The 110481-nt window shown below is 66.9% G+C and carries 104 protein-coding genes, 3 tRNA genes, 1 pseudogene and 2 riboswitches (2 of these 110 only partly in view); of the genes and pseudogenes, 59 read left to right on the top strand and 49 right to left on the bottom strand.

Translation table 11 applies throughout. The features are described 5' to 3' along the window. On the bottom strand, positions 1 to 662 hold the 5' portion of the coding sequence (thiO, locus tag ACWIEX_RS07180; protein ID WP_454033476.1) for a glycine oxidase ThiO. Its footprint begins 334 nt before the window's first position; the window shows 662 of its 996 coding nt (coding positions 1–662); its start codon is at positions 660 to 662; its stop codon lies off the left edge, out of view. A 78-nt stretch (positions 663 to 740) separates the two neighbouring features. Continuing rightward, positions 741 to 842, bottom strand: a riboswitch (TPP riboswitch). Between the two features lie 219 nt (positions 843 to 1061). Between thiO and ACWIEX_RS07175 the strand changes: the two genes are divergently transcribed. The 15 genes and pseudogenes from ACWIEX_RS07175 to ACWIEX_RS07105 all read left to right on the top strand — a co-directional run bounded on the left by ACWIEX_RS07175 (position 1062) and on the right by ACWIEX_RS07105 (position 13906). Continuing rightward, positions 1062 to 1152 (top strand) — tRNA-Ser (locus ACWIEX_RS07175). Positions 1153 to 1401: 249 nt separating this feature from the next. Next, a pseudogene (locus ACWIEX_RS07170) lies at positions 1402 to 1545 on the top strand (integrase core domain-containing protein); the annotation flags it as partial. 331 nt (positions 1546 to 1876) lie between these two features. Next, the gene (locus ACWIEX_RS07165; RefSeq protein WP_454032398.1) at positions 1877 to 2785 is read left to right on the top strand and encodes a LysR family transcriptional regulator; all 909 of its coding nucleotides are present in this window, start codon (positions 1877 to 1879) and stop codon (positions 2783 to 2785) included. A 95-nt stretch (positions 2786 to 2880) separates the two neighbouring features. Then, positions 2881 to 3714, top strand: a complete 834-nt coding sequence (locus tag ACWIEX_RS07160; RefSeq protein WP_454032397.1) for an NAD(P)-dependent oxidoreductase — start codon at positions 2881 to 2883, stop codon at positions 3712 to 3714. Next, positions 3714 to 4700, top strand: a complete 987-nt coding sequence (locus ACWIEX_RS07155; protein WP_454032396.1) for a Bug family tripartite tricarboxylate transporter substrate binding protein — start codon at positions 3714 to 3716, stop codon at positions 4698 to 4700. The genes ACWIEX_RS07160 and ACWIEX_RS07155 overlap by 1 nt, the downstream gene beginning before the upstream one ends. Positions 4701 to 4704: 4 nt before the next feature. Further along, complete coding sequence (locus ACWIEX_RS07150; RefSeq protein ID WP_454032395.1) at positions 4705 to 5823, top strand: 4-oxalomesaconate tautomerase; 1119 nt, start codon at positions 4705 to 4707, stop codon at positions 5821 to 5823. 6 nt (positions 5824 to 5829) lie between these two features. After that, positions 5830 to 6555 (top strand): PIG-L deacetylase family protein, encoded by a 726-nt coding sequence (locus ACWIEX_RS07145; protein WP_454032394.1) that lies wholly within the window; start codon positions 5830 to 5832, stop codon positions 6553 to 6555. Next, positions 6552 to 7235, top strand: a complete 684-nt coding sequence (locus tag ACWIEX_RS07140; protein WP_454032393.1) for a 4-carboxy-4-hydroxy-2-oxoadipate aldolase/oxaloacetate decarboxylase — start codon at positions 6552 to 6554, stop codon at positions 7233 to 7235. Before ACWIEX_RS07145 ends, ACWIEX_RS07140 begins: the two co-directional genes overlap by 4 nt. A gap of 51 nt (positions 7236 to 7286) precedes the next feature. After that, positions 7287 to 8462 (top strand): ABC transporter substrate-binding protein, encoded by a 1176-nt coding sequence (locus tag ACWIEX_RS07135; RefSeq protein ID WP_454032392.1) that lies wholly within the window; start codon positions 7287 to 7289, stop codon positions 8460 to 8462. Positions 8463 to 8496: 34 nt separating this feature from the next. Continuing rightward, positions 8497 to 9354: a branched-chain amino acid ABC transporter permease gene (locus ACWIEX_RS07130; protein ID WP_454032391.1), complete on the top strand. Its 858-nt coding sequence runs from the start codon at positions 8497 to 8499 to the stop codon at positions 9352 to 9354. After that, positions 9351 to 10358, top strand: a complete 1008-nt coding sequence (locus ACWIEX_RS07125; protein ID WP_454032390.1) for a branched-chain amino acid ABC transporter permease — start codon at positions 9351 to 9353, stop codon at positions 10356 to 10358. Before ACWIEX_RS07130 ends, ACWIEX_RS07125 begins: the two co-directional genes overlap by 4 nt. Then, positions 10355 to 11107 (top strand): ABC transporter ATP-binding protein, encoded by a 753-nt coding sequence (locus ACWIEX_RS07120; protein ID WP_454032389.1) that lies wholly within the window; start codon positions 10355 to 10357, stop codon positions 11105 to 11107. Before ACWIEX_RS07125 ends, ACWIEX_RS07120 begins: the two co-directional genes overlap by 4 nt. After that, positions 11100 to 11822 carry an ABC transporter ATP-binding protein gene (locus tag ACWIEX_RS07115; protein WP_454032388.1) on the top strand — a complete coding sequence of 241 codons (723 nt, stop codon included), beginning with the start codon at positions 11100 to 11102 and terminating at the stop codon, positions 11820 to 11822. Before ACWIEX_RS07120 ends, ACWIEX_RS07115 begins: the two co-directional genes overlap by 8 nt. 24 nt (positions 11823 to 11846) lie before the next feature. Next, positions 11847 to 12956, top strand: coding sequence for a 5-methyltetrahydropteroyltriglutamate--homocysteine S-methyltransferase (locus ACWIEX_RS07110; protein ID WP_454032387.1), 1110 nt, complete (start codon positions 11847 to 11849; stop codon positions 12954 to 12956). After that, a complete protein-coding gene (locus ACWIEX_RS07105) occupies positions 12953 to 13906 on the top strand; it encodes a catechol 2,3-dioxygenase (protein WP_454032386.1) in 954 nt (317 codons plus the stop codon). Before ACWIEX_RS07110 ends, ACWIEX_RS07105 begins: the two co-directional genes overlap by 4 nt. A gap of 285 nt (positions 13907 to 14191) precedes the next feature. Here the strand turns inward: ACWIEX_RS07105 and ACWIEX_RS07100 are convergent, their stop codons facing one another. Next, positions 14192 to 14905, bottom strand: a complete 714-nt coding sequence (locus ACWIEX_RS07100) for a siderophore-interacting protein (protein ID WP_454032385.1) — start codon at positions 14903 to 14905, stop codon at positions 14192 to 14194. Positions 14906 to 15111: 206 nt separating this feature from the next. Between ACWIEX_RS07100 and ACWIEX_RS07095 the strand changes: the two genes are divergently transcribed. From ACWIEX_RS07095 to ACWIEX_RS07065, 7 genes are all read left to right on the top strand, one after another. Beyond that, positions 15112 to 15603 (top strand): RNA polymerase sigma factor, encoded by a 492-nt coding sequence (locus ACWIEX_RS07095; RefSeq protein WP_454032384.1) that lies wholly within the window; start codon positions 15112 to 15114, stop codon positions 15601 to 15603. A gap of 45 nt (positions 15604 to 15648) precedes the next feature. Beyond that, positions 15649 to 16644: a FecR family protein gene (locus ACWIEX_RS07090; RefSeq protein WP_454032383.1), complete on the top strand. Its 996-nt coding sequence runs from the start codon at positions 15649 to 15651 to the stop codon at positions 16642 to 16644. A 139-nt stretch (positions 16645 to 16783) separates the two neighbouring features. Beyond that, positions 16784 to 19192 (top strand): TonB-dependent siderophore receptor, encoded by a 2409-nt coding sequence (locus ACWIEX_RS07085; RefSeq protein WP_454032382.1) that lies wholly within the window; start codon positions 16784 to 16786, stop codon positions 19190 to 19192. Positions 19193 to 19212: 20 nt separating this feature from the next. Beyond that, complete coding sequence (locus ACWIEX_RS07080) at positions 19213 to 20130, top strand: ABC transporter substrate-binding protein (RefSeq protein WP_454032381.1); 918 nt, start codon at positions 19213 to 19215, stop codon at positions 20128 to 20130. After that, entirely contained in the window at positions 20127 to 21113 is a 987-nt protein-coding gene (locus ACWIEX_RS07075; RefSeq protein ID WP_454032380.1) for a FecCD family ABC transporter permease, read from the top strand. Before ACWIEX_RS07080 ends, ACWIEX_RS07075 begins: the two co-directional genes overlap by 4 nt. Continuing rightward, entirely contained in the window at positions 21110 to 22141 is a 1032-nt protein-coding gene (locus ACWIEX_RS07070; protein WP_454032379.1) for a FecCD family ABC transporter permease, read from the top strand. The genes ACWIEX_RS07075 and ACWIEX_RS07070 overlap by 4 nt, the downstream gene beginning before the upstream one ends. Continuing rightward, a complete protein-coding gene (locus ACWIEX_RS07065; protein WP_454032378.1) occupies positions 22138 to 22935 on the top strand; it encodes an ABC transporter ATP-binding protein in 798 nt (265 codons plus the stop codon). The genes ACWIEX_RS07070 and ACWIEX_RS07065 overlap by 4 nt, the downstream gene beginning before the upstream one ends. A gap of 268 nt (positions 22936 to 23203) precedes the next feature. Here the strand turns inward: ACWIEX_RS07065 and ACWIEX_RS07060 are convergent, their stop codons facing one another. Beyond that, on the bottom strand, positions 23204 to 23662 hold the full coding sequence (locus tag ACWIEX_RS07060) for an Lrp/AsnC family transcriptional regulator (protein ID WP_061964197.1): 459 nt from the start codon (positions 23660 to 23662) through the stop codon (positions 23204 to 23206). Positions 23663 to 23827: 165 nt separating this feature from the next. On the opposite strand from ACWIEX_RS07060, the gene putA reads away from it, so the two are divergent. Next, positions 23828 to 27529, top strand: a complete 3702-nt coding sequence (putA, locus tag ACWIEX_RS07055; RefSeq protein WP_454032377.1) for a trifunctional transcriptional regulator/proline dehydrogenase/L-glutamate gamma-semialdehyde dehydrogenase — start codon at positions 23828 to 23830, stop codon at positions 27527 to 27529. Positions 27530 to 27597: 68 nt separating this feature from the next. On the opposite strand, the gene ACWIEX_RS07050 is transcribed toward putA, so the two are convergent. Beyond that, positions 27598 to 28152 carry a LuxR C-terminal-related transcriptional regulator gene (locus tag ACWIEX_RS07050; protein ID WP_454032376.1) on the bottom strand — a complete coding sequence of 185 codons (555 nt, stop codon included), beginning with the start codon at positions 28150 to 28152 and terminating at the stop codon, positions 27598 to 27600. Positions 28153 to 28291: 139 nt separating this feature from the next. Between ACWIEX_RS07050 and ACWIEX_RS07045 the strand changes: the two genes are divergently transcribed. From ACWIEX_RS07045 to ltaE, 7 genes are all read left to right on the top strand, one after another. Further along, positions 28292 to 29866 carry an amidohydrolase family protein gene (locus ACWIEX_RS07045; RefSeq protein WP_454032375.1) on the top strand — a complete coding sequence of 525 codons (1575 nt, stop codon included), beginning with the start codon at positions 28292 to 28294 and terminating at the stop codon, positions 29864 to 29866. Further along, complete coding sequence (locus ACWIEX_RS07040) at positions 29866 to 30852, top strand: CobW family GTP-binding protein (RefSeq protein WP_454032374.1); 987 nt, start codon at positions 29866 to 29868, stop codon at positions 30850 to 30852. The genes ACWIEX_RS07045 and ACWIEX_RS07040 overlap by 1 nt, the downstream gene beginning before the upstream one ends. A gap of 49 nt (positions 30853 to 30901) precedes the next feature. Next, positions 30902 to 31624, top strand: coding sequence for a haloacid dehalogenase type II (locus ACWIEX_RS07035; RefSeq protein ID WP_454032373.1), 723 nt, complete (start codon positions 30902 to 30904; stop codon positions 31622 to 31624). 83 nt (positions 31625 to 31707) lie between these two features. Further along, positions 31708 to 31983, top strand: a complete 276-nt coding sequence (locus tag ACWIEX_RS07030; protein WP_454032372.1) for a hypothetical protein — start codon at positions 31708 to 31710, stop codon at positions 31981 to 31983. A 199-nt stretch (positions 31984 to 32182) separates the two neighbouring features. After that, positions 32183 to 33787, top strand: coding sequence for a gamma-glutamyltransferase (gene ggt, locus ACWIEX_RS07025; RefSeq protein ID WP_454033475.1), 1605 nt, complete (start codon positions 32183 to 32185; stop codon positions 33785 to 33787). 30 nt (positions 33788 to 33817) lie between these two features. Further along, entirely contained in the window at positions 33818 to 35197 is a 1380-nt protein-coding gene (locus ACWIEX_RS07020) for an L-serine ammonia-lyase (RefSeq protein ID WP_454032371.1), read from the top strand. Between the two features lie 79 nt (positions 35198 to 35276). Next, positions 35277 to 36308, top strand: a complete 1032-nt coding sequence (gene ltaE / locus ACWIEX_RS07015) for a low-specificity L-threonine aldolase (protein WP_454032370.1) — start codon at positions 35277 to 35279, stop codon at positions 36306 to 36308. A 10-nt stretch (positions 36309 to 36318) separates the two neighbouring features. Here the strand turns inward: ltaE and ACWIEX_RS07010 are convergent, their stop codons facing one another. The 9 genes from ACWIEX_RS07010 to ACWIEX_RS06970 form a co-directional block, all read right to left on the bottom strand. Then, positions 36319 to 37113 carry an ABC transporter ATP-binding protein gene (locus tag ACWIEX_RS07010; protein ID WP_454032369.1) on the bottom strand — a complete coding sequence of 265 codons (795 nt, stop codon included), beginning with the start codon at positions 37111 to 37113 and terminating at the stop codon, positions 36319 to 36321. After that, on the bottom strand, positions 37110 to 38153 hold the full coding sequence (locus tag ACWIEX_RS07005; protein ID WP_454032368.1) for a FecCD family ABC transporter permease: 1044 nt from the start codon (positions 38151 to 38153) through the stop codon (positions 37110 to 37112). Before ACWIEX_RS07005 ends, ACWIEX_RS07010 begins: the two co-directional genes overlap by 4 nt. Further along, complete coding sequence (locus ACWIEX_RS07000; protein WP_454032367.1) at positions 38150 to 39187, bottom strand: ABC transporter substrate-binding protein; 1038 nt, start codon at positions 39185 to 39187, stop codon at positions 38150 to 38152. Before ACWIEX_RS07000 ends, ACWIEX_RS07005 begins: the two co-directional genes overlap by 4 nt. Before the next feature lie 212 nt (positions 39188 to 39399). Further along, positions 39400 to 39611, bottom strand: a riboswitch (cobalamin riboswitch). 35 nt (positions 39612 to 39646) lie between these two features. Next, on the bottom strand, positions 39647 to 40825 hold the full coding sequence (locus ACWIEX_RS06995; RefSeq protein ID WP_454032366.1) for a mandelate racemase/muconate lactonizing enzyme family protein: 1179 nt from the start codon (positions 40823 to 40825) through the stop codon (positions 39647 to 39649). An 11-nt stretch (positions 40826 to 40836) separates the two neighbouring features. After that, positions 40837 to 42324 (bottom strand): M81 family metallopeptidase, encoded by a 1488-nt coding sequence (locus ACWIEX_RS06990; protein WP_454032365.1) that lies wholly within the window; start codon positions 42322 to 42324, stop codon positions 40837 to 40839. Positions 42325 to 42341: 17 nt separating this feature from the next. After that, positions 42342 to 43190, bottom strand: coding sequence for an ABC transporter permease (locus ACWIEX_RS06985; RefSeq protein ID WP_454032364.1), 849 nt, complete (start codon positions 43188 to 43190; stop codon positions 42342 to 42344). Next, complete coding sequence (locus ACWIEX_RS06980; protein ID WP_454032363.1) at positions 43190 to 44134, bottom strand: ABC transporter permease; 945 nt, start codon at positions 44132 to 44134, stop codon at positions 43190 to 43192. The genes ACWIEX_RS06985 and ACWIEX_RS06980 overlap by 1 nt, the downstream gene beginning before the upstream one ends. A 209-nt stretch (positions 44135 to 44343) precedes the next feature. Continuing rightward, entirely contained in the window at positions 44344 to 45882 is a 1539-nt protein-coding gene (locus ACWIEX_RS06975; protein WP_454032362.1) for an ABC transporter substrate-binding protein, read from the bottom strand. Positions 45883 to 45939: 57 nt separating this feature from the next. After that, positions 45940 to 46971 carry a succinylglutamate desuccinylase/aspartoacylase family protein gene (locus tag ACWIEX_RS06970; protein WP_454032361.1) on the bottom strand — a complete coding sequence of 344 codons (1032 nt, stop codon included), beginning with the start codon at positions 46969 to 46971 and terminating at the stop codon, positions 45940 to 45942. A 79-nt stretch (positions 46972 to 47050) separates the two neighbouring features. On the opposite strand from ACWIEX_RS06970, the gene ACWIEX_RS06965 reads away from it, so the two are divergent. Both ACWIEX_RS06965 and ACWIEX_RS06960 read left to right on the top strand, forming a co-directional pair. Then, on the top strand, positions 47051 to 47809 hold the full coding sequence (locus ACWIEX_RS06965) for a GntR family transcriptional regulator (protein ID WP_454032360.1): 759 nt from the start codon (positions 47051 to 47053) through the stop codon (positions 47807 to 47809). Beyond that, complete coding sequence (locus ACWIEX_RS06960; protein ID WP_454032359.1) at positions 47806 to 49002, top strand: mandelate racemase/muconate lactonizing enzyme family protein; 1197 nt, start codon at positions 47806 to 47808, stop codon at positions 49000 to 49002. Before ACWIEX_RS06965 ends, ACWIEX_RS06960 begins: the two co-directional genes overlap by 4 nt. A 171-nt stretch (positions 49003 to 49173) precedes the next feature. On the opposite strand, the gene ACWIEX_RS06955 is transcribed toward ACWIEX_RS06960, so the two are convergent. Further along, the gene (locus ACWIEX_RS06955; RefSeq protein WP_454032358.1) at positions 49174 to 50541 is read right to left on the bottom strand and encodes a sigma-54-dependent transcriptional regulator; all 1368 of its coding nucleotides are present in this window, start codon (positions 50539 to 50541) and stop codon (positions 49174 to 49176) included. Continuing rightward, positions 50538 to 52358, bottom strand: a complete 1821-nt coding sequence (locus tag ACWIEX_RS06950; RefSeq protein ID WP_454032357.1) for a sensor histidine kinase — start codon at positions 52356 to 52358, stop codon at positions 50538 to 50540. Before ACWIEX_RS06950 ends, ACWIEX_RS06955 begins: the two co-directional genes overlap by 4 nt. 207 nt (positions 52359 to 52565) lie before the next feature. Between ACWIEX_RS06950 and ACWIEX_RS06945 the strand changes: the two genes are divergently transcribed. After that, positions 52566 to 53897: a dicarboxylate/amino acid:cation symporter gene (locus tag ACWIEX_RS06945; RefSeq protein WP_454032356.1), complete on the top strand. Its 1332-nt coding sequence runs from the start codon at positions 52566 to 52568 to the stop codon at positions 53895 to 53897. A gap of 241 nt (positions 53898 to 54138) precedes the next feature. On the opposite strand, the gene ACWIEX_RS06940 is transcribed toward ACWIEX_RS06945, so the two are convergent. From ACWIEX_RS06940 to ACWIEX_RS06930, 3 genes are all read right to left on the bottom strand, one after another. Beyond that, complete coding sequence (locus ACWIEX_RS06940; RefSeq protein ID WP_113586100.1) at positions 54139 to 55338, bottom strand: mandelate racemase/muconate lactonizing enzyme family protein; 1200 nt, start codon at positions 55336 to 55338, stop codon at positions 54139 to 54141. A 71-nt stretch (positions 55339 to 55409) separates the two neighbouring features. After that, a complete protein-coding gene (locus ACWIEX_RS06935) occupies positions 55410 to 56174 on the bottom strand; it encodes an SDR family oxidoreductase (RefSeq protein ID WP_454032355.1) in 765 nt (254 codons plus the stop codon). Between the two features lie 10 nt (positions 56175 to 56184). Then, the gene (locus ACWIEX_RS06930) at positions 56185 to 56934 is read right to left on the bottom strand and encodes a FadR/GntR family transcriptional regulator (RefSeq protein ID WP_454032354.1); all 750 of its coding nucleotides are present in this window, start codon (positions 56932 to 56934) and stop codon (positions 56185 to 56187) included. Between the two features lie 171 nt (positions 56935 to 57105). Between ACWIEX_RS06930 and ACWIEX_RS06925 the strand changes: the two genes are divergently transcribed. The 3 genes from ACWIEX_RS06925 to ACWIEX_RS06915 all read left to right on the top strand — a co-directional run bounded on the left by ACWIEX_RS06925 (position 57106) and on the right by ACWIEX_RS06915 (position 58025). Beyond that, positions 57106 to 57300 (top strand): hypothetical protein, encoded by a 195-nt coding sequence (locus tag ACWIEX_RS06925; RefSeq protein ID WP_454032353.1) that lies wholly within the window; start codon positions 57106 to 57108, stop codon positions 57298 to 57300. Between the two features lie 153 nt (positions 57301 to 57453). Further along, a complete protein-coding gene (locus tag ACWIEX_RS06920; RefSeq protein ID WP_454032352.1) occupies positions 57454 to 57783 on the top strand; it encodes a hypothetical protein in 330 nt (109 codons plus the stop codon). 166 nt (positions 57784 to 57949) lie between these two features. Further along, positions 57950 to 58025: transfer RNA gene (locus ACWIEX_RS06915), tRNA-Phe, on the top strand. Between the two features lie 63 nt (positions 58026 to 58088). Here the strand turns inward: ACWIEX_RS06915 and ACWIEX_RS06910 are convergent. The 4 genes from ACWIEX_RS06910 to ACWIEX_RS06895 form a co-directional block, all read right to left on the bottom strand. After that, positions 58089 to 59369 carry an NAD(P)/FAD-dependent oxidoreductase gene (locus ACWIEX_RS06910; protein ID WP_454032351.1) on the bottom strand — a complete coding sequence of 427 codons (1281 nt, stop codon included), beginning with the start codon at positions 59367 to 59369 and terminating at the stop codon, positions 58089 to 58091. An 83-nt stretch (positions 59370 to 59452) separates the two neighbouring features. After that, the gene (gene yacG / locus ACWIEX_RS06905; RefSeq protein WP_454032350.1) at positions 59453 to 59659 is read right to left on the bottom strand and encodes a DNA gyrase inhibitor YacG; all 207 of its coding nucleotides are present in this window, start codon (positions 59657 to 59659) and stop codon (positions 59453 to 59455) included. Next, positions 59652 to 60473 carry an SDR family NAD(P)-dependent oxidoreductase gene (locus tag ACWIEX_RS06900; protein WP_454032349.1) on the bottom strand — a complete coding sequence of 274 codons (822 nt, stop codon included), beginning with the start codon at positions 60471 to 60473 and terminating at the stop codon, positions 59652 to 59654. The genes yacG and ACWIEX_RS06900 overlap by 8 nt, the downstream gene beginning before the upstream one ends. Before the next feature lie 97 nt (positions 60474 to 60570). Next, positions 60571 to 61179, bottom strand: coding sequence for a Maf-like protein (locus ACWIEX_RS06895; protein WP_061965502.1), 609 nt, complete (start codon positions 61177 to 61179; stop codon positions 60571 to 60573). Between the two features lie 302 nt (positions 61180 to 61481). Here ACWIEX_RS06895 and ACWIEX_RS06890 point away from each other — a divergent pair, with 302 nt between their 5' ends. Beyond that, the gene (locus ACWIEX_RS06890; RefSeq protein ID WP_454032348.1) at positions 61482 to 61865 is read left to right on the top strand and encodes a hypothetical protein; all 384 of its coding nucleotides are present in this window, start codon (positions 61482 to 61484) and stop codon (positions 61863 to 61865) included. Positions 61866 to 61885: 20 nt separating this feature from the next. Here ACWIEX_RS06890 and ACWIEX_RS06885 read toward each other — a convergent pair whose 3' ends face one another. The 4 genes from ACWIEX_RS06885 to ACWIEX_RS06870 form a co-directional block, all read right to left on the bottom strand. Continuing rightward, positions 61886 to 62722 carry a CDP-alcohol phosphatidyltransferase family protein gene (locus tag ACWIEX_RS06885; protein WP_454032347.1) on the bottom strand — a complete coding sequence of 279 codons (837 nt, stop codon included), beginning with the start codon at positions 62720 to 62722 and terminating at the stop codon, positions 61886 to 61888. 231 nt (positions 62723 to 62953) lie between these two features. Continuing rightward, the gene (locus ACWIEX_RS06880) at positions 62954 to 63703 is read right to left on the bottom strand and encodes a phosphatidylserine decarboxylase (protein WP_454032346.1); all 750 of its coding nucleotides are present in this window, start codon (positions 63701 to 63703) and stop codon (positions 62954 to 62956) included. Positions 63704 to 63816: 113 nt separating this feature from the next. Further along, complete coding sequence (locus tag ACWIEX_RS06875) at positions 63817 to 64308, bottom strand: V-type ATP synthase subunit I domain-containing protein (RefSeq protein WP_454032345.1); 492 nt, start codon at positions 64306 to 64308, stop codon at positions 63817 to 63819. Positions 64309 to 64511: 203 nt separating this feature from the next. Further along, the gene (locus ACWIEX_RS06870) at positions 64512 to 66422 is read right to left on the bottom strand and encodes an ABCB family ABC transporter ATP-binding protein/permease (protein WP_454032344.1); all 1911 of its coding nucleotides are present in this window, start codon (positions 66420 to 66422) and stop codon (positions 64512 to 64514) included. 177 nt (positions 66423 to 66599) lie between these two features. Between ACWIEX_RS06870 and ACWIEX_RS06865 the strand changes: the two genes are divergently transcribed. Then, positions 66600 to 66935: a hypothetical protein gene (locus ACWIEX_RS06865; RefSeq protein WP_454032343.1), complete on the top strand. Its 336-nt coding sequence runs from the start codon at positions 66600 to 66602 to the stop codon at positions 66933 to 66935. Positions 66936 to 67070: 135 nt separating this feature from the next. Here the strand turns inward: ACWIEX_RS06865 and cimA are convergent, their stop codons facing one another. Next, entirely contained in the window at positions 67071 to 68669 is a 1599-nt protein-coding gene (gene cimA / locus ACWIEX_RS06860) for a citramalate synthase (protein ID WP_454032342.1), read from the bottom strand. A 103-nt stretch (positions 68670 to 68772) separates the two neighbouring features. Next, positions 68773 to 70233, bottom strand: coding sequence for a cysteine--tRNA ligase (gene cysS / locus ACWIEX_RS06855; RefSeq protein ID WP_454032341.1), 1461 nt, complete (start codon positions 70231 to 70233; stop codon positions 68773 to 68775). Positions 70234 to 70562: 329 nt separating this feature from the next. Between cysS and ACWIEX_RS06850 the strand changes: the two genes are divergently transcribed. Next, positions 70563 to 70892 carry a hypothetical protein gene (locus ACWIEX_RS06850; protein ID WP_454032340.1) on the top strand — a complete coding sequence of 110 codons (330 nt, stop codon included), beginning with the start codon at positions 70563 to 70565 and terminating at the stop codon, positions 70890 to 70892. Between the two features lie 9 nt (positions 70893 to 70901). On the opposite strand, the gene ACWIEX_RS06845 is transcribed toward ACWIEX_RS06850, so the two are convergent. The 4 genes from ACWIEX_RS06845 to ACWIEX_RS06830 form a co-directional block, all read right to left on the bottom strand. Continuing rightward, a complete protein-coding gene (locus tag ACWIEX_RS06845; protein ID WP_454032339.1) occupies positions 70902 to 71411 on the bottom strand; it encodes a CreA family protein in 510 nt (169 codons plus the stop codon). A 91-nt stretch (positions 71412 to 71502) separates the two neighbouring features. Further along, positions 71503 to 71898 carry a lysozyme inhibitor LprI family protein gene (locus ACWIEX_RS06840; protein WP_454032338.1) on the bottom strand — a complete coding sequence of 132 codons (396 nt, stop codon included), beginning with the start codon at positions 71896 to 71898 and terminating at the stop codon, positions 71503 to 71505. Positions 71899 to 71921: 23 nt separating this feature from the next. Then, entirely contained in the window at positions 71922 to 72455 is a 534-nt protein-coding gene (locus ACWIEX_RS06835) for a hypothetical protein (RefSeq protein WP_454032337.1), read from the bottom strand. Between the two features lie 93 nt (positions 72456 to 72548). Continuing rightward, positions 72549 to 73559 carry a fumarylacetoacetate hydrolase family protein gene (locus ACWIEX_RS06830; RefSeq protein WP_454032336.1) on the bottom strand — a complete coding sequence of 337 codons (1011 nt, stop codon included), beginning with the start codon at positions 73557 to 73559 and terminating at the stop codon, positions 72549 to 72551. 62 nt (positions 73560 to 73621) lie between these two features. Between ACWIEX_RS06830 and ACWIEX_RS06825 the strand changes: the two genes are divergently transcribed. Then, positions 73622 to 74707, top strand: a complete 1086-nt coding sequence (locus tag ACWIEX_RS06825; protein ID WP_454032335.1) for a TRAP transporter substrate-binding protein — start codon at positions 73622 to 73624, stop codon at positions 74705 to 74707. Between the two features lie 20 nt (positions 74708 to 74727). Then, positions 74728 to 75225, top strand: a complete 498-nt coding sequence (locus tag ACWIEX_RS06820) for a MarR family winged helix-turn-helix transcriptional regulator (RefSeq protein WP_454032334.1) — start codon at positions 74728 to 74730, stop codon at positions 75223 to 75225. A 12-nt stretch (positions 75226 to 75237) separates the two neighbouring features. On the opposite strand, the gene ACWIEX_RS06815 is transcribed toward ACWIEX_RS06820, so the two are convergent. Next, positions 75238 to 76188 carry a phosphoribosylaminoimidazolesuccinocarboxamide synthase gene (locus ACWIEX_RS06815; protein WP_454032333.1) on the bottom strand — a complete coding sequence of 317 codons (951 nt, stop codon included), beginning with the start codon at positions 76186 to 76188 and terminating at the stop codon, positions 75238 to 75240. 321 nt (positions 76189 to 76509) lie between these two features. Here ACWIEX_RS06815 and ACWIEX_RS06810 point away from each other — a divergent pair, with 321 nt between their 5' ends. Both ACWIEX_RS06810 and ACWIEX_RS06805 read left to right on the top strand, forming a co-directional pair. After that, positions 76510 to 77616, top strand: a complete 1107-nt coding sequence (locus ACWIEX_RS06810) for a DUF2865 domain-containing protein (protein ID WP_454032332.1) — start codon at positions 76510 to 76512, stop codon at positions 77614 to 77616. 189 nt (positions 77617 to 77805) lie between these two features. Further along, entirely contained in the window at positions 77806 to 79128 is a 1323-nt protein-coding gene (locus ACWIEX_RS06805; protein ID WP_454032331.1) for an MFS transporter, read from the top strand. A 165-nt stretch (positions 79129 to 79293) separates the two neighbouring features. Here the strand turns inward: ACWIEX_RS06805 and gltX are convergent, their stop codons facing one another. Further along, on the bottom strand, positions 79294 to 80649 hold the full coding sequence (gene gltX, locus ACWIEX_RS06800) for a glutamate--tRNA ligase (RefSeq protein WP_454032330.1): 1356 nt from the start codon (positions 80647 to 80649) through the stop codon (positions 79294 to 79296). A gap of 152 nt (positions 80650 to 80801) precedes the next feature. On the opposite strand from gltX, the gene ACWIEX_RS06795 reads away from it, so the two are divergent. Further along, the gene (locus tag ACWIEX_RS06795; protein WP_454032329.1) at positions 80802 to 81632 is read left to right on the top strand and encodes an outer membrane protein; all 831 of its coding nucleotides are present in this window, start codon (positions 80802 to 80804) and stop codon (positions 81630 to 81632) included. A gap of 74 nt (positions 81633 to 81706) precedes the next feature. Here the strand turns inward: ACWIEX_RS06795 and ACWIEX_RS06790 are convergent, their stop codons facing one another. From ACWIEX_RS06790 to ACWIEX_RS06780, 3 genes are all read right to left on the bottom strand, one after another. After that, positions 81707 to 83092, bottom strand: coding sequence for a class II 3-deoxy-7-phosphoheptulonate synthase (locus ACWIEX_RS06790; protein WP_454032328.1), 1386 nt, complete (start codon positions 83090 to 83092; stop codon positions 81707 to 81709). Between the two features lie 412 nt (positions 83093 to 83504). Next, the gene (gene gor, locus ACWIEX_RS06785; protein WP_454032327.1) at positions 83505 to 84875 is read right to left on the bottom strand and encodes a glutathione-disulfide reductase; all 1371 of its coding nucleotides are present in this window, start codon (positions 84873 to 84875) and stop codon (positions 83505 to 83507) included. 9 nt (positions 84876 to 84884) lie between these two features. After that, a complete protein-coding gene (locus ACWIEX_RS06780; RefSeq protein WP_454032326.1) occupies positions 84885 to 86141 on the bottom strand; it encodes an O-antigen ligase family protein in 1257 nt (418 codons plus the stop codon). A gap of 225 nt (positions 86142 to 86366) precedes the next feature. On the opposite strand from ACWIEX_RS06780, the gene ACWIEX_RS06775 reads away from it, so the two are divergent. From ACWIEX_RS06775 to ACWIEX_RS06765, 3 genes are all read left to right on the top strand, one after another. After that, complete coding sequence (locus ACWIEX_RS06775) at positions 86367 to 87332, top strand: Bug family tripartite tricarboxylate transporter substrate binding protein (protein ID WP_454032325.1); 966 nt, start codon at positions 86367 to 86369, stop codon at positions 87330 to 87332. Positions 87333 to 87431: 99 nt separating this feature from the next. Further along, positions 87432 to 87911, top strand: a complete 480-nt coding sequence (locus ACWIEX_RS06770; RefSeq protein ID WP_454032324.1) for a tripartite tricarboxylate transporter TctB family protein — start codon at positions 87432 to 87434, stop codon at positions 87909 to 87911. A 12-nt stretch (positions 87912 to 87923) separates the two neighbouring features. Further along, complete coding sequence (locus ACWIEX_RS06765) at positions 87924 to 89423, top strand: tripartite tricarboxylate transporter permease (RefSeq protein WP_454032323.1); 1500 nt, start codon at positions 87924 to 87926, stop codon at positions 89421 to 89423. On the opposite strand, the gene ACWIEX_RS06760 is transcribed toward ACWIEX_RS06765, so the two are convergent. Next, positions 89404 to 90447: an SDR family oxidoreductase gene (locus ACWIEX_RS06760; RefSeq protein ID WP_454032322.1), complete on the bottom strand. Its 1044-nt coding sequence runs from the start codon at positions 90445 to 90447 to the stop codon at positions 89404 to 89406. The genes ACWIEX_RS06765 and ACWIEX_RS06760 overlap by 20 nt on opposite strands. 173 nt (positions 90448 to 90620) lie before the next feature. On the opposite strand from ACWIEX_RS06760, the gene ACWIEX_RS06755 reads away from it, so the two are divergent. Then, positions 90621 to 92051: an APC family permease gene (locus tag ACWIEX_RS06755; protein ID WP_454032321.1), complete on the top strand. Its 1431-nt coding sequence runs from the start codon at positions 90621 to 90623 to the stop codon at positions 92049 to 92051. A gap of 73 nt (positions 92052 to 92124) precedes the next feature. On the opposite strand, the gene ACWIEX_RS06750 is transcribed toward ACWIEX_RS06755, so the two are convergent. The 3 genes from ACWIEX_RS06750 to ACWIEX_RS06740 form a co-directional block, all read right to left on the bottom strand. Then, entirely contained in the window at positions 92125 to 92622 is a 498-nt protein-coding gene (locus ACWIEX_RS06750) for a DUF2059 domain-containing protein (RefSeq protein ID WP_454032320.1), read from the bottom strand. A 113-nt stretch (positions 92623 to 92735) separates the two neighbouring features. Then, positions 92736 to 93437, bottom strand: a complete 702-nt coding sequence (gene rpiA, locus ACWIEX_RS06745) for a ribose-5-phosphate isomerase RpiA (protein WP_454032319.1) — start codon at positions 93435 to 93437, stop codon at positions 92736 to 92738. A 122-nt stretch (positions 93438 to 93559) separates the two neighbouring features. After that, positions 93560 to 93934, bottom strand: a complete 375-nt coding sequence (locus ACWIEX_RS06740) for a hypothetical protein (RefSeq protein ID WP_142115148.1) — start codon at positions 93932 to 93934, stop codon at positions 93560 to 93562. A 157-nt stretch (positions 93935 to 94091) separates the two neighbouring features. Between ACWIEX_RS06740 and gph the strand changes: the two genes are divergently transcribed. After that, positions 94092 to 94790, top strand: coding sequence for a phosphoglycolate phosphatase (gene gph, locus ACWIEX_RS06735; protein WP_454032318.1), 699 nt, complete (start codon positions 94092 to 94094; stop codon positions 94788 to 94790). Positions 94791 to 94818: 28 nt separating this feature from the next. After that, positions 94819 to 94893: transfer RNA gene (locus tag ACWIEX_RS06730), tRNA-Val, on the top strand. 67 nt (positions 94894 to 94960) lie between these two features. Here ACWIEX_RS06730 and ACWIEX_RS06725 read toward each other — a convergent pair. Then, complete coding sequence (locus ACWIEX_RS06725; protein ID WP_454032317.1) at positions 94961 to 95167, bottom strand: hypothetical protein; 207 nt, start codon at positions 95165 to 95167, stop codon at positions 94961 to 94963. A 224-nt stretch (positions 95168 to 95391) separates the two neighbouring features. Next, positions 95392 to 96450, bottom strand: a complete 1059-nt coding sequence (locus ACWIEX_RS06720; protein WP_454032316.1) for a hypothetical protein — start codon at positions 96448 to 96450, stop codon at positions 95392 to 95394. Positions 96451 to 96604: 154 nt separating this feature from the next. On the opposite strand from ACWIEX_RS06720, the gene ACWIEX_RS06715 reads away from it, so the two are divergent. Together ACWIEX_RS06715 and ACWIEX_RS06710 are read left to right on the top strand one after the other, a co-directional pair. Continuing rightward, the gene (locus ACWIEX_RS06715) at positions 96605 to 97537 is read left to right on the top strand and encodes a lytic transglycosylase domain-containing protein (RefSeq protein WP_454032315.1); all 933 of its coding nucleotides are present in this window, start codon (positions 96605 to 96607) and stop codon (positions 97535 to 97537) included. 179 nt (positions 97538 to 97716) lie between these two features. After that, positions 97717 to 98295, top strand: a complete 579-nt coding sequence (locus ACWIEX_RS06710; RefSeq protein ID WP_454032314.1) for a L,D-transpeptidase — start codon at positions 97717 to 97719, stop codon at positions 98293 to 98295. A 93-nt stretch (positions 98296 to 98388) separates the two neighbouring features. Here ACWIEX_RS06710 and ACWIEX_RS06705 read toward each other — a convergent pair whose 3' ends face one another. Further along, positions 98389 to 98631, bottom strand: a complete 243-nt coding sequence (locus tag ACWIEX_RS06705) for a hypothetical protein (RefSeq protein ID WP_454032313.1) — start codon at positions 98629 to 98631, stop codon at positions 98389 to 98391. A gap of 70 nt (positions 98632 to 98701) precedes the next feature. Continuing rightward, entirely contained in the window at positions 98702 to 99064 is a 363-nt protein-coding gene (locus ACWIEX_RS06700) for a gamma-butyrobetaine hydroxylase family protein (protein ID WP_454032312.1), read from the bottom strand. Between the two features lie 160 nt (positions 99065 to 99224). Here ACWIEX_RS06700 and moaA point away from each other — a divergent pair, with 160 nt between their 5' ends. The 4 genes from moaA (at position 99225) to ACWIEX_RS06680 (ending at position 103149) form a co-directional block, all read left to right on the top strand. Continuing rightward, positions 99225 to 100238 (top strand): GTP 3',8-cyclase MoaA, encoded by a 1014-nt coding sequence (gene moaA, locus ACWIEX_RS06695; RefSeq protein WP_454033474.1) that lies wholly within the window; start codon positions 99225 to 99227, stop codon positions 100236 to 100238. Between the two features lie 77 nt (positions 100239 to 100315). Then, positions 100316 to 100915 carry a hypothetical protein gene (locus tag ACWIEX_RS06690; RefSeq protein ID WP_454032311.1) on the top strand — a complete coding sequence of 200 codons (600 nt, stop codon included), beginning with the start codon at positions 100316 to 100318 and terminating at the stop codon, positions 100913 to 100915. Then, positions 100905 to 102374: a hypothetical protein gene (locus tag ACWIEX_RS06685; RefSeq protein WP_454032310.1), complete on the top strand. Its 1470-nt coding sequence runs from the start codon at positions 100905 to 100907 to the stop codon at positions 102372 to 102374. The genes ACWIEX_RS06690 and ACWIEX_RS06685 overlap by 11 nt, the downstream gene beginning before the upstream one ends. Positions 102375 to 102384: 10 nt before the next feature. Next, positions 102385 to 103149 carry a hypothetical protein gene (locus ACWIEX_RS06680; RefSeq protein WP_454032309.1) on the top strand — a complete coding sequence of 255 codons (765 nt, stop codon included), beginning with the start codon at positions 102385 to 102387 and terminating at the stop codon, positions 103147 to 103149. 183 nt (positions 103150 to 103332) lie between these two features. On the opposite strand, the gene ACWIEX_RS06675 is transcribed toward ACWIEX_RS06680, so the two are convergent. Beyond that, positions 103333 to 105060, bottom strand: a complete 1728-nt coding sequence (locus tag ACWIEX_RS06675; RefSeq protein WP_454032308.1) for a methyl-accepting chemotaxis protein — start codon at positions 105058 to 105060, stop codon at positions 103333 to 103335. Positions 105061 to 105295: 235 nt separating this feature from the next. Here ACWIEX_RS06675 and ACWIEX_RS06670 point away from each other — a divergent pair, with 235 nt between their 5' ends. After that, on the top strand, positions 105296 to 106198 hold the full coding sequence (locus ACWIEX_RS06670; RefSeq protein WP_454032307.1) for a DMT family transporter: 903 nt from the start codon (positions 105296 to 105298) through the stop codon (positions 106196 to 106198). Continuing rightward, positions 106195 to 107379: a multidrug effflux MFS transporter gene (locus tag ACWIEX_RS06665; RefSeq protein ID WP_454032306.1), complete on the top strand. Its 1185-nt coding sequence runs from the start codon at positions 106195 to 106197 to the stop codon at positions 107377 to 107379. Before ACWIEX_RS06670 ends, ACWIEX_RS06665 begins: the two co-directional genes overlap by 4 nt. A gap of 201 nt (positions 107380 to 107580) precedes the next feature. Here the strand turns inward: ACWIEX_RS06665 and ACWIEX_RS06660 are convergent, their stop codons facing one another. Continuing rightward, positions 107581 to 108447, bottom strand: coding sequence for an NAD(P)-dependent oxidoreductase (locus ACWIEX_RS06660; protein ID WP_454032305.1), 867 nt, complete (start codon positions 108445 to 108447; stop codon positions 107581 to 107583). A 133-nt stretch (positions 108448 to 108580) separates the two neighbouring features. Between ACWIEX_RS06660 and map the strand changes: the two genes are divergently transcribed. Next, positions 108581 to 109333: a type I methionyl aminopeptidase gene (map, locus tag ACWIEX_RS06655; RefSeq protein ID WP_454032304.1), complete on the top strand. Its 753-nt coding sequence runs from the start codon at positions 108581 to 108583 to the stop codon at positions 109331 to 109333. 7 nt (positions 109334 to 109340) lie between these two features. On the opposite strand, the gene ACWIEX_RS06650 is transcribed toward map, so the two are convergent. After that, the gene (locus ACWIEX_RS06650; RefSeq protein ID WP_454032303.1) at positions 109341 to 110057 is read right to left on the bottom strand and encodes an ABC transporter permease; all 717 of its coding nucleotides are present in this window, start codon (positions 110055 to 110057) and stop codon (positions 109341 to 109343) included. After that, on the bottom strand, positions 110054 to 110481 hold the 3' portion of the coding sequence (locus ACWIEX_RS06645; protein ID WP_454032302.1) for an ABC transporter permease. It continues 283 nt past the right edge of the window; the window shows 428 of its 711 coding nt (coding positions 284–711); its start codon lies off the right edge, out of view; its stop codon occupies positions 110054 to 110056. Before ACWIEX_RS06645 ends, ACWIEX_RS06650 begins: the two co-directional genes overlap by 4 nt.

The raw sequence follows: 110481 nt of genomic DNA, 5'->3' as shown, positions 1-110481 counted from the left end.
ACGATGTAGAGCGGAATGCGCGGATGCAGCAGCCGGACCGGGCGCGACAGGCTGATATCGTCGCTGCGCAGCAGCAGCATCTCGCCCTTGACGCCACGCAGCTCCGGCAGGACGTCCCGCGCCGCCAGCCCGCGACAATCGACGACGAGATCGGCGTCGAGATCGGCCGGTTCCACCGGGCTGTCGAAATGGATCGCGGCACCGTTGGCGATGAATCGTTCGGCCAGGGAGGCGATCGCCTTGCGCGGGTCGAGATGCCCCTCGCCCGCAAAGAACAGCCCGCGCGAGAAACGCCCGGCCAGATCGGGCTCCAGAACGGTGACGGCCTCTCCGTCGATCTCCTCGAAATGGCTGGTGCGCTGACCGAAGCGGCGCAATTCCGAGCGATCCCGGCTCGGCGCTACAACGAGCGTGCCGTTGCGGCTGACGCCGCCGGCATGGCGATCCCACCAATCGGCCGCCTGCTGCCCGAGCCGGATCACCGGCTCCTCGGCGCTCTCGCCTTCGCACCAGGGCGCGAGCATGCCCCCTGCGAACCAGGAACAGGCCTCGGCGCCGATATGCGGGCCGCGCTCATGGATGGTGACCTGGGCGCCGCGCGCCAGCAATTCGGTGGCGCAGGCCAGGCCGACGACACCGGCGCCGACCACGGCGACGTTCAGGCTGGAATGAGGGCGTTCTGCCGTCATGCTCTTCCCTGCTCCCGGGAAGGCAGCGGCCTGGGGCACGAGCAAAGTGTCTGCGAGCCGAAGACCGTTCCCTTCGCCGGCATTACCCGGATCAGGTACGATGGGTTGGCGCGAACCGCACCTCTCAGCCTCTCGGCACCCCAACGGACGGCATCAATCTAGTGGCTGCCCGGCGGAGGAGCAAGGCGAGCCGGTGCAAGGCCCCTGTGCAGCAGCCTTCAATCCAGCCGCTGCACCCCTCCGTCTCTTCGGCCCCTCCATTACCAATGGAGCGCTCTATGATCGGCTTTGCGTGCATGCACAGGCGAAGCGAAGGAAGTTGCGGACGAGGCTTGTCAAACGGCTCTGCAATCAGGCATAGAGCCTCTCGCCGGAGACGTGGCCGAGAGGCTGAAGGCACTCGTTTGCTAAATGAGCATACCCCACAAGGGTATCGAGGGTTCGAATCCCTCCGTCTCCGCCATTCTTTTTTCCTGTTATTTTTCAATCCCTTAGCCTGGAATTTGCAAGCGATTGTGTAGCAAAAGCGTGCGTGCTTTTGTGTAGCGCCCCGCTTCCGCATACGATGCTGAGAACGGCGAACTGCCGGAATCGGGTCGTGGGGCGCCGTGCACGTCTTTCTCAGTCACAACAGCGCCGACAAGGTGCTTGTCCGCTCGCTCGCCCTGCTACTCGCAGGCAAAGGCCTAAATCTGTTCTTTGATGAATGGGATATGCCAGCGTGTCGGAGGCCCGCGCCTCGATCGGCCGGTATCTCGACTTCTATAACAGCCGGAGGCCTCATCAGGGGCTGGCTCGACAGACGCCCGACCAGGCTTACTTCAACGCGCTGCTGCCAATCCCGGCCGCGGCATGACCAAGGCGGAAACCCACTTAGCGACAGCCCGCAAACTGTTCAGACAAACCGAGCCTGCTCTATTTGGCATCGCGTGAGATTGGCGATCTCTTCCTCGTTCGTGCCGGAGTAGTCCTGCGGCAAAGGGTAAATCGAACAACCGCACACAAGCACTACGCAAAGCGCGAAAGAGGATTGCTCTGCAACTTTCGCGGGACGCAGGATGGGGGCGGCTTTGGACCAGAAGCGCCCACAAGCGGAGATCAAGCGCCTTCCGGGAAGCGGGCCTTCGCAGTGCATAAATGTCTAAGCCATGGGATCGCATCGTCCCGCTGTCGTGATAGCAAATCGTATGCGCGCCGACGTTCTGGGCCTTCAGGCCTTTATCAGCATCGCCGAGCGCGGCAGCTTCCGGGCTGCCGCCTCCCATCTCAACCTGTCGCAGACAGCGCTGAGCCATCGGGTGAGCAAGCTCGAGGAATCGCTGGGCACGCCGCTCTTCCTGCGCACGACGCGGCAGGTCTCGCTGACGGCGGCAGGCACGACCCTGCTGCCACGCGCCCGGCGAATCTTCGAGGACCTCGGTTCGGCGATCGACGAGGTCAGGGTGGATGTCCGCGAGGGCGACACGGAAGTCTCGGTGGGTTGCCTGCCGACGGTCGCAGCGCATTGCATGCCATCGGTGATCGCCGCCTTCGCCAAACGCCACCCAGGGCTGGGCGTCAGGGTCCACGATAACTCGGCCTCCGAAATCGCCGACAAGGTACAGTCCGGCGAGGCCGAGTTCGGCGTGACGATCGTCGCCGCCAACCGCTGGGACCTCGAGCTCAAGCCTGTGGTCAAGGAACCCTTCGTGCTTGTCAGCCACCGCGACATGCCGCTGGCCCAGGCGGCGGCGCTGACATGGGCCCAGCTCCAGGGGGAACCGCTCGTCCGGATCAGTGCCGAGACCGGCAACCGCATCCTGATCGACGATGCGCTCGGCTCCCGCCGCGAGGCCCTGACCTGGCGCTACGAGGTGCAGCGCGTGGTCACCGCCGTCAGCCTCGTCCGTTCCGGAATCGGTTACGCCATCGTCCCGCAGCTCGCGCTCGACGTAGTCGACGCCGGCGGCCTGGTCGCGATCCCGCTGCGCGCCCCGGCAATCACCCGGACGCTAGGCATCATCACGCGCAAGACGATTCCCTTGCGCCCCGCAGCCCGCGACCTGCTGTCATTGCTGAGCACATCGCTCAAGCGCAGCATTGCGCGCCCCAATTGATGAATCTGATTGCTCAATCGCTGCATTCTTATCATTTGATGAGGCAATGAGCTTGCTCCACCCTTGCTGCGGGAAGAAACGCACAGGGAGTGGTGATGATGGCTGGTTCAGCACCGGCAGCGATCGCGTTCATCGGCTTCGGTGAGGTCGGGCAGACGTTTTCGCGTGGCCTCATGGCCAATGGTGCCACCGGCATCCGTGCCTATGACCTGTTGTTCGACAGCGCTGCCGGCCGGCGACTGGAGGACGCCGCGCTACAGATCGGCGTCGGTCGCGGCGCCACGCCGGCCGAAGCGTGCGCCCAAGCGGATTTCATCTTCTCGGCGGTGACCGCAGATCGTGCCGAGGCCGTGGCGGCCGAGGCGGCGCGCTGGCTGAAGCCGGGGCAGATTTTCGTCGACGTCAATTCGGCCGCGCCTTCCACGAAGCAGCGCGCGGCGCAGGCGGTTGCGGCCAGCGGTGCTGATTATGTCGAGGCGGCGGTGATGGCGCCGGTGCTCAAGCCGGGGCTGAAGGTCTCGATCCTCGCCGGAGGCCCGAAGGCCGAGGCCGCGTCCGGGGTACTCAACGCACTGGGCATGAATCTGACACCGGTCTCCGAGCAGTTCGGCCGGGCCTCGGCGATGAAGCTCTGCCGCAGCATCGTCATTAAGGGGTTGGAGGCCCTGATGGTCGACTGCGCTGCGGCCTGCGAGACCTGGGACGTCAAGGACCCGGTCTTCGCCAGCCTGCACGCGACGTTCCCGTCGATCGATTTCCATGCGCTCTCCGTCGATATGCGCGAGCGCGTCGCGACCCATGGCGTCCGGCGTGCAGCGGAAATGCGCGAAGCCGCCGAGATGCTTGCGGCCGCCGGTCTCGCACCGGGGCTCGCCAGCGCCGTCGCCGATGCCCAGCAACGCGGGGCGCGCCGCAAGGGAGATATCTGATGCAGCCCGATCGCCGCTCCGTCCTCGCCGGCCTGGGCAGCGCGGGCTTCTCCGGCCTCGTCCCGGCGCAGGCCCAGCCGGCATGGCCGAGCCAGATCATCCGCGTCGTCGTGCCGTTCACTCCGGGCGGCAGCACCGATGTGCTGGCGCGATTGATCGCCGCCAAGCTGGAACAGGTCATCCCCGGCAAGGGCTTCGTCATCGAGAACCGGCCGGGCGCCGGCGGCATGAGCGCGGCCGGCCAGGTCGCGAAGTCGGACCCCGACGGCCATACGCTGATGATGGGCCATATCGGCACGCTCGCCTTCGCGCCTTCGCTGTACCCCCATGTGCCCTATGATCCGGTCAAGGATTTCCAGCCCGTCGCGCTCGTGGCGATGGTGCCGAACATCCTCGCGATCAACCCGCAGCTACCCGCGAAGACGCTCGGTGAGTTCATCGCCTATGCCAAGGCCAATCCTGGCAAGCTGAACTACTCGTCCGGCGGCCAGGGCAGCGCCGCCCATATCGCCACTGCCTACCTGACCTATCGCGCTGGCATCGACGCCGTGCATGTGCCCTATCGCGGCACGGCGCCCTCGGTGAACGACCTCGTCGCCGGCAATGTCCAGTTCACGCTGACGGGTGGCCCTGCCGTGCTGCCGCTGGCCGAGGGCGGGCAGCTCAGGGTGCTCGGCGTCGCCAGTCGGGACCGCGTCGGGTTCGCACCGGGCCTTCCGACACTCGCTGAAGGGGGGCTTCCCGATTTCGAGGCGGTGCAGTGGTATGGCGTGGTCGCTCCGGCGAAGACGCCGCGCCCGATTATCGACCGGCTCAACCCGGAGATCAACGCACTGTTGACGCAGCCGGACTTCGCGGCGGCGCTGGCCCGGGATGGCGCCATCGCGCGGCCCGAGACGCCTGATGGCTTCGGCAAGCTCATCGCCTCCGAGCTGATGCTCTGGCGCGACGTGATCGCGCGCGCCGGCATCAAGGCGGCGGAGTGAAGCGATGGCCCAGTTCGCCGTTCCCTGCATGCTGATCCGCGGCGGCACCTCGAAGGGCGCCTATTTCCTGCGCGACGACCTGCCGGCGGAGGTCGCGGCACGCGACGCCTTCCTGCTCGCGGTGATGGGCTCACCCGACAAGCGGCAGGTCGACGGCCTCGGCGGCGCGCATCCTTTGACCAGCAAGGTCGCGATCGTCTCCCGGTCGAGCGAACCGGATTGCGATATCGATTTCCTGTTCGCACAGGTCGGCATCGAGACCGCGCAGGTCGATACGACGCCGAATTGCGGCAATATTCTCGCCGGTATAGGGCCGTTCGCGCTGGCGCGGGGGCTGGTGAAGGCAGGTGGAGCGCGCACGACCGTCCGCGTCCGCACCATCAACACCGGCACCATCGCCGATCTCACCATGGACACCCCCGATGGTGAGGCGGGCACCGAAGGCCATGCGCGCATCGACGGCGTGCCCGGCACCTCGGCGCCGATCGATATCGGGTTCCTCGATGCGGAGGGCTCGGTCTGCGGTTCACTGCTGCCAACCGGCAACGTCGTCGATGTGATCGAGGGCATCCCCTGCACGCTGATCGACAACGGCATGCCGGTGATCGTGATGCGCGCCGCCGATGTCGGGCGCAGCGGCTATGAGCCGCGCGATCAGCTCGACAAGGATGGGGAGATGAAAGCACGGATCGACCGCATCCGGCTTGCCGCCGGGCCGCTGATGAACCTTGGCGATGTCGCGAAGAAGGTGGTGCCGAAGATCGCGCTCGTTGCGCCGCCGCAGGCCGGCGGCGCCATCTGCACGCGCAGCTTCATCCCGCATGAATGCCACGCCTCGATCGGCGTCTTCGCGGCCGTGACGGTCGCGACCGCAGCGGTGCTGCCAGGGTCGCCGGCCGCTTCGGTTGCTGTGATGCCGCGAAGCCGGGAGCGCACGCTCACGGTCGAGCATCCGACCGGCGAGTTCACGGTGACGCTGACGGTCGGCGGAACCGCCCAACGCCCGGTGATCGAGCGCGCCGGGCTTCTGCGCACCGCGCGCATCCTGATGGAGGGCCGTGCCTTCGTGCCGGCGAGCAATATGCGGCCATACGCGCCGAACGAGCTGACGAGAGAGGGCTGAATCCCGATGGCGAACCTGCAGAAGACAGGATTGGTGATCACCGCGCATCCCGGCGATTTCGTCTGGCGGGCGGGCGGCGCGATCGCCCTGCATGCCAAGCGCGGCCTGCGCGTGAAGATCCTCTGCCTGTCCTATGGTGAGCGCGGCGAGAGCCAGTTCGCCTGGAAGAAGGCGGGCGTCCGCATGGAGGACGTCAAGGCGCAGCGCCGCGAGGAGGCGCAAGCCGCGGCCGAACTGCTGGGCGCCGAGATCGAGTTCATGGATGCCGGGGATTATCCGCTGCGGACGACGCCGGATATGCTCGACCGCGCCATCGACATCTTCCATGAGCTCAATCCCAGCTTCGTGCTGACCCATGCGCTGGAAGACCCTTATAATGTCGACCACCCGGAGGCGACGCGCTTCGCCCAGGAGGCCCGCATCATCGCGCAGGCCGCCGGGCACAAGCCCGATCCCGAGCGCGCCTATGCCGCGTCGCCGGTCTTCCTGTTCGAGCCGCACCAGCCCGAGCAGTGTAATTTCAAGCCGAACGTCATCCTGAACATCGACGAGGTCTGGGAGCAGAAGCGCAAGGCTTTTGAGATCCTCGCCGCGCAGAAGCATCTCTGGGAATACTACACCCGCGTCGCGCTGAATCGCGGCATGCAGGGCGGCCGCAACTCGGGCAAGGCGATGACCTATGGCGAGGCCTATCAACGCCTCTTCCCGGAAGCGCTGGAGGTGCTGGCATGACCCCCGTCGTCATTCGCACGAAGAAGCGCGCGCCGGCCGCGGCGATGGCCGATCTCCGGGAACTCGGCGTCTCCACGACCCATGAGGCGATGGGCCGGACCGGCCTGCTGAAGCCCTATATGCGGCCGATCTATCCGGGCGCGCAGATCGCGGGTGGAGCCGTCACCGTCCTCGCGCAGCCCGGCGACAACTGGATGATCCATGTCGCGATCGAGCAGGTGCAGCCCGGCGACGTGCTCGTCGTCGCCTGCACCACCGACAATACAGACGGCATGTTCGGCGACCTGCTCGCGACCTCGCTCAAAGCGCGCGGCGGTGCCGGCCTCGTCATCGATGCCGGCGTGCGCGACGTACGGGTGCTGACCGGAATGGGGTTCCCCGTCTGGTCCCGTGCGATCTCGGCCAAGGGCACGGTCAAGGCGACGCTGGGCTCGGTCAACGTGCCGGTCGTTTGCGCCGGGGCTCTGGTCCATCCGGGCGATGTGATCGTCGCCGACGATGACGGGGTCGTGGTGGTGCCGCGGCTGGAGGCGGAAGCGGTCGCTGCCGCTGGCCGCAAGCGGGAGGCGGCCGAGGAGGAGAAACGCCGGCGCCTCGCCTCCGGTGAGCTCGGGCTCGACATGTACGGGATGCGCGAAGGCCTCGCCAAGGCGGGCCTCGTCTATCGCGACGACGACTGAGACCAAAACAACCGGCTTCGCAGAAAGCCGCAGCAGGGGAAGGAAACGACGATGACGCATCGCAGGACGTTACTCGGTGGCATGCTCGGGCTGGCGCTGGCCGCCTCGACGAGCGGGTTCGCGCTGGCGCAGGAGCCGGTGAAGATCGGCCTGATCCTGCCGATGACCGGGCCCTTCGCTTCGACCGGCAAGCAGATCGACGCAGCCGTGAAGCTCTTCCTGGCCAAGGAAGGCGCCAGCCATGGCGGGCGCAAGCTGGAGGTGATCCTCAAGGACGATGCCGGCAATGCCGATGCGACGCGCCGGCTCGCGCAGGAGCTGGTCGTCAACGACAAGGTCTCGGTGCTCGCCGGCTTCGGCCTGACGCCGCTCGCCATGGCCACTGCCCAGATCGCGATGCAGGCCAAGGTGCCGGAGGTCGTGATGGCGGCGGCGACCGCGACGATCACCGAAGCCTCGCCCTATATCGTGCGGACGTCCTTCACCCTGCCGCAGGCCTCCGAGCCGATGGCGGACTGGGCTGCGGCCAACGGCATCAAGAAGGTCTTCACGGTCGTCACCGATTACGGCCCAGGCATCGATGCCGAGACCTCCTTCGCCGGCAAATTCAAAGCGGCGGGCGGCACGGTCGAGAGCGTGCGCGTGCCGCTGCGCAACCCCGATTTCGCGCCCTTCCTCCAGCGCGTCTCCGAGGCCAAGCCCGATGCGCTCTTCGTCTTCGTGCCCTCCGGCGTCGGCGCTCAGTTCATGAAGCAGTTCGTCGAGCGCGGTCTCGACAAGGCCGGCGTCAAGCTGATCGGCCCCGGCGACGTGGTCGATGACGATATCTTGGAAGGCATCGGCGAGGTCGCGCTCGGCGCGATCACCACGCATCATTATTCGGCGGCGCATGACAGCCCGGCGAACAAGGCCTTCGTCGCGGCCTTCCAGAAGGCCAACCCCGGCATGCGGCCGAACTTCATGGCGGTGGGCGGCTATGACGGCATGAAGCTGATCGCCAAGGCCCTTGAAGCCACCAAGGGCGATGCGAGCGGCGACAAGCTGATCGCGGCGATGAAGGGCGCTGCCTGGGAGAGCGTTCGCGGGCCGGTGAAGATCGACCCCGATACCCGCGACATCATCCAGAACATCTATGTCCGCAAGACTGAGAAGGTCGGCTCGGAACTGCACAATGTCGAGTTCGCGACGATCAAGGACGTCAAGGACCCGGTGAAGGCCCGCAAGTGACGGCCTCGCGCTCAAACGCAGCAGGCAGGCCGGAATGCTGACCATCCTGTTCGACGGCATCGCCTATGGCATGGTGCTCTTCGTGCTCGGCTGCGGGCTTTCGGTGACGATGGGGTTGATGAATTTCGTCAACCTCGCCCATGGCGCCTTCGCGATGCTCGGTGGCTATGTCGCCGTGCAGGCGATGCAGCGGCTCGGCTTGCCCTTCCTCGCCTGCCTGCCGCTCGCCTTCCTGGCGGCGGCGCTGGTCGGGATCGTGCTGGAGCGGCTGATCTACCGGCCGATGTACGCCAAGAGCCATCTCGACCAGGTGATGTTCTCGATCGGGCTGGTCTTCATGGCGGTGGCCGGCACGGACTGGCTGATGGGCTCGACCCAGCAGTTCATCCGCCTGCCGGCCTGGCTGCAAGGGCGCTTCGAGATCGCCGGCATCGGCATCGGCCGCTACCGGCTCTTTGTCATCGTGGTTTGCGGTCTGCTCGCCTTCTCGCTGCAATGGGGCTTTGCCCATACCCGCTTCGGCAGCCGCTTGCGCGCCGCGGTCGACGATGCGCGCGTGGCACGCGGGCTCGGCGTCCCGGTCAACCGGCTGTTCGCGCTGACCTTCGCGCTGGGCTGCGGGCTTGCCGGGTTCGGCGGCGCGCTCGGCATCGAACTGATGGGTCTAGATCCCTCCTTTCCGCTGAAATTCATGATCTACTTCCTGATCGTCGTCACGGTGGGCGGCACTTCCAGCATCACCGGGCCGTTCTTCGCCGCCATGCTGCTCGGCGTCGCCGATGCTGTCGGCAAGTACCTCGTGCCCGAGATCGGCGCCTTCATCATCTATGCCTTGATGGTCGCGCTGCTGATCACGCGGCCGCACGGATTGTTCGCGAGGGCGCGGGCATGAAGGCCGAGAGCTTCGACACCAAGGTCCGGCAGGCGCTTCATGCCGGCAGGCGCTGGCACCCGGCCGAGATCGCCTTCTGGCTGATCGCCTTTGCCGCTTTCCTGCTCTTTCCGCGCAACCTGCTGCTGCTCAACGAAATCGCGATCCTCGCCCTGTTCGCGCTCTCGCTCGACCTGATCCTCGGCTATGCCGGCATCGTTTCGCTGGGCCATGCGGCCTTCCTCGGCATGGGCGCCTATGCGGCCGGGCTCTTCGCCAAGCATGTCGGCGGCGACCCGCTCATCGGCCTTGCCGTCGGGATGGGGGCAGCCGGGCTGCTCGGCCTCTTCACCAGCCCGCTCGTGCTGCGCGGCACCGACCTGACGCGCCTGATGATCACGCTCGGCGTCGCGCTGATCCTCTTCGAGCTGGCGAATTCCCTCGGTTCGCTCACCGGTGGAGCCGACGGCCTGCAAGGGATCATGATGGGGCCCGTGCTGGGCCTGTTCGACTTCGATATCTTCGGCCGCACCGCTTACCTCTATTCGCTCACGGTGCTGTTCGCCCTGTTCCTGATCGCAAGGCGGGTGGTGCATTCGCCCTTCGGTCTTTCCCTGCGCGCCATCCGCGACAATCCGCTGCGGGCCTCGGCTTCGGGCGTGCCGAATGCGCGCCGCCTCGCGGCGGCCTATACGATCGCAGCCGCCTATGCCGGCGCGGCCGGGGCGCTGCTGGCCCAGACCACGCAATTCGTCTCGCTCGACGTGCTCGATTTCCACCGTTCTGCCGATCTGATGCTGGTGTTGATCATCGGCGGCGCCGGCTATCTCTATGGTGGGCTCGTCGGTGCGATTGCCTTCAAGCTGCTGCAGGACCTGATCGCGAGTTTTACGCCGCAATACTGGATGTTCTGGATCGGGCTCTTCCTCGTGCTCTTCGTGCTCGGTGGGCGCGAAATCATCCATGGCGGGGTCAAGGCCGTCGCCAATCGTTTCGCCCGGTTCGGCAAGGGAGGCGCCCGGTGAGCGTCGCCCTCCAGACCTTCGACCTCGTCAAGAGCTTCGGCGGCATCACCGCCACCGATCATGTCGATTTCACGCTGGCGAAAGGCGCGCGTCACGCGCTGATCGGCCCGAACGGCGCCGGCAAGACGACCTTCGTCAATCAGCTCACCGGCGTGCTCAAGCCCAGTTCCGGCCGTATCGAGCTCATGGGCGAGGACATCACAAGGCTGCCGCGCGAGGCGCGGGTGAAGCGCGGGCTCGCGCGGACCTTCCAGATCAACCAGCTCTTCGCGACGATGACGCCGCTCGAAATGATCGCGCTGGTCACCTCCGAGCGACTCGGACAAGGCGATCATCCCTTCCGCGTGCTCGATCGCGATCCGGAACTGATCGACCAGACAGCCGACATCCTGAACCGCTTCAGGCTCGACGACATCATGGACCGGACGATCGCCACCCTGCCTTATGGCAAGCAGCGCCAGATCGAGATTGCCGCGGCTTTCGCAGCGCGGCCCGCCGTTCTGCTGCTGGACGAGCCGGCAGCCGGCGTGCCGGAGGCCGAGCGGCGCGACTTGATGCGGACGGTCGCCGATCTGCCCGACGACGTCTCGGTGCTGCTGATCGAGCACGACATGGATCTCGTCTTCCGCTTCGCCACGCGCATCACCGTGCTGGTCAATGGCCGTGTGCTGGCCGAGGGGACACCGGAGGAGATGACACGCGACCCGGCCGTCCGTGCAGCCTATCTCGGCGAGGACGCCCATGTCTGACGCATCGAAGCCTGAGCTGCTCAAGATCGAGAAGCTCTGCGCCGGCTATGGCGAGGCGCAAGTGCTCTTCGACATCGACCTGACGCTCGCCGAAGGCCATTCGCTCGCGCTGCTCGGCCGCAACGGCGTCGGCAAGACGACGCTGGTCAACAGCATCATCGGCGTCACGCGCCGGCGTAGCGGGCGGATCATGCTGACCGGGCGCGACCTCACCCTCTCATCTCCGGAGCAACGAGCCCATGCCGGCATCGGCTGGGTGCCGCAGGAGCGCAACATCTTCAAGTCGCTGACAGTACTGGAAAACCTGACGGCGGTGGCGCTGCCGGGGCCATGGGATGTCGCGCGCGTTTTCCGGATGTTCCCGCGATTGGCGGAGCGGAAGGCCAATCTCGGCAACCAGCTTTCCGGCGGGGAGCAGCAGATGCTGGCGATCGGCCGGGCGCTGATGCTCAACCCCAAGCTGCTGCTGCTCGACGAGCCGACCGAGGGGCTCGCACCGATCATCGTCGAGGAATTGCTGAAGGCATTGAAGGCGCTGTTCCGTGAGGAGGGGCTAGCCGCCATCGTCATCGAGCAGCATGCGCGCAAGATCCTCGCGCTGACGGATGATGCCATCGTGCTGGAGCGTGGCCGCGTCGTGCTGGCGGAACGCAGCGCTACGCTCATTGCTGAGCCCGAACGGCTCGAACATCATCTCGGCCTCGCTGCCGCCTGAGATCCAGACACGGGAGGACATGTCATGAGCCAAAGGAAGAAGCCGCCATTCAGGGGCGACATGGTCGGAAGCCTGCTCCGCAGCGCGCCGGTCAAGGACGCCCGTGCCAAGGCTGCCGCCGGCGCGATGAACAAGGCCGAGCTGACCCGGATCGAGGACGAGGAGATCAAGAAGCTCGTCAGGAAGCAGGAGGAAGTCGGCCTGCAGGCGGTGACCGACGGCGAATTCCGTCGCGCCTTCTGGCATTTCGATTTCCTCGACGGCCTAACCGGGGTCACAACCTACGAGACCGATGCAGGCATCCAGTTCAAGGGCGTCGCGACCAAGGGGCACGGCATCCGCGTCACCGGCAAGCTCGACTTTCCGGCCGACCACCCGCATCTGGCCCATTTCAAGTTCCTGGCCTCGGTGACCAGCCGGGTGCCGAAGATGACGATCCCGAGCCCGTCGATGCTGCATTATCGCGGCGGGCGGAAGGCGGTCGATCCGTCCGTCTATCTCAGGATGGAGGATTACTACGACGACCTCGGCAAGGCTTACGCCAAGGCGATCAAGGCCTTCTACGACGCCGGCTGCCGCTATCTGCAGCTCGACGACACCAGCCTGTCCTATTTCTGCGATCCCGAGCAGCGGAAGATGCTGGCCGAGCGCGGCGACGATCCCGACAAGTTGATCTTCGTCTATCGCGACGTGCTCAACGCCGCGCTGAAGGCGAAGCCGGCGGACATGCAGATCACTACCCATACCTGCCGCGGCAACTTCAAATCGACCTTCATTGCGTCCGGCGGCTACGAGCCGGTCGCCGACATGATCTTCAACCAGATCGATGTCGATGGCTATTTCATGGAATGGGACGATGACCGTTCGGGCGGCTTCGAGCCGCTGCGTTTCCTGCCCAAGGGCGACAAGCAGGTCGTGCTCGGCCTCGTTACTTCCAAGTTCGGCGCGATCGAGAGCAAGGACAACCTCAAGCGCCGTATCGAGGAAGCCGCGAAATACGCGCCGCTGGAGCAGCTCTGCCTGTCACCGCAATGCGGCTTCGCCTCCACCGAGGAGGGCAATGTGCTGGCCGAGGACGAGCAATGGGCCAAGCTCTCGCGCATCCTCGAAACCGCCAAGGAAGTCTGGGGATGAATAGCGAACCCTGTTTCGACATCGCCCATCTCGGCCATGTCGAGCTTTTCACCAACAAGCCCGAGGCCAGCCTCGACTTCTTCGTCAATATCTTCGGGCTGACGGAGAGCGGGCGCGAGGGCGATTCCGTCTATCTGCGCGCCTGGGACGATTACGAGTTCCATACGCTTAAACTCACGGCGTCGAACACGACCGGTGTCGGCCATATCGGCTATCGCGCCACGAGCGAGGCCGCGCTTCTGCGCCGTGTCGCCGCGATCGAGGCGATGGGCGCCGGCCTCGGCTGGAGCGAGGGCGACCTCGGCCATGGCAAGGCCTATCGCTTCCGCGACCCGGACAACCATGTCTTCGAGATCTATTTCGACACGCACAAATACGTCGCGGCTGAAAGCGAGCGGCCGGCGCTGAAGAACCAGGCGCAACGCAACCATGGCCGCGGCTGCGCGGTGCGCCGGCTCGATCATCTCAACCTGCTGGCGCAGGACGTGGCGGTGATCCGCGACTTCATGCCGAAGGCGCTGGGCAGCCGCGTCACCGAGCAGATCGTGCTGGATTCCGGCGAGGTCGGCGGCTGCTGGTTCACCGTCAACAACAAGAGCTACGACATCGCCTATACCCGCGACCACACCAACGCGCTGGGGCGCTTCCACCATGTCACCTACGCCGTCGACCAGCGCGAGCACATCCTGGAGGCGGCCGATCTCTTCCTGGAGAACGGCGTCTTCATCGAGACCGGCCCGCACAAGCACGCGGTGCAGCAGACCTTCTTCCTCTATGTCTACGAGCCGGCCGGAAACCGCGTCGAGATCGCCAATGCGGGAGCCCGTCTCATCCTGGACCCGGACTGGCAGACCGTGACCTGGACCGAGGCCGAGCGGAAGAAGGGCCAGGCCTGGGGACTCAAGACGATCGAAAGCTTCCACACACACGGCACGCCGCCGGCTTTGTAGAGACGGCAACCGGCGCTACTCGAGTGCGCCAGTTCCAGACATTTGGGCGTTGTCTGGAAGCGGACATTCCGCGCCGACGGGCCGGCTGTCCGGTGGAGCACCAGCCTCATTGCCTGCTTTTTGCAAACTTGCGGATCATCCGCCCTGCCGCTTGTTCATAAGAATTCCCTGCGCCGGCAACGGCAGCGCATTGCAAGACGGGCCGCAGGTGGTCGTCCAGCTTCCCAGAATTGGAGCGGGCGGCGTCGCTTGTCGCGTCCGGGGCCGCGGGTGCCCCAGCCAGAATTACCAATAGGCGACGAGCTTCCGTCGATCGTCGGCGAAGCAGCCCAGTGCATCCGCCTGCGCGCGCAGCGAACGCACCGCGGCACGTTCCGCTGCAACCCAGAGGTACCCGGGATCCGTCCCCAGCGGCATATCGGTCAGCAGCGAGCCGAGCCGGCTCTGATTGATGCCGTTCCCGCTGCCGGTGAACCAGGTCACGTCCGCGCCCGGATGCTCCGGCAAGGTTTGCTGCTCGCCCGCGTCACGAACCTCGATGACGACGCGGCTTTCCATGTCGGGCGGCGCGTTCTCGAGAATGCGGGCGATGGCCGGAAGGCCGGTCGCATCGCCGAGCAGGATCTGACGGCGGCAATCCGCCGGCGGCTTGTAAAGCCCGCGCGGATTGTTGATGACGACCCGGTCGCCCTCGCTCGTGGCACAGGCCCAGTCGCTGGCGCGGCCGCCAGCATGAACGACCATGTCGATGTCGAGTTCGCAGGCCGTGGCATCGTGGCGGCGCACCGTATAGGTCGAATAGCGGACGCGGTGACGATCCTCGGGAAATGTCCAGCGCCCGTCCGCGCCGATCTCCGGCAGGACGAGTTCGCCCGTCTCGGGATCGGGGAAGAACAGGCGGATATATTCGTCGGCGATGCCGGTCGAGCGGAAGCCGGCGATGCCGCCTCCCCCGAGCGTCAGCCGGATCATTCCGGGCGTGAGATAACGGCGCCTCACGACGGCGGCTTCATGAAACGGGTTGGGGCTGGCTTCCATCGTGCCGGTCGACCTCATCTAGCGCCGCGCTTGTTTCACGCGAACGGCGTCGAGGCAACAGCCTTAGCCTTTGATTTACTTAGAGTATTTCTAAAACATCGCGATTGAGCGGCCGGAATGCGGCTGCTATGGCGTTGGGTCTTGGGATATCCGGAGCCAGCGGGACCATGTCGAGCAGCCTCGACGATGTCGGCACACTCTACGCGCAGGAACACCGCCGGCTGGAACGGCGGGCCGCGCGTCGCGTCGGCGTCGCCAACGCCGCCGATGTCGTGCAGGATGTCTTCGTCGCCTTCTGGTCGCGCGCCCGGGACCATATCGGCTGCCAGGCATCCTACCTGAGCCGCGCAATCGACTATGCCGCGATCAGCCATCAGCGTGCCGAACGCCGGCGTGCCAGCCTGCCGCTGCGGATCACCGAAGCGCAGTACGCCGCGCCAGTCGCCCTGCCCGATCAGGTCGCGGCAGCCCGGCAGGAGCTGGAGCGTGTGGTCCGGACCGTCGCGGCCTTGCCCGAACGCACACGCCAGATCTTCCTGCTGAACCGCGTGCATGCCTGCAGCTACGACGAGATCGCAATCGCGCTCGGCCTCTCCTACAGCACGGTCGAGCGCGAGATCGCCCGCGCCCTGCTGGCATGCCGGGACACATTGCGATAACGCCAAGCGCACGATCCTCCGGGCCCAAGCCGTAACTCAGGCGCCATGGACACCGACAACAGCCACCGAACCGATGAACCCCTGCTGGAAAAGCAGGCGATCGCGTGGTTCACCCGCATGAACGGCCGTCCCTCGCCTGCGGATCGCGGGGATTTCGAGGCCTGGCTGGCGGCTTCGAGCGATCATGCCCGCCACTATGACAAGGTCGCGGCGCTCTGGTCCGATATGGGCCCGCTGTCCGCCGCGCTCGGTGCCTCCGAGACCGAAGCGCTGGCCGCGCCGCTGGAGCGCATCCGGGCGTTGCGCCGCGAACGGAGCCGTGGGCGAGCGACTGCCGGGGCCGTGTTGGCCCTCGTTCTCGCCCTGGGCCTCGGCTGGATCTGGCTGGACCGGCCGCATCTGTTCGAGAACTGGCGCGCCGATCAGGTCACGGCGCGCGGCGAGCAGCGCACGGTCGTGCTGGCGGATGGCTCGACGGCGCAGCTCGATTCGGACAGCGCGCTCGCCGTCGATTTTTCCGAAGGGTTGCGTCGCGTTCGCCTGCTCAGGGGAACGGCCTTCTTCGAGGTCAAGCGCTCCGAAGTGCCTTTCGTGGTCAGCGCCGGCCAGGGCGAGGCGCGCGTGCTCGGTACGAGCTTCGAGGTGGCTGCAAGCGATGAGGGAAGCGTCACCGTCACGCTCGCCGGCGGCAGCGTCTCGGTCGAGCTGCCGCAATCGCGCGAGGCCGTGGTCCTCAAGCCCGGCGAGCGGGTCGCCTATGGCGGGAATGGCCTTGGCAGGGCCGAGGCCGTGGATGTCGCGGAGGTCACGGCCTGGCGCGCCGGGCGATTCATCTTCGACGACATGCCGCTGGCGCAAGTCCTGGCCCGGATCGAGCGTCACCATCGCGGCCGCATCGTCCTGCTCAGCTCCACGCTCGCCGGACGCCATGTCACCGGCAATATCACCTTGCGCGACAGCGCCGCCGCGCTGGCGGCCCTGCAATCCTCGGTCGGCTTCTCGGTCACCACCGTCGGGCCGGTCACCTTCGTCTCACCCTGACGCGACTGCTGGGTCGACAACTCCAAAAAAATCACGAGATGCGTGAGGGTGACCGGCCGGCTCGTTCGACAAGGAGATAGAGGGCGAGGCCAAAAAGCCTCGCGCCATCCTGTACGAAAAGGGCCGGTGGATGCGTTCGATGCGGTTGACGGCGAAGGAAATCCTCCTCGCAGCGACATTTCTCAGCTCGCTGGGTGCCAGCCTCGCCATTCCCGTAGCGACGGCGCAGGCGCAGACGCTGCACAGCTTCGACATTCCGGCGAAACCCGTCCGCGCCGCGATGAACGATATCGTCCGCGTCACCGGGGTCGACGTCGTCTTCGCCGAGACGCCTGCCGCCTCACGCCGCGGCAATGCGGTGAAAGGCTCGCTGAGCACGGCGCAGGCCGTCGCGGCCCTGCTCAACGGCACCGGGCTCGCCTTCCGCTTCAGCAACGCCACGACCGTCCAGATCTACGACCCGAGCCGGCCCGTCGCGGCTGGCGGCACCGTCGAAGGCGCGATCGCCCTCGATACCATCGAGGTCGTCGGCAGCGGCGTGCCCGGGCTTCCCCCGGCCTATGCCGGCGGCCAGGTCGCGGTCGGCGGCGGCCTCGGCGTGCTCGGGCAGCGCTCTGTGATGGATACGCCCTTCTCGGTCACGAACTACACGTCCAAGCTGATCGAGGACCAGCGCGCCCAGTCCGTCGCCGATGTCGTCAAGAACGATTCATCGATCCGCAACGTCGAGCCGACCAATGTCGGCAATGCCAATTACTTCGTCATCCGCGGCATCCAGGTCGGCAATGCCGCCGTCGCCTTCGGCGGCCTGTTCGGCATCGCACCCAATGCGCAGTCGACGCTGGCCGGCATCGAGCGCGTCGAGGTCCTGAAGGGCCCCGGCGCCTTCCTCGGCGGCTTGTCGCCGAGCGGCGTCGGTGGCGTCATCAATCTCGTGCCGAAACGTGCCGCGGACGAGCCGCTGACCCGATTCACCACGACCTGGATCAGCAATAGCCAATTCGGCGGCCATCTCGATCTCGGCCGCCGCTTCGGCGACCAGAAACAGTTCGGCGTGCGCGCCAACCTGCTCTATCGCGACGGCGGCACGCCGATCAGCCAGCAGTCGCAGACGCTGGCCAACGGCACGATCGGGCTCGACTATCGCAGCGACGCCTTCCGCATCTCGCTCGATGCCGGCTATCAGGTGCTGAACACCGACCGGATGAACAACACGGTGACGCCATTGGCGACCGAGTTGGTCCCGCGGCCGATCAAGCCGAACAAGACCTATGTCTCGCCCTGGAACTACAGCAAGTTCGCCGACAGCTTCGGCATGGTCCAGGCCGAATACGATGTGACCTCCAACATCACCGTCTACGGCAAGGCCGGCGTCAGCCATATGGACTGGGACCAGGCTGTGGAGGCCGGCTCCGGCCTCAGGCGCAACGGCAACTTCACCAGCACGGGCTCTCGCTACCAGATCGACATCAACCGCTATTCGGGCGAAGCGGGCGTTCGCGGCCGCTTCCAGACCGGCCCGCTCGACCATGAGGTCGTCATTTCTGCCAACAGCTTCTATCAGGCGCGCGCCTCCGGCCTGCCGGCGACGCTCTCGGTGACGCCGTCGAACATCTACAATCCGACCTTCTCGCCCAATCCGGTGATGCCGGCCGCCCGGCGCTACCGCCAGAACGACAATACGTTCACCAGCTATTCGATCTCGGACACGATCTCGGCCTTCGACAAGCGCCTGCAGCTGACACTCGGCCTGCGCAAGCAGTTCGTCGACATCAACAACTACACGCTGCAGACCGGCCTGCTCTCCTCCAAGAACAAGAGCGATGCGGTGACGCCGATCCTCGGTCTCGTCGTGAAGCCGCTCGAGAATGTTTCGCTCTATGCCAGCTATATCGAGGGCCTGACCGCGGGTTCGGTCGTCGGCAACACCTTCGTCAATGCCGGCCAGGTCCTGCCGCCCTTCGTCACCAAGCAGTACGAAGCCGGCGCGAAGATCGACTGGGGCAGGCTGATGACCTCGGTCGCCGTCTTCCAGTCGGAACAGGCGTCGGGCATCGCGAACACCGTCACCAACACCTTCAGCGACAATGGCGAGACCCGGTATCGCGGCGTCGAGCTGAGCGTCGCCGGCGAGATCGTCGAGGGCGTCCGGGCGCTCGGCGGCATCACCTTCCTCGATTCCAAGCTGGTGCGCACAGCCAACGGCACTTTCGACGGCAACGAAGCGCAAGGCACGCCGCGCGTGCAGGCCAATCTCGGCCTCGAATGGGACCCGGGCTTCGTCCGCAATCTCACGCTGTTCGGCCGGATGATCTATACCGGATCGAGCTATGCCGATGCCGCCAACCTGCAGAAGCTGAAGGCCTGGACGACCTTCGATATCGGCGCCCGCTACAAGATCGAGCGTGCCGGCGGCAAGCCGATCATCCTGCAGGCGAACGTCACCAACCTGTTCAACAAGGCCTATTGGACGACCTATCCGGGCTTCAACCTGCTCTATCCGAGCGAGGCGCGGATGGTTTCGCTCTCCTCGACCTTCGAGTTCTAGGGCCGAAGGCAGGAAAACGCGTGGCGACAGTCCTGTCCCGACGCAGCTTCGCGGCAGGCGGCGCGGCCATCCTGGCCGGCTCCGCCTTTGCCGCATCCGGGCGCAGGGTGGTGAACACGCCGCTCGGTCCTGTCGAGGTGCCGGCCGAGCCGCGCAGGGTGGTCGCGATCGACTCGCGCATCAGCCTGGAGATGGCGCTGGCGCTCGATCTGCCTCTGATCGGCTACAGCCACAGCCGCGCCCGGCCTTGGGTGCCCGTGCCGGCTTCCGTTCCGTTTCTGGCGGCTCCACCCGATCTCGAACAGATCCTGATGTTGCAACCCGATCTGATCCTTTGCCCGGACACCTCCGCTCACTCGGAATGGTGGCCCCTCGCCCGGCTGAGACGGATCGCGCCGGTCCTGCCGAGCAACCATCGCACGCACTGGCGCGGCAACCTCGATAGCCTGGCCGGCTGGCTCCAGCGCACCGAGCTCGCAGAGCGCGCCATCACGGCCTATGCCGAGCAGATTGCCGGACTGCGCCAGCGCCATGACGGCGTGCTGCGGCGGAGCCTGCTCGCGGCAGCGACCTACGACCCGCTCAAGCGGCGGCTCATGGTGCGCAGCGACGGCACGGGCTACGGCTTCGTGATGCCGGCCCAGGTCCTTGCCGATCTCGGCGGCCGTGCCGTCGAAGCCGGGCGCCTCGGCCCTTATGGCGAGGTCGCGCTCGAATCCCTCGGGGATGTCCTCGGGCCGGTCGATGGCATCCTGCTGATCGATCTCGGCGACCGCGCCCCGCTGGCGCTCGCCCGCGAACCGCTCTGGCAGCGGCTGCCGGCGGTGCGTGCAGGACATGTTCATGTCACCCGGGGCAACAGCATCTTCGGATCGGTCTATACCGCGCAACACCTCGTGGGTGCCTGGGACGCGCTGTTGGCCAGGATACCGTCGTGACACGGGCTCCGCTGGCAATGGTCATCGGGGCAGCGCTGCTGCTTGCCGCCGCGCTCATCGCATTGACGCTGGGCGTGCGGCCGATCGCAGCCGGCGAATGGCTCGCCGTCCTGCGCGAGGGCCGCGGCAGCGAAGCCGCCGAGATCGTGCTGGGCTTGCGCCTGCCGCGCGTCCTGCTCGGGGCGATGGTCGGGGCCGCGCTCGGGCTTGCCGGCGCGGTCATCCAGCTCGCCACGCGAAACCCGCTGGGCGATCCGGGCCTGCTGGGGATCAATGCGGGTGCGAGCCTTGCGCTGATCCTGGGCACCGATCTCATCGGCCTCGCTGGCCCGCAGGCGGCGACCTGGCTTGCCGCTTGCGGCGCCCTCAGTGCGGTACTCGCGGTCCAGGCGCTCGCAGGCGCACGCAGCAGCTCGGACCCGATCCGCCTCACCCTTGCGGGCGTCGCGGTCACGGCGCTGTGCATCGGCATCGGCCAGGCGGTCGCGTTGTCAGATCCCGAGCGCTTCGATCTGGTCCGGAACTGGCGCGTCGGCGCGCTCTCGGGAGCCACCGATGCCATCCTCCCAAGCGTGACGCTGGCATGGCTTGTCGGAACGCTGCTGGCGTTCGCGCTCGCTCCACGCCTCGACCTGCTCGCGCTCGGGGACGATCGAGCCGCCTCGCTCGGCGTCGCCGTCCGGCCGGTGCGGTTTGGCTCGCTCATCGCCGTCGTCCTGCTCGCCGGCAGCGCCGTCGCAGCGGCCGGCCCTATCGCTTTCATCGGCCTCGCCAGCCCGCATATCGCCCGCCGCCTCGGCGGCATCGGCGCGGCGGCGCATCTGCCCCTCTCCGGCATCATCGGCGCCGCTCTCGTCGTGATCGCCGACACGCTCGGCCGCATCGCGACGCCGCCCGCCGAGGTGCCGGTCGGCATCGTCGTCGGGCTTCTCGGCGCGCCCGTCCTGATCCTGCTCGCCCGCCGCAGGAGTGCCAACGCATGAAAGGCCTCGCCGTACAGCGCCGAACAATCCTGAACGGCGCGATGAGCCGCCCGGCATTGTGCCATGTTGCGCTGGGGCTCGGCGCGTTGGCGCTCGTGCTGATTTCTCTGACGCTGGGGACGGTTAGGCTCACCCCGAGCCAGGTCCTTCAGGCGCTTGCGGGCCATGAGAGCCCTGCCCTGCAATTGCTCATCGAATGGCGCCTGCCCCGTATCGGCGCGGCGCTCGCAGCCGGCGCCGCGCTGGGCCTGTCGGGCGCCTTGTTCCAGACGCTGCTGCGCAATCCGCTCGGAAGCCCCGACATCATCGGCTTCGACGCCGGCGCGTTCGGCGGGGCCTTGCTGGCGCTTCTTGCCGGCCTGGCGCCCGCGCTGGTCGCGCTGGCAGCCTTCGGCGGCGGGCTTGGCGCGGGCCTGCTAGTCTATCTCGCGGCCGGCGGCCTGCGTGCCGATCGCGCGCGGCTGATCCTCATCGGCATTGCGGTCGGAGCTGCCTTCACGGCCTTCGGCGACTGGATGATCTTCGTTGCGCCCCTCGACATCGCGCTGGTCGCCGCGAACTGGAAGCAGGGAGCGCTCGCCGGGGTCGATACCCAGCGGCTGACGATCGGCGCAACGGCACTCGGCTTGCTGCTGCCCCTCGGCCTTGCCTGCTCCCGTTCCGTGCAGGCTCTCGAACTCGGAGACGACAAGGCGCAATCCCTTGGCGTTCCGGCCGGAGGCTCCCGGCTTCGCCTCGGTCTCATCGGCCTCGGCCTGACCGCGACGGCGACCTTCATCGCCGGGCCGATCGGCTTCGTCGCGCTGATCGCGCCGCAGGCGGCACGCAAGCTCGTCGGCTCGGCTGGGTTGCCACTGGCGACCTCCGCCCTGTTCGGTGCGGTTTTCCTGCTGGCGAGCGATGCGGTCGCGCGGATCGCGCTGGCACCGCGATCGCTGCCCGTCAGCGCGGTGACGGCCTGTCTCGGCGGAGCCTACCTCATTCTGTTGTTCGGCTCCTGGGTCCGCCGCAGGGAGCCTGCCCGATGAGCATCAAAACAAGGCTGGAGGCGCAGGCCCTGCGCGCGCATCACGGCTCTCGTGAAATCCTCAAGGGGATCGACATCGCGCTGCCGGCCGGCAGCTTCACCGTGATCGTCGGCCCGAATGCCTGCGGCAAGTCGACCTTGCTGAGGAGTCTCGCGCGGCTGCACCTGCCGTCTGGCGGCAGCGTCCTGCTCGATGGACAACCGATCGCACGCTATCGCCCACGCGATCGCGCCCGGTTGCTGGCTGTCCTGCCTCAGGGATCGGAAGCTCCGGAGGGCATTACCGTCGCCGATCTGGTTGCGCGGGGGCGGCATCCACACCGCAATCTGTTCCAGCCCTGGACTGCTACCGACGAGGCTGCGGTGGGAGCCGCAATGCAAGCGGCCGGTGTGTCCCAGCTCGCCGGGCGCATGCTCGAAAGCCTGTCCGGCGGTCAGCGCCAAAAGGTCTGGATCGCGATGGCGCTGGCCCAGGGGGCAGACATCCTGCTGCTTGACGAGCCCACGACATTCCTCGACCTCGCCCACCAGATCGACGTGCTGGAGCTCTGTGCGGCCTTGAACAGCGCCGGGAAGACCGTTGTCGCGGTGCTGCATGATCTCAACCAGGCTGCGCGTTACGCATCCCGAATGGTGGTGATGCGCGCCGGAGAGATCCTGGCGCAGGGTGTGCCGGAAGACATCCTGACGCCCGGTTTCATCGATGAAGTCTTTCAGGTCCCCTGCATCGTCATCGCCGACCCGCTGACCGGAAAGCCGATGGTCATCCCGAAACGGCCGCCTCTCGCAGGTTGACGCAAGGCGGCCCCCCTCAATACCCCTGCAAAGGCGGGGAAGGACAGCCTCAACCTAGATCACAACGATCGCGCCAGGAGCCGACCTCGGCGTCTTCCCTGAAAGCAGACGCCGCTCAGACGGCCTCAGGCTTTTGAACCCGATGTTTCCGGTCTGCCCAACCGGGAGCTCTGACCAGGGCAGGATGGAGTCGTCGCGATCGAGCTGGACCGTCCCCTTGGCACCATCTACCGCGTCCCGGCGATGCCGACACCGCAAGCGCGAGGCCTCACCAGGTTTCCTTGACCGTCTCCATCGCGACATTGGTCGAGGTGTTCGCGACATGGGGCAGGTTCGAGATCTTCTCGCCCAGCACGGCCCGATAGCGCCTGATATCCGGCGTGCGGATCTTCAGGAGGTAGTCGAAGCGGCCCGCGATCATGTGGCACTCCTCCACCTCACGGATCTTCTTGACCTCCTCGTTGAACTTCGTCAGCGCCTTTTCCGTCGTGTCGGAGAGCTTCACCTCGGCGAAGGCGATGTGGTCGAGCTTCAGCTTCGCCGGATTGAGCGTGGCGCGGAAGCCCTCGATATAGCCGTCGTCGACCAGCCTGCGGAACCGGATCTGGCAGGGCGTCTTCGACAGGCCGATCCGCGCGCCGAGCTCGGCGATCGAAATCCGGCCGTCCTCCCTGAGGACGTCGAGGATCTTGCGGTCGAGCGCGTCCAGATCGCCTTCGATCGGCATTTCCTTGGGCTTCTTCACTTGTGATCTCCAAATCTGAAGTCCGAATGGACTACAGGATAGCGAAAATTGGGCCGCCTGAGAATCGGGCTCGTGATAAGCTCCCGCGCAAGAACGGGAGAGGGTGTCGCCCCCGGCCCGTCGCGTTCGAACCCGCCGGGAACAGCCATGAGCCAAGCCACCGCTTCCGTCGTCGCCACCGCCACCGGCCCAGCGCCCTTCACGGGCTTCGCCCCGCCGATCCGCGAGCAATCGGCCCTGCGCCAAGCGATCACCGCCGCCTATCGCCGGCCGGAAACCGAATGCCTTCCGCCCTTGCTGGCGGCCGCGAAACTGGCCCCGGCGAGCAAGCAGGAGATCGCGCGCACGGGGCGCACGCTGATCGAGGCGCTGCGGGCCAAGCACAAGGGCACCGGCGTCGAGGGTCTGGTTCAGGAATACTCGCTCTCCAGCCAGGAGGGCGTCGCACTGATGTGCCTCGCCGAGGCGCTGCTGCGCATTCCGGATACCGCGACGCGCGATGCGCTGATCCGCGACAAGATCGCCGATGGCGACTGGAAATCCCATGTCGGCGGCGGCAAGTCGCTTTTCGTCAATGCCGCGACCTGGGGCCTCGTGGTCACCGGCAAGCTGACTTCCACCGTCAATGATCGCAGCCTCGCCGCCGCTCTGACCCGCCTCATCGCTCGCGCGGGCGAGCCGGTGATCCGGCGTGGCGTCGACATGGCGATGCGGATGATGGGCGAGCAGTTCGTCACCGGCGAGACGATCGACGAGGCGCTGAAGCGGGCTCGACCGCTGGAAGCGCGCGGCTTCCGCTATTCCTACGACATGCTCGGCGAGGCCGCGACCACCGCCGCCGATGCCGCCCGCTACTATCGCGATTACGAGAACGCGATCCACGCCATCGGCCGGGCGGCGAACGGGCGCGGCGTCTTCGAAGGCCCGGGCATCTCGATCAAGCTCTCGGCGCTGCATCCGCGCTATAGCCGCGCGCAGGCCGGCCGCGTCATGGGCGAATTGCTGCCGCTGGTGCGCGAGCTCGCGCTGATTGCCAAGAGCTACGATATCGGCCTCAACATCGATGCCGAGGAAGCGGACCGGCTGGAACTTTCGCTCGACCTGCTGGAAGCGCTGAGCTTCGATAGTGCGCTGCAAGGCTGGAACGGCCTCGGCTTCGTAGTGCAGGCCTATGGCAAGCGCTGCCCCTTCGTGCTCGACTGGATCATCGATCTCGCCCGCCGCTCCGGCCGGCGCATGATGGTGCGGCTGGTCAAGGGCGCCTATTGGGACGCCGAGATCAAGCGTGCCCAGGTCGACGGGCTCGCCGATTTCCCAGTCTATACCCGCAAGGTCCATACCGACGTCGCCTATGTCGCCTGCGCCCGCAAGCTGCTCGCGGCGCCCGACGCGATCTTCCCGCAATTCGCCACGCATAACGCGCAGACATTGGCGACGATCTACCATCTCGCCGGCAACGACTTCTCTGTCGGGAAGTACGAGTTCCAGTGCCTGCACGGCATGGGCGAGCCGCTCTATGACGAGGTCGTAGGCCCGGACAATCTCGACCGGCCCTGCCGCATCTATGCGCCGGTCGGCACGCATGAGACGCTGCTCGCCTATCTGGTGCGCCGCCTGCTCGAGAACGGCGCGAACTCCTCCTTCGTGAACCGCATCTCCGATCCCAATGTCACCATCGACTCGCTCGTCGCCGACCCCGTCGACGTCGTCGAGGCGATGCCGGTCATCGGCATGCTGCATGACCAGATCGCGCTGCCGGGCGATCTCTATGGCGCCGATCGCGCCAATTCGAAGGGCATCGACCTCGCCAACGAGGCGGCTTTGGCCGAGCTGGCGGGCAATCTCGCGGCGACAGTCGGCCAGAATTGGCACGCCGTGCCGCTGCTCGCCGACAACTCCACCGCCGGCACGACGCGCCCGATCCTGAACCCGGCCGATCATTCCGACGTCGTCGGGCAGGTCACCGAGCTTGCGGTCGATGACGCCGCCAAAATCGTCCGTCTCGCCGCCGAGGGCGGCAAGGCCTGGGCCGCCGTGTCGCCGGCCGAGCGCGCCGCCTGCCTCGATCGTGCCGCCGACATCATGCAGTCGCGCATCGAGACGCTGATGGGCATCGCCATGCGCGAGGCCGGCAAATCGGCCGCCAACGCGGTGAGCGAGGTGCGCGAGGCTATCGACTTCCTGCGCTACTATGCCGACCAGGCCCGCAAGACGCTCGGGCCGGCGCATGCGCCGCTCGGGCCGATCGTCTGCATCAGCCCGTGGAACTTCCCGCTGGCGATCTTCACGGGCCAGGTCGCTGCGGCGCTGGTCGCCGGCAATGCCGTGATGGCCAAGCCCGCCGGCGTCACGCCGATCATCGCGCATGAGAGCGTCAAGATCCTGCATGAGGCCGGCGTTCCGCGCGGCGCGCTGCAGTTCACGCCGGGTAGCGGGCGCCTCGGCGCGGCGCTGGTCGGCGCGGCCGAGACGGCGGGCGTGATGTTCACCGGCTCGACCGAGGTCGCGCGTGGCATCCAGGCCCAGTTGGCGCAGCGTCTTTCGACTGAGGGCAAGCCGATCCCGCTGATCGCCGAGACCGGCGGCCAGAACGGCATGATCGTCGATTCCTCGGCATTGGCCGAGCAGGTCGTCGCCGACGTCATCGCTTCGGCCTTCGACAGCGCCGGCCAGCGCTGCTCGGCCTTGCGCGTGCTCTGCCTGCAGCAGGACATCGCCGACCGCACGCTGCACATGCTGCAAGGTGCGCTCAAGGAGCTCACCATCGGCCGCACCGACAAGCTCAGCGTCGATATCGGCCCGGTCATCAGCGAGGGCGCCCAGCGCGAGATCGACGAGCATGTCCAGCGCATGCGCGGCCTCGGCCGCAAGGTCGAGCAACTCCCGCTGCCTGAGAGCGCCGCCAAAGGCACCTTCGTGCCGCCGACCATCGTCGAGCTGAAGAGCCTGACCGACCTAAAGCGCGAGGTCTTCGGCCCCGTGCTCCACGTCATCCGCTATCAGCGCGAGGATCTCGACAAGCTGATCGACGAGGTCAACGGCTCCGGCTACGGCCTGACCTTCGGCCTGCACACGCGGCTCGACGAGACGATCGCCCATGTCACCAGCCGCATCAAGGCGGGCAATCTCTACGTCAACCGCAACATCATCGGCGCGGTGGTCGGCGTGCAGCCCTTCGGTGGGCGCGGTCTCTCGGGCACCGGGCCGAAGGCGGGCGGGCCGCTCTATATCGGCCGGCTCGTGCGCAAGGCGCCGATCCCGCCGCAGCATGGCTCGGTCCATATCGATCCGGCGCTGCTCGAATACGCCGCCTGGCTCTCGGGCAAGGGGCTGAAGGCGGAAGCCGATGCCGCCCGCGAGATCGGCGGCCATTCGGCTCTGGGTCTCCAGGTCGAGCTGGCCGGCCCGGTCGGCGAGCGCAATCTCTATGCGCTGCATCCGCGCGGCCGCATCCTGCTCGCGCCGCAGACGGAAGCCGGCCTCCACCAGCAGGTCACGGCAGCGCTCGCCACGGGCAACCAGCTCGTCATCGATGCGGCTTCCGGGCTGAAGGATGCCCTGTCGGGGCTGCCGGCTGCGGTCGAAGCCCGCGTCAGCTGGACCTCCGACTGGGAGGCCGACGGCCCGTTCTCGGGCGCTCTGGTCGAGGGCGACAGTAAGCGCGTCGGCGAGGTGAACCGCCGCATCGCCCAGCTCTCCGGCCCGCTGGTGCTGGTCCAGGCGGCGAGCACGGAGGAGTTGAAGCGCGATCCCGATGCCTATTGCCTGAACTGGCTGCTGGAGGAGGTCTCGACCTCGATCAACACCACGGCGGCCGGCGGCAATGCCAGCCTGATGACCATCGGCTGAGCGCCCCGAGACGGAAAGCGCTCGAGCCGGCCCGGCCGTGGGCATCATCTCCCACGGCCGGCCGAGGATCAGCCGTTCAGCAGAAGCTCGACCAGTCGCCTGGTGCTGTTGACGTTGTATTTCCGGAGCAGCCGGGCGCGATAGATGTCGACGGTGCGCGGGCTGATGCCCAATGCCTTCGCTGCCTCCTTGCCCGTCCTGCCCTCGATCAGGAGTGCGGCAACGTCGCGTTCACGTGGGGTCAGCGACGTTCGCAGCGATTGCCCGGCAGCTTCGGCCTTTGCGAGTTCGGAGAACACCCACAGCGCATGTCCGTGCGCGTCGTCCGGCGTATAGGTGAAACCGCTGACCCTGACCCAGAACAGGCTGCCGTCGAGGCGCCGCATCACGCGGTCATCGGTATAGCTGCGCTCATCGGACAGGCGCCCACCGACGCGCTTCCCGGTCTCCTCGTAATCGGACTGCGTCGGATAGAGCCGCTCGAAGGTCTGGCCGACGAGATCGCCGATCGATCCGCGGAATACCCTGGCGAACTCATGATTGCAGGCCAGGATGATGCGATTGCGGCCAACGACAAGCCCGACCGGGGCGTTCTCGAAGGCCTGCCGGAAATCCACGTCCATGGCCATCGCTCCCCTCGGCCCTTCGCAGGCCGGACACTTAAGTGTTCGATACCTATAGGATTAAGTGTTCAGGCGGCCTAGCCTCCCGATGACAGCCTGAACCGCCCTGCGGCTTCAGGGAGCGAAGGAGGGCGCGCTCATGACCGGGACCTCGGCCACCATGACACCGGGCGACGAATTCGCCGCCATGTTTGCCGCTTCCGGACTGCCCGGCCTGGCGCCGGCGGCCGAAAGGGAGCGGCCGGCCGAGCGACAGCGCTACCTCAAGTTGGCAGGCGCGCGCATCATCGATGGAACCGGCGCTCCGCCCTGGGGGCCGGCAGACCTGATCGTCGCGGATGGCCGGATCGTGGCCCTGGCCAAGGCCGGCAAGGCGAAGCTGCCCGAGGCGGCCCTCCCCGCGGATGTCCGGGAGATCGACTGCTCGGGCAAGTTCCTCACGCCGGGCTTCATCGACTGCCACGCCCATATCGGCGCCCCGTTCCATGCCCGCAACGGCCCGCAGCCCTCGGCGCACTACATCTACAAGCTCTGGCTCGGACATGGCGTCACGACCGTCCGCGAGACCGGCTGCTTCAACGGGTTGTCCTGGACGCTGCGGCAGAAGGCGGCGGCGGAGGAGCACCGGATCGACGCGCCCCGGATCATGGCCTATGCGCCCTTCCCGGCGACGACCGACTACGTCAAGAGCCTGCATACGCCGGAGCAGGCGGCCGCCTGGATCGGCGACGTCAAGGCGGCGGGGGCCGACGGCGTCAAGTTCTTCGGAGCGCCGCCGGCACTGATGAAAGCGGCGCTCGAGCAATGCGTGCGGCTCGGCCTGCGCAGTTGCTGCCATCATGCCCAGCTCGCTGTCGGCCGGATGAATCCGCTCCAGACCGCCGAATGGGGCCTCAGCAGCACGGAGCATTCCTACGGCATCCCCGAGACGCTGCTCGAGGACCGGACGCTGCAAGCCTTTCCGCCGGATTATGACTACGGCGACGAATATCTGCGCTTCTCGGCGGCCGGCCAGACCTTCATGCAGGCCGCTCGCCCCGGCTCGCTGAAATGGGAGGCGGTGCTCGGCCGCTTCCTCGAAGCGCGCCACAGCTTCGTGCCGACCTTCAACGTCTACGACGCCAACCGCGATCTGATGCGCACGCGCCGCGCCGACTGGCACGAGCGCTTCACCGACCCGACGCTCTGGGCCTATTTCCAGCCGCAACGCGGCGGGCACGGCGCCTATTGGTATCGCTGGTCGACGACCAACGAGATCGAATGGCGGGAGACGTTCCGCCTCTGGATGCGCTTCGTCAACGACTACAAGAATCGTGGCGGGCGCATCGCCGTCGGCAGCGATTCCGGTTTCATGTTCCAGACCTACGGCTTCGGCTATGTCCGGGAGCTGGAGCTGCTGCAGGAGGCCGGCTTCACGCCGCTGGAGGTCCTGCGTTCCGCCACGGCCTGCGGGGCCGAACTGCTGGGCATCGATCAGGACACCGGGACGCTGGAGATCGGAAAGCGGGCGGATATCCTGATCCATCGCAGCAACCCGCTGAACGATTTCAAGCTGCTCTACGGCACCGGCGCGATGCGCCTGAACGACGCCACCGGGTCGGTCGACTGGGAGCGCAGCCTCGAGACCGTGATCAAGGGTGGCGTGGTCCATGACCCCGTCGCGCTTCTGGCCGATGTCGAGGCGATGGTCTCTGCCGCCAGGCGGGGGGCCTGATGGATCGCCCGGGCTCGGTCGGCGAGCGTCCGGAATTCGTCGTGCTGACGGGTCCGCTCGGCTCCGGCAAGACGACGCTGCTCTCGGAGCATCTCGCCTTCGCCGACACCTCCGAGACCGGTGTGCTCGTCAACGATGCCGGCGAGGTCAATATCGACGGCGCGGTGATCGGCTCCGACCATCGCAACCTCGCGCTGGCCACGCTCGATGGCGGCTGCGTCTGCTGCTCGCTCGGCAACGACCTGCAGGAGGGGATCGATGCCGTGCTGTTGGCGCGAGCGGAGAGAGGTCTCGGGCCTCCGCGCCGCATCATTCTCGAAACGAGCGGCCTGGCCGAGCCCGCGCCGATCATCCGGTCGCTGCGCATGATCCGGCAGGTGGTGTTCGACGTCCGGATCGTCGCGACCTTCGACGCTTCGGCGCCCCATGTCGGCGACAGCTTCCTGCCGCATTACGCATCGCAGCTCGCGGCGGCCCAGACGATCGTCCTGACCAAGCTGGATCGGCTTGCCCAGCCGGAATGGGCCTGCCGTGCCGCGGAAGCCCGGCGCTTCAACCCGCTGGCAGCGCTGGTCGCAGCCTGCCAGCCGCGCGAACGGGCGCTTGCGGCGTTTTCCGCCGACGGCGATCGGCCTATCGCCCGGGCCTCCACGTTCTCCGCCAGCGCGGTTCCGGCCTCACGGATCACGGTCGCTTTCGCGGAATGGCGCCCGGCCGCATCCTGGGACGCGATCTCGGAATGGATCGAGAACCTGGCGGGCTTCTTCGGAAACCGGCTCCTGCGCCTGAAAGGCCTGGTCAGGCCTGCCGGCCATCCCGATCCGCTGCTGATCAACGGCGTCGGCGACGCGTTCTCGCCGCCGCGGCGGATGCAGGTGAAGGACGATACCAGCCTCGGACTGATGCTGATCCTGCGCGACGTCACAGCCGACGAGCTTTTCCAGCCTTTCGGCGGCGAGGTCGCGCCGATGGTGAGGCTTCATTGACCGCGCCCCTCACCCGCCAGCTCATTCCAGCAAAGACAGGACAAGACCGATGAAACTGACCGACTTCAAGGCTCTGACCTTCGACTGCTACGGCACGCTGATCGACTGGGAAACCGGCATGTTCGAAGGGCTGAAGCCGCTCACGAGCCGGCTCGCCACGCCCCCGACCCGCGACCAGGTGCTGGAAGCGCATGCGCGGCATGAATCGTCGCAGCAATTGCAGACGCCGACCCGGATCTACCGGGACCTGCTGGCGATCGTCTACAAGCGCCTCGCCGAGGAATGGGGCCTGTCGGCGTCCTGGGAGGAATGCGTGGCCTACGGGCAATCGGTCAAGAACTGGCCGGCTTTCCCCGATTCCGCCGAAGCGCTCCAGTATCTCAAGCGCCACTACAAGCTCGTGATCCTGTCGAATGTCGACAATGAGAGCTTCGCCGCAAGCAACGCGAAGCTCCAGGTCGCCTTCGACGCGATCTACACGGCCGAGGATATCGGTTCCTACAAGCCGGCGGATCGGAATTTCGACTACATGTTCGAAAAGCTGGAGACGCTGGGCATCCGGAAGCACGAGATCCTGCATACCGCCGAGAGCATGTTCCACGACCACGGCCCGGCGAACCGGCACGGGCTGGCCTCCTGCTGGATCTATCGCCGCCATGACAAGGACGGCTTCGGCGCGACGATGCATCCGGGCGACATGCCGAGATATGATTTCCGCTTCAACAGCATGGCCGATCTCGCAAAGGCGCATCGGGAAGCGGTTGGCGGCTGACCCTACCGGCAGCCGGGCATCGGGAACGTATATTCGGAACCCGTTCGGCCCCGTGGAGGTTCACCTCCGAGGAGGATCGATCGATGAGCAAGGTTTCCGATCAGGCGAGCGGCGTCCCGGCTGCCTTCAGCACGGCTCGCAGGCCCGGGCAGCCAGGAGACGAAAACGAAAACCGCGCCGGCCCGAATCCGCGCTCGGCTCACGCCACCGGTCCCCATGCGCCCTACGAGCCGCACGATCCGGAAGGCCTGGCGGCCGAGAAACATCATTCGGACCCCGTCGAGCTCCCGGAAGTCACGGGGGATGAACGCAAGCCGAGCGGGACGATCAAGATCGTCGACCTCAAGAAGCCGACCTAGACCATCGGACCCAGTGCCGATGCTCTCGCTCGGCCGCCTCACCCATGTTCCACAAGGATGCCTGCCCAGCCGCAGACCGTCGAGGTCAGGATGGACCCCGCGCTCCATTATGAGGCAGTGATGGGGCCGCAGGATTCGCAGCCGTGCGGATGATGCCGCCGATGCGAACCGGGATGGGGAAACGCCACCGATGCTGACGATGAAGACCGCGATGATCGTCGCGCCGCAGCCGGAAGCGGCGGAGGCCGGGGCCGAGGTGCTGGAGCGTGGCGGCAACGCCATCGACGCGGCGATCGCCTGCGCCTTCATGCAGGGCGTGGTCGATCCGCTGATGTGCGGCATCGGCGGCTTCGGCTCGATGCAGGTCTATATGCCGCGCCGCGGCGTCCATGAGATCGTCGAGTTCTACGCCAAGGCCCCGCTCGCCGCGACGCCGAACATGTGGCTGCAGCATCTGCAGGGGCAGACGCGGGACGGTTTCGCCTTCCTGCTCAAGGGCGGGATCAACGAGTTCGGCCATCTCGCCGTCTGCACGCCGGGCAGCGTCAAGGGCTATGCCCATGCGCTCTCCCGGTTCGGCACGATGGACTGGCGCCACGTGATGGCACCCGCGATCAGGCAGGCGCATGAAGGCGTGCTCGTGCGGCCGCACATGCACTGGTTCTGGAGCCAGGACCAGAGCGGCGGCGGCGAGGTCAATACCGGCGACAAGCTGCGCTACAGCAAGACCGGACGCGAGGTTTACTTCCGGCCGGACGGCAGCCCCAAGCGCGTCGGCGACACGCTGGTCAATCCCGATCTTGCCGCCACGCTGGAGCATCTCGCCCGGAGCGGGCCGGATGATTTCTACCATGGTGCGCTGGCCGCCCGGATGGCGGCGGATTTCGCGGCCCAGGGCGGGCTGATCAGCGAGCGCGACTTCGCGGCCTATGAACTCTCGGTCGCCGAGCCGATCTGGGGTTCCTATCGCGGCCACCGGATCTCGACGAGCCCGCCGCCGGCGAGCGGCATGTCGATGCTGCAGATCCTGCACATCCTCGAGAATTTCGACATCGGCGCGCTCCGGCATGGCAGCGCCGAGCACATCACCCTGCTCGCCGAGGCAATGCGACGCATGACCATCGACAAGGATCGCTTCATGGGCGATCCGGCCTATGTCGACGTGCCTGTCGACCGGCTGATCTCGAAGGAGCACGCCGCCGAGCAGGCCGAGGCGATCCGGCGCGGCGAGCGCGCGGTCATCGACAGGCTGGACAAGTCGCAGCGCGAGACGACCCATGTCACCGTCGTCGACCGCGAGGGCAACGCCGTGGCGCTGACCCACACGCTGGGCATCCCCTCCGGCGCGATCTCGGACGGGCTCGGCTTCATCTATAACGGCACGATGAGCCGCTTCGACCCGCGCCCTGGCCGGGCGGCGTCGATCGCGCCCGGCAAGCGCCGCGCCTCTTCCGCCGCGCCGACCATCGTCTTCGACGGAGAGACGCCGCGCATCGTCATTGGCGCGCCCGGCGGCAGCTATATCGCGCCGGCGATCGCGCAGGGCATCATGAACATGATCGATTTCGGCATGTCGCCCTTCGAGGCCGTCGCGGCGCCGCGAGTCATGGCCGTCTCGAACACGATCGACATCTCCAACCGCATCCGCCGCAATGTCAGCGCCGAACTCACCGCAGCGGGATATGACGTCAAGCGTTCGGCCCAGACATTCCCTTTCGCGGCCCTTCATGCGATCGGAATCACCGATGGCACATGTTCGGGCGGGGCCGACCCGCAGCGCGACGGAATGGCGATCTCCGTCTGATTTCCGGACCGGCTTCGACAGGGGGCGGGAATGTTCCTGAGCGTATTCGACGTCTTCAAGATCGGCATCGGCCCCTCATCCTCGCATACGATGGGCCCGATGACGGCGGCGGGGCAGTTCCTCGACCTGCTGCGCCGGGACCCGGCGCGCGATCGCGCGGCAGCCGTCACCGCGACGCTCTACGGCTCGCTCGCCTTCACCGGAAAGGGCCACGCCACCGACCGGGCCGTCGCGCTCGGCCTGCTCGGCTGGACGCCGGCCGCCTTCGATTTCGACGCGGCCGAACGCCAGCTCGACGAACTCGGCCGCAGCCACCTGCTGCGCCATGACGGCCTGCCGCCACTGGCCTTCGATCCCGCGACCGATATCGTCTTCGACTACGGGCCGCCTTTGCCCGGCCATGCCAACGGCCTCGTCTTCAGCGCCCGCGATTCCGCCGGCGTCGAGCTGCTGTCCGAGACCTATTATTCGATCGGCGGCGGCTTCGTGGTCACGGCGCAGGAGCGCGAAGCGCCGGCCGCCTCTACGCAGACATCGTCCTGGCCCTACCCGTTCGCGAACGCGGCAACCATGCTGCGCATGGCCAAGGAGAGCGGGCTGTCGATCGCGGCGATGAAGCGCGCCAACGAAACCCATCTCCAGCCGGCGGAAGAGGTCGAAAGCGGCCTCGCCCGGCTCTGGTCGGTGATGAACGACTGCATCGAACGCGGCATGAACCAGGAGGGCGAATTGCCCGGCGGCCTGCGCGTGCGGCGCAGGGCAGCGCATATCCAGCGGCAACTGGCGGCCGAGCGGCTGGCCAATCGTTCTCAGCCGCACGCCTCGACCGACTGGCTTAGCGTCTACGCCATGGCGGTGAACGAGGAGAACGCAGCCGGTGGCCGGGTCGTCACCTCTCCGACCAACGGGGCGGCCGGCGTCGTGCCGGCGGTGCTGCGCTATTATCTCGACCATTGCATCGGGGCTGAGCCGGAAAAGGTTTCCGATTTCCTGCTGACGGCGGCAGCGATCGGCGGATTGATCAAGCACAACGCCTCGATCTCCGGGGCCGAGGCCGGCTGCCAGGGCGAGGTCGGTTCGGCCGCCGCGATGGCCGCGGCCGGGCTCTGCGCCGTGCTCGGCGGCACACCCGCCCAGATCGAGAACGCCGCCGAGATCGCGCTGGAGCACCATCTCGGCATGACCTGCGACCCCGCGGCGGGCCTCGTCCAGGTGCCGTGCATCGAGCGCAACGGCATCGGCGCGATCAAGGCGGTCGCGGCCGCGTCGCTGGCGCTGCGCGGCGACGGCTCGCATTTCATGCCGTTGGACAACTGCATCGAGGCGATGCGGCAGACCGGCGAGGCCATGAACGAGCGCTTCAAGGAAACCAGCCTCGGCGGGCTCGCCGTCAACCTGCCGGAATGCTGAGCCCTCCCCTGCCATTTTTGCATGATGGATCGGGCGGGCGCCCGATAGGTTGGACGCACAGCCTGCAAGGATCGGATCGATGATCGTGGATGACTTCCGCTCGGATACGGTGACACGCCCTGGCGAAGGGATGCGAGCCGCCATGGCCGCAGCCGAGGTCGGCGACGCCGTCTATGACGATTGCCCGACGACCAAGCGCCTGGAAGCCATCACCGCCGAGCGGCTCGGCAAGGAATCGGCCCTGTTCTTCCCCACCGGCACGCAGGCGAACCTCGCCGGGCTGATGGCCCATTGCGGCCGCGGCGAGGAATATCTCGTCGGCCAGATGGCCCATACCTATCGATTGGAAGGTGGCGGCGCGGCCGTGCTCGGCTCGATCCAGCCGCAGCCTCTTCCGAACGAGGCCGACGGCACGATTGCGCTCGACGCCATCGCCAATGCGATCAAGCCGAACGATTTCCATTTCGCGATGACGCGCCTGCTGGCGCTGGAGAACACCTTCAACGGCCTCGTCCTGCCCGATGCTTATCTGGAAGCCGCGACCGGGCTCGCCCGCTCGCGCGGTCTCGCCACCCATCTCGACGGCGCCCGCCTGATGAACGCGGCTGCCGCGAGCAATCGCGATGCCGCCTGGATCGCCGGGCAGTTCGACACCGTGTCGCTGTGCCTCTCCAAGGGCCTCGGCGCGCCGGTCGGCTCCATCCTCGTCGGCCCGAAGGATTTCATCGAGAAGGCCCGCCGCATCCGCAAGATGCTGGGCGGCGGCATGCGCCAGACCGGCGTGATCGCTGCCGCCGCGATCTACGCGCTGGAGCACAATGTCACGCGGCTCAGCGAGGATCATCGGCGCGCCGCGGCTCTGGCGGGGGTGCTGGCGCGCTTCCCGGAACTCGGCGCCGGGCCGGCCCGCACGAATATGGTGTTCATGTCGCCCAAGGCGCTCGATACCGCCGCCTTAGCCGCCTTCCTGCGCGAGCGTGGCATCGCCGTCAGCGGGCGTTACGGCACATTGCGCTGGGTGACCCATCTCGATGTGAACGACGCCTCCGTCGCGCGCGTCGCCGAAGCCTGCGAGAGCTTCTTTGACAAGCGGCAAGCGGCTGCGGAGTAGAGGCCCGGCCTCAACCGCTTCCGGGCGCAGTCTTCCGCGGCTCGGCCTCGACCAGGTATTCGATGTGGCGCCGCCCGGAAGCTCCCGGCCGAATCGAGACCGCGACGCCGAAGATGTCCTTGATCGCCTCGGCGGTCAGGACGTCTTCCGGCGCGCCGGCCGCCTGCAAACGCCCGTCATGCAGCAAAGCGATCTCGTCGCAGAACATCGCGGCGAGGTTGAGATCGTGCAGCGCCATGATGCAGGTGATGCCGAGGCGGCGGACCAGGCTCAGGATCGAGAGCTGGTGCTGGATGTCGAGATGGTTGGTCGGCTCGTCCAGGATCAGCTCGCTCGGCTCCTGCGCGAGCGCCCGCGCAATGTGGACGCGCTGGCGCTCTCCCCCTGAGAGCGTGTGCCAGAACTGGTCATGCCGCTCGGTGAGCCCGACCCGCGCCAGCGCCTCGTTGACGGCGGCCTCGTCGGCGTCGTTCCAGGAGGCGAGCGCGGCGCGATGCGGCGTGCGACCGAGACGGACGACGTCGCAGACGGAAAGCTGGATCTCGGTGGTCGCCTGCTGCTCGACGAAGGCCAGCCGGCGGGCGAGTTCGCGGCGCGGCACGCCGGCGATGTCGTAACCGTCGAGTGTGACGACGCCGCTCGCGACATTGCGCAGGCGACAGAGCAACCGGAGCAGGCTCGACTTGCCGGAGCCGTTGGGGCCGATCAGCCCGAGCACCCGGCCGGGCGCCGCTTCCAGCGTCACGCCATCGACGATCATCCGGCCGCCGGCACCCCAGCGGACCTCGCGGGTCGCGAGCGTCATGCCGGCCTCCGGGCGCGATAAAGAATGAGCGCGAAGACCGGCGCGCCGAACAGGGCCGTGACCACGCCGATCGGCAGGATCTGCTGCGGGATCAGGATGCGGGAGAGGATGTCAGCGAGGATCATGAAGATCGCACCCACGACGAGGCAGGCCGGCAACAAGCGGGCATGGCCGGAGCCGACGAGGAAGCGCGCGGCATGCGGGATGATCAGCCCGACGAAGCCGACCGTGCCGACGATCGAGACCATTACCGCCGTCATCACCGCCGTCGTCGCGAAAAGCACGACCTTGACCCGCGTGACGGCGACGCCGAGGGACGCCGCGGCATCGACACCGAAGGCGAAGGCGTCGAGCACCTTGGCGTGCAGCATGCAGATACCGAAACCGATGAAAGCGACAGGCGCCGCCATCCAGAGATCGGGCCAGCGCACGCCACCGAAATTGCCGAGCAGCCAGAACATGACGCCCCGCGCCTGCTCGGCGCTGGCGAGCGTCGTGACGATCGTCGCCGTCGCCGCATTGAAGAGCTGCGAGGTGGCGACGCCCGCAAGGATCACGCGGTCGCTCGCACCGCCCGCCCCCGCCGCCAGCATGGCGACGACGACGAGAGCGGCGCAGGAGCCGATGAAGGCGCCGGTCGAAACCGACAGCACCGTGCCGCCGATGCTGATGCCAAGGATCAGCACCGCGACGGCGCCGGTCGAGGCGCCCGCCGAAATGCCGAGGATATAGGGCTCGGCCAGCGGATTGCGCAGCAACGCCTGCAGGATCGCGCCCGACAGGGCCAGCGCGCCCCCGCACAGACCCGCCATCAGCGCGCGGCTCAGGCGATAATCGAAGATCACGCCCTGCTGGATCGCGCTGACCGAAAAGTCGAGATCGAACAGACCGTTGCCGAGCGCCTTCAGGGCCGTGTCCAGCGGGATGCGCATCTCGCCGATCGTCACCGCCAGCGCGACCGAAAAGGTCAGCGCCAGCAGCGAAGCCAACGCGATGCCGATTCGCGCCGGCCAGTTCGGCCCATGGGCGGCGTGGCTCAACGCGAAAGCCCGAAGCCGGCGATCGCCTTGGCGAGCGTCTCGATGCCGTCGATGGTGTCGAGCCCGGCGCGGGTCGCCCCGACATCCATGATGACGACGCGGTTGTTCTTGACGGCGTCGAGCTTGCTGACGACCGGGTCGGTCTTCAGGAATTCCAGCTTCTTCTCGATATCGTCGGCCGGGAAGCGGCGGCGGTCCATCTTCACGGTGACGATCACGGCCGGATTGGCGGCGGCGATGCTCTCCCAGCCGACCAGCGGCCATTCCTCGTTGGTCGTGATGATGTTGCGGGCGCCGAGCTTGGACAGGATATAGGCGGGCACGCCGTTCTTGCCGGCCATGAAGCCGTCGCCCTTGATGTCCTTGCTGGAGAACCAGACGACGACGGGAACATCCTGCGCCTTGAGCTTCGCGACCTGCTCAACGGCCTTGTCCTCGCGTGCCTTCAGCTCGGCGACGAGCGTCTCGGCACGGTCGGCGACGTCGAAGATCGCGCCGAACTCGCGGATGTTGCGATAGACCAGCTCCATCGTGAACATCTGCGTACGAACGCCGTCGCCGGCACCGGAATTGTCCTTGCCGACGCAATCGGTCGGCGAGACATAGCTCGGTACCTTCACCTTGGCGAACTGGTCGCGCTTGCCGACGATGCCGTTGGGCCCGACATGCCATTCGAACATCGCGGTGACGAGATCGGGCTCCTGCGCCAGCACCGCCTCGAAGCTCGGATCGTTATCGGCGAGGCGCTTCACCTTGGCATTGACGGCCTCATATGGCTTGGCCACCGGCGAGAACCAGACCGCCGTGCCGACGACGCGGTCGCCGAGGCCGAGCGCATAAAGGATTTCCGTCTGGGTCTGGCCGATCGCGACGACGCGCTTGGGCGCGGCGTTGAAGGTAATCGTCTCGCGGCAATTCTCGAGGGTCAGCGGGTATTTCGTGGGCGCCGCAGTGGCCGTGCCGGCAGCGAGAGCCCCGAACAGCGCGGCGGCCGAGAGGCGAAGCAGGGAATTGAACGGGCGCGCAACCGGCATTGAGGCTATCCGAAATGTAACAATGTTGCATTTCCCATAGAGTGCACGGCAGGCAGCCGTCAAGCCGCCTTGGGCGGCCTGTGCAGCGGTCTTCGTGAACATGGATTTCATCGCTCCCCGAGATGACGGCCGGGGCAGCTTTGGCATGTGGGACGGAAAGGCGGCGCAGGGCCCCCATCGACTCACAGGCTCCGGAACACCCCGTCCGAAAGACGTCTTCGACGACCGGGGCAGGTCTCCTGGCTCGCGGGTCGATGCCTGTTCCGCCCGGCCTTCCCGGCGCATCAGGCGCCAGTGGACGATGGACGGAGAGCTCGCCGCTTACAGTTGCGGGGGCAGCCTCGGCTTTGATGCGGCTAGCATCTCACCGAATTCCCTCTTAGCTCCGGGAGCAACCCGGAGAACCTCGATCGGCGCACACCCTATAAGGGCGTGGCGCCGCGTCAAGCCGACATCGCGTCAGAGGCTCGGCGTGCTGTAGAGCCGCTTGCCGCCGACGGAGATCTCGACGTCCTGCAGGTAGCCACGCAGCGCCGTCGTCGCGACCTCGATGCCGAGGCCGGGCGCATCCGGCGCCGCGACCTGCCCGTTCGCGTCGCGCTCCAGATGATTGGCGGAGATCGCCGTGGCGAGCGGCTTCGGCATGGCCGGGTATTCGCAGATCTCGTGATCCGCGAGACCGGCATAGGGCTGGAGCGAGGCGGAGAGCGCGAGATGCGAGGTGAAGGTGTGATTGACGAAGGTCACGCCCCTGGCGACCGCGTAATCCGCTACCGCCTTGGACGGGCCGATGCCGCCGATCCGCCCGCAATCGATCTGGACATAGCCGATGCCGCCATAGTCGATGAGCTGGCGTGCCATCGACTCGTTATGGGCACCCTCCCCGCCGGCCAGCCGGACCTTGGGGCTACGTTTGGCAAGACCGCCATAGGCTTCGAGCGCGCTGGCGTGGAACGGCTCCTCGAACCAGAGCACGTTCGCCTTCTCCATCGCCGGCAGACGGGCGGCGGCGCGCTCGACATCCTCGATAAAGATCTGACCGGTATCGACGAGCAGGATGCCGTCCTGTCCCAAGCCTTCGCGGGCGGCGACGAAATGCTCGGCATCGGCCTCGACGCTGCCCCGACCGATCGGACCCCAGCCGAACTTGGCGGCGCGGAAGCTGCGGCTGCGGGTATCGCGGGCGCGTTCGAGGGTTTCCTGCGCTGTGTCGCCGAACAGGACCGAGGCATAGGGCGTCTTGGGATGGCTCTTGGCATAGCCGAGCAGGCGCCAGACCGGCTCGGCGCGCATCTTGCCGAGGATGTCCCACAAGGCCATCTCGACGCCTGAGAAGGTATGCGGCGCCTGCAGCAGGTCCATCGAGTTATAGGCGACGGCGGCGGCGATGCGGGCGATGTCCTGCGGGCTCTCCAGATTCTGGCCCAGCACGGAATCCGCGACCGGGCGGCAGACGCCATGCGACATCGGACAGATGAAGGCGGCGATGGAGGGCAGCGGCGCCGCCTCGCATTCGCCCCAGCCGACATGGCCGCCGGCGGCGACCCTGACCAGCAGTGCATCCTGGCTGCCATCGGCCTCGTCGGTGACCACGGGCATGGCGAGATAGAAGAAATCGACGGCCTCGATCCTGGGCACGGGCTTCATCCTCACAGTTCGTAGATCGTGGCGCGGGGCGTGAAGGCAACGCCCTCATCGAGCGGGTAGATCGGCCGGGCGCAGATGGTGTGGCCCAGGCTCTTCAGATTGGCGGAGGTCGCGCCGGGCGCGTCGATGTTGAAGTTCCGCGCGCACCACTGGTCGAACATGTGGAATTCGGTGTGGGGCGACTTCACCACGATCAGGTCGAAATCGGTCGGGTCGATGCCGTTGGCATAGTACATCGCCCGGTCGAACAGGCTAACCGAGCGGCTCATCACGACCACGGTGACGTTGTCCCAGTTCAGCACCGCGGTCGGCCCGGCGCTGAGCGGCGCCTTCATCGTCTCGAGCGCAGCCTCGCCATCCGAGAGCAGCTTGACCTTGACGGTCACTTTCATCGGCGGGAAGCGGGCGGGATCGATCGAGCCGCCCAGTGCAACCTCGATCGTCGCACCGACGCCGACCTTGTGCGCGGCGGCAGCGGCTGGCGCGTCGACGATCTGCGCCAAGACACGCTTGCCGTAGCCGGCCTTGCGCAAGGCGGCGAGGATCAGGTTGCTGTCGCCGGAGGCGCCGGAGGAAGTGGCATCGGCGGCATCGGTGAAGATCACGGGACCGTCGATGCTGCGGGTCTGGGCGATGGCGCGATCGAGCGGGACAAGCTTGCCCTGCATGCGGAAGCGCAGCGGCCAGAACTCCTCGGCGAGCCGGATCGCCTCGCGCTCGGCGGTCGCCTTGTCGCCATCGGTGAGGATCAGCACCTGCGAACAGAGCTCAGGCACGTCGGTGAAAGGGTTGCCGATCATGATGCCGGCCGCGAGCGCCCGCCCCTCCTCTTCCAGCCGGCGGCATTCGGCGAGGAGTTCGCCATAGCAGCCGGTCTTGGTGATGAGCTCGTCGCCGCGGACCAGTGCGGGGATGACGACGCGCGCGGCGACCGGCTTGATCCCGCCGGCCATCAGTTTCAGCAGGAGTTCGGCGGCGCGGCGACCGGTATCTGCGAAATCGACATGGGGATAGGTCCAGTAGATCGCGAAGCCGTCGACATTGCGCAGCATGCGATCGGTCAGGATGCCGTGCAGGTCGAGCGAGATGACGATCGGCATGTCCGGCCCGACGCGCTGGCGCAGCTTCTCCAGCAGGTAGCCTTCCGGGTCGAGCTCGCCATCGGCACCCATCGCGCCGTGCAGCGAGACATAGATGCCGTCGATGCGGTCGAGCTTGGCGAAGATCGCGGTGAGGATTTCCTCGGAGAGCTTCTTCCAGCCTGCCGCCGAGAGCGGCCCTGCACTGCCGGAGCGCGCGCAGATCGTCGGCACGATCTCGATATCGGGCCTCGCCTCGAAGACAGCGAGCGCGCCCCCGAGCTCCTGGTTCTGGCCGCGCTGGACGTAGAGGCCGTCACCATGGTGGATCAGGAAGTTCTCGTAATGCGACGACAACGGATTGAAGGAGGAAATCTCCTGCTTGCAGTCGGCGATCAGGATGCGCTTCATCGGGCGGCTCCGGCGGGTCAGAATTTCAGGCGAGGGTCGAGCACGTCGCGCAGGCCATCGCCGAGCAGGTTGAGGCCAAGCACGCAGGTGATGATCGCGAGGCCCGGGAACACCGTGATCCACGGGGCCTCGCGCATGAAATCGCGCCCCTGGGCGATGATCGAGCCGAAGGAGGCGGCGGGCGGCGGTGGGCCGGCGCCAACGAAGGACAAAGCCGCTTCGGCGAGGATCGCGATGGCGAAGACATAGGTCAGGCGCACGATCAGCGGGCCGGCGACGTTGCGCAGCACATGCTTGAACAGGATCGTCCATTCGCCCACGCCGATGGAGCGGGCCGCGGCGATATATTCCTGCTCCTTCTCGATCAGGACCGAGGCGCGCACGATCCGGGCGGTATGCGGCGTCGTGGCGATGGCGAGCGCGATCACGACATTGGTGAGGGACGCGCCGAGCACCGCAGAGACGACCATGGCGAGCACGATCGACGGAAACGCCATCAGCGCGTCCATGATCCGCATGATCGGCTGGTCGAGATGGTAGAAATAGCCGGCGATGGCGCCGCTCAGCGTGCCGGCGATGCCTGCCAGCACCACGGTGCAGGCGCCGATGGCGAGCGAGATGCGGGCGCCGATCATCACGCGGGAGAGGATGTCGCGGCCGAAATGGTCGGTCCCGAACCAGTGCATCTCGCTGGGCGCAGCGAGCCGTGCCCGGACATTGCTTTTGAGCGGGTCGAAGGGGGTGAGCCAATCGGCGAAGAGCGCGACCGCGATCATGAGCAGGACCAGCACCGCCCCGATCACGAAGGAGCGGTTGCGCAGCAGGCGCCCCCAGAGGGCGCGGCCGACGAGGGGCGTGCCCTGCATCAGGCCAGCCTCACCCGCGGATCGACCACGGCGTAGAGGATGTCGACGACGAGATTGATCGCGAGATAGACCACAGCGAGGAAGAGCAGGCCGCCCTGCAGCACCGGGAAATCGCGCGAGGCGATGGCACCGACGATCAGGCGGCCGATCCCCGGAATGGAGAAGACCTGCTCGACGATGACCGCGCCGCCCAGCAAAGCGCCGGAGACGATGCCGATCACGGTGAGGATCGGGATCATCGCGTTGGGCAATGCGTGACGCAGGACGACATGGAGCTTGGCCAGCCCCTTGGCATCGGCGGTACGGACATAGTCCTGGCTCAGCGTGTCCAGCATCGAGGCACGCGCCATGCGGGCGATGAAGCCGACCTGCACCAACCCCAGCGTCAGCGCGGGCAGGACCATGCCGCGCAGCCATTCGGTGGGCGATTGCAGGAAGGGCGTGAAGCCGCCGCTGGGCAGCCAGCCAAGCGAGACCGCGAAGACGAGAACCATGACGAGACCGAGCCAGAAATCCGGCACCGAAAGCCCGAGCAAGGCCGTGGTCATCACCGCCTGATCGGGCCAGCGGTTGTGATTTACGGCCGCGATGATGCCGGCGGCGACGCCGAAGAACACGGCGAAGGCCAGCGCCAGCGCCGCCAGCGAAAGCGTGACCGGCAGCCGCTCGATCAGGGCAGCCGTCACCGAGCGGTTGAGCAGGATCGACTGGCCGAGATCGCCGCTGAGGATGCGCCCGTACCAGCCGAACATCTGCTGCGGCAGCGAGAGGTCGAGCCCGAGCGCGCTGCGCAGCTTGGCGACCTGATCGGGCGTCGCCGAGGCGTCGAGGAAGGCCGCTGCCGGATCGCCCGGCACCAGCCAGATCAACGCGAAGGACATCAGCGAGACCAGGACGAGCACGAGAAAGGCGCCCGCGAGCCGGCGGATCAGGAAGTTTCCCATGCCGCCCTCCTTCCGAGCGTCAGCCTGCGATCGTGAAAGACATTGGTCATCCCGGGCGACCGGAGGGAGACCCGGGATCCATTCCGGAGCGCTTCCGAAAAAGGTTCAGGCATGGATCCCGGATCGGCGCCGCTGCGCGGCTTGTCCGGGATGACACGACTATGATGGCGTCGGTCGAGGCCTATGAAGGCAGGCATCGACCGTTGCACTCAAGGCTCCAGCCAGACGCCCCACATGCGCGGGATGCGATAGGGCTTGAAGTTCTTGAGCTTGGCCGTGGAGGCCTGGAAGATGCCGTAGTTGCCGGCCTTCATCGCCACGGCCGCGTCGTACATGTGCTTCTGGAAGGCGTCGAAGAGGGCCTTGCGCTTGCCTTCGTCCATCTCGGCGTTGAAGGCAGCAGCGATGCGGTCGATCTCCGGGTCCTTGGCCTGCTGCGAGAGGCCGTTGACCCAGGGCGCCATCACCGAACCCGGCCCTTCATAGGGCTCGATGCCGAAGCCGTGCGTCCAGAAGGTCCAGCCCGTCGGCGTGAAGCCGATCTTGGAGACGGTCGGCCAGTCGGCGACGGAGATGTCGACCTCGATGCCGATCTCCTTCAGCTTCTGCTGAACCAGCGTCGCGGTATCGACATTGGGGCGCAGATTGTCGGTGATGAAGGTGACCTTGCCGCCCTTGTAGGAGGATTTCGCGAGAAGCTCCTTGGCGAGTTTCAGGTCGTGCTTGTTGTACTTGTCGCTGCCGACCGTCGAATGGAAGGCGGAGCCGGGATAGAGCCAGCTCGGGTCCATCTGGTAGATATCGGCATAGGAGATCGCCATGATCTCCTCCATGTCGAGCGCAGCCTGGACGGCGAGCCGGAAGTTCACGTCGTTGGCCGGCGCCTGCGCCTGGTTGAACTTGATCACCTGCAGGCCGAACGGCACCATCTTGTGGATGGTGAAGCGGTTGTCGGTGCCGAGACGCTTGGCGGTCGGGCCGTCGACGGTTTCGTTGAACTGGATCTGGCCGGCTTCGAGCGCCGCGGTGCGGGCGCCGCCTTCCGGCATGAAGCGGAAGGTGACGGTGTCGAGGAAGGCCTCCTTCTTGCCGGCGAAGCCGTCGCGACCGGTGCCCTTCGGATTGGGCGCATAGCCGTCATAGCGGGTCAGCTTGACGTGGCTGTCCGGCCTGTACTCGACGAATTTGTAGGGGCCGGTGCCGATGATCTCGATCTTGCCGGCTTCCTTGGCGGCCTCGCTCGCCGGGTAGATCGCGATCGGCGCGCGCGGCGACGAGAGATTGTCGAGGAAGGTCGATTGCGCCTGCTTCAGCGTGACCGTGACCTCGTGCTCGCCGCTCGCCTTGATCGTGTCGATGGCGGCGACCAGAGCAGGCGAGGCGCCAACCTTGCGATACCGTTCCAGCGAAGCGACGACATCGGCGGCATCGAGCTTCTTGCCGTTATGGAAGGTCACGTCCTTGCGGATCGGGAAGACATAGGTCTTGCCATCCGGCGAGACCGTGACGCCCTCGGCCAGCTCCGGCACGGGCTTGGCGTTCTCGTCGCGGGCATAGAGCGTCTCGAAGATATGGAGCGTGACGTTGCGCGAGGCCTGCGCCGAGGTGATCTGGGCATCGAGCGAAGGCGGCGCCTGGCTGATGCCGATGACGACGTCGCCGCCCTTGCGCTGGGCCAGCGCGTTCTGAGCCCCTCCGAGCATAAGCGCCGCCGCGAGCGCGGCGCCGAAGATGATGTGCTTTGCCATGTTCTTGTCCCCTCAGGATTGATGGTCAGGCACGTGGTGGTTCAGGCGTAAGCTTGATCAGGCGGCGGCGCGCGCCGCGTCGTAATCCTCCATCAGCACGGCGACCGCATCGCCGCGCTGGACGCGGCCCGGGCCGGCGGACATCCAGAGCACGCCGTCGCGGCGGTAGCGCACCTCTAGCGGATCGCGGTCGATATCCTCGACGAAATGCAGGTAACCCGCGAGATCGCCGGCGCGGCAGATGTCGCCGACGACATGGCGCGGCTCGAACAGTCCCCCAGCCGGCGCGAAGGAATAGCCGGCAGCATCGCGCACCATCATGTGGCGGGTGCCGGGCGAACCGTCGCGCTGGCTCGTATCGGGCTTGCCGTCCATCAGGCCGAAATGCTTGAGGATATTGGTCAGCGCCCGGTCGGCGATGCGCACGCCCTCGACATTGACGCGGCCCCAGCCGCCGAGCTCGGTGCCGAGCGAGAGGATGCCACGCCGTTCGACCGAAGAGGTCAGGGTGGCGCCCTCGTCGACGCCCCAGAACACGACATTATAGGGCGCACCGAAAGCTGCAGCAGCAGCCATGGTGCGCTCGCGCAACTTGGCATCGGCGACATAGTGCATATTGGTCGAAAGCGCCGAGTCGCCGGAATGGCCGGCGGTATGAAGGTCGACGGAGACATCGACCAGCGGCAGCACCACCGTGTCGACGAAATGCGCCAGCATCTCGGAAAAGGTGCCGCGCGGATTGCCCGGGAAGCAGCGGTTCATGTCGCGGTTATCGACCGGCGAGAGCCGGGTGTCGTTGAGCACGGCCGGCATGTTCAGCGCCGGGATCATGATCACCCGCCCCTGCACCTTGGCCGGATCGAGAGTGCGGGCGAGGCGCGAGACGGCGATCTGACCCTCATATTCGTCGCCATGCACGCCACCGGTGAGCAGGATCGTCGGGCCGGAGCCGTTCTTCACGCTGATGACGGGGATTTCGACGACGCCCCAGCCGGAGGTATTGCGCGACAAGGGCGCCCGCAGATAGCCGGCCTGCCTCCCTGAAGATTCGAAGTCGATCTCGCAACGAATCCGGCTTTCCGACGCCATGGCGAACCCCTTCTCGCTCTTGCGTTTCGTATGATTGTATACGATCATACGACCTGTCAAGCGAGAGGCAGAGAGCCGGATGACGGATACGAGCGACCAGATGCGGGCAGACGAAACAGCTACACCGGAGCGAGCAAAAAGCGCCGCGCCCGATTGGCAGCCGCTGCAGCCGCAGACGCTCGTCGACCACGCGATCGAGGCAATCATTGCCGGGGCCGCCGCCGGATTGATCCTGCCGGGAGACCGGATCGTCGAGGTCGATCTCGCCCGCAAGCTGGGAGTCAGCCGCGTGCCGGTGCGCGAGGCGCTGCGCCTGCTCGAAAGCCAGGGCGTCGTGATCAGCGAGCCCTACAAGGGCATCCGCCTGCGCCCGGTGACGAACGAGCGCGTCTCGGACCTGATCGAGGCTCGCATTGCGCTCGAAGCCAGCGCGGTGGTTCGCGCCGTCGCTGCCGGTCGCAACCGCGGCCATCATCTCGACGAGCTGCGCCGCGCCGTCGCCGAAATGGAATTGATGGCGGCGCGGGGCAGCGCCTATGGCGTCGCGGTTGCCGATACCGGCTTCCACCGCGCGCTCTGTCGGCTCGGCGGCAACAGCGTCACCTTCGACCTGTGGGAGACGCTGGCGCCGCAATGCACGATCATCTTCGGCCTCGCCACCTTCGGCAAGCCGATGGCCGGCGTGGTCGAGGAGCATGTCGACCTGCTCGCGGCCTTCGAGGCCGGCGATATCGCGGTGATCACGCGCACGCTCGACGAGCACATCACCGTCATGAACCACGCGATGGATTACGAGGCCATCGTCGCCAAGCGCCGCAGGGAAAGGGACGCCAAGTGAACGACCAGGCCATCCAGACGCGCGCAGCCGGCCGGGCGGCGGGGCTCCCGCCCTTCCGCATCACCCGCATCGAGGCCGCTCCCCTGTTCGGCGAAAGCCCCAAGGGTGGCTGGTCGGCGGAGATCCGGCCGGAGGATTCGATCCACGCTCTGATCGCGGTGCATACCGACCAGGGTCTCACCGGCTATGGCAGCGTCTTCACCGATGGCCGGCTCGTGCAGGCGGGTCTCAAGGTGCTGGAGCCGCTCTTCCTTGGAGCTGATGCGCTCTCGCCCGATTTCGTCAGCGAGAAGCTGCACCAGAACACCTTCTGGATGGGCCGCGGCGGCACGCTGACCCATACGATCAGCGGCATCGACATCGCGCTCTGGGACATTCTCGGCCAGGCGACCGGCCTCAGCGTCGGGCGCCTTCTCGGCGGCCGCTATCGCGATCGCGTGCAGCCCTATTGCTCGCTCCTGATGGAAGAGCCGGCGGCGATGAAGGACGTCGTCGCGAGCTACCGCGACAAGGGCTTCAGCGCCTTCAAGATCGGCTGGGGGCCGTTCGGCCGCGCGCTCGACGTCAAGCTCGACGAGGCTATCGTGCGCGCGGCGCGCGAGGCGGCTGGCGAGAAATCCAGGCTCTTCGTCGATGCCGGCGCCAGCGACGCACTCTGGCCGCACGGGCTGAAATGGGCCAAGCGCACGGCCGAGATGCTGGCGGATTACGAGGTCGGCTGGTTCGAGGAGCCGGTGCGACCCGACGCCATCGACGACTACCGCGAATTGCGCCGCTCTTCACCCGTGCCGATCGCCGGCTGCGAGGTTTTGACCCGGCGGCAGAGCTTCATTCCCTGGCTGACGACCGGCGCGGTGGACATCGTCCAGCCCGACGTCACCAAGGTTGGCGGCATCTCCGAGCAGCGCCGCATCGCCTGGATGGCCTATGATCTCGGCATCAAATATGTCGGCCATGGCTGGAACACGGCGCTCGGCCTCGCCGCCGATCTGCAGATGGCCTCAGCTTTCCCCGATGCCGACCTCGTCGAGTTCATCGGCGGCAGCCCCTATGTCGACGGCATTCTGGCCAGACCCTTTGCGCTGGACGCCGAGGGCTGGCTGACGATCCCGGACCTGCCGGGCCTCGGCGTCACCATCGATCGCGACAAGCTGGGTCGTTATACGCCCGATCCGCAGGCGCTGTTCGGATGAGCGCCTAGCTGGCGGCATTCAAGGACAACGCGGGTCATCCCGGACGCAGCGAAGCGGAGATCCGGGATCCATGCCTGAACCTCAATCGGGAGCGTTCCGGAATGGATCCCGGGTCAAGCCCGGGATGACCCGCGTGGTTCCGTGAATAGTCGGCCAGCCCCTGTCGCCATTTCACTCCGTTATCGCATAGGCCGCCCGGTCGATGCCGTGGCGGGCGAGCTTGTCGTAGAAGGTCTTGCGGGGGATGCCGAGCATCTCCAGCGTCGCGCGGACATCGCCGCGATTGGCCTCCAGCGCCTCGCGGATCAGGCTGGCCTCGATCGCATTGAGGCGATCCGGCAGGCTGGCGACCGGCGCATCCGGGCGACTGAACTGCGCCGGCAGGTCGCTGGAGAGGCCGAGCGCCACACGCTCGGCGAAATGGACGAGCTCGCGGACATTGCCGGGCCAGTCGTTCTCGACCAGATGGCGCTCGACCGCGCGATCCAATGCCGGCACCGGCCGGCGATACTTTTCCGCCGCCCGCGCCAGGAAGCGCGTGAAGAGCAGCGGAATATCGCGACGGCGCTCGCGCAGGGGTGGAATGCGCAGTGTCACGACATTCAGACGGTAGAAGAGGTCCTCGCGAAAATCGCGGCGCTGGGCAGGGTCGCCGAGATCGGCCTTGGTCGCTGCCACCACCCGGAGATCGACGCGGCGCAGGTCGTTCGAGCCGAGCGGGGCGATCTCGCGCATCTCCAGCACGCGCAGCAGCTTGACCTGCGCCGAGAGCGGCATGCTCTCCAATTCGTCGAGGAAGAGCGTGCCGCCGCTGGAATGCTCGATCCGGCCGATCCGCTTCTTCTGCGCGCCGGTAAAGGCACCCGGCTCGTAGCCGAACAATTCACTCTCGATGACGCTGTCGGGCAGCGCGCCGCAGTTCAGCGCGACGAAAGGCTTGTCGCGGCGGCGCCCGAGCCGGTGCAGAAGGCTGGCAACGACCTCCTTGCCGGTCCCGGTCTCGCCGAGCACGAGCACATCGACATCAACATCGGCGAGTTCGCGGATGGTCTGGCGCAGGCGCGTGATTGCGGCCGTCTCACCGATCAGAGCCGTCTCCTCTTCGCCCTGCTCGGCCAGCGCCCGCAGGCGCCGGTTCTCGAGGACGAGCGCGCGCTTCTCGGCCGCGCGCCGGAGCGTCTCGACGAGGCGTTCGCCGGCATAGGGCTTGGCGATGAAATCATAGGCGCCCTCGCTCATCGCGCCGACGGCGGTCGCGATATCCGCATGGCCGGAGATCATGATCACCGGGATGTCGGGATCGAGCGCCCGCAGGCGCCGGAACAGTTCGATCCCGTCCATGCCGGGCATGCGGATATCGGTGACGACGATGCCCGCGTAATCCGGCCCGATACGTGCCAGCGCCGCGTCTCCGGACGGCAGCGCCACCGCCTGGAAACCTGCAAGGCGCAGGGCCTGGACATTGGCGTCGCGCAGGTCGGGATCGTCGTCGACGAAGGAGACCTCGATCGCGGCGATGGAGCCCGCGGAATCGCTCATGCCGCCGCCCTTTCGAGAGTGATGACGAAGCTCGCACCGGCACCCGGCTGGCTCGTCGCGGTCAAGGTGCCGCCGAAGGAGACGATCATGTCCTGCGAGATCACCAGCCCGAGGCCGAGCCCCTTGGGTTTCGATGTGCTGAACGGGGTGAAGAGCTGCGCCAGCGCCTGCTCCGACAGGCCGGGCCCGCGATCCGTGATCGCGATCTCGACCCGGTCGTCGCGCGGCCTGACCGTGATCGCCAGCGCAGGCTCGCCGCCCTGCCCGCCTTCCATCAGCGCTTCGATCGCGTTGCGCAACAGATTGACCAGCACCTGTTCCAGCTCGATCGGGCGGGCGACAACGAGGAGAGGCTCCGGCGGCGCGGTGATCAGCGGCGTCACGCCGATCTGGCGCAAGGGGCCTTCGAGCAACGTCAATGCGCCCTCGATCACGGTACTGACCGGAACGGGGGCGAGTGGTTCCTTGCCGCGCCGGGCGAAACCGCGCAGCGCTTCGGTGATCGAGCCGATTCGATCGGTCAGCGACACGATCCGGACCAGCGCGCCGTCCGCATCCGCGGGCTCCGCGCGCTTGAGGAAGGTGCGGGCGTTCTCGGCATAGGTGCGCAAGGCCGCCAGCGGCTGGTTGACCTCATGCGCGACGCCGGCGGTGATCTGGCCGAGCGTCGCGAGGCGATTGGCCTTGGCCAGCTCCTCACGGAGGTTGGAGAGGCGCTCCTGTGCGCGGGTGCGCTTCGCCATCTCGGCGACGAGGCGTTCATTGGCACCGGCGAGCTCGGCCGTGCGCTCGGCGACGCGGTCCTCCAGCTCGGCCTTGGAACGGGCATCGGCCTCCTGCCGGGCGAGATTGCGCTGGCGGCGATAGAGGGCGAAACCGGCCAGCGCCGCGCCCGGCATCAACAGGAGTGCGACCAATGCCTGCGATTGCGCCCGCCCGCCGGTGATCGCCGCATCGACGGGTTGGAGCACTTCCAGGAGCCAGTCCGTCGTCGCGACGGGCTGGCGGATGCGGACATAGCGGCCGGCAAAGGCGCCGGCGCCCTGAACGAGATCGCCGCGCTCCTGCAAGGGCAGCAAGGTCAACGGCGCGGTACCGAACTGAAGCGAATCCCGGATCGCAGCCGCGGTCGCCGGATCGAGTGGCGCCTCGACCCCGAAACGCCAGTCCTCGACCGTCGAGAGCAGCACGACGCCACGCCGATCGACGACATAGGTCTGGCCGCCGAGCGCCCGCCAATCGGCCTCGACGCGGTCGAACTCGGCCTTGACGACGATGACGCCCAGGCTGCGGCCGCCCTCCTCGATCCGCCGGGTGACATAGAGGCCAGGGCGCTGGCTGACCGTGCCGAGCGCGAACTGCTCGGCCGCCCCGTTTGCGACGGCCCCCCTGAAGTAGTCGCGAAAACTGTAATCGCTGCCGACGAAGCTCGTCGGCTCGTTCCAGTTGCTCGCCGCGATCGCGACGCCGTCCGGGCCGAGCAGATAGATCACCGCCGCTCGGGCTTCCTTGGCGATCGCCTCCAGCTTGAGGTCGAGCCCGTGGCGGCTGCCGCCGGTCAGGGCCTGCCGGACATCGGGATCACGCGCCAGGATCACCGGGAGCGCGCGCTGCTTCTCCAGTTCGCCACGCAGGATCGCGAGCGCCAGCGTGCCGCCATCCGTCGCCCGGCTCTCCGTCGCGGCGATGGCGCGGCTGCGGCCGATCTCACCGGCGGTAAAAAGCGAGGCGACCGCGAGCCCCGCGACGACCAGCCCGAAGACCAGCCAGCGCAGCGTCGCGGCACTCTTCCACGGATCGCGCCCGGAACGGCTCATCCATCTGTCGTTGTGCGGAATCCCGCACAAATCAAGAGGCGGGGTGCGGAATTCCGCCCGCAAGGCTCGCAAACTGATTCCGAGATGAATCGCAACTCATTGATTTATTTGCATTTCCTGAAAATCGGTTGGTTGGCACATGGGTTGCGAAAGAGGGGCAGCGGTTTCGAACAAAACCAACACGACCGCCGACCCAAGGAGCAGACCATGGCGACCCCGATCATCGCGCCCGCTCAGCCGGCGCATCCCCGAAAATTCTACCAGCACCTCTATGTGCAGGTGCTGTTCGCCATCGCGGCGGGCATCCTGCTCGGCCATTTCTGGCCGGAACAGGGCGCCGCCCTCAAGCCTCTCGGCGATTCCTTCATCAAGCTGGTGAAGATGATCATCGCGCCGGTGATCTTCCTGACGGTCTCGACCGGCATCGCCGGCATGACCGACATGAAGAAGGTCGGGCGCGTCGCCGGCAAGGCGATGATCTATTTCCTGTGCTTCTCGACGCTGGCGCTGATCGTCGGCCTGATCATCGGCAACCTGATCCAGCCTGGCGCCGGCCTGCATATCAATCCCGCCAGCCTCGATGCCAAGGCCGTCCAGGGCTACGCCGCCAAGGCGCATGACACGAGCATCGTCGGCTTCCTGCAGAACATCATCCCGGACACGATCGTCGGCGCCTTCGCCTCGGGCGACATCCTGCAGGTGCTGTTCTTCTCGGTGCTGTTCGGCCTGTCGCTGGCGATGGTCGGCGAGCGCGGCAAGCCGGTGCTCGATTTCCTCCAGGCGCTCTCGACCCCGATCTTCAAGCTGGTGGCGATCCTGATGAAGGCCGCCCCGATCGGCGCCTTCGGCGCGATGGCCTTCACCATCGGCCGCTACGGCATCGGCTCGGTCGCCAACCTCGCCTTCCTGATCCTGACCTTCTACATCACGGCGGCGGTGTTCGTACTGGTCGTGCTCGGCGCCGTCGCCCGCTATAACGGCTTCTCGATCCTGGCGCTGATCCGCTACATCAAGGACGAGATCCTCCTCGTCATCGGCACCTCCTCCTCGGAAGCGGCGCTGCCGAGCCTGATGGAGAAGATGGAAGCCGCCGGCTGCAAGCGCTCGGTCGTCGGGCTGGTCATCCCGACCGGCTATTCCTTCAATCTCGACGGCACCAATATCTACATGACGCTGGCGGCGCTGTTCATCGCCCAGGCGATGGATATCCACCTGCCGCTCGGCGACCAGATCCTGCTGCTGCTCGTCGCCATGCTGTCCTCGAAGGGCGCGGCCGGCATCACCGGCGCGGGCTTCATCACGCTCGCCGCCACGCTCTCGGTCGTCCCGGCCGTCCCGGTCGCCGGCATGGCGCTGATCCTCGGCATCGACCGCTTCATGTCGGAATGTCGCGCCGTGACAAACTTCATCGGCAACGCCGTCGCCACAGTCGTGGTGGCCCGCTGGGAAGGCGAGCTCGACGAGAACCGCCTCAAGGCCGCGCTCGCCGGCCAGTTGCCCGATTTCCTCGACGAGCCGCTGATGGCTCCGGCCGAGTAAGCCGGGCTTCACAAAGCGAAAGCCGCCGCCGGCATCCCGGCGGCGGCTTTTTGTTCGACGAACCACGCTTGTCATTCCGGGGCTTCGCGCAGCGAAGAGCCCGGAAGCCACGACTGGGTGAGCGGTCTGCAACCGGGTCCCTAAGGTCTCACCCGGTCGTGGGTTCCGGGTTCGCGCCTTCGGCGCGCCCCGGAATGACAAGCGCAGGCGCTAAGCCGCAACGATCAAGCCGCGACAGCTCTCAGAGCGTCGAGCGGCGCACGGTCAGGTCGGAGCGCTCGTAGACCGCCGGCAGCAGATCGACGCCGAGGCCCGGCGCTTCCATCGGGTAGACATAGCCGTTCTCGATCCGCGGCATCTCGGTGACCAGCTCCAGATACCAGCCGCGATAGAAGGCGCGCACCGATTCCTGGATCAGCGTGTTCGGCTGGCTGAAGGAGGTGTGGACCGCCGCGACGAAGCCGACCGGGCCGATGCAGTCATGCGGCGCGAAGGGGCGGTGCCAGGTCTCGGCCAGCGCCGCGATCTTGCGGCCCTCGGTCAGGCCGCCGGTCCAGCACAGGTCGACCATCACGACATGGGCGGCGTCGCGCTCCAGCATGTCCTTGTAGGGCCAGCGCGAACCCAGGGTCTCGCTGGCGCAGACCCAGACATCGGTCGAGCGGGCATATTCGGCCAGCGCCTGCGGCGAATTCATCCGGATCGGGTCCTCGTACCAGGTCGGCTTGTAGGGCTCGAGCACGCGGGCGATCTGCTTGGCGGTCGGCAGGTTCCAGAGCGAGTGGAACTCAACCATGATCTCCATCTTGTCGCCGACCGCCTTGCGAATCTTTTCAAAGGGCTCGACGGCTTTCTTCATCTGCTCGGCGGTGATGTGGAGGCCGTGGTTCTCGATCGCGGCGGGATCGAAGGGCCAGATCTTCATCGCGGTGATGCCCTGCTCCAGCAGGCTTTCGGCCAGGACATCGGCGCGGTTCATGAAGCCGTCGAGGTCCTCATAGGGGCTGGCCTCGTCGCCCAGGCTCCAGTTCGAGACCGGCTTGATGTTGCTGGAGCGGACATAGCGGGTGCCGGCGCAGGTGTTATAGATGCGCTGCTTGTCGCGGCAGAGCCCTCCGAGCATCTGATGCACCGGCTGGCCGCAGACCTTGCCGAAATGGTCCCAGAGCGCGATGTCGATCGCCGAGGTCGCGCGCGATTCCGCCCCCGTCGAGGATTGCGCCATCGGCAGGTTTGTCATCTCGCGATGCAGCGCCTCGATATGCAGCGGGTTCTTGCCGAGCAGGCGGCCGGCCAGCGTGTCGTGGATATGCGCCTCGACCGAGCGGGCGCCATAGAAGGTCTCGCCCAGCCCGACATGGCCGGAATCGGTATGGACGCGGACCCAGAGCACATTGCCGAATTCCTCGGCGCACAGGGTTTCGATGGCGGTGATCTTCATGGCGTTCCGTCCTGTTCAATCTGTCGCGAGCAGGTGCAAAGCCCCCTCGCCGCTTTTTGGTTATCGTGGGCTCACAGCACCGAGATCATGCCGCCGTCGACATAGATGATCTGGCCGCTGACATAGTCGGACGCCGAGGACGCCAGGTAGACGCAGGTACCGGCGAGCTCGTCCGGGCGGCCCCAGCGGCGCGCCGGGGTGCGACCCTTCACCCAGGCATCGAAGCTCGGGTTCTCGATCAGCGCCTGGTTCATGTCGGTGATCATGTAACCGGGGCCGATCGCATTGGCCTGGATGCCGAGTTCGCCCCATTCGGCCGCCATGGCCTTGGTCAGCATCTTGATGCCGCCCTTGGCCACCGTGTAGGGCGCGACCGTGGCGCGGGCGAGCTCGCTGGTCAGCGAACCGATATTGATGACCTTGCCATGGCCGCGCTTCGCCATGCGGCGAGCGGCCTCGCGACCGACGATGAAGGCGCTGGTCAGGTTGGTGTCGAGCACGCGGCGCCAGTCGGCCGTCTCCAGCTCCAGCATCGGTTTGCGGAACTGGATGCCGGCATTGTTGACGAGAATGTCGACCGCGACACCTTCGGCATCGAGCGCCGCGAAGGCCGCCACCACAGCCTGCTCGTCGGTCACATCGAAGTTGAGGCCGCGCACCTTATGGCCGGCCGCGTTCATTGCCGCGACCGCCTCGGAGAGACGCCTGGCATCGGCACCGTTGAGGATGATGCTGGCGCCCGCGGCTGCAAGCCCTTCGGCCATGGCGCGGCCGAGTCCGCGCGAGGAACCGGTCACGAGCGCGGTGCGCCCCGAAAGATCGAAAGGTGAGGTCACGACGAGCGTCCTATGTCGGCTTGGTCTGGAGCGCCGGGTGGGGCGGTATCGGGCCGCCCGCGGCGAGCTGGGCGGCGTAACGGCGATAGGATTCGCCGATATGCTTGCGCATCGCCTCGCCGGCCCCGGCCGGGTCCCTGGCGCGGATGCGGTCGAGGATGGCTGCGTGATCGGCGCGCCGGATCGCGATGTTGGACTCCTCGCCGCGATCCTTGTCGCGCATGCTGCGGATCGAGTTGAGCAGCGGGCTCGAGACGAACTGGAGCACGGTCAGGAAGAGCGGGTTATGCGCGGCCGTGGCAATGGCGAGATGGAGCGCCAGGTCATGCGCGGAGCTGTCCTCCCCCGCATCGTCGGCAGCGTTCAGCGCGATCTCGGCCGCTTCGATGCGCACAAGATCCTCCTGCGTGTGGCGCAGCGAGGCCAGTTGCGCCGCCTCGACTTCGAGCCCGAGGCGGAATTCCAGGAACTGCAGGATCGACTGTTCGGAGGCCGCGATCTCGGCCCGCCGCAAGCGTAGGGAGTCCTGCTGATTGACGAAGAGCCCGAGCCCCCGGCGGGTTTCGACGATGCCGTCGGCCTTCAGATAGGCGATGGCCTCGCGCACCACCGGCCGGCTGACGCCGAGCTGGCGGGCGAGCTCGGTCTCGGACGGCAGACGCGCGCCGGGCTGCAAGGCGCCCGAGCGGATCGACGTCGCCAGCGCGGTGGCGGCATCGCTCGCGAGATTGGGCCTGGACCCGATGGATGAGAGCTGCATGGCGGTTTCCTGCTGAGCGCAGCATTGTCATGTTATCAGTTGTCTGACAACCGGACTCACGCCTCTGCGCAGGTTCCGAACGCCGCGTCGGTTTGCCGATCGAAGCCGGTGATGAAACTCGTTTGCGGGCAAAACTTGTCCGATTCCCGCATTGGGATCATGCTTGTCCGGATGAAGCTCCTGCTCGTCCTCGGGATCGTCGTAAGCTGCGGCCTCGCGATCTGGCTCGCGTTGGATGGCAACGCCGTGATCGCGTTGCCGCTGGTCATCGTCGTCGCCGCCCTCGTTCGGACCTTGGTCCGCGTCATCAACGGCAAGCATTTCCGCCCCGCCGAAACGCCGATCGCCCAGGATTCAGAAAACTGACCGGCCACACACGGTCGCCCGAGCCAGCCCGGAGTCCACGATCTCCGGCGGAAAGGAGCGGCTAACCAAACGGCAGGCTTCACGCTGCCACCTGCCGGCTTCGATGGTAGTCTAACCCTGGCTGACCGGCGCAACCCCTTCGATGGAGGAGCGATGGCTGACTGGATCAAGGACCTGCTGGCACACGACATCGAAACGTTGCGTGCCGACGTTCTGAAGGCGGGCGTCCTCAACGCCAAGGCCCTGCAAGACAGCGCGGAATGCCATATCGCGCATCTCCACCACATGCTGCGCGAATCGCGAGAGCTGCATGAGGCCTCGTTCCAGGTGATGAACGACGTCATCGGCTTCGCCAGGTCGCTCTACGGCCATGCCGCGATCGGCGAAACGGAGCAGGCCCGGCGCGCGGCGCTTGCCGCCATCAATGACCTCGCCGCGGTGCTCGGCCGCAGCGAATCCCGGGAGGCGGCGACGCCCTCCTGAACCGCCTCCGCCATCGCTGCGGCACCGGATTGCTGCCATCCGATCCACAAGCCGGAAGCCAGTTGGGGCTGCGATGAAGAAAGCCGGCTGAAGTGACTGGACAGGCCGAGCGCCTGCCTCTATATCGCCCCCACCAACACGGACGGCCCTGCGCCGCTCCCGGTTCGCCCAGGTAGCTCAGTTGGTAGAGCATGCGACTGAAAATCGCAGTGTCGGCGGTTCGACTCCGTCCCTGGGCACCATTCTTCCGCCATGCGGTCGGCTCCACAAAGACAGCGGTAGCTTGAGACGACGCGCGTGATGCGTCACTGCGCTTCCTGGCTGGCCGCTGGCTCGCGCTGCGTGATGAGCCGGGCGCTGCGGTGCCCGCTGACATAGATCCACAGCCAGTTGAGCGCGACGGCGAGCCGGTTGCGCAGGCCGATCAGGAAGAAGATGTGGGCGATGCCCCAGATCCACCAGGCCAGGCGCCCGCGCAGCTTGATCCAGCCGAAATCGACGATGGCCGCCCGCTTGCCGATCGTCGCGAGATTGCCCGCGTTTCTGTAACCGAAGGGGGGCGGAGCCGGCTTGCCCCGCAGCCGCGCCTTGATGAGGCCAGCGACATAACGGCCTTGCTGCTTGGCTGCCGGAGCGATACCGGGCACGGGCTTGCCGTCGGCGCCCGCAACGAAGGCGGTATCGCCGATCACGAAGATGTCGGGCTCGCCGGGGGCCGTCAGATCGGGCTCGACGCGGATGCGGCCCGCCCGGTCGGCCGGCGCTTCCAGCCATTCCGCCGCCGGCGAGGCTGCGACCCCGGCAGCCCAGAGAATGGTCCGGGCCGGCAGAAACGCCCCGCCGAGCATGATGCCGTCGGCGCGGCATTCGGAGACCGGCTGGCCGAGCCTGACCTCGACGCCGAGGCGGTTCAGCGCCTGTTCGGCATAGGCCGAAAGGTCCTCGGTGAAGCCCGCCAAGATGCGCGGGCCGGCTTCGACCAGGATCACACGGGCGCTGCGCGTATCGAAATTGCGGAAATCGCCGCGTAGTGTGTCATGCGCCAGCTCGGCGATGGTACCGGCGAGCTCCACGCCGGTCGGTCCTGCCCCGATGATGACGAAGGTCAGCCATTCGGCCCTCCGCTCGGCGTCTGTCTCCCATTCCGCCTGCTCGAAGGCCGAGAGGATGCGCCGCCGGATGCGGGTCGCGTCCTCCAGCGTCTTCACGCCCGGCGCATAGGGCTCCCACTCGTCATGGCCGAAATAGGAATGGCGCGCGCCGGTCGCGAGGATCAGCGTGTCGAAGGCGATCGACTGCCCGCCCTCGAGCAGCACCTGCTTCCCGCCTTTGTCGACACCGTTGACCGTGCCGAGCAGGGTCGTGACGTTCTTGTGGCCGCGCAGCAGGAAACGGATCGGCCAGGCGATCTCCGAGGTCGGCAGCGAGGCGGTCGCGACCTGATAGAGCAGCGGCTGGAACAGATGATGGTTGCGCTGGTCGATCAGCGTGATCCTGACCGGAGCGCCGGCGAGATTGCGTGCCGCCTCCAGCCCGCCGAAGCCGGCGCCGACAATGACGATATGAGGTTCAGGGCCGCTGCTCATCTGTCGAACCGCTCCGGAGCCGGATGGGTGAGGCTACCATCCCCACGCAGGATGACGACCCCCATGAGCCGCGGCGGAAGAACTCAGTCCTCTCGCTCGCGCTGCTGCGGGGCGCCCTCTTCCGCCTCGTCGACGGGCTCGCCGGGGATCACATAGCTGCCCTTGAGCCAGCGGCCGAGGTCGATATCGGCGCAGCGCGACGAGCAGAACGGCTTGAAGCGCGCGACCGCCGGCTTGCCGCAGATCGGACAGGGCTTTGCGGCCGGCGGGGCGTTTTCGGTGTCAGTCATATTTGAGCGTGATTCCTCCATCGACGACGAGTTCGATGCCGGTGACATAGCGCGCCTCGTCGCTGGCGAGGAAGAGCGCGGCATTGGCCACGTCCCAGGCCTCGCCCATATGTCCCATCGGCACCTGCGCGGCGCGCGCCGCCCACATCGCCTCGACATCGCCCTTGCCGTAGACGGCGGCAAGGCCGGCGGAATGCTCGACCATCGGCGTCTTCATCAGGCCGGGCAGGATCGCGTTCACGCGAATCTTCTGCGGAGCGTATTGCGCCGCCGTCGTGCGGGTGAGCTGGTTCAGCGCCGCCTTGGTGGCCGAATAGCTGGCATAGGGGACGCCAGTGTGGCGGATCGAGGCGATCGACGAGATGTTGATGATCGAGCCGCCCTCGCCCGTCTCCTCGAACTGGCGCTGCATCACCGGGATGACGTGCTTCATCGCCAGAAAGGGGCCGGTGAGGTTGACCCTGAAGACGCGCTCCCAGACTTCCTCCGCGAGATCGACCACGCTGCCGACCTCGGCGATGCCGACATTGTTGTCGAGGATATCGATCCGGCCATAGCGGCCGAGCGCATGGGCGACGAGTTCGGCGACCTGCTCGGCTTTGGTCACGTCCGCCTGCATGGCGAAGGCCTCGCCGCCCTCGTTGCGGATGATGCCGGCCGTCTCCTCGGCCGCGTCACGATTGATATCGGCGCAGACGACCTTCGCGCCCTCGCGGGCAAAGGTCGTCGCCGTCGCCTTGCCGTTGCCCCAGCCCGGCCCGATCGATCCGGCCCCGGCCACGATCGCGACCTTGCCACTCAGACGTCCCGTCATCTCCGCTTCCCCCTTGTCGGCGCTTTCCAGCGCAACGCGTTTCCCGGCGGCAGGATCGGCCGCGAGACGTGATCCGGCAACCCGCATCGGCGCCGTATCAGGCTGCGTTCATCCAGCCGAAGCGGATGGGGAAACCCTCGCCGCCGAGAAGGTTGACCGTCTCGTAGAGCGGCAGCCCGACGACGCCGGTATAGGAGCCGACGAGCTTGACGACGAAGGAACCCGCTATGCCCTGGACGGCATAGCCGCCGGCCTTGCCGCGCCATTCGCCCGAGGCGAGGTAGGTCTCGATATCCTCGCTGGAGAGCCGCTTGAAGCGCAGCCGCGTCTCGACGATGCGGTCGCGGACCGTGCCCGAGGGCGTCACCAGCGCGACGCCGGTATAGACGCGATGCGCACGGCCCGAGAGCAGGCGCAGGCAGGCCGCTGCCTCGTCGACGATCTCGGCCTTCGGCAGGATGCGCCGCCCGACCGCGACGACCGTGTCGGCGGCGAGGATGTAGCAGCCTTCGAGATCGGCGCGGGCCTTGGCGCCCTCACGCGCAGCCTGCGCCTTCTCGCGAGCGAGACGGCGGGCGAGATCGCGCGGACGCTCGCCCTTCAGCGGAGTCTCATCGAGATCGGCGGGAAGCAACGCGTCCGGCTTCAGCCCCGCCTGCTCCAGCAGCGCGAGGCGGCGCGGCGACGCCGACGCGAGAACCAGCATCGGCCGCCAGCCGGGATGTTTGGGAGTGGAGAAAAGGCTCAACAGGCTGCTCGACAGGATTCCGGGGCCGCAGGATTTCGGCGCGGATCAAGCCTTAGAGCATTTCGGCAGGGCGATAAATCCATCCGCGCCGGCATCGGGCGGATCATCGCCTTCCGCGTTTCGGGCGTCGCGCGCCGGTTCCATGCGGTCACGGTCGGCGGCTCTGGTATACCAGGCATTGCCAAGCGCGGCTGTTGACGGCACACTCCTATCCCCTCGGCGTGACGTCTCCTGGTTTCGTCGGCTTACCGGAGTCCACCATGCCGAGATCGCGCAAATCGACGGGCTCCGCCCTTGCGACCGGGGCGGAGGCGCAGGTTCTCGCCGCGCGCCTGATGAACATGCAGGCGGATGCCGGCCTGACCATCGCCATGCGGATGCCGTTGCTGATGAAAGGCGTCTTCGGCGACAGCCACGGTCAGCGCGAAGCCACCAAGGCTGTGATGGAGAAGGCCTCGGCCGTGTTCGAGAGCAGCCTTGCCGCCATGCAGGCGACAACCGCGTTCTGGTGGGGCCTTGCCCTCCACCCGCCCGGGCAGTTCGATCTGACGACGGCCGCGGTCAAGGTTGCCGACAGCACGCTGGAGCCTTTCGCGCGACGCACCCGCGCCAACGCGGCCCGGCTCAGCGGATATCGCCGCTAAACCGACCTGTATTCAGACGGTCAGGCCTGGCTATCGGAGGCGGTTTCCGCCACCGGAGTGGGCAGGGCATGCGCCCGTTCCAGCTTGCGGTAACGCACCACGCTGACCGGAATCAGCGCGAGATAGGCGATGACGACCACCGTCAGAACCTCGAAGGTGTAGGCGAAGAGCAGCCCTGCAACGATCACCACCGCGACGAAGATCGGCAGCACCTGGGTGCGCGGCACGCGCGTGCCGAGCGTCTTGCCGGCATAGCAGGGAATCCGCGAGATCGTCAGGAAGGCGATGAACAGGATGTAGATGCCGACGGGGAGCGCGCCGTATTCCTGCACGGGCACACCGATGATGTGGAGATAGACCGGCAGCATCGCGGTGATCGCGCCGGCCGGAGCCGGCATGCCGACGAAGAAGTCCTTCTGCCAGTCCGGGCGATCGGGATCGTCGATCATCACGTTGAAGCGCGCGAGCCTGAGCGCCATGGCGCAGGCCAGCGTCAGCACGATGATCCAGCCGAAGGATTTCAGGTCGTGCAGGACGAAGATCCACAGGACATAGCCGGTGGCGACGCCGAAATTGACGAAATCGGAGAGCGAATCGAGCTCGGCGCCGAAGCGCGAGGTGCCCTTGAGGAGGCGCGCCAGGCGACCGTCTATGCCGTCCAGCGCCGCTGCGATCAGGATGCAGATCGTCGCCGTCTCCAGCTTGCCCTCGACGATGAGGCGCATTGCGGTGAGGCCGAGGCAGAGCGCCAGCAGCGTGATGACGTTCGGCGCCAGCAGCCGGAAGGGAATCGGCTTGAAGCGGGCGCGCTTGGACTCGACGCGCTCGGGCTCGAAGGGAGGAAACAGGTCGCTCATGTCAGCCGGAATACGCGGTTTTGGGGGCGCAGGCTAGGCTCAGCCAAGCGTCATCCCGCACGCGCTGCGGCGCGAAGTGCCGCTGCGCAGATGCGGGACCGTCATCAGGAGAGTGAGTTCTTCTCGGCAGCGTTCGGGGGGCGCCCCCTTTCGGGGGACGGCCCCGTGTCTGCGCAGCGGCATTCGCATGCCGCAGCGCGCACGGGATGACCCTGCCCCTCGATCGCCCCCTCAGATGTCGCGGAAGCTGCGCGTGACCAGCTCGTTGCCGGTCATGTCGGCGAGCACGGTCTCGCCGGCGATCGCGGTCTGGCCCTCGCCGACCAGCGGCACGACATGGGTCGGCAGGTAGACGTCGACGCGCGAACCGAAACGGATCAGGCCGAAGCGCTCGCCGGTGCCCAGCACATCGCCTTCCTTGACGAAAGGCACGATGCGGCGGGCAATCAGCCCGGCGATCTGGACGACGCCGACGATGCCGGCCTTGGTCTCGATCGCCAGCGCGTTGCGCTCGTTGTCGTCGCTCGCCTTGTCGAGCTCGGCATTGAGGAAGAGACCGGGCGTATAGGCGATCTTGGCGATGCGGCCGGGCACCGGCGCGCGGTTCACGTGGCAATCGAAGACATTCATGAAGATCGAGATGCGCGTCATCGGCTCGGCCGGCAGCTCGAGCTCCGGCGGCGGCAGAGCCTGCGCGATCTGGCTGATGCGGCCGTCGGCCGGCGAGATCACCAGTCCCTCGCGTTGCGGCGTGACACGGACGGGGTCGCGGAAGAAGTAGCAGATCCAGATCGTGAGGATCGCGCCGATCCAGCCGAAGGGCGACCAGAGATTGGCGAGGATGATCGTCGCCACGAGGCCGATCGCGATGAAGACATAGCCCTCCTTGTGGATGGGCACGATCACCTTGCGGACGGAATCGACGAGGGACATGAAGCGGGTTCCGTTGGGCTGCCGGCGCCGGGCGCACGGGAATGGCATGGCTGCCGCCGGGTGCCGGCAGCAAGCGTTGCGCTGATTTAGGAGGTTCCGCTGCGAAGGGAAAGCCCCCGGCCGACGTCGACGGGCGGCGCGCGATGTGGCGGCCGCGCCGGTCAAGCCGCGCGGTGCGGGACCTGAACGAAGCGCACCGCCACCTTCCAGGTCAGCAGCGCGAAGACGACGAGGACGATCCCCTGGGCAATGGCAAAGGGCGGCTCGGATTGCGTCGGCGCCAGGGCATGCAGGGCCGGGACCTTTCCAAAGAGCTGCGCGACGAGCACGAAGATCAGCAGATAGAAGGAGAGCACGGCCATGATCGCATAGATGCGGCGCCAGCCGCCTTCCAGCCGTCGTCCATAGAGCGCGTAGCCCGCGATCGCGACGAGCACGATGTGGATCGCCCCGACAATGTGGGAGGGCAACACGCCATTGAACGGGAAGCCGAAGCCGGTCGCGCTCGTGGCGAAGGCGGTGGAGAGGAAGATTCCGGTCCAGCCCGGCCGGGTGTGTCCGTGGAGGAGCCCCGTCGTTACCGGAAACCCGGCCACGATCGCGACCAGGCTCAGCCAGGTGTGGAAACCCACGAATGTGGTTGGATCGAACATGGCAGCCCCCAGCTTCACCCTGCCGGGGCAACATGCAGGAAACGGACCGCAGTTGCGAGGGGTTTCAAACCCGCTGAATGCAGACTGCCCTTGCCGTCATGGTCGGGCTTGTCCCGACCATCCACGTCTTCATTCATGAAGAGCGGTGTTCAAGGCGTGGATGCTCGCCACAAGGGCGAGCATGACGGAGTACGGCCGATGCCCTATGTCAGCGTCACCCGCACGCTCTCGCCTTCGGCCTCGGTGGCGCGCTGGAGCGTGGCCTTGGCCTCGTCGACCTCGCGCTGGCGGTTCCACATCGCGGCATAGACGCCGTTGGCCGCGAGCAGGTCGCGGTGATGGCCGCGCTCGACGATCTGTCCCTTGTCGAGCACGATGATCTCATCGGCATTGACCACGGTGGAGAGCCGATGCGCGATGACCAGCGTGGTGCGGCCTTCGCTGACCCGGTCGAGCGCATCCTGGATCTCCTTCTCGGTGAAGGAATCGAGCGCCGAGGTCGCCTCGTCGAGGACGAGCACCGGCGGCCCCTTGAGGATGGTGCGGGCGATGGCGACGCGCTGCTTCTCGCCGCCCGAGAGCTTCAGTCCGCGTTCGCCCACGGAGGTCGCGTAGCCCTCAGGCAGGGTGCGGATGAAGCGGTCGATCTGGGCGAGGCGCGCAGCCTCCGCGACCTCCTCCATCGACGCCTCGGGGCGGCCATAGAGGATGTTGTACTCGATCGTGTCGTTGAACAGCACGGTATCCTGGGGAACCATGCCGATCGCGGCGCGCAGGCTGACCTGCTGCACGTCTGCAATCGGCTGGCCGTCTATCAGGATGCGGCCCGCCTGCGGTTCGTAGAAGCGGAAGAGCAGGCGCGAAATCGTCGACTTGCCGGCGCCGGACGGGCCGACGATAGCGATCGTCTGCCCCGGCAGCACCTTGAACGAAACACCGCGCAGGATCGGCCGCTCCGGCACATAGGCGAAATGTACGTCCTCGAAGGCGACCTCTCCGGCCGGGACCGCGAGCGGCCGCGCACCGGGCTTGTCCTGGATCTCGGGGTCGCGGCCGATCAGCGAGAACATCTGGGCGATGTCGAGCGTCGCCTGCTTGATCTCGCGATAGACGGTACCCATGAAATTCAGCGGAATATAGAGCTGGATCAGCATGGCGTTGATCAGGATGAGATCGCCGACCGTGTTGGTGCCGGCCTGGAAGCCGCGCACCGCCATCACCATCGAGAGCGTCAGCCCCACCGCGAAGATCGCGGCCTGGCCGAAATTCAGCCAGGCGAGCGAGGTGTAGGACTTGATCGAGTTACGCTCGTAGCGCGCCATCGACTGGTCGTAGCGGGCGGTCTCGCGGGCCTCGGCGCCGAAATACTTCACCGTCTCGTAGTTGAGCAGCGAGTCGATCGCCTTGGCATTGGCGTCGGTATCCGACTCGTTCATCGCCATGCGGATGGCGATGCGCCACTCGGTCGCCTTGATGGTGTAGGTCATGTAGGCGGTGACCATCGCGACCAGCACGGCGACATAGCGCCAGTCGAACAGGTAGAGCAGCACAGCGATGATCAACGAAACCTCGATGATCACCGGCACGAGCTGATTGAGGCCGAGGCGCACCATCTCCTCGATGCCGTTGCGGCCGCGCTCCAGCACGCGGGTCAGTCCCCCGGTCTTGCGCTCCAGATGGAAGCGCAACGAGAGGTGGTGAAGATGGCCGAAGGTCTGCAATGCCAGCGTGCGCACCGCATGCATGAAGACCGGCGCGAAGATCGCATCGCGCAACTGCACGAAGGCCGCGGCGCCGACGCGAGCGAGGCCATAGAGGATCGTCAGCGCCAGCGGCGCGCCGACCAGCCAGGGCAGCCATTTTTCGAGATTGGAATAGGAGCCGGCCAGTGCGTCCGTCACCCATTTGAAGGTGAAGGGCACGCCCATCAGCACCAGCCGGCCGGCCACCATCAGCGCGAAGGCCGCGACGACGCGGCCGCGCAGATCGGCGCGCTCCGCCGGCCACAGATAGGGCCAGAGCGCACGGAAGGTGGCGAAGAAACCCGACCCGGGCTGGATCACGGCAGAGCGATGAAAGCTCGGCGCCGGGGGCGGCGCAGACGGCGCGGACATTTTCAAACGATTCCAGTTAGAGCGCCCGTATAGACGCAATCGCGCGCCTTTGCATGGGAATGTCGTTGCGCCCGGGACATGCGGCAGGCTGCCCGAAAGCTGCCTTGCCAGCGCCCTATCCCGGGTATCTGATCCCGATCGGGGCGCTCGACGCCTGCCATCGGGGAAGGAAACACCATGAAGGCTCAACAGCTTGTCGCCTCCGGGATTGGCCTCGCCGCCATCCTCCTCGCCCTGCCTGCCGCCGCACAGGGCTCCCGGCCGCATCCGCAGATCACGATCACCAACCAGCGCACCGTGCCGCTCAGTAACTTCGCGATCGCGACGCCCGGCGATCAGCCGCGTCTCGTCGCCAAGCTCGCCAAGCCGCTGGCGCCCGGCAAGAGCATCGCGCTCAAGCTCAACAAGCCGCAGGGCTGCTCCTATACGGTGCAGGCGAAGTTCGACGACGAAGCCGAGAGCGACGCCGATATGGACCTGTGCAGGGACCGCGTGATCCGGCTGACGGAGTGAGGCTTTCTTCCTTCTCCCCTCGGGGGAGAAGGTGTCTGCGAAGCAGACGGATGAGGGAAGGATAGCGCCGACGGCCCTCATCCGTCAGCGCTTTGCGCTGCCACCTTCTCCCCCGAGGGGAGAAGGAAGAAAGCGTCAAGCCGTCGCGCCGGCCTTCACCAGCTTGTAGGTGATCGAGTCGACCAGCGCCTGGAACGAGGCGTCGATGATATTGGCGCTGACGCCGACCGTCGTCCAGCGCTCGCCGGTCTCGTCGCCCGACTCGATCAGCACGCGCGTCACGGCATCGGTGCCGCCCTGGAAGATGCGGACCTTGTAGTCGACCAGCCGCAAGCCCCCGATCAGCGACTGGTAGCGGCCGAGATCCTTGCGCAGCGCGATGTCGAGCGCGTTGACCGGGCCGGCATCGCCCTCCGCCGCCGAGATCAACACCTCGTCCCCGACCTTCACCTTCACGATCGCCTCGGAGAAGGTGACGAGTTCGCCCAGCGCATTGTGGCGGCGCTCGACATTCACGGCGAAGCGCTCGACCGCGAAATATTCCGGCACTTCGCCGAGAATGCGCTTCACCAGCAGGAAGAACGAGGCGTCGGCTCCCTCGAAGGCATAGCCCTGCGCCTCCTTGTCCTTGACTTCCTGCAGCACCCGGTTGAGGCGCGGGTCGTCGCGGCCGAGCGTGACGCCGATGCGCTCCAATTCGGCGACGAGGTTCGACTTGCCGCCCTGGTCGGAGATCAAGACCTTGCGGGTATTGCCGGTCGCCTCGGGCGCGACATGCTCGTAGGTGCGCGGGTCCTTGAGCACGGCCGAAGCATGAATGCCTGCCTTGGTGGCAAAAGCCGAGGCGCCGACGAAGGGCGCATGGCGGTTCGGCGCGCGGTTCAGCATCTCGTCGAGCGCCCGCGAGACATGGGTCAATTCGCTGAGCTGAGCTTCGCTGACGCCGAGTTCGAAACGGTCGCGATAGCGCTCCTTGAGCTTGAGCGCGCCGATCAGCGTGACGAGATTGGCATTGCCGCAGCGCTCGCCGAGCCCGTTCAGCGTGCCCTGGATCTGACGCGCACCGGCCTCGACGGCAGCCAGCGAATTGGCGACGGCACAGCCACAATCATCATGGGCGTGGATGCCGAGATGGTCCCCCGGCACGATTTTCGCGACTTCGCGCACGATCGCGCCGACCTCGTCCGGCAGCGTGCCGCCATTGGTGTCGCAGAGCACGACCCAGCGCGCGCCGGCCTCGTAAGCCGTGCGGGCGCAGGCGAGCGCATAGTCGGGATTGGCCTTGTAGCCATCGAAGAAATGCTCGCAATCGAGCATCACCTCGCGCCCGGCGGCCTTGGCGGCCTCGACGCTCTCGCGGATCCCGGCGAGGTTCTCTTCCAGCGAAATCTCGAGTGCGACATGGACGTGGTAATCCCAGGCCTTGGCGACGAAGACGATGGCGTCGGCCTTCGCCGCCAGCAGCGCCGCGATGCCGGGATCATTGGCGGCCGAGCGCCCTGCCCGCTTGGTCATGCCGAAGGCGGCGAATTTCGCCTGTTTCGTCGCCTTCTGCTCGAAGAAGGCGGTATCGAGCGGATTGGCGCCGGGATAGCCGCCCTCGACATAATCGACGCCGAGCCGGTCGAGCAGGCTTGCTACCGCACGCTTGTCGTCGAGCGAGAAGTCGACGCCCGTGGTCTGGGCGCCGTCGCGCAGCGTCGTGTCGAAGAGATGGACGCGTGCCGCGCTCATCGCTCGCGCCTCAATTTGAAGCGGACGACGCGCGGCACGACCATCGCCAGCATGACCAGCTTGATGGCGAAGGAGAGCGAGCCGGCGGGGCGGATCTTCGGGCTCATCGCTTCACCTCCCAGCTGGTCGTCGGCTCGCCGGTGGCGGGGTCCTTGCCGTCCTTGAGCGCGATGCCCATTGCGGCGAGCTCGTCGCGGAGGCGATCGGACTCGGCGAAGTTCTTCGCGCGACGGGCGTCGAGACGGGCGGCGATCAGGCGCTCCACCTCGGGCGCGACGACGGCGGGGGCCGCCACCTCCGGCAGAGCAATGCCAAGCAGGTCGAGGCCCGCCAGCAGCGCCGGCAGGTCGCTCGCCTTGCGCAAGGCATGCAGCTCGGCCAGCACGCGGGCGGTGTTGAGATCGTCTGCGAGCGCGTCGAGCAGTTCGGCCGAGGGCTTGGACGCCACTGCGCCTTGCGCCGCTTCCGCCCAATCCTGCAGAATCTTCTCCGCCTCCTCCAGCGCCTTCACAGTCCAGTCGATCGGCTGGCGGTAATGCGTCTTGAGCATCGCGAGGCGCAGCACCTCGCCCGGCCAGGTCCGGCCGCCGAAGACATCGGTCTCCAGCAGTTCGTTGATGGTGACGAAGTTGCCGAGGCTCTTCGACATCTTCTCGCCTTCGACCTGCAGGAAGCCGTTATGCATCCAGATATTGGCCATAAGCGGCTGCCCTTCCGCCCCGCCAAAAGCGCAGCAGGACTGGGCGATCTCGTTCTCGTGGTGCGGGAAGACGAGATCGATGCCGCCGCCATGGATGTCGAAGACGTTCTTCATGGGATCGTCGCAGGAAAGCCCGCCGCCGAAGGGCGTCAGCAGCTTCGCCATCGACATGGCCGAGCACTCGATATGCCAGCCGGGACGACCGGGCGTGGCGATGCCAGCCGGCGACGGCCAGCCGGGATCGATGCCGTCGCGGCTCGGCTTCCACAGCACGAAATCCATCGCGTCACGCTTATAGGGCGCGACATCGACGCGGGCGCCGGCCAGCATCTCGTCGAGCGAGCGGCGCGCGAGCGTGCCGTATTTCGGCGCCTTCACCAGATGCGCGACGGCCGGGACGTGGAAGAGCACATGCTCCTCGGCGACATAGGCGACGCCGCGCGCGATCAGGCGCTCGATGATCGCCTTCATCTCCTCGATATGCTCGGTGGCGCGCGGTTCGGTCGTCGGCCGGAGCGTGCCGAGCGCGTCGATATCGGCGTGGAACTGCGCCGTCGTCGTCTCGGTGACCCTGGCGATCGCCTCGTTCAGCGGCAGGCCCGGATAGTCACGCGCCGCGCGGGCGTTGATCTTGTCGTCGACGTCCGTGAGGTTGCGGGCATAGGTGACGTGATCGGCGCCGTAGATGTGGCGCAAAAGCCGGTAGAGCACGTCGAAGACGATGACCGGGCGGGCATTGCCGATATGGGCGTAATCGTAGACCGTGGGGCCGCAGACATACATGCGGACATTCGACGGATCGATCGGCGCGAAGTCCTGCTTCGTCCGCGTCAGCGTGTTGTAGAGCCTCAGGGTCGGCGACATCGGGGCTAAATCCTGGAACGAAACGAACGACGAAATACGAAAGGGCACCTGGCCGCTGGCCGGGGCGCTTTTGTCGGTTCGTTTTCAGGACGAGGACGTGAGCAGCCGGCCAGCGAAAGCTAGCGGCAAATAATGCAGAGGCTGTTGATGGCGGCTCGCGTCATGGTGCGAACTGATTGCCTTTCCGCGGGCTTTCCGTCAAGAGGGCGCCCGATTGCTGCGATGCAACATCGCCTCGATATCGCCGCAGTTCATTCAAATTTAACCGGGCGGAACCATCCTCCCGATTCGCGGGTTCTCCGCCCGCGATCCATCAGGAACTTCATTTCATGCGTCGCGCCGTGGCTCTTGTCGGACTGCTCGGGGTCGCCGCCGCCGGCATTTCGCTGTCGATCATGCCAAGCAGCCGCTCCGTCGCCGCCGCCAGCGAGCCGCGCACCTTCCTGATCCCGGCCAGCGACGGCTACGGCGTCGCCGACTGCATCTCCTCCAGGGCCGAATGCGGCCAGATCGTCGCGAACGCCTGGTGCGAATCGCAGGGCTTCGGCAAGGCGGTCACCTTCGGCGTCGCTGCCCGCGAGGATTTCACCGGATCGGTGACGAAGCAGAGCCCGGTCCAGCCGGCCGAGCAGCCGCTCAGCATCACCTGCGGCGAATAATCTCTTCGATCACCGAATCCATTCCGAACATTTCGGCGGCTCGCCTGACGCACCCCAGGGCATGATCGGCACGGTCGAGGTCGAGTTCTGCGGCGAGCCGTCGATCAGCTTGTCAGTATAGACGAGATAGACCAGCACGTTGCGCTTGGCGTCGCAGCCGCGCACGATCTGCATCTTCTTCCAGACCAGCGAACGGCGCTCGCGGAAGACGACATCGCCCTGCTCGGCTTTCTCCTTGAACTTGATCGGGCCGACCTGGCGGCAGGCGAGCGAGACCTCGGAGACCTCCTCGGCCACGCCGAACATGCCGGAGACGCCGCCCTTCTCGGGCACGGTGTAGTGGCAGGCGACGCCCTCGACGATGGGATCGTCGACGCCGTAGACCGCGAGCTTGTCGTTCGGCGTCAGCATCTTCCAGACGGTCGACTTGCGGAAGATCAGATCTTCCTGCGCCATCGCCGGACCGGCGCAGGCGAGGCCGAGGAGGAGCATGGCTGACAGGCGGCGGGGCAGGCTCATCTTGAACTCCGGCAGGTCTCGAACGAGGCGGGCTTCGGACCGACGCGATATGGTAGCGCCCGCGCCGGAATGCCAGCCTCGCAGCGCGCCGTCACTGCTTGAAGAAGGTTCCGTAACCTTCCAGCGCCTTGACGCGCTCGGCGATCACCGCCGCACGGCAGAGCGGGAAGTGCAGCACCTGCCCTTCCCGCCCCCAGTCGTCGCTGCGATAGAACAGGCAGCTCGTCTCCTTGAAGGCGTTCCAGGCGCGCTGCTCGTCGAGCAGGTTCTTTCGCGTCTCGTCAGGCAGCCCGGCGAAGACCCGCTTCCAGGCTCCGTTGAGCCGCCCGTCCTCGCGCTTCAGCAGATCGGCGCCACAGGCGGCCCAGGCCGTGTTCGTGCCGTCGGACGCGGCGATGCAGCGGTCATGCTCGGCGTCGGCCGCCGCCGGCCGCGCCAGGCAGAGGCACAGGCCGCCCCAGAGCAGAAGCGCAGGCAGTCGTCTCATCCCGCATCTCGCTCGAGCGGCTTTCAACCCGCCAGCGGCTTGAAGACGAGATAGGCGGCCGCGAGCGCACCGACGACGCCCAGCGCGAAGAGAACCAGTTTCAGCCGGGTCATGGTGCTGGCGAAGGCGACATTGCCGCCATCGACCTGCGGATAGCGATCGAGCAGCCGCGCCACGGCGAAATTCTCCGCGACATCGCAGAGCCCGCCGATGAGCCAGCCGCCGCCACACAGCGCCGCCACCCACCAGGGCTGCCCGCGCAGGCCGAGACCGACGACGATCAGGGCGCCAACGATCGCATAGGTGAAGGCGCAGGCGACATCGGCCGGCAGCACGCGGTTGCGGTAACGCGCGCGCTTGTCCTCGCCATAAAGGGTGAACAGCTTCTCGACATCGGCGACGCTGTAACCGTCCCAGTCGCTCTCCAGCATGCGCGGTACGCCCTGGCGGTTCGACCAGACGCCGACCGCCCAGAACAGCACGACCACCAGGACCGGCCCCCAGACGAAGAAGGCCAGCGGGATGGCGGTCGAATAGAACGGCACGGTCTCGGTCATGGCGTCTCGGCTCTCGCGTCTGGGATCGGCGCTGCGGTCGCAACGTTATCCGGCCGCCCGGCTGTCGCCAAGCCGGGGCAGCCGGAACGTCGATCAACCGTGAGGCAGGATTTCCTGCTCGATCGCACCGAAGATCGAGTGACCGGCGGCATCCTTCATCTCGATGCGGACCGTATCGCCGAACCGCAGGAAGGGCGTCTTCGCCTCGCCCTGCCGGATCGTCTCGACCATGCGCTGCTCGGCGATGCAGGCATAGCCGCGCCCGCCCTCGGCGACAGGCCGACCGGGCCCACCATCGGCGTCGCGATTGGAGACCGTGCCGGCGCCGATGACCGTACCCGCCGAGAGACGGCGCGTCGCGGCGGCATGGGCGATCAGCGTGCCGAAATCGAAGGTCATGTCGGCGCCGGCATCGGGCTTGCCGAAGAGCGTGCCGTTGACCTGTGCCAGCAGCGGCAGATGCAAGCGGCCGTCGCGCCAGGCATTGCCCAGTTCGTCCGGCGTGACCGCGACCGGGGAATAGGCCGAGGACGGCTTCGACTGAACGAATCCAAAGCCTTTCGCCAATTCGCCGGGAATCCGATTCCGCAAGCTCACGTCGTTGACGAGCATGACGAGGCGGATCGCTCCGAGCGCCTCCTCGCTGGTCGCGCCCATCGGCACGTCGCCGGTGACGACCGCGATCTCGGCCTCGAAATCGATGCCGTCCTCCTCGCTGCGCGCCTGCACGGCCTGGCGAGCGCCAAGCGGAGCGTCGCTGCCGCCCTGGTACATCAGCGGATCGGTCCAGAAGCTCTCCGGCATGGTGGCACCGCGCGCCTTCCGGACGAGATCGACATGATTCACATAGGCCGAACCGTCGAGCCACTGATAGGCGCGCGGCAGGGGCGCGGCGCAGTCGTGCTCGTGGAAACGGAAGGACGGCACCGAGCCGTGCTCGAGCCCCTCGGCAAGATCGGCGAGGCGCGGGGCGTGGCGGCCCCAGTCGTCAAGCGCCGCCTGCAGCGTCGGGACGACCGGAAAGGCATCGGTGGCGCGGGTCAGATCACTGGAGACGACGACGAGACGGCCATCACGGCCATGCGCGAGCGAGGCAAGCTTCATGTCTTTTCATTCCTTCCCGGACGCGCCAATAAAGGCATAACCAGCCTTCGGGAGGAAACCATATGGAACGTCGCAGCTTTTTGAAATCGGGGGCACTGGCCGCCGCCGCGACGACGGTCGCGATGCCGGCGATCGCGCAGTCGCAGCCCGAGGTGAAATGGCGGTTGACGTCGAGCTTCCCGAAATCGCTCGACACGATCTTCGGCACGGCGCAGCAATTCTCGAAGCTCGTCTCCGAGGCGACCGACGGCAAATTCGAGATCCAGGTCTTCGCGCCCGGTGAGATCGTGCCCGGCCTGCAGGCGCTCGACGCGGTTTCGTCCGGCACGGTCGAATGCGCGCATTCGCCGACCTATTTCTACATCGGCAAGGACCCGACGCTCGGCCTCGGCACCGGCATTCCCTTCGGCCTCAATGCCCGCCAGCAGCATAGCTGGTGGTTCTTCGGCGGCGGCGAGCAGGTCGTGAACGGCGTGCTCGACCGCTTCAACGCCTATGCAATTCCCTGCGGCAATTCCGGCTGCCAGATGGGCGGATTCTTCCGCAACGAATTGAAGAGCATCGACGACCTCAAGGGCCTGAAATTCCGCATCGGCGGCATGGGCGGGGCGGTTCTCGCCAAGCTCGGCGTGGTGCCGACCCAGATCGCGCCCGGCGACGTCTATCCCGCGCTGGAACGCGGCGCGATCGATGCGGCCGAGTTCGTCGGCCCCTATGACGACGAGAAGCTCGGCTTCATCCGCGTCGCCAAATACTACTATTATCCGGGCTGGTGGGAGGGCGGCGCGATGCTGCACCTGATCATCGGCAAGGACGCCTGGAACAAGCTGCCGAAGCACTATCAGGCGATCGTCCAGAACGCCTGCGAGGCCGCCAATAACTGGATGCTGGCCAAGTACGATTTCGTGAATCCGGGCGGCCTGCGCCGTCTGGTGGCGCAGGGCGCACAACTCAAGGCCTTCCCGCTGCCGGTAATGGAAGCGGCGCTGAAGGCGGCCGAAGAATATTATGCCGAAACCAGCGCCAAGAGCCCGGACTTCAAGAAGGGCTATGATTCGATGGTCGCCTTCCGCGGCGAGAACCTGCTCTGGTGGCAGATCGCGGAACTGTCCTACGACTCGTTCATGAACCGGTTGAAGGCGCGCTGAGGCTTGGCCGGATCATCGCCATGACAAGGAAACCATCCACCCCTCCGGAAGAACAGGCGCTCCATCTGGAGCGCTTCCTGCCCTATCGCCTCAATGTCGTCGGGACGCTCGGCGGACGCGCGCTCGGGCGCATCTATGGCGAACGCTTCGGCATCGGCATCCCGGAATGGCGGGTCGTGGCGCAGCTCGGCGAGTTCGGCAAGCTGACCTCGCGCGACATCGGCGAGCTCGCCCAGATGCACAAGACCAAGGTCTCGCGCGCCGTCGGCGAGCTGGAGAAGCGCGGCCTCGTCTCGCGCGCCGAGAACCGGCAGGACCGGCGCGAATCCTTCGTCACGCTGACGCCGGCGGGAAAACGCATCTACGACCAGATCGTACCGCTGGCGCTCGGCTTCGAGGCGCGCTGGATCGACGGCATCGCGCCCGACGAGCTCAAGGTGTTCGAGCGCGTGCTCTCGACCCTGACCGAGCGCGGCCGGCATCTCGCGGGAAACTATCGTGAGGAAGACGGGGCCTGAGCGCCCCGCCTCTCAGAAATACTTCGCCAGATTGCGCCGGATGCGCTGCGCCGGATCCTCACCCTTCGGCGGATAGTCGAAGGGCGTGCCCGTGATCGCCTCATAAGCCCGGACATAGACCGCCGAGGTCTGGTCGATCAGCTCCTGCGGGATCGGCGGCAGGTCCTGCGTATAGGGATCGCAGCGCGCCACGACCCAGTTGCGCACGAAATCCTTGTCGAAGGATTCGGGCTTTCCACCGGCAGCGAAGCGCTCGGGATAAGTTTCGGCGAACCAGTAGCGGCTCGAATCCGGCGTATGGATCTCGTCGGCCAGCACGATGCGGCCCTCGGTATCGGTACCGAACTCGTATTTGGTGTCGGCGAGGATCAGCCCGCGCTCGCGGGCGAGCTTCTGGCCGCGGGCGAAAAGCGCCAGCGCATAGGCCGAGACCTCGTCCCATTGCTTCTGCGTCAAGAGCCCCTCCCCGACGATCTGCTGGGCCGAGAGCGGTTCGTCATGGCCGCCGTCGAAGGCCTTGCTGGTCGGGGTGATGATCGCCTGCGGCAGCGCCTCGTTGTCGCGCAGGCCGTCGGGCAGGGTCATGCCGTACATCTCGCGCCGGCCCTGCTTGTACATGGTCAGGATCGAGGTGCCGGTCGTGCCGGCGAGATAGCCGCGCACCACCATCTCGACGGGCAGGATCTCCAGCCGCCGGCCGACCACCACATTCGGGTCCGGATATTCCAGGACATGGTTGGGGCAGATATCGGCGGTCTGCTCGAACCAGTAGCGCGCGGTCTGGGTCAGCACCTGGCCCTTCAGCGGAATCGCGGCGATCGCCCGGTCGAAGGCGGAGAGCCGGTCGGTCGAGATCAGGATGCGGCGGTTGTCGGGCAGATCGTAATTCTCGCGGACCTTGCCGCGATAATAGTTCGGCAATTCCGGGATGACGGCTTCGTGAAGAGGCAGGTAGTCGGACATGGGCTGAGCTTGCCTCATTGGCGCTGCACGGAAGGCCGGCGCGGACTGGCCGCTGCCACAGGTCTTCTAACCAGAACGGAAGTTTTCCACCATCGGCGCGGCGCATGCGTCCCCGGATTGCTGCGCCCGCTCGAATATGGCATGCGGGGCCCTCGCGATGGAGCGTCCCCGCGGCCTATCAGGCGAGGCTCCGCTCCATAGTTCCGTCGTGTTTGGCGGGTGTTCTAGACCAAAGCTCCCGACCAGAGCCTGCCCACCGGCTCGACCATGGATGACGTGACCCGACCCGCGATGATGCTGCGACTGTCCAGACGCTTCGGCATGGCCCTTCTGATGCTGGCGGCCCTCGGTGGTACCGCCGTGGCGCAGTCGGCGTCCTGCAATGCCTGGCGGGCCGAGCTGGACAGCCTGCAGGGCAGGAGCGGCAGCGATCCACGCGCGGCGCAGGCCGCGCAGCGCGTCGGCGCCCAGCTCGCGCGCCTCAGCGACCAGTACCGCTCGATGGGTTGCGATCGCGGCTTCAGCTTCTTCGATTCGCCACCGCCGCAGTGCAATTTCATCCGCCAGCAGCTCGGCCAGCTGCAGAACCAGTACGGCGCCCTGCAGCGCCAGGCCCAGGGTGGCGGCATCGAACAGCGCCGCGCCCAGCTCGCCGCCGCGATCAACAACAACTGCCGGGCGCAGCCGCGCGGCTTCTTCGACACGATCTTCGGACGCGACCCCGGCCCCGGCGAAATCGATTCGACCCTGCCCGAGCTCGATCCCGAGCAGCCGACCGAGCCGGCCAAGCCGCGCCTCGGCGGCCCGCAGACCGTCTGCGTGCGCACCTGCGACGGCTTCTTCTTCCCGCTCTCCAACAATACCGGCAATGGCGACGAGATGTGCCAGGCGCTCTGCCCGGGCACCGAGACGCTCGCCTATGGCATGAGCACCGGCGGCGACATCCAGAACGCAGCCTCGCGCGCGACCGGCCAGCCCTATTCCTCGCTGGCCAATGCCGGAAAATACACCCGCAGCTTCGATGCCGCCTGCACCTGCCGCGGCCAGGGACAGAGCTGGTCGGCCGCCCTCAAGGATGCCGAATACCTGCTCGACAAGCGCAAGGGCGACGTCATCGTCAGCGAGCAGCGCGCCGCCGAACTGTCGCGCCCGAAGCCCGATCCCAAGCGCAAGGGAGCAGCCGCCCAGCCGGCGGCGCCAGCTCCGGTTCCGGAGATCCCGGACGAGAAGCCGATGCCATCCGAGGATTCGCCGACATCCGGCACCGAATCGGCCGGCGTCGGCCCCGATGCGGTGGGCGAGAAGGTGCTCGACAAGAAGGACGGGTTGAAGAGCGAATCGCGCAGCACGACCGGCGAGCGCCGCGCGGTGCGGATCGTCGCTCCCAATCTCGCGCCCAACCTGAGTCCGCAGGTCGCGCGGCCCTGATGGCAAAAAGTTCCATGCCATCAACGCATGGAAGATTCCCCTGGAACGGCACGCCGGCCGCTGGACGCATACCCGAAACCGCCGCATAACAGGGTCATCCAAGCCGCCTCCGGGAGGCCGCCAGACCCGTCCCACGGCTTCCTCGCGCCGCGCGCCCGCTTCTGACGCTCCCCAGCTCAGAAGGCCGCCATGTCCGACACGACAGCGACACCTCCCGTCCATCCCATTCAGTTCGACGACGCCAGGCGCCGCCTCAAGGCGATCTTCATCGGCTCCGTCGGCAATCTCGTCGAATGGTACGATTTCTACGCCTATACGGCCTTCGCGCTCTATTTCGCGCCGGCCTTCTTTCCCTCGCATGACCCGGTCGTGCAGCAGCTCAACGCCGCGACGCTGTTCGCGGCGGGGTTCATCGTGCGGCCGATCGGCGGCTGGCTGTTCGGCCATCTGGCCGATCGCTACGGGCGGCGGCTGTCGCTGATGGTGTCAGTGCTGATGATGTGTTTCGGCTCACTGATCATCGCCTTCACCCCGACCTATGCGACGATCGGCTTCGCGGCACCGGCCCTGCTGGCGCTGGCGCGCATCATCGAAGGCCTGAGCCTCGGCGGCGAATACGGGGCGAGCGCGACCTATCTCACCGAAATCGCCGATCCCGAGCATCGCGGCTTCTATTCGAGCTTCCAGTACGTGACACTGATCGGCGGCCAGCTCACCGCGATCCTGGTGCTGCTCCTGCTCCAGAACGTCTTCCTGACGCATGAGCAGCTCGTCGACTGGGGCTGGCGCATCCCCTTCGTCATCGGCGCGATGCTCGCCGTCACCGCCATGCTGATGCGCCGGCACATGCACGAGACCGAGTCCTTCGAGGCCGCCAAGGCGACGATGAAGAAGGAAAGCTCGCTGAAAGGCCTGCTGAAATATCCGCGCGAGGTCGCGATCGTGGTCGGCCTCACGGCCGGCGGCACCGCGGCCTTCTACACCTTCACCACCTATATGCAGACCTTCGTCAGGCAGACGGTCGGCCTCTCCGACATGACCACGACCTATGTGATCGCGGGCTCGCTGATCTTCGCGGCCGTGCTGCAGCCGATCTACGGCATGATCTCGGATCGGATCGGGCGCAAGCCGATGCTGATCTTCTTCGGGCTCGCCGGCTCGCTGCTGACCGTGCCGATCCTGACAGCGCTGGCCGATACCAAATCGGCCTTCACGGCGTTCCTGCTGATCTGCGGCGCCTGGATCTTCACGGCCGGCTACACCTCGATCAACGCCGTGGTGAAGGCGGAGCTGTTCCCGACCGCGATCCGCGCCACCGGCGTCGCCGTGCCCTATGCCGTGACCGTCTCGATCTTCGGCGGCACGGCGCCGGCCATCGCGCTGTTCTTCAAGCAGCAGGGCCACGAGCAGTGGTTCTACTACTACCTCGCCGGCGTCATCTTCCTGTCGTTCCTGGTCTATGCGACCATGCGCGACACCAAGCACGCCTCGGCGATGGAGCGGCATGAGTGAGAGGCAAGCCGCCGGCAACGACATACCTTCTCCCCTTGCGGGAGAAGGTGGCGCGAAGGGCCGGATGAGGGGTCGCGCAGGTCTTCGGCGCTTGTGTTCGGCTCGCGATCAGCGTCGCGAGACCCCTCACCCTAACCCTCTCCCGCAGGGGGAGAGGGGATAGGTTCAAGCGCTTTCGCCCGCCAGCCGTTTCAGCGCCTTCTCGCGTCCGATCAACGGCAGCAGCGCAGCAAGCTCCGGTCCGTGGTTGAGCCCGGTCAGAGCCTGGCGCAACGGCATGAACAGCGCCTTGCCCTTGGCACCCGTCGCAGCCGAAACGGCCTGCGTCCAGCTCTTCCAGGTCGTCGCGTCGAAGGGATCGGCCGGCAGCAACCCGGCCGCGGTCGCGGCAAAGCCGGCATCGGCGATCGCGGGCTCAATCGGCCCCTGCACCACGCGCCACCACTGAGCCGCCTCGTCCAGCTTGGCAAGATTGCCGCGCACGGCCTGCCAGAACGCCTCGTCGGCCGGGAGGCCGAGCGCGGCCAACCGCCCCGATACCGCTGCCAGAGGCAGTTGATGCAGCGTGCGGGCGCTCAGCGTCTCCAGCTCATGCTCGTCGAACTTGGCCGGGGCGCGCGAGACATGGGCGAGCTCGACAAGGCCTGCGAGCTCGTCGAGGCTCGCGACCGGGCGCACGGCATCGGAAGTGCCCACCAATGTCGCCAGCGCGGCCACAGCCAACGCCTCGACGCCGGTCTCGCGCAGTCCCCGCAGCGAGAGATGACCGAGGCGCTTGGAGAGCCCCTCGCCGCTCGCCGTGGTCAGCAGGTTGTGATGGCCGAAGACGGGCAGGCTCGCACCGAGCGCCTCGAAGATCTGGGCCTGGACCGCGGTGTTGGTGACGTGGTCCTCGCCGCGGATGACATGGGTCACGCCTGTCTCGATATCGTCGACGACGGAGGGCAGCGTGTAGAGATAGCTGCCGTCTTCGCGCACCAGAACCGGGTCCGAAAGCGAGGCGCAATCGACATGGGAAGCGCCGCGCACGAGATCGTCCCAGGCCACCTCGCGAGCCTCCAGCAGGAAGCGCCAATGCGGCTTGCGCCCCTCCGCCGCAAGAGCCGCCTTCTGCTCGTCGGTGAGCTTCAGCGCGGCACGGTCGTAGATCGGCGGCAGGCCGCGGGCGAGCTGGCGTTTGCGGCGCCGGTCGAGCTCGTCGGCGGTCTCGTAGCAGGCATAGAGCCGCCCTGCCCCGCGCAGCTTGTCGGCGGCGGCATCATAGATCGCCAGCCGCTCCGACTGCCGGATCACCTGATCGGGCGCGATGCCGAGCCAGCCGAGATCCTCGGCGATGGCCTTGGCATATTCCGCCTTCGAGCGGGCGATATCGGTATCGTCGTAGCGCAGCAGGAAGCGGCCGCCGTGACGGCGGGCGAAGAGCCAGTTGAACAGCGCCGGCCGGGCATTGCCGATATGGAGATAGCCGGTGGGCGACGGCGCGAAGCGAACCAGAGGCCGAATTGCAGCAGACAGTGTCATGGCCGGCTTATGGCGCGTTTGCCGGCACGCGACAATCGCGTCGTTGACCAAAGTTCCCCATCGTTAACTCGGTATTAGGGTTACCAAGGCATGAATTGGACCTGGAGCAGGATGAAACGGGTGGATCCGGACCGCTGCTCGGGGAGATCAGGATGCGCATCCGTTCCATCGCGCCAAGCTTCGGGCTCATCGCCCTCGCCGCCAGCCTTTTTGCCGCGCCGACGCTAGCGGCCGACTACCCCGTCTTGCGCGGCTCGCAAATCGAGGACGCGCCGCCGGCTCCGACATTCTCCGGCGGATCCTACAATTGGTCGGGTTTCTATCTCGGTGGCTTCGGTGGCCTCTCGCAAACACGTTTTCGCACCGACAAGGGCGTTCTCGACATCGCCAGAGGCGCCTATAACGGCACCATTGTCCTGAACGAGCTCGATCCAGGGCAGCTCGTCCTCACCTCGCCCCGCAGCGATAGTGGCACAAGCTTCGGCGTGTTCGCCGGGTACAACATGGCTTTCGGCGATGCGGTCGTCGGCTTCGAGGCGGAGTACTCCCGCATCGACCAGTCCACATCCGCATCCACGCTGGAAGCGCGCCTGCTGGGCTCTGGTGCAATGGCAATCGCCTCGGTCCAGAATGCGCGATTGAACGACTACGTCAACGCCCGTATCCGCCTCGGCTATACCTACGGCATGTGGATGCCCTACTTCACGGCCGGCGCCGCCGCCGGCCGCTTCGACACCAACGTCGCCGTCGCTGCCGGTTGGGCAAACGCCAACGGAAACAATTACTTCGGCTGGCCGCGCGTTCTTGGCGGGGCGAAGAAGGACGTCTGGGGCTACGGCTATTCGGTGGGCGGTGGTTTGGAAGCCGCTCTCACCGACAACTTTGTGGTCCGCGGCGAGTATCTGTTCAGCAGCTTCAACGACGTCGAAGGCGTGACGGTCAACGTCAATACCGCCCGTGTCGGCGGCGCTCTGAAATTCTGAGCGACCATCGACGGACTGCAAAAAAGGCCGGGGCGAAAGCCCCGGCCTTTTCCGTTTTCTCGCTGCGAAGCGCCTTACTCGGCCGCCTCGACCTCGGGCCGCGCCCGGCCGGCGCGCTGGCGCTTGACCAGCTCGGCGACGATGAAGGCGAGCTCCAGCGCCTGTTCCGCGTTGAGGCGCGGGTCGCAGAACGTGTGGTAGCGGTCGTTGAGGTCCGCATCGGTCATGCCGCGGGCGCCGCCGGTGCATTCGGTGACGTTCTTGCCGGTCATCTCCAGATGCAGGCCGCCGGCATGGGTGCCCTCGGCCTGGTGGACGGCGAAGAAGTTCTTCACCTCGCCCAGGATCAGGTCGAAGGGCCGGGTCTTGTAGCCGCTGGCGGCCTTGACGGTGTTGCCGTGCATCGGGTCGCAGGACCAGACGACGTTGCGGCCTTCGCGCTTCGTCGCCCGCACCAGCGCCGGCAGGTGATCGAAGACCTTGTCGGCGCCGAAACGCGCGATCAGCGTCAGACGTCCCGCCTGGTTCTGCGGATCAAGCACGTCGATCAGCTTGAGCAGGCCGTCGACCGTGGTCGAGGGACCGCATTTCAGGCCGATCGGGTTCTTGATGCCGCGGAAGAACTCGACATGGGCATGGTCGATCTGGCGGGTGCGATCACCGATCCAGACCATGTGGCCGGAGGTGGCGTACCATTCGCCGGTCGTCGAATCCGTCCGCGTCATCGCCTGCTCGTAGCCGAGCAGCAGCGCCTCGTGGCTGGTGTAGAAGTCGGTCGTGCGCATCTCCGGATGGGTCTCCGGATCGATGCCGATGGCGCGCATGAAGTCCAGCGCCTCGGTGATGCGCTCGGCCACCTCCTGGTAGCGATGCGACTGCGGGCTATCCTTGACAAAGCCGAGCATCCAGCGATGCGCGTTGTCGAGATTGGCATAGCCGCCGGTCGCGAAGGCGCGGATCAGGTTCAGCGTCGCCGCCGACTGACGATAGCCCTCGAGCTGGCGGCGCGGATCGGGGATGCGCGCCTCGGCCGTGAACTCGTTGTCGTTGACGATGTCGCCCTTGTAGCTCGGCAATTCGACGCCGCCGATCGTTTCGGTCGGGGCCGAGCGCGGCTTGGCGAACTGGCCGGCGATGCGGCCGACCTTCACCACCGGCGAGCCGCCGGCGAAGGTCAGGACGACCGCCATCTGCAGGAACAGCCGGAAGAAATCGCGGATGTTGTCGGCCGAATGCTCGGCGAAGCTCTCGGCGCAGTCGCCCCCCTGCAGCAGGAAGGCCTCGCCGGCGGCGACCTTGCTCAACGCCCGTTTGAGCTTGCGCGCCTCGCCTGCAAAAACGAGCGGCGGAAAGCCGGCGAGCTGCTGCTCGACCGCCTTCAAGGCTGCCTGGTCCGGATATTCCGGAATCTGCTGGACGGGCTTGGCCCTCCAGCTCTCTGGCGTCCACCGCTCGGACATGGGACTTACGTGCTCCTGACTGTGAGATCGCGCATCGTTAACCTCTTGGTAGCGCGAAGGGGCGGCTATACACCGATGATGTGGGAATGGCCACAGTCTGAGGGAAGCCCTCGCGACGGGGCCGCCCGCCATTCCGCGAACGCATTGGGAAAAGCGATTCTTCACAGCGGGATAGCAAGCGCCGTTGCCATGCTGAAGCAACGGCCTGCCATGCCGATTCAAGCCCTTAACAGGACGATTCAACGCGGCACATGGAATGGCCTTTGTCATTCCGGGGCGCGCCGCAGGCGCGAACCCGGAACCCACGACTGGGTGGTACATGTCATGCCCGGTTGTCGGTGGCTCACCCGGTCGTGGGTTCCGGGTTCTTCGCTGAGCGAAGCCCCGGAATGACAAAGGCGGTTTCGCTGCTCTAGCCCGCCCGCGGCGTGCGCATCGTCACCAGCTCTTCCGCCGCGCTCGGATGCAGCGCGACGGTGCGGTCGAAATCGGCCTTGGTCGCACCCATCGTCACGGCGATCCCGACCGCCTGGATGATCTCGCCGGCATCATGCCCGAGGATGTGGACCCCGAGCACCTTGTCCGACTGCGCGTCGACCACGAGCTTCATGTAGATGCGCTCCTGGCGGCCAGAGATCGTCGCCTTCATCGGGCGGAAACCGGATTCGAAGACGGTGACCTTGTGTCCAGCGGCCACAGCCTGCGCTTCCGTCAGGCCGACGGTGCCGACCTCCGGAGTCGTGAAGACGGCCGAGGCGATGGTGGCGTGGTCGACCGTCCAGTTCCTCCCTCCGAAGGTCGAGTCGGCGAAGGCGTGGCCTTCGCGGATCGCGACCGGCGTCAGGTTGACCCGGTTGGTCACATCGCCGACGGCATGGATCGAGGGCACGCTGCTGGCTGATGCTGCATCGACCTTGATCTCGCCGAGCGGACCCATCACGACGCCGGCCTGCTCCAGGCCGAGCCCCTTGGTGTTCGGCCTGCGGCCGGTGGCGACGAGGACGACATCGGCATCGATCGGCTCGCCCTTGGCGCAATGGGCACGGCGGGTCCCGTCCGGAAGTTCCTCGATCCGTTCGATCGTGCAGCCGAGCCGCAAGGTGATGCCAGCATGGGCGAGCGCATCGCGCAGGCGGTTGCGGATGTCCTCGTCGAAGCCGCGCAGGATGTTGTCGCCCCGGTGCAGCACGGTCACCGCGACGCCGAGCCGGGCGAAGAGGCTGGCGAATTCCAGCGCGATATAGCCACCGCCGACCACCAGAAGGCGCTTCGGCAGCGACGGCAGGTGGAAGATCTCGTTGGAGGAAATGCCGAGCTCGCCGCCGGGGATCGGCGGATCGAAGGAGGGCCAGCCGCCGGTCGCGACGAGGATGTGACGGGCGCGGATGGCCTCGCCGCTCTTCGCCAGCCGGACCTGATGTGGTCCCTCGACGACGGCGCGTTCCTCGCGGATCTCGACCTTGGCCCCCTCAAGCCCCTTGCGATAGAGGCCGGACAGGCGGGTGACCTCGTTGGCCACGGCATCGCGCAATGTCGGCCAGTCGAAGACCGGCGCTTGCGGCAAGGACCAGCCAAAGCCGGCAGCGTCCTCGAAATCATCAGTGAAGCGGCTGGCATAGACGAAGAGCTTCTTGGGCACGCAGCCGCGGATGACGCAGGTGCCGCCGATCCGGTCCTCCTCGGCGATCATCACGCGGGCGCCGTGGCCGGCGGCGATGCGCGCCGCGCGCGTGCCGCCCGAACCCGCCCCGATGACGAAGAGATCGACGTCGAACTCAGCCATGATATCCTCTCAATCGTGCCGATCGGCAGACGGCACGCCGCAGACAAACCAGACGGCCGCCAGCGCCAGCGCGGCGATCCACCACCCCTGCCAGGCCCCGTGCGCCACCGTCGCCACCCCGAAGGCGCTGGCGGCCAGCGCCAGGCGCGGTGCAAGGTCGCGCGCCGGCAGATGCCTCAGGCGCCACAGGAGCGCCAGCCCGGCGAAGGTCAGCAGGGCCGCACCGATCGCGCCCGTCTCGACCCAGGCCTGGACCGGCGCACTGTGCGGATGACCGACCGCGAGCAATTGGCGGCGCGGCGGCGAAACTTCAAGCGCCACCGGATGACGATCCAGTGTGGGCGAGGTACCGAAGCCTGAGCCCAGCACGGGGCGCGCCCGGATGGCCTCGCCGAAGCTCAGCCAGATGTCGACCCGGTCGCGCGAATGGGAATTGGCGAGCCTCTCATGCAGGGATTGCGGCAGCGCTTCATCACCGACGCGACCCATCACTGGCGCCAGCGCCATCGTGGCGACGAAACCCAGGGCAACGAGCGCGAGCATCAGGCGCGGCAGCAGCCGGGCGGCGAGCCAGGTCAGCGCGAGAAGCAGGAAACCGAGGCCGGCCGCCCCGCTCTCGGAATCGAAGGAGATCGCCGCCACGACGGCGACGCAGACCGCCGCCAGCAGCCAGTCCAGCGCGCTGCCGCGCCACCGCAAGGAGAGCCCCGCAACCGCGACGGGCAGCAGGACCAGACAGGTCAGCACGGGGCGATTGAAGATGAAGGTGACCTGCTTGCCGATATCGAGCGCGATGCGCACGGACAGGTTGGTTGCGAGTTCTGCCATCATCAGGACCCCTGCAAGGGCGATCGCAACAGCCAGAGCGCGGCTTTCCCGCCGATCCGGCTGGAAGCGGCCGTTCGCGGCGATGACGAGGCCGCTCGCCATCGGCAGGGCGAGCTCGCCCCACATCGCCAGGCTCGGCCCCATGCGGTGGCTCCAGGCGATGGTGACCAGCGACCAGAGCAGGAAACCGCCGAGCGCCAGCCCGGCCGGCGCAAGCAGCCGTGCTCGGAGACGCTGCAGAAGCGAGGACCAACCCTCGGCCGCGACCACTGATCCGAGAAAGCACAGGGCAGCCAATCCCAGGACAAGCGGAGCGGAGCGGTTCGCGAGCCACATGGCCAGCGGCATTGCGATCAACAGGCCCGTACCGAGACGCACGAGGCGCCGCGACAGAATCGGCTCAGAAGGCGGGAAGCCGGGAATTATCGGGGGGTTCATGGCCTGCGCTTACGCGATCCTGTCGGGCGCGGCCAGTGGCAGCCCTGAACAATCGATCGAGTCGTAGAACCAAAGGCATAGAAGATGCGGCGAAAACGCCCTGTCGTCGAAAATTCTTGACTTCCGATTATGCAATCAGGCGCAATTGACGACCGGCGCGGCAAGGTGCCACAGGCGGAGCGCCTCAAGAAACCCGGGGGCAAAGCCCCGCAAGCGGAGGAATTCATGCTGACATCCATCCTGAAGCGCACGGCCCTGACAGCGGTGGCCCTGGCTGCCCTCTCGACAGCGGCCTTCGCCCAGCTCGCCGAGCTGAAGATCATGGCCCCCGCGGCGCCGGGCGGCGGCTGGGACGGCACGGCCCGCTCGATGCAGCAGGCGTTGACGGCCGCCGGCATCGTCAAGAGCGTGCAGGTCAACAACGTGACTGGCGCGGGCGGCACCATCGGCCTCGCCCAGCTGATCGGCGCCAAGGGCGACGGCCATCAGCTGATGGTCAACGGCTTCGTCATGGTCGGCGCGATCCTGCTCAACAAGTCGCCGGTCAACCTGTCGCAGACCACACCGATCGCGCGCCTCACCGCCGAGGCCGAGGTCATCGTCGTGCCGACGGAATCGCCGCTCAAGACCGCCAAGGACCTGGCCGAGCGCCTGAAGGCCGACCCGGCGAAGGTAACCTGGGCCGGTGGCTCGGCCGGCGGCACCGACCACATCCTCGCTGCGCTGTTCGCGAAGGCTGTCGGCGCCGACGCCAAGAAGATCAACTACATCCCGTTCTCGGGCGGCGGCGAGGCCCTGGCGGCCATGCTCGGCGGACGCGTCACGGCCGGCGTCTCCGGCTATGGCGAGTTCGAGGGTCAGATCAAGGCCGGCAAGCTGCGCGTGCTCGCGGTCTCCTCGCCCAAGCGCCTCGCGAACGCCCCGGACGCGCCGACGCTGCAGGAGCAGGGCATCGATCTCGAGCTCCTGAACTGGCGTTCCGTCGTGGCGCCTCCCGGCCTCTCCGCCGAGCAGACCAAGGCCCTGACCGACACGGTCGAGAAGATGGTCAAGTCGAAGGAATGGCAGGAAATCCTCAAGGCCCGCGGCTGGGACGATTCCTTCCTCGGCGGCGCCGCCTTCGACACCTTCCTGAAGAACGAGATCGAGCGCGTCTCGAAGGTCATGGTCGATGTCGGCCTGGTGAAGTAAGGCAGCACCGCACCAGAACCAGCAGGGGCCGGGAAACCGGCCCCTTTTCCAACCGCCAGAAGCGCCAAGAACGACGCCGGCCACCACCGCGGGAACGCCATGACCAACGATACGCGCACGCAAGGTGCCAACAAGCCGGCCCTGCTGGTGGGCGTCCTGCTGCTGATCGTCGCCGCCCTCGTCGGCTACGACGCCTCGCAGCAGACCATCACCTCCACATACGGCGTCGGCCCGACGGCCATGCCCTATGTCGTGGCGGCGGGGCTCGTCATCCTCGGCCTGGCGCATTTCGTGGTCGCTTTCCGCGAGGGGCTGCCGCAGCCCGAGGAGGCCGACAACAAGGCCCTGCTCTGGATCGCGGGCGGCCTGATCTTCCTGATTGCCTGCATCGGGCTCGGCGGCGGCTTCATCATCGCGATCGCCGTGGTCTTCGCCTGCACCGCCCGCGGCATGGGCCGGCAGGGCCTGCTGGTCGACGCCGTGATCGGCTTCGTGCTCGGCCTCGTCATCTACCTCGTCTTCGCCAAGCTCCTGACGCTGATCCTGCCGTCGGGCCCGCTCGAGCGCCTGTTCCTCTGAGGAGAGCCCGACATGGATACGATGCTCTCCCTGATGCACGGATTCGGCGTCGCCTTCGAGCCCGCCAAGCTGATGTTCTGCCTGATCGGCGTCTTCCTCGGCACGGCTGTCGGCGTGCTGCCGGGCATCGGCCCGGCGCTGACCGTCGCGCTGCTGCTGCCGGTGACGTTCAAGCTCGATCCGGCCGGGTCGCTGATCATGTTCGCCGGCATCTACTATGGCGGCATGTATGGCGGCTCGACCACCGCGATCCTGCTGAATGCGCCCGGTGAAAGCGCCTCGCTCGCCACCGCGCTCGAAGGCTCCAAGATGGCCAAGGCCGGCCGTGGCGGACCGGCGCTCGCGACCTCGGCGATCGGCTCCTTCGTCGCCGGCCTGATCGCGACGATCGGCCTTGCGTTCCTGGCCCCCTGGCTCGTCCAGATCGCGGTGAAATTCGGGCCCTGGGACTATTTCGCGCTGATGATCGTCGCCTTCGTCACGGTTTCCGCGACGTTCGGCGACTCGCCGCTGCGCGGCCTGACCAGCCTGTTCCTCGGCATCACGCTGGGCCTGATCGGCATCGACAAGCTGACCGGCCAGGCGCGCCTGACCTTCGGCGTGCCAGAACTGCTCAACGGCGTCGAGGTCACCACGCTCGCGGTCGGTCTGTTCGCGGTGGGCGAGGCCTTCTACGTCGCTTCCAAGCGCTTCCGCGACCCCGAGGAGATCATTCCGATCAAGGGCTCGCTGTGGATGACTAAGGAGGACTGGAAGCGCTCCTGGGCGCCCTGGCTGCGCGGCACCGCCTTCGGTTTCCCGATCGGCGCCCTGCCGGCCGGCGGCGCCGAGGTGCCGACCTTCCTGAGCTATTCGACCGAGAAGAAGCTCTGCAAATACCCGGACGAGTTCGGCAAGGGCGCGATCGAGGGCGTCGCCGGGCCGGAAGCCGCCAACAACGCCTCGGCCGCCGGTACGCTGGTGCCGCTGCTGACGCTCGGCCTGCCGACCTCGGCGACGGCGGCGATCATGCTCGCCGGCTTCCAGCAATACGGGCTGAACCCCGGCCCGCTACTCTTCGCCGAGAAGCCTGACCTGGTCTGGGGCCTGATCGCCTCGCTCTTCGTCGCCAACGTCATGCTGGTGATCCTCAACCTGCCGCTGATCGGGCTCTGGGTCCGGCTGCTCGCGATCCCGCAGCCCTGGCTCTATGCCGGCATCATCGTCTTCGCGACGATGGGCACGCTGGCGGTCAACAGCTCGCCGGTCGAGCTCTGCATGCTCTTCGCCTTCGGCTTCATGGGCTATCTGATGCGCCGCTACGACTATCCGGTGGCGCCGATGGTCGTCGGGCTCATCCTCGGCCCGATGGCGGAGGCGCAGTTGCGCCGCGCCCTGCAGATCAGCCTGGGCGATCCGATGATCCTGCTGGAGAACCCGATCTCGGCGACGCTGCTGGGCATCGCCTTCCTGGCGCTGGTGGCACCCTTTGCAATGAAGGGGCTGAACCGCTTCAAGGCTTCCGAGGACTGACGAGGCCGAGCCGGATGAGGCTCTCGCCGGTAGCGACGAGAGCCTCCGCAGCCGGGCGCGGCTGCCAGCCCAGCATGGCCTGTGCCTTGGCGCTCGTCGCCGTCTTGCTGCGACCGAGTTCGGGCGTCGCCGCCTGACGCGCCGTGGCGCTGAAGCGCGCTGCGAAACGCACCAGCCAATCGGGCAGCACGCGGGTCGAAACCCGCGCCGCATTCTCGCCAAGGCCATCCTTCAGCGCCTGGGCGATCGCCTGCATCGTCATGAAGTCGCCGGCCGTGGCCAGGAAGCGTTCGCCGGCTGCCGCCGCGTCGGTCATGGCGCGCAGATGCAGGTCGGCGACATCGCGCACGTCGACCACCCCGAACATCAGGCGCGGCACCGCCCAGAGCCTGCCGTCCAGCATGGTCTTGACCAGAAGGATCGAGGCCGACAGGTCAGGCCCGAGCAGCGGTCCGAAGATGCCGACAGGGTTGACGACCGAAAGCTCCAGCCCCTGCCCTTCGCCGTCGACGAAATCCCAGGCAGCCCGTTCGGCCAATGCCTTGGATTTCGGATAGGCAGCCAGCCCCGGCGCAGCCGCGTTCGTCCAGTCGCGCTCGTCATAGGGGCGCTTCACGGCGCGACCATAGCCGATCGCGGCGAAGGAGGAGGTCAGCACGACGCGCCTCACTCCGGCCCGATGCGCAGCGCGCAGGACGCGCAGCGTCCCGTCTCGCGCCGGGCGGATCAGTTCGTCCTCGTCCTTCGGCGCGGCGGCGGCCAGCGGCGAAGCCACGTGCTGGACATAGGCGCAACCGGATGCTGCCTCGTCCCAGCCTTCGTCCCTCATCAGGTCTGCGACCGCGACCTGCAGGCGGCCGCCGGCATCCATCCCGAGCGAGCGCAACGCTTCCCGGAGAGGGGCTTCGCGGGCCGGATCACGCAGCGTCGCGCGGACGTCATAGCCGGCTTCGAGCAGCGACAGGATGCAGTGCCCGGCAAGGAAGCCGGAGCCTCCGGTCACGAGGACGAGATCGCGGGTCATGTCGCCGGCTCCGGTGTTTCAGTTCGAGCGTCCGGCCATAACGCCCGCTTCGCCATGACGCCAGAGCGCAACCGGCCAGTGAACAGAGCAGGCCAACCGTTGAACCATTGCGGCGGAAACGTGTTGTCCCAGGCCGGCATCGGCGCCGATGCCGCGGCAGAGGGAGACTATCGATGAGCGACACCACGCTTGGCGCGCAGGCCGGCACCGGTCAGCCAGCCGCCGCAGAACCCAGCCTGCACCGTGTCATGGGGCCATGGCTGCTGCTGCTCTTCATCGTCGGCGACATCCTGGGAACGGGCATCTATGCGCTGACCGGCCAGGTCGCCAACCAGGTCGGCGGCGTCGTCTGGCTGCCCTTCCTCGTCGCCTTCGCCGTCGCGATGGTGACGGCGTTCAGCTATCTCGAACTCGTCACGAAATATCCGCAGGCCGCCGGCGCCGCGCTCTATACGCACAAGGCCTTCGGCATCCATTTCGTCACCTTCATCGTCGCCTTCGCGGTGATGTGCTCCGGCATCACCTCGGCCTCGACCGCCTCGCGCGCCTTCGCGGCGAACATGTCCAACGCCTTCGGGCTGGGGCTCTCCGGCGGCATCGGCATCACGCTGATCGGGCTGGGCTTCATGGCGATCGTCGCGATCGTGAACCTGCGCGGCGTCGGCGAGAGCGTGAAGGCCAATGTCGTGCTGACCTGCGTCGAGCTCACCGGCCTGCTGATCATCATCACCATCGGCATGATGGCGATCGCCGCCGGACAAGGCGACGTCTCGCGCGTCATGCAGTTCAAGACCACGGCTGATGGAGGGGTGTTCTGGCCGGTGATCGCTGCAACCACCCTCGCCTTCTTCGCGATGGTCGGCTTCGAGGACTCGGTCAACATGGCCGAGGAAACCAAGGACCCGAGCCGCATCTTCCCCAAAATCCTGCTCGCCGGCCTCTTCATCACCGGCGTGATCTATGTGCTGGTCTCGATCTCGTCGATCACGCTCGTCCCGCCCGAGCAGCTCGGCGAAGGCGAGACGCCATTGCTCAAAGTGGTGCAGGCCGGCGCGCCGAACTTCCCGATCTGGATCTTCGGCTTCATCACCATGTTCGCCGTCGCCAACAGCGCGCTGATCAACATGCTGATGGCGAGCCGGCTGGTCTATGGCATGAGCCGCGAGCATGTGCTGCCGCCCATCCTCGGCAAGGTTCATGCGACGCGGCGCACGCCCTATGTCGCAATCGGCTTCACCAGCCTGCTCGCCTTCGCACTGATCACCTTCGTCGGCGAGGTGCCGGCGCTGGGCGGCACGACGGCGCTGCTGCTGCTCTGCGTCTTCACCGTGGTCAATGTCGCCGTGCTGGTGCTGCGCAAGGACACGGTCGAGCACGACCATTTCCGCACGCCGACCTTCCTGCCGATCATCGGCGCGATCTCCTGCGCCTTCCTGGCCGGCCCCTGGACCGGGCGCGCCTCGGTTCAGTACACGATCGCCGGCGCGCTGATCGGCATCGGCGTGCTGCTCTGGGTGGTCACGGTCATCGTCAACCGCAGGACCGGCACCACGGTCAGCGACCCGCTGATGGAGGATATCGGCGGTCGCGGTCCCGTGAACTGATCGCCCGCCAGAAAAAAGGCCAGCGATCGCTCGCCGGCCTTTGATATTCTGAAGCGCCGTTACGCGCGCCGCATCACAGCGAGTGGCCGCGCTTGCGCATCTCCTGCGAGAAGCGGTCGAACAGATACTGGCTGGTCTGCACGGTCCAGGGCTGCAGGACGAGCAGCAGATCGTCCATCGCCTCGCGCCGCAGCGCATTGTAGCGCTGGCCGACCGGGGACTTGAAGAAGGCCGCGACCTCCTTGAGATCCGCCTCGGTCATCTTCCGGGCGAAGACCTCGGCCGCGGTCTTGGTCATCTCGTCCGCGCGCTTGTCGGCTTCCGGCTTCAGGGCGGCGACGACCGCGTCGGCGTCCTTCTTCATCTCTGGCCGGGTCGCGAGGATGCCCTGCACGCTGTTCTCGAACTCGCTGTAGATGTTCGTGATGCCGGCCGTGACGCCGGTCACGTCCGCGACCTCGCGCGCCACCTGCAGATGGCTCGGCGTCAGCGCCGGCGCCTGGGCGAAGGCGGGCGCTGCGCAGATGAGCGCCAGACCAAGGGCAGCCCGAGCGAGAGAACGACGGATCATGCGTTGAAACCCCTTTATCAGCGAGCCACCGCGGGAGCGCGCGATTGCGCCTCCGACACCGATGAATCGGTCATTGTGGCGCGTTCCTTAGCGTGTCTTGCGCCGGAATGGAATCATTCGATCTTGCCGAGCAGCCTGAGCCCATCGGCGCCAGCCAGGATGGCACCCGAGGCCAACCCGATGAACAGGCCGTGTTCGACGACGCCGGGCACGATATTCAGCGATTGTGCAAGCAACTCAGGGCGCTCGATCGTGCCGAGATGGGCGTCGAGGATATAGTGGCCACCATCGGTGACGAGCGCCGTGCCGTCCGCCCGCTGGCGCAGCGAGAGCCGGCCTGCCGAGCCAGAGGCGGCGATGGCCGCGGCCACGGCCCGGCGCGTCGCCTCGAGCCCGAAGGGCACGACCTCGATCGGCAGCGGGAAGCGGCCGAGCGTCTGCACCAGCTTGCCGTCATCGGCGATCACGATCATGCGGGCGGAAGCCGCCGCGACGATCTTCTCGCGCAGCAGCGCCGCGCCGCCGCCCTTGATCAGGCGCAGCTGGGGATCGACCTCGTCGGCCCCGTCGATGGTAAGATCCAGTTCCGGCGTCTCGTCGAGCGTCGACATCGGAATGCCCAGCGCGACCGCCTGGGCCTGCGTCGCCTCGGAGGTCGAGACGCAGAGGACCTCGAAGCCCGCCGCGACACGCAGGCCAAGCAGATCGACGAAATGCTTCGCCGTGGAGCCGGTGCCGAGGCCAAGGCGCATACCCGGCCGAACCAGCTCGAGCGCGCGGGCGGCAGCCAGCTTCTTCAGATCGTCGGCAGTCATCAGCTTCGTCCGGCTCAGCTTGTGGAAAACGTCGGCCGCCCCATCCTAGCAGCCTTGGCGGACGACGGCGCTCTCCTGCCCCGCCCCTGCGCCCGAGTCCAGCGCGCGGAGGGTTCCCGTCCTCATTTCGTCTGAGGCGTACACACCGTCTTGTCGTCGAAGACGTAGCAGATGCTCATCTCGCCGGTGCGGATGTTGACACGGAAGATGCCGCCCTCCTTCTCATGGCGCGACGGCATCAAACCGTAATCGCTGGGCGCCTGCGGGCCTGCTCCCTCGCCCGAGGGAAAGCAGACCGTCAGGCCGACCCCACCCTCCTTGAGCTGGAACTGGCAGGCGCCGACCTCGCCGGTCGCCTTGTCGATCCGGTAGACGCGGTTGAGGTCGTTCTGCGGCGCGGGCGCGAACTCGAAAGGGCCGGCCCAGGCCGGCGCCGCGCCCAGCAGCGTGCCCGCCATCCCCAGCACCGCGCCTGCGATTCCCGTAATCTTCGACATGACAATCTTCCCTGTCGCCGGCCGCGCGACGAATCGCGGCAACGATACCATCCCGTGCGGCAAATTTGGGGAGGCGTCATCACGGGACTTGCCAGCCCGGCGCCGAAGACCTTTAACCGGGGCTCTTCCCGCTCGCACCGCCTCGAAAGTCCCGACCATGAGCCTGCCTCCCATCGTCGTCTTCGATCTCGACGGAACCCTTGCCGAGACGGCGCCTGACATCATGCGGGTCCTCAACGTGATCCTGGTGCGCGAAGGCCTCGCGGCGCTGCCGCTGGAGCGGGCGCGCGAGCTGGTCGGCGCGGGCGCCCGCGCCCTGATCGAACGCGGTTTCAAGGTTTCGGGCCGGCCGCTCGATGCCGAAACGCTGGAGCGGCTTTTCGAGGACTTCCTGACGATCTATGCCGAAGATACCGCGGCGAACAGCCATCTCTTCGACGGTGTTCTCGAAGCGCTCGATGCGCTCGCCGCCGACGGTTATGCGCTCGCGGTCTGCACGAACAAGCCGATCCTGCACACACGGCTGATCCTCGATCATTTCGGCATTTCCGGGCGCTTCGCTGCGGTCGCCGGGCGCGACAGCTTCCCCTATTTCAAGCCGGATCCGCGCCATCTCACCCTGACGATCGCGGCAGCCAAGGCCGATCCGGCGCGGGCCGTGATGATCGGCGATTCCCGCACGGACATCGCGACCGCGCGCGCCGCCGGCATCCCGACGATCTGCGTGCCCTTCGGCTATACCGATGTGCCGATCGAGACGCTGGAGCCGGATTTCGTCATCCAGCATTTCGACGAGCTGGCCGGGGCGGTCGACCGCGTGCTCAAATCTCCTTCCCGCGCATCCTTGACGGCATGAGGCGCGCCGACTAGGAGAGGCCGGGTTCGGGCGATTAGCTCAGCGGTAGAGCACTCCCTTCACACGGGAGGGGTCACAGGTTCGATCCCTGTATCGCCCACCATTTTCCCGGACGCCCCAAACTTCCTCATCCATCGGCGGGCGGCGTCCAGCCGCGGCCTGCCTTGGCGTCAGCCGACCTTATCCGACGAGGCCCGCTCCAAGGTCGCCACGACCTCGTCGACGCTCTCCCTGACGCCGAGAACGAAGTCCTTCCGGAAGGCGATGATCGTATCCGGCGGCTCGCCCTTGAACTGATAGACGACCGCCACCTGCTCCGGGTTGACGTAGACGGGCTTGCCATCGGCAGGCGAGGTGAACTTGCAGAGCTTCGGCATGATCGGTTCCGGTCCTGTGCTGATGGACGCCTGAAGGCAGCACGGCCGCGTTCGGCATGTGCCACCCATGACGCTCCCATACCGGCCGCCCACCGCGAACGCAAAAAGCCCGCCGGCGCGAGCCGGCGGGCAAAGTCAAAAACAGGATTGTGCATCCGTGAGGTAGTCGCTGCGGCACGGTAACCGGTTCAACGCCGCAGCTCGGGGCCTGCCGATCGCCCCGGTCAGCGCAGTACGATCGCTGCGCCGTCGGCCCGCGCCGTGCCGCCCTTCCCGATCTGCGCGAGTTCCTCGCCGAAGCGAGCCGCGATCGCCAGCCGGAAATGCAGGGGGTCCCAGTAATTGGCGTCCTGCGCGGTGATCGGCGAGGCGTGGGCGTAGTCGACGACCACCGCGCCGTGGCGGCGAGCCAGCGCAGCGATATCCGCCTTGCAGCGGACATAGCGCTGCCAGGCGGCCGAGCCCTGGCGCGGATAGGCCGCAAGATGAGCGGGCGGTAGCACCAGCATGACCTGCGTCGCCTTCGGAAAGGCCGCGACGCTCTCCTCCAGCCAGGACAGGGCCGGGAAGTGCCAGCCGGCGCTCTCGGCCGGCGCTATGGCGGCCGATGGCGACAGGGGCGCCAGATCGGCAATCGCACCGCCATGGCTCGCGTAGATATGGCTGCGCGCCCGGGCGAGATCGTAGCTCGCCTCCGGCGGCGTGAAGACCTCGTAGCCGTCGCCGCGGATGCGCTCCCGCGACCAGCCGAGCTTGTAAGCCATCAGCCGGCTGGCGATCTCGAGATTGGTCAGGTTGAGCAGCTTCGGCCAGTCGCTCCAGCCGACCTCGCGGGAGAGCCAGCCCGGCACCGGCCGAGGCGTCAGGCGCTTGGCCTCATCGGTCGCGTCCGCCTCGCACCAGGTCGTGTCGATGCCCCAGATCAGGCGCTTGGGCGCCTGGACATGCTCCCGGAAGAGCCGCGCCATCTGCACCTGCTCCCAGGGGGTTGCCGCATTCATCGCGAGATTGACGAAGCGGGCATCGAGGCCGCGCGACAGGACCTGCGGATCGAGCAGCCGCATCGTCGAGGTGCCGACCACCGCCGCATCGAAGCGCCCGGAGCGGACGAGCTGCGGGTACATGAAGCGCTGGTTGATATCCATGATCGGCCGCGGCGCCTGCCCGGCATGAACGCGCATGCCGAAGGGATCGAGCGTCGCGACGAAGGCGAAGAGCACGCCTGCACCGACGACCGCGGCCCCCAGGAACCATCGCGACCACTGAATCCAGGCCTTCGCCATTCCGGGCTTCCGCTGCGAGCTTCACCGAACCGAGGCACGGCCACCCGATGACCCGGCGACCGCGCGGCGTCCTCATCGCACAGGCCGGCACCTCGTCACAACGCGAAAGGCGCGCCAGATGGCCGCAAGCGACCGAACATGGCAGAGAGGGCGGATGATGCCGGGCCGTTTCCACCGTTCGATCCGCTTGCCGCGCGGGCTTGCAGCCCTGCTGCTCGCCTTCGCGCTGTCCTGCCCCGCACAGGCGGCGGAAGAGCCGTTGCCGGCATCGTCCGGCATCCAGGATGCGCTCTGCCGTCTGATCGACGACGCCGCAAAGGCGCAAGGCGTGCCCGCCGCCTTCCTGACCCGCCTGATCTTCCAGGAATCGAGCTTCCGCGCGGGTGTCACCAGCCCGGCCGGCGCGCAGGGCGTCGCCCAGTTCATGCCCGGCACGGCGCGCGAGCGCGGCCTCGCCGATCCCTTCGATCCCGAGCAGGCGGTGCCCAAGGCGGCGCATTTCCTGGCGGAACTGCGCGACCGCTTCGGCAACTGGGGCCTCGCCGCAGCAGCCTATAACGGCGGGCCCAATCGCGTCGCGGGCTGGCTTGCGGCGCGCAAGGCCGGGCAGGCGCGCTTCCTGCCGGGCGAAACCGAAAACTACGTGTTCGCCATCACCGGCCGGACCGCCGAGGACTGGGCCGACGAGGCGATCGACCGCGCCAATGGCGACGGGCGCTCGCCGCCGATGCCGCCGGCGACGCGTGATAAGGATGCGCAAGCAAGCTGCGCGCCGACGCTCGTCGCGATCCGGCGGTCCCGCCCTGCCCTTCCCGCCATCGCGGAAGCGCCCTTCGCGCCCTGGGGCGTTCAGCTCGCCGGCAATTTCTCGAAGGCGCGGGCGCTGGCGGCCTTCCAGCGGGCCGGAGCCCGCCACCGCGCCATCATCGGGGCGTTGCCGCCGATGGTGATCGGAACGCGCCTGCGCAGCCGCGGCACCCGTGCGTTCTACCGGGTGCGCCTGCCGGCCGCGACGCGGGCCGAGGCGATCGCGTTATGCCGGCGCATCCAGTCCGATCGCGGTGCCTGCGTCGTATTGCGGAGCTGACGGCAACCCATCGATGTTGCATGCGCGCAACGCATCGCGGCAAAGCTCGGCGGCTCCCGGCGATGTGATTGCGGCGCGATTGCACGGTCATGGGGAAGCTGACAGGACGTTGATGAGACGTTGACTTTTCTGCGTCATTCTCGCGATCCAGCCGTCCCGACCTGCCCGAGGTTCCTCCGATGATTCGCTCCCTCCGTCCGGCCTTGCTCGCGGGCCTTGGCCTGCTCGCCCTGGGCTCCGCCGCCCGAGCCGAAATCGACCCTCTGACCCGCCAGCCGCTGGTCCAGTACGTGGACCCGGCCAAGGCACAGGCCACAGCCATCCCGCGCGAGATCGTCGACTATCCGACGAAGCACAGGCCGGGCACGATCGTGATCAACTCGACCGAGCGTCGCCTCTATTACGTGATGCCCGATGGCAAGGCGATGCGCTACGGCGTCGGCGTCGGCCGCCCCGGCTTCGACTGGGCTGGTACCCAGACCATCTCGCGCAAGCAGGAATGGCCGACCTGGACGCCGCCGGCCCAGATGCTGAAGCGCCGCCCCGACCTGCCGCGCTTCATGCCGGGCGGCCCGGACAACCCGATGGGCGCCCGCGCGCTCTATCTCGGCTCGACCCTCTACCGCATCCACGGCTCGAACGAGCCGGAGACGATCGGCCAGGCGGTCTCTTCGGGCTGCATCCGCATGCTGAACGACGACGTGATCGATCTCTACGAGCGCGCCAAGGTCGGCACCCGCGTCGTCGTCGCCCGCTGAGCCACCGACAAATTCCGATGAAAAAGGCCGGCGGAAACGTCGGCCTTTTTGTTTAACGCGGCGCATCTTGGGTTCACGCCCGCACGGGAAGGCTCACAGGATCACGCAATTGGCAAAAGTGAAACGGCCCTTGCTTCTATTGCAGGCGTCCTCGCATGTCCGGCGCTCCACCAGAATGTCGCCTTCTGTCGGTACGACCCTATGACAAGTGGAAAGCGTATCGTTTGGAGCAATCTTGCGAAAGGCGTCTCCAACCTTCCTGCCATTCAAGGTATCCTGCGCGGCGGCGTGACTATTCATGATCGGCGCCGCGAGCGCCATGCCGATCAGCGCCACGGCCCCTAACCCACGCGTCATATCATCCCTCCAGCGCACCTTCATTCCGTTGTTGGCGAACTCGGGCCACCTACCGCCGCCGCTCGCGCGACAGCCCCTTCTCGGCCAGGGCCGCGACATAAACCCGCATCTTGTCCTCGCCCTGCTCGCCAAGCTCGCGCAGATAATCCCAGGCATAGATGCCGGTATCGTGCATGTCGTCGAAGCCGAGCCTGACGGCGTAGTGGCCGACCGGTTCGACCCGGAGGATCTCGACCTCGGCCTTGCCGGGCACGATGGTCTTCTGGCTGGGATGGTGGCCCTGGACCTCGGCGGAGGGGCTTTCGACCCGCAGGAGCTCGGCCGGCAATGCGAATTGAGCGCCATCCTCGAAGGCGACATGCAGGGTCCGGCGGTCCTTCGAGAGGCGCAGTTCGGTCGGCCAGGATGACATGGGCGGTATTCGTCCTTCGCAGGCTACCATGATCAGGCGCTTGACCTTCACGGGCGCAGTGCCAATGTCATGCTATAGCAATGTGAAGGCGCGCCCGCATCCTGCGCGGACCGGCCGCTCCACAAAGCGGGAACATGAGGCAGACGTGCTGCTCGACGACATGAAGCCGCTGACGCGGTCGCCCCTGGTCGACCCGTTCGGCCGCAAGATTTCCTACCTGCGCATCTCGGTGACGGATCGCTGCGATTTCCGCTGCGTCTATTGCATGTCCGAGGACATGAAGTTCCTGCCGCGCAAGGAACTGCTGACGCTGGAAGAACTCGACCGGATCGCCAGCGCCTTCGTCGCGCGCGGCACCCGCAAATTGCGCCTGACCGGCGGCGAGCCGCTGGTGCGGCGCGACATCATGAGCCTGTTCCGCTCGCTCTCGCGCCATCTCACCTCGGGCGCGCTCGACGAATTGACGCTGACCACCAACGGCTCGCTCCTGCATCGCTATGCCGACGAGCTCGCCGGCTATGGCGTGCGCCGCATCAATGTCTCGATCGACACGCTCGACCCCGACAAGTTCCGCGAGATCACCCGCCGCGGCGACCTCAACGTGGTGCTCGCCGGCGTCGAGGCGGCGCGCAAGGCCGGCATGCGGGTCAAGATCAACGCGGTCGCGCTCAAGGGCGTCAACGACGACGAGATCGAGCACCTGATGCTCTGGTCGCACGGGCTCGGCATGGACCTGACCCTGATCGAGGTCATGCCGATGGGCGAGATCGAGGTCGGCCGCGTCGACCAGTACCTGCCGCTCTCGGTGGTGCGTGGGCGGCTGATGGACAAGTATACGCTCGTCGACGATCCCTACCGCACCGGCGGACCGGCTCGCTATGTCCGCGTCAAGGAGACCGGCGGGCTCGTTGGCTTCATCACGCCGCTCACCCATAATTTCTGCGAGAGCTGCAACCGCGTGCGGCTGACCTGCACCGGCACGCTCTATATGTGCCTCGGCCAGGAGGATGCAGCCGACCTGCGCGCGCCGGTCCGGGCCTCGCAGGACGACGCACTGCTCTTCCGCGCCATGGACGAGGCGATCGCGCGCAAGCCGAAGGGCCACGATTTCATCATCGACCGCCGCCACAACGGCCCCGCAGTGGGGCGGCACATGAGCGTCACCGGCGGCTGAGTCCGGTCGGAGCGACCGCCCCTCGCTTGACCCTTCGGCCGAATGCGGTCACCGTCCGGGCCGACGGGTGGAGTTGCATGCGGTCACAGTTCAAGGCGATGGCCGGCCGGGCGAAAGCGGCCGCGAGCGCGATCGATGACGCCGTGAGGCAGACCCACGCGGCGCGGCTCGCCATCATGGCTGCTGGTCTGCGGCGTCCCCTACCCCTTCTCGCCATGCTGCTTCTTGCGACCCTGTTGCTCTGCCTGTTCCTGGCCTGGTCTTCGGCGCGCAGCGTCTTCCTCGTGCTGTCGCCAGCCTCCCCGACTGGAATCATGGCCGGTATCGCGTCTGTCGTTGCGGGGCTTGCCGTGCTCGAACTCTGCGCGGCCTTCGCCATCGTCATCATGACCGCGGCCCTGCAACTCGCCTATGATACCGGGCGCCACTGTGTCCTCGCCTTGCTGGCGATCGCGAGCGCGCTCGGGCTGGCGCTGATGGCTTCGCATCTGTCTGCCGAGGGAATTCCAGCTCTTGCCGGCGCGGTCCTGCCGACGCTCGGCCTCTGCGGGCTCGTGGCACTGACGATCTGGTTCAGGCGCGCCTATCTGCGCCCGGCCTATCCCGGCTTCCGCGATTTCTGGGTCGATGTCGTCGAGGCCCGCCATTTCCTGATGCGAGCCGCTCATGGCGAATGACGAGGGTGCAACCTTGCGGGCCGTGCGGATGACACCTGCTCCGACGGCCCATCATCTGGCCGAGTCGGTCAAGGCCGGGCATCACGGCGCGAGCGATGCGGTCGAGAACCAGCCGCCTGCGCACGCGACGATGCTCTCGCAGACCGAGCAGACGCTGGTCGCCCGGGCGCGCGAGCATTTCGCCACGCTGCGGCAGGAGGCGGCGGAGCGGCTCAATGCCATCCAGGCGGAGGTCGCCAGCCGGCGCGAATTGTTCACGCAGCAGCGCTTCGAGGGGCGGGTGCGCGGCGTCGAGGCGACGATGCGCGCGATGCTGAGCAAGCACGGCGGTGAATTGGAGCAGCGCGTCTACGACGCGCTCCGGGCCAAGCGCGAATACGCCTTCTTCAATTACGAGAACAAGCGCCGGGCCGATCCCAAGCTCGACAAGTGGCAATTCATCCTGTTCTTCCTGGTCGTGCCGCTGGTGATCGAGAGCCTGCTCAACGGCAATTTCTTCGCCGAGGCCAGCGATTTCGGCCTGGTCGGGGGCGCTGCGACCGCGGTCATCATCTCGGCGCTCAACATCGCGCTCGGCTTCTTCATGGGCGTCGGCCCGGCGCGCTACTGCCAGCATGTGAAGAGCTCGCATCTGTTCTGGGCGCTCCCGGCCTATGCCGGAATGATCGGGCTGATCGTGCTGTTCAACCTCGCCGTCGGGCACTACCGCGAGATGCTGATCGCCAACCCGGATGCGCGCTCCTTCCAGGTCATGCCGCGGATGATGGAGAATCCGTTCGCGATCTACGACATCAAGTCGGTCGCGCTCGTCATCATCGGCTGCCTCGTCGCCTTCGTCTCGGCGACCAAGGGCTATACCGCCTTCGGCAGCTATCCCGGCCATGCCACCGCCTATAAGCGCTGGCGCCAGCGCTGGAGCGCGGTCGAGGAAGAGCGGCGCCGGCTCGATGCCGAATTGCTGCCCGAGCTTGAGGGGATCCGGACCCAGGTCGACGGCTTCCGCGAGGATTGCCGTGACGAACTCGGCAGGCTGCAGGGCGTGAAGGCGGCAGCCGAGAAGGCGCGCGACCTCTATACCTCCCGCCTCGGGCAACTGCGCGCCGCCAAGGACGCCGCGATGATGCAATATCGCGAGGCCAATCTCAGGGTCCGCACCGACCTGCCCCCGGCCTATTTCACGCAATCGCTCAACCTGGCCGAGATCGACCAGCCGGCGGAGCTGCCGGAATATGTCGCCGCCCGCCGCCAGATCGACGACTTCGAACAGCAGCTCACCAGCATGCCGGCTCTGATCGAGGCCAAGCTCAGGGACCGGCTGGTATTGCTGCGCGGCGTCGACCTTGCCGGCGAGATCGAGCAGGTGAAGCTCAGGGCCGCGCAGGCCGGGCGCGAGGCTTTCGAGCAGGACGAGGCGGCCCAGAAGCAGGCGGCGGAGGATTTCGCCGCAATGCCGCGCTAAAGGTCGACAGATGAAGACCGAGAACTGGGCGATCGTCGCCTCCGTGCTCGCCGGGCTTGGCCTTGTCGGCTTCTTCGCGGCACCGTCCCTGCTGCGCGGCCCGCCGCGCGACCAGGAGAGCTTGTGCCCGAAGAGCGGGGCCGTCGGGCACACCCTCATCCTCGTCGACAAGAGCGATCCGTGGAGCGAGGTACAGGCCGGGCGCCTCAAGACATTGGTCAAGCAGGTCGGCGACGCATTGCCAACAGACAGGATGCTGTCGATCTATGTCTTCAACGACGTGTTCGAGCCCGGTTTTCCTGCGCTGGTCTCGCTTTGCAACCCCGGCAAGACGGCGAGCGAACTGATCGGCAACCCGCGGCGCGAATACGTCAAATGGGTCGAGAAATTCGGCCGCCCGCTCGACGAGGCTTTGACCGTTCTGACCCAGCCCGGAAAGGGCAATCAGTCCCCGATCGTCGAGGCGATCGGCGATGTCGTCTCGCGCCGCGAGAACCGCGTTCCGAGCGGAGACCGCAAGCTCCTGCTCGTCTCCGACATGCTGCAGAACTCGGGTCAGTTCACCGTCTTCGGCAACGGCACCGGCGCGCGGGACCCGGAGCGCCTGCGGCGGCTGCTCGGCAAGGTCTGGCAGGATTCGGGCGCAGGGACCTGGGAGCTGAGCGTGCATCAGGTCCAGGGCGTCTACGATCCGGCCCGGCTCGAGCAGACCGCCACGCTGTGGAAACAGGCGTTCCAGAAGCTGAGTATCAGCGTAAACTGGGACCGGTTGTAGGCAGGCGCTGTCATCCCGTGCGCGGTGCAGCGCGAAGCGATGCTCCGCAGACACGGGACCGCGTGACGAGAAGGCGCCTTTTCCGGAGAACGGTTCCGCATCTGCGCAGCGGTACTGCGCGCCGCAGCGCGTGCGGAATGACAGGCGGAGCCGGGTCAGGCCCTCAAGCGCGAAGATGCCTCGTCAAAGCCGATAAGCCATCCGCACACCACCCCAGTGCCGGCCGCGGACGCGCAGCGGGGCGTTGATCTCGCTCAACAGTTCGGCGCGGCCGTCCTCATGCTCGTACCGACTGAGCTGAACGAGGAAGGGGCGGACCGAGCGCCCGGCGCTCAAGCCCGCGCGGCTGTCGACGATCCGGCGATTGCGGGCATACGCGGCGTTCCAGGCGGGATCGCCGGGGCGCGGCGACTGAGACCAGGCGGCATGATGTACCGGGACATAGCCGTTGCGATCGCTCGGCAGAGCAAAAACCAGACGTTTGTCCGAGCCGAGCGCACCGGCGAGCAGGGGCGGCAGGACCGTTTCGAGTACCGGCAGGCTCGGGCTCAGATATTGCCGCGGCTCGACTTCGGGGACCGGCACATAGCGGAGATCGAACAGGTCGCTCTCGGAGAGCAAGCCGCGGTCGATGGCGTCTTCCATCGCCGCCGCGGTCTCGCGTGCGAAATCCTGGGCGCGCTCGATCAGCGGACGCCAGGAGCGCTCGATCTCCTCGATCATGCCCGCCAGTTCGCCGCAGCCGGCAGCGGCATCGCCCGCGAAGGCAAGGTGCAGGCCGAGTTCGCTGGTGCCGGTCATGCGGCAAGGTAGCGGGGGCAAGCCCTCGATCGTGACCACGCCGGCGCCACCGATCGGCAACCGCGTTTGATGCGCGCCGGCCAGCAAGGCCCCGCCCCGGCCGAGATCGACCAGCCGGCCGGACAGATCGGCACTGCCGAGCGCAAGATGCGCGCTGCGGGCCGTGGGAAAGCGATCGAAGCGGCGCCGGTCCGCGAAGGCCGAATGGCGCAGCACGGGCTTGAAGCGCCTGAGCATGTTGCCGACCAGGCGACTGCCCTTCTGCGTGGCCCGGCGGGCGCGCTCGTTCTCGGCCACCGTCTCATGCGCGACCCGGTCGATCTCGTCGGCCCGCCGCGCAACGCCCTCGACGAAGAGCGCCGTTTCCCGCGCGTTGCGGGAAAGTTCCGCGGTCGAATTCACCTGCTCCTGGGAAGCCCGTCCGATCGTCGCCATGATCGGATTGACGCCCCGGACGATCTCCAAGGTGTCGTTGACGATACCGGTCGAGCCCTGCGCGGCACGGGTCAGCCGGTCGACACGCTCGCGGATATGGCCAACAGCGTCGCTGACCTCCACGGCGAGGGTCTTGACCTCGTGGGCGACGACCCCGAACCCCCGCCCTGCTTCGCCGGCGCGGGCGGCCTCGATCGCCGCGTTGAGCGCAAGGAGATTGGTCTGGCGCGCGATCTCGGCGATCGAATCGACGATCCCCTTGATCTCTCCAGTCGCGGCGGCCAGGCCATCCAGCATCACCGCAGCCTCGCCGGCCCGCGACAAGGCGGCATCAAGCCTGTCGCGAACGCTGCCCACCGCTCCGTCGACCTGCTCGGCCGCCTGCGAAACCTGATGGGTCGCGGCAGCAAGAGCGGAGGCGTTCTCGCTGGCGGCGCCGACGGCGCTGCGCATGCTGCCGGCATTCTCGAGGATGGCACGCGAGCCGCTTTCGGACTCGGTCGAACGCTGCTCGACCTCGCCCAATTCCTTCGTCAGCCGCTCCATCGCGAACAGGATGTCGCGCTCGATATCATCGACGGCATCGTGGGCGGACACGTCATAAGGCTGGATCGCACCGGCCTGCCGAGGCGCGACGTCCTCCACAGGCAAGGCCGCCGCGGCTACGCCCTCCACCGGAGTTCCGGCGCCTAACCAGCGTCGAATCCTGCCCTGCATCCCCTACCCAGTCTCACCATAGGTCAAGCTCGGGTCCGGTTATGGTCCCGGCTGGTTAACAAAGGCTTCCACGTTGCCGCGCGCCGCCCCTGCCGGAGACGCATTGGACCCGCATCGCCGGCCCCTGTATGGCTGGATTACCGCGCATACGGACATGCTGCCGGCCTGAAGCCTCCCGAACAGGATCCATCCCTTGGCCAGTGCAGCCGAAAACCGTCGCGGCATCATCTTCATGCTCGTCGCGATGTCGCTTTTCGTCGTCAACGACGTGTTCATGAAGCTCGCTCGCGAGATCTATCCGGCCGGACAGGCGATCGCACTCAGGACCGGTTTCGCGGTCGTGGTCGGCCTCGCGCTCGTTTTCGCGGCGCGGGAAAGCGACCGGCTGCACCTTGCGTTCCGTCCGCGCGTGCTGCAGCGGGGCATTCTCGAGGCCTTCAGCGCGCTGACCTTCGGCTGGTCGCTGGGCCTGATGCCGCTCGCCAACCTCACCGCGATCAACATGGCCTCACCGCTGCTCATCGTTGCGCTGGCGGTGCTGCTGCGGATCGAGAGCGTCGGCTGGCGGCGCGCGATGGCGCTGACCGTCGGCTTCATCGGCGTGCTGTTCGTGGTGCGCCCGGGTGCCGAATCCTTCAATGCCGCCGCCATCGTCGCCGTGATCAGCGCCTGTCTCGTCGCCGGCCGGGACCTGACGACCCGCACCATCGGTGCCGAAGTTCCCTCGACGGTGGTGTCGCTGACCACGACGATTCTCGTCGGCCTCGTCGCCGTCGCCTATGGCCTCACCGAAGCGTGGCTGCCGGTCTGGCGGCTGGAAACCGTCTATATCGCTCTCGCCGCCGTTCTGGTGACGATCGGCACCTTCTTCATCATCAGCGCCTTTCGGCGCACCGATGTCGGCGTGATCTCGCAATACCGCTACGCCATCATCGTCTTCGCGACCGTGCTCGGCTACGTCGTCTGGGGCGACGTGCCGGATCTCTACGCCGCCATCGGCGTCGCGCTCATCGTCGGCAGCGGCCTCTACACCATGCATCGCCAGCGTGTGCGGCCGGATTCCAACCTCAAGCTGACCCGAAAGCCGGCGGCGTGACGGCGGCGGTCAAGCCGACACTCGCGATCCTCGTCGCGATCTCGGCGCTGCAGCCGATCGCGCTCAACCTGCTCGCCCCGGCCACGCCGGCGCTCGCCCGGCATTTCACCACGAACTACGCCACCATCCAGCTCACGCTGACGCTGTTCCTGGTCGCCGTCGCCGTGACGCAGCTCATCATCGGGCCGCTGTCGGACCGCTTCGGGCGCCGCCCCTGCGTCAATGCCGGCGTGGCCTTGTTCGTGCTGGGTTCGGTGCTGGGCGCGTTCGCTCCCTCGACCCACGCCCTGCTGATCGCGCGGGTGCTGGAAGGGGCCGGCGGCGGTGCCGTCTTCGCCCTGTCGCGCGCCATCATCCGCGACACCGCCGACCGCGACCATGCCGCAAGCCAGATCGCCACCGTCACCATGGTCATGGTGGTGGCGCCGATGCTCGCGCCCTGGCTGGGCGGGCAGATCGAGACCGTTTTCGGCTGGCGCGCGATCTTCTGGTTCATGACGCTGTTCGGCGTCGCCGTGCTTGCCTTCACCCTCGCGCGCCTGCCGGAGACCGCGCCCAATCTCGGCCGGCAGAGTTCGCTGCTCGGGGTTTTCCGCGTCTTTCCGGAACTGGTGCGCAACCGCGACTTCATGCTGAACGTCGTGGCGGGATCGTCGGCTTCCTCCGCCTTCTTCGTCTTCATCGCGGCGACGCCCTATATCGTCGTCGAAACGATGGGCCGCGGCTCGGACGTCTACGGCACGTATTTCATCCTCAACGCGCTCGGCTACATGCTCGGCAATTTCGCGATGTCGCGACTGGCCGTGCGTGTCGGCACGCAGACGATGGTGCGGCGCGGCCTCGTGATCTCGTTCATCGGGACCGCGGCGGCGCTTATCCTGTCGTTGTCGCCCTGGTGGTCGCCGCTCGCGCTGTTCCTGCCGCTGGCCGTGAATGCGATGGGCAACGGCATGACGATCCCCGGCGCGACGGCAGAGGCACTCTCGGCCCGGCCGGAACTGGCGGGCTCGGCTGCCGGGCTATTGGGCGCGGTCCAGCTCGGCTTCAGCGCGGCGCTGACCGTGCTGATCAGCTGGCTCGTGACGATCTGGCCACAATCGATGAACCTGCTGATCTGGCTTCTGACGGCAACGGGCCTCGCCGCCGTCAGCTTCGTGCGGAAACGGCCTCAGGCCGTGTGAACGACCGCCCAACGAAGCCGCTGCACTCCGTTGTCATTCCGGGGCTTCGCGGAGCGAAGAACCCGGAACCCACGACCGGGTGAGCCGCTGACAACGGGCACGAGATGTTTCACCTAGTTGTGGGTTCCGGGTTCGCGCCTGCGGCGCGCCCCGGAATGACAAGGGTGGTTCTGCCCGAAGCGAAGGTGGCCCGGCGCAGTCTCAGCCTTCCAGGCGGGCGATCAGGCTCGACGTATCCCAGCGCTTGCCGCCCATCTTCTGGACCTCGGCATAGAACTGGTCGACCAGCGCGGTGACCGGTAGTTGCGCACCGTTGCGGCGGGCCTCATCGAGGACGATGCCGAGATCCTTGCGCATCCAGTCGACGGCGAAGCCGAAATCGAACTTGTTCTGGTTCATCGTCTTGCCGCGGTTCTCCATCTGCCAGGAGCCGGCGGCGCCCTTGGAGATCACCTCCAGCATGGCCTCGACGTCGAGACCGGCGCGCTTGGCAAAATGGACGCCTTCCGACAGGCCCTGCACCAGTCCGGCGATGCAGATCTGGTTGACCATCTTGGTGAGCTGACCGGAGCCGGCCGGGCCCATCAGCTTGCACATGCGCGCGAAGCTCGCGATCACCGGCTCGACCCGGGCATAGGTCTCGGGTTCGCCGCCGCACATCACGGTCAGCACGCCGTTCTCGGCGCCAGCCTGCCCACCGGAGACCGGCGCATCGACGAAGCCGAAACCGCCCTGCTTCGCAGCCTCGTAGAGTTCGCGGGCGACATTGGCGGAGGCCGTGGTGTGGTCGACGAAGATTGCGCCCTTCTCCATGCCGGCGAAGGCGCCGTTCTCTCCGGTCGTCACCGCGCGCAGGTCGTCGTCATTGCCGACACAGCAGAAGACGATCTCCTGGCCCTTCGCGGCATCGGCCGGGGTCGGCGCCGAGAGGCCGCCATGGCGGGAGACCCATTCCTGCGCCTTCGTCGGGTTGCGGTTGTAGACGGTGACCTCATGACCCTTGGCCTTGAGATGGCCGGCCATGGGGAACCCCATCACGCCGAGACCGATGAATGCGACTTTGGCCATGCCGAGCTCCCGCTTTTCTCCGAAGATGTCCACGCTTTAGCCTGCGCACGCCGGACGGGAAAGGCGATTGCACGCCATCCGCCCATGCGGCTTTTCCCTTGCAGCCGGAGGACCAGCGGCTTAGCTCCGGCCCATGACGATATCGAACGACGACGAATTGCAGGCGCTGAAAGAGATCGGCGGCATCGTGGCCCGCGCGCTCGCCGCCATGGGCAAGGCGATCGAACCCGGCATGACCACGGCCGAGCTCGACGCGATCGGCCGCGACTATCTCGAACGCCATGGCGCGCGCCCTGCCCCGGAGCTCGCCTATGAGTTCCCCGGCGCGACCTGCATCAGCGTCAACGAGGAGGTCGCCCACGGCATTCCCGGCGAGCGGCGCATCCTCGCCGGCGATCTCGTCAATATCGACGTCTCCGCCGAAAAGAACGGCTTCTTCGGCGACACCGGCGCGTCCTTCGCGGTGCCGCCAGTCCGGCCGAAGCTGGAGCGCTTGTGCCGCGACGGCCGCCGCGCGCTCTGGGCCGGGATCGGGCAGGTCGGCGCCGGCAAGCCGCTCGCCGGCATCGGCCAGGCGGTCGGGCGCTTCGCCGAGAAGAACGGCTATACGCTGGTGCGCAATCTCGCGAGCCATGGCGTCGGCCGCTCGCTGCACGAAGAGCCGACGGAGATCGCGACCTGGCCCGACCGTAAAGAGCGCCGGACCATGACGAACGGGCTCGTCTTCACCGTCGAGCCGTTCCTGTCGCTGGGCGCTGACTGGGCCGAGCATGGCGACGGCGATCGCTGGACGCTCTACAGCGATCCATCCGCTCCCACCGTCCAGTACGAGCATACCGTCGTCGCGACGCCTCGCGGCGCGGTGGTGCTGACCCTGCCGGGTTGAGGCCGGGTCAGCGCAATACCATGTGCCGGCTCAGCCGGATCTCCAGCCTGTCCCAGACGCGGCGGATGATCTCGACCAGCACCAGATAGATCAGCGCGGCGTAGAGATAGATCGAAAGATCGAAGGAGCGGGCGAAGGCCAGCCGCGTCGCGCCCATCAGGTCGAACAGCGTCACCAGCGAGACGATCGCGCTCGACTTGATCATCACGATCAACTCGTTGCCGAGCGGGCGCAATGCCAGGATCATCGCCTGTGGCAGTACGACGAGGCGGAGCGTCGCCCAGCGATGCAGGCCGAGCGAAAGCGACCCCTCGAATTGCCCGCGCGGGACCGACTGGATGGCGCCGCGCAGGATTTCGGCCTGGTAGGCGGCGGTGTTGATGGTGAAGGTGAAGGCCGCGCAGTAGAACGGCTCACGGAAGAACCACCACAGGCCGATCTCCTGCCAGAACTCACGGAACTGGCCGAGCCCGTAATAGACCAGGAAGAGCTGGCAGAGCAGCGGCGTGCCGCGCAGGAAGGTGTTGTAGCCGCTGACCGCCATCCGCGCCCAGCGCGGGCCATAGAGCCGGGTGATGGCGAGGCCGAGCGCCAGAAAGAAGCCGATGGCGACCGAGATCGCCACGAGTTCGAAGGTGACCCAGAGACCGCTCGCCATGCGGCAGCCGTAGTTCTGCAGGACTTCGCTGCCGACCAGATAACCGGGATATTCGCACCAGTTCATCGCGTCGCTCCGCCGAAGGCGGCCTGGCCGCGATTGGTGCGCTGTTCGAGCTTCTCGATGCCCCAGGCGGAAACCAGCGAGAAGAAGAAATAGAGCAGCATCGCCGTACCGAAGAACAGGAACGGCTCCTTGGTCACGACATTGGCCCGCGTCGCGATGAACATGATGTCCTGCAGCGTGATCACCGAGATGAGCGAAGTCTCCTTCAGCAGCACCATCCAGTTGTTGCCGAGACCGGGCAGCGCCACGCGGATCAGTTGCGGGAAGACGACGAGCCGGAAAGCCTGCGCCTTCGACAGGCCGAGCGCCGAAGCCGCCTCGCGCTGGCCCTTCTGGATCGAGTTCAGCGCGCCGACCCAGACCTCGCTGGAGAACGCCGCAAGCACCAGGCCGAGCGCGACCATGCCGGCGACGAAGGGCGGGA

The sequence above is a fragment of the Allobosea sp. NPDC055353 genome, from assembly GCF_053644975.1.
This window is presented reverse-complemented; position numbering and strand designations above follow the sequence as displayed.

What these genes read in the sequence shown, in the direction of transcription:
- ACWIEX_RS06750 (WP_454032320.1), bottom strand. Translation starts at nt 92,622, where the DNA reads ATGATCCGTCGTTCTCTCGCTCGGGCTGCCCTTGGTCTGGCGCTCATC.
- ACWIEX_RS06755 (WP_454032321.1), top strand. Translation starts at nt 90,621, where the DNA reads ATGAGCGACACCACGCTTGGCGCGCAGGCCGGCACCGGTCAGCCAGCC.
- ACWIEX_RS06945 (WP_454032356.1), top strand. Translation starts at nt 52,566, where the DNA reads ATGGCGACCCCGATCATCGCGCCCGCTCAGCCGGCGCATCCCCGAAAA.
- ACWIEX_RS07010 (WP_454032369.1), bottom strand. Translation starts at nt 37,113, where the DNA reads ATGACGCTCGCGACCCGCGAGGTCCGCTGGGGTGCCGGCGGCCGGATG.
- ACWIEX_RS06925 (WP_454032353.1), top strand. Translation starts at nt 57,106, where the DNA reads ATGAAGCTCCTGCTCGTCCTCGGGATCGTCGTAAGCTGCGGCCTCGCG.
- ACWIEX_RS07070 (WP_454032379.1), top strand. Translation starts at nt 21,110, where the DNA reads ATGAAAGGCCTCGCCGTACAGCGCCGAACAATCCTGAACGGCGCGATG.
- ACWIEX_RS06970 (WP_454032361.1), bottom strand. Translation starts at nt 46,971, where the DNA reads ATGGCGTCGGAAAGCCGGATTCGTTGCGAGATCGACTTCGAATCTTCA.
- ACWIEX_RS06975 (WP_454032362.1), bottom strand. Translation starts at nt 45,882, where the DNA reads ATGGCAAAGCACATCATCTTCGGCGCCGCGCTCGCGGCGGCGCTTATG.
- ACWIEX_RS07105 (WP_454032386.1), top strand. Translation starts at nt 12,953, where the DNA reads ATGAATAGCGAACCCTGTTTCGACATCGCCCATCTCGGCCATGTCGAG.
- ACWIEX_RS06700 (WP_454032312.1), bottom strand. Translation starts at nt 99,064, where the DNA reads ATGTCATCCTGGCCGACCGAACTGCGCCTCTCGAAGGACCGCCGGACC.
- ACWIEX_RS06835 (WP_454032337.1), bottom strand. Translation starts at nt 72,455, where the DNA reads ATGACCGAGACCGTGCCGTTCTATTCGACCGCCATCCCGCTGGCCTTC.
- ACWIEX_RS06890 (WP_454032348.1), top strand. Translation starts at nt 61,482, where the DNA reads ATGCCGAGATCGCGCAAATCGACGGGCTCCGCCCTTGCGACCGGGGCG.
- ACWIEX_RS07095 (WP_454032384.1), top strand. Translation starts at nt 15,112, where the DNA reads ATGTCGAGCAGCCTCGACGATGTCGGCACACTCTACGCGCAGGAACAC.
- ACWIEX_RS06775 (WP_454032325.1), top strand. Translation starts at nt 86,367, where the DNA reads ATGCTGACATCCATCCTGAAGCGCACGGCCCTGACAGCGGTGGCCCTG.
- ACWIEX_RS06965 (WP_454032360.1), top strand. Translation starts at nt 47,051, where the DNA reads ATGACGGATACGAGCGACCAGATGCGGGCAGACGAAACAGCTACACCG.
- ACWIEX_RS06880 (WP_454032346.1), bottom strand. Translation starts at nt 63,703, where the DNA reads ATGCCATTCCCGTGCGCCCGGCGCCGGCAGCCCAACGGAACCCGCTTC.
- ACWIEX_RS06680 (WP_454032309.1), top strand. Translation starts at nt 102,385, where the DNA reads ATGAAGACCGAGAACTGGGCGATCGTCGCCTCCGTGCTCGCCGGGCTT.
- ACWIEX_RS07135 (WP_454032392.1), top strand. Translation starts at nt 7,287, where the DNA reads ATGACGCATCGCAGGACGTTACTCGGTGGCATGCTCGGGCTGGCGCTG.
- ACWIEX_RS07130 (WP_454032391.1), top strand. Translation starts at nt 8,497, where the DNA reads ATGCTGACCATCCTGTTCGACGGCATCGCCTATGGCATGGTGCTCTTC.
- ggt (WP_454033475.1), top strand. Translation starts at nt 32,183, where the DNA reads ATGAAGACCGCGATGATCGTCGCGCCGCAGCCGGAAGCGGCGGAGGCC.
- ACWIEX_RS07030 (WP_454032372.1), top strand. Translation starts at nt 31,708, where the DNA reads ATGAGCAAGGTTTCCGATCAGGCGAGCGGCGTCCCGGCTGCCTTCAGC.
- moaA (WP_454033474.1), top strand. Translation starts at nt 99,225, where the DNA reads ATGAAGCCGCTGACGCGGTCGCCCCTGGTCGACCCGTTCGGCCGCAAG.
- ACWIEX_RS06710 (WP_454032314.1), top strand. Translation starts at nt 97,717, where the DNA reads ATGATTCGCTCCCTCCGTCCGGCCTTGCTCGCGGGCCTTGGCCTGCTC.
- ACWIEX_RS06940 (WP_113586100.1), bottom strand. Translation starts at nt 55,338, where the DNA reads ATGAAGATCACCGCCATCGAAACCCTGTGCGCCGAGGAATTCGGCAAT.
- ACWIEX_RS06760 (WP_454032322.1), bottom strand. Translation starts at nt 90,447, where the DNA reads ATGACCCGCGATCTCGTCCTCGTGACCGGAGGCTCCGGCTTCCTTGCC.
- ACWIEX_RS06765 (WP_454032323.1), top strand. Translation starts at nt 87,924, where the DNA reads ATGGATACGATGCTCTCCCTGATGCACGGATTCGGCGTCGCCTTCGAG.
- ACWIEX_RS06870 (WP_454032344.1), bottom strand. Translation starts at nt 66,422, where the DNA reads ATGTCCGCGCCGTCTGCGCCGCCCCCGGCGCCGAGCTTTCATCGCTCT.
- ACWIEX_RS06690 (WP_454032311.1), top strand. Translation starts at nt 100,316, where the DNA reads ATGCGGTCACAGTTCAAGGCGATGGCCGGCCGGGCGAAAGCGGCCGCG.
- ACWIEX_RS06810 (WP_454032332.1), top strand. Translation starts at nt 76,510, where the DNA reads ATGGCCCTTCTGATGCTGGCGGCCCTCGGTGGTACCGCCGTGGCGCAG.
- ACWIEX_RS06685 (WP_454032310.1), top strand. Translation starts at nt 100,905, where the DNA reads ATGGCGAATGACGAGGGTGCAACCTTGCGGGCCGTGCGGATGACACCT.
- ACWIEX_RS06780 (WP_454032326.1), bottom strand. Translation starts at nt 86,141, where the DNA reads ATGAACCCCCCGATAATTCCCGGCTTCCCGCCTTCTGAGCCGATTCTG.
- ACWIEX_RS06955 (WP_454032358.1), bottom strand. Translation starts at nt 50,541, where the DNA reads ATGAGCGATTCCGCGGGCTCCATCGCCGCGATCGAGGTCTCCTTCGTC.
- gor (WP_454032327.1), bottom strand. Translation starts at nt 84,875, where the DNA reads ATGGCTGAGTTCGACGTCGATCTCTTCGTCATCGGGGCGGGTTCGGGC.
- ACWIEX_RS06825 (WP_454032335.1), top strand. Translation starts at nt 73,622, where the DNA reads ATGGAACGTCGCAGCTTTTTGAAATCGGGGGCACTGGCCGCCGCCGCG.
- ACWIEX_RS06820 (WP_454032334.1), top strand. Translation starts at nt 74,728, where the DNA reads ATGACAAGGAAACCATCCACCCCTCCGGAAGAACAGGCGCTCCATCTG.
- ACWIEX_RS06790 (WP_454032328.1), bottom strand. Translation starts at nt 83,092, where the DNA reads ATGTCCGAGCGGTGGACGCCAGAGAGCTGGAGGGCCAAGCCCGTCCAG.
- ACWIEX_RS06930 (WP_454032354.1), bottom strand. Translation starts at nt 56,934, where the DNA reads ATGCAGCTCTCATCCATCGGGTCCAGGCCCAATCTCGCGAGCGATGCC.
- ACWIEX_RS06795 (WP_454032329.1), top strand. Translation starts at nt 80,802, where the DNA reads ATGCGCATCCGTTCCATCGCGCCAAGCTTCGGGCTCATCGCCCTCGCC.
- ACWIEX_RS06950 (WP_454032357.1), bottom strand. Translation starts at nt 52,358, where the DNA reads ATGAGCCGTTCCGGGCGCGATCCGTGGAAGAGTGCCGCGACGCTGCGC.
- ACWIEX_RS06910 (WP_454032351.1), bottom strand. Translation starts at nt 59,369, where the DNA reads ATGAGCAGCGGCCCTGAACCTCATATCGTCATTGTCGGCGCCGGCTTC.
- ACWIEX_RS06865 (WP_454032343.1), top strand. Translation starts at nt 66,600, where the DNA reads ATGAAGGCTCAACAGCTTGTCGCCTCCGGGATTGGCCTCGCCGCCATC.
- ACWIEX_RS07050 (WP_454032376.1), bottom strand. Translation starts at nt 28,152, where the DNA reads ATGGACGTGGATTTCCGGCAGGCCTTCGAGAACGCCCCGGTCGGGCTT.
- cimA (WP_454032342.1), bottom strand. Translation starts at nt 68,669, where the DNA reads ATGAGCGCGGCACGCGTCCATCTCTTCGACACGACGCTGCGCGACGGC.
- ACWIEX_RS06830 (WP_454032336.1), bottom strand. Translation starts at nt 73,559, where the DNA reads ATGAAGCTTGCCTCGCTCGCGCATGGCCGTGATGGCCGTCTCGTCGTC.
- ACWIEX_RS07085 (WP_454032382.1), top strand. Translation starts at nt 16,784, where the DNA reads ATGCGGTTGACGGCGAAGGAAATCCTCCTCGCAGCGACATTTCTCAGC.
- ACWIEX_RS06985 (WP_454032364.1), bottom strand. Translation starts at nt 43,190, where the DNA reads ATGCAGGGCACGCCCCTCGTCGGCCGCGCCCTCTGGGGGCGCCTGCTG.
- ACWIEX_RS07140 (WP_454032393.1), top strand. Translation starts at nt 6,552, where the DNA reads ATGACCCCCGTCGTCATTCGCACGAAGAAGCGCGCGCCGGCCGCGGCG.
- ACWIEX_RS06650 (WP_454032303.1), bottom strand. Translation starts at nt 110,057, where the DNA reads ATGAACTGGTGCGAATATCCCGGTTATCTGGTCGGCAGCGAAGTCCTG.
- ACWIEX_RS06725 (WP_454032317.1), bottom strand. Translation starts at nt 95,167, where the DNA reads ATGCCGAAGCTCTGCAAGTTCACCTCGCCTGCCGATGGCAAGCCCGTC.
- gph (WP_454032318.1), top strand. Translation starts at nt 94,092, where the DNA reads ATGAGCCTGCCTCCCATCGTCGTCTTCGATCTCGACGGAACCCTTGCC.
- ACWIEX_RS07040 (WP_454032374.1), top strand. Translation starts at nt 29,866, where the DNA reads ATGGATCGCCCGGGCTCGGTCGGCGAGCGTCCGGAATTCGTCGTGCTG.
- ACWIEX_RS07155 (WP_454032396.1), top strand. Translation starts at nt 3,714, where the DNA reads ATGCAGCCCGATCGCCGCTCCGTCCTCGCCGGCCTGGGCAGCGCGGGC.
- ACWIEX_RS06895 (WP_061965502.1), bottom strand. Translation starts at nt 61,179, where the DNA reads ATGCTGGTTCTCGCGTCGGCGTCGCCGCGCCGCCTCGCGCTGCTGGAG.
- ACWIEX_RS07145 (WP_454032394.1), top strand. Translation starts at nt 5,830, where the DNA reads ATGGCGAACCTGCAGAAGACAGGATTGGTGATCACCGCGCATCCCGGC.
- ACWIEX_RS07065 (WP_454032378.1), top strand. Translation starts at nt 22,138, where the DNA reads ATGAGCATCAAAACAAGGCTGGAGGCGCAGGCCCTGCGCGCGCATCAC.
- ACWIEX_RS06770 (WP_454032324.1), top strand. Translation starts at nt 87,432, where the DNA reads ATGACCAACGATACGCGCACGCAAGGTGCCAACAAGCCGGCCCTGCTG.
- ACWIEX_RS07000 (WP_454032367.1), bottom strand. Translation starts at nt 39,187, where the DNA reads ATGCCGGTTGCGCGCCCGTTCAATTCCCTGCTTCGCCTCTCGGCCGCC.
- ACWIEX_RS06875 (WP_454032345.1), bottom strand. Translation starts at nt 64,308, where the DNA reads ATGTTCGATCCAACCACATTCGTGGGTTTCCACACCTGGCTGAGCCTG.
- ACWIEX_RS07020 (WP_454032371.1), top strand. Translation starts at nt 33,818, where the DNA reads ATGTTCCTGAGCGTATTCGACGTCTTCAAGATCGGCATCGGCCCCTCA.
- ACWIEX_RS07150 (WP_454032395.1), top strand. Translation starts at nt 4,705, where the DNA reads ATGGCCCAGTTCGCCGTTCCCTGCATGCTGATCCGCGGCGGCACCTCG.
- ACWIEX_RS07165 (WP_454032398.1), top strand. Translation starts at nt 1,877, where the DNA reads ATGCGCGCCGACGTTCTGGGCCTTCAGGCCTTTATCAGCATCGCCGAG.
- yacG (WP_454032350.1), bottom strand. Translation starts at nt 59,659, where the DNA reads ATGACTGACACCGAAAACGCCCCGCCGGCCGCAAAGCCCTGTCCGATC.
- ACWIEX_RS06900 (WP_454032349.1), bottom strand. Translation starts at nt 60,473, where the DNA reads ATGACGGGACGTCTGAGTGGCAAGGTCGCGATCGTGGCCGGGGCCGGA.
- ACWIEX_RS07060 (WP_061964197.1), bottom strand. Translation starts at nt 23,662, where the DNA reads ATGCCGATCGAAGGCGATCTGGACGCGCTCGACCGCAAGATCCTCGAC.
- map (WP_454032304.1), top strand. Translation starts at nt 108,581, where the DNA reads ATGACGATATCGAACGACGACGAATTGCAGGCGCTGAAAGAGATCGGC.
- ACWIEX_RS06740 (WP_142115148.1), bottom strand. Translation starts at nt 93,934, where the DNA reads ATGTCGAAGATTACGGGAATCGCAGGCGCGGTGCTGGGGATGGCGGGC.
- ACWIEX_RS06920 (WP_454032352.1), top strand. Translation starts at nt 57,454, where the DNA reads ATGGCTGACTGGATCAAGGACCTGCTGGCACACGACATCGAAACGTTG.
- ACWIEX_RS06715 (WP_454032315.1), top strand. Translation starts at nt 96,605, where the DNA reads ATGATGCCGGGCCGTTTCCACCGTTCGATCCGCTTGCCGCGCGGGCTT.
- ltaE (WP_454032370.1), top strand. Translation starts at nt 35,277, where the DNA reads ATGATCGTGGATGACTTCCGCTCGGATACGGTGACACGCCCTGGCGAA.
- ACWIEX_RS07110 (WP_454032387.1), top strand. Translation starts at nt 11,847, where the DNA reads ATGAGCCAAAGGAAGAAGCCGCCATTCAGGGGCGACATGGTCGGAAGC.
- ACWIEX_RS06980 (WP_454032363.1), bottom strand. Translation starts at nt 44,134, where the DNA reads ATGGGAAACTTCCTGATCCGCCGGCTCGCGGGCGCCTTTCTCGTGCTC.
- ACWIEX_RS06850 (WP_454032340.1), top strand. Translation starts at nt 70,563, where the DNA reads ATGCGTCGCGCCGTGGCTCTTGTCGGACTGCTCGGGGTCGCCGCCGCC.
- ACWIEX_RS07115 (WP_454032388.1), top strand. Translation starts at nt 11,100, where the DNA reads ATGTCTGACGCATCGAAGCCTGAGCTGCTCAAGATCGAGAAGCTCTGC.
- putA (WP_454032377.1), top strand. Translation starts at nt 23,828, where the DNA reads ATGAGCCAAGCCACCGCTTCCGTCGTCGCCACCGCCACCGGCCCAGCG.
- ACWIEX_RS06660 (WP_454032305.1), bottom strand. Translation starts at nt 108,447, where the DNA reads ATGGCCAAAGTCGCATTCATCGGTCTCGGCGTGATGGGGTTCCCCATG.
- ACWIEX_RS06815 (WP_454032333.1), bottom strand. Translation starts at nt 76,188, where the DNA reads ATGTCCGACTACCTGCCTCTTCACGAAGCCGTCATCCCGGAATTGCCG.
- ACWIEX_RS06885 (WP_454032347.1), bottom strand. Translation starts at nt 62,722, where the DNA reads ATGAGCGACCTGTTTCCTCCCTTCGAGCCCGAGCGCGTCGAGTCCAAG.
- ACWIEX_RS07045 (WP_454032375.1), top strand. Translation starts at nt 28,292, where the DNA reads ATGACCGGGACCTCGGCCACCATGACACCGGGCGACGAATTCGCCGCC.
- ACWIEX_RS06845 (WP_454032339.1), bottom strand. Translation starts at nt 71,411, where the DNA reads ATGAGCCTGCCCCGCCGCCTGTCAGCCATGCTCCTCCTCGGCCTCGCC.
- ACWIEX_RS06720 (WP_454032316.1), bottom strand. Translation starts at nt 96,450, where the DNA reads ATGGCGAAGGCCTGGATTCAGTGGTCGCGATGGTTCCTGGGGGCCGCG.
- ACWIEX_RS07160 (WP_454032397.1), top strand. Translation starts at nt 2,881, where the DNA reads ATGATGGCTGGTTCAGCACCGGCAGCGATCGCGTTCATCGGCTTCGGT.
- rpiA (WP_454032319.1), bottom strand. Translation starts at nt 93,437, where the DNA reads ATGACTGCCGACGATCTGAAGAAGCTGGCTGCCGCCCGCGCGCTCGAG.
- cysS (WP_454032341.1), bottom strand. Translation starts at nt 70,233, where the DNA reads ATGTCGCCGACCCTGAGGCTCTACAACACGCTGACGCGGACGAAGCAG.
- ACWIEX_RS06805 (WP_454032331.1), top strand. Translation starts at nt 77,806, where the DNA reads ATGTCCGACACGACAGCGACACCTCCCGTCCATCCCATTCAGTTCGAC.
- ACWIEX_RS07035 (WP_454032373.1), top strand. Translation starts at nt 30,902, where the DNA reads ATGAAACTGACCGACTTCAAGGCTCTGACCTTCGACTGCTACGGCACG.
- ACWIEX_RS06990 (WP_454032365.1), bottom strand. Translation starts at nt 42,324, where the DNA reads ATGAAGCGCATCCTGATCGCCGACTGCAAGCAGGAGATTTCCTCCTTC.
- ACWIEX_RS07125 (WP_454032390.1), top strand. Translation starts at nt 9,351, where the DNA reads ATGAAGGCCGAGAGCTTCGACACCAAGGTCCGGCAGGCGCTTCATGCC.
- ACWIEX_RS07090 (WP_454032383.1), top strand. Translation starts at nt 15,649, where the DNA reads ATGGACACCGACAACAGCCACCGAACCGATGAACCCCTGCTGGAAAAG.
- ACWIEX_RS06840 (WP_454032338.1), bottom strand. Translation starts at nt 71,898, where the DNA reads ATGAGACGACTGCCTGCGCTTCTGCTCTGGGGCGGCCTGTGCCTCTGC.
- gltX (WP_454032330.1), bottom strand. Translation starts at nt 80,649, where the DNA reads ATGACACTGTCTGCTGCAATTCGGCCTCTGGTTCGCTTCGCGCCGTCG.